102 protein-coding genes (2 of these 102 only partly in view) are annotated in these 114,309 nt (G+C 68.5%); 50 read left to right on the plus strand and 52 right to left on the minus strand.

The genetic code is table 11. The features are described 5' to 3' along the window. The 6 genes from DIE12_RS00985 to DIE12_RS01015 all read right to left on the minus strand — a co-directional run. Nucleotides 1-491, minus strand: the 5' portion of a protein-coding gene (locus DIE12_RS00985; protein ID WP_124519476.1) for a universal stress protein. The gene continues 445 nt to the left of window position 1, outside the view; the window shows 491 of its 936 coding nt (coding positions 1-491); it begins with the start codon at nt 489-491; its stop codon lies off the left edge, out of view. A 259-nt stretch (nt 492-750) separates the two neighbouring features. Further along, nucleotides 751-2,133 (minus strand): amino acid permease, encoded by a 1,383-nt coding sequence (locus tag DIE12_RS00990; RefSeq protein WP_124519477.1) that lies wholly within the window; start codon nt 2,131-2,133, stop codon nt 751-753. A 654-nt stretch (nt 2,134-2,787) separates the two neighbouring features. Continuing rightward, nucleotides 2,788-3,990 carry an MFS transporter gene (locus tag DIE12_RS01000; protein WP_124519478.1) on the minus strand — a complete coding sequence of 401 codons (1,203 nt, stop codon included), beginning with the start codon at nt 3,988-3,990 and terminating at the stop codon, nt 2,788-2,790. A 141-nt stretch (nt 3,991-4,131) separates the two neighbouring features. Then, the gene (locus DIE12_RS01005) at nt 4,132-5,157 is read right to left on the minus strand and encodes a DedA family protein/thiosulfate sulfurtransferase GlpE (protein WP_044843086.1); all 1,026 of its coding nucleotides are present in this window, start codon (nt 5,155-5,157) and stop codon (nt 4,132-4,134) included. Between the two features lie 188 nt (nt 5,158-5,345). Continuing rightward, nucleotides 5,346-5,852: a cupin domain-containing protein gene (locus tag DIE12_RS01010; protein WP_124519479.1), complete on the minus strand. Its 507-nt coding sequence runs from the start codon at nt 5,850-5,852 to the stop codon at nt 5,346-5,348. Nucleotides 5,853-6,201: 349 nt separating this feature from the next. Continuing rightward, entirely contained in the window at nt 6,202-6,672 is a 471-nt protein-coding gene (locus tag DIE12_RS01015) for a universal stress protein (RefSeq protein WP_124484858.1), read from the minus strand. A gap of 380 nt (nt 6,673-7,052) precedes the next feature. Between DIE12_RS01015 and DIE12_RS01020 the strand changes: the two genes are divergently transcribed. Further along, nucleotides 7,053-9,095, plus strand: coding sequence for a PAS domain S-box protein (locus DIE12_RS01020; protein WP_124519480.1), 2,043 nt, complete (start codon nt 7,053-7,055; stop codon nt 9,093-9,095). After that, on the plus strand, nt 9,092-9,739 hold the full coding sequence (locus DIE12_RS01025; RefSeq protein ID WP_124484860.1) for a response regulator transcription factor: 648 nt from the start codon (nt 9,092-9,094) through the stop codon (nt 9,737-9,739). Before DIE12_RS01020 ends, DIE12_RS01025 begins: the two co-directional genes overlap by 4 nt. A gap of 69 nt (nt 9,740-9,808) precedes the next feature. On the opposite strand, the gene DIE12_RS01030 is transcribed toward DIE12_RS01025, so the two are convergent. From DIE12_RS01030 to DIE12_RS01060, 7 genes are all read right to left on the minus strand, one after another. Continuing rightward, the gene (locus DIE12_RS01030; protein WP_124519481.1) at nt 9,809-10,213 is read right to left on the minus strand and encodes a lysozyme inhibitor LprI family protein; all 405 of its coding nucleotides are present in this window, start codon (nt 10,211-10,213) and stop codon (nt 9,809-9,811) included. A gap of 281 nt (nt 10,214-10,494) precedes the next feature. Further along, complete coding sequence (locus DIE12_RS01035) at nt 10,495-10,824, minus strand: DUF4148 domain-containing protein (RefSeq protein WP_124484862.1); 330 nt, start codon at nt 10,822-10,824, stop codon at nt 10,495-10,497. Nucleotides 10,825-11,119: 295 nt separating this feature from the next. Next, nucleotides 11,120-11,995, minus strand: coding sequence for a PilZ domain-containing protein (locus DIE12_RS01040; protein WP_124519482.1), 876 nt, complete (start codon nt 11,993-11,995; stop codon nt 11,120-11,122). A gap of 78 nt (nt 11,996-12,073) precedes the next feature. Continuing rightward, nucleotides 12,074-14,614 (minus strand): penicillin-binding protein 1A, encoded by a 2,541-nt coding sequence (locus DIE12_RS01045; protein WP_185640940.1) that lies wholly within the window; start codon nt 14,612-14,614, stop codon nt 12,074-12,076. A 195-nt stretch (nt 14,615-14,809) separates the two neighbouring features. After that, on the minus strand, nt 14,810-15,817 hold the full coding sequence (gene lhpH / locus DIE12_RS01050) for a trans-3-hydroxy-L-proline dehydratase (RefSeq protein ID WP_124484865.1): 1,008 nt from the start codon (nt 15,815-15,817) through the stop codon (nt 14,810-14,812). Between the two features lie 60 nt (nt 15,818-15,877). Continuing rightward, nucleotides 15,878-16,999, minus strand: a complete 1,122-nt coding sequence (locus DIE12_RS01055; RefSeq protein WP_124519484.1) for a branched-chain amino acid ABC transporter substrate-binding protein — start codon at nt 16,997-16,999, stop codon at nt 15,878-15,880. A gap of 121 nt (nt 17,000-17,120) precedes the next feature. Then, a complete protein-coding gene (locus DIE12_RS01060; RefSeq protein WP_124484867.1) occupies nt 17,121-17,858 on the minus strand; it encodes a FadR/GntR family transcriptional regulator in 738 nt (245 codons plus the stop codon). A 262-nt stretch (nt 17,859-18,120) separates the two neighbouring features. Between DIE12_RS01060 and lhpI the strand changes: the two genes are divergently transcribed. The 3 genes from lhpI to DIE12_RS01075 all read left to right on the plus strand — a co-directional run bounded on the left by lhpI (nt 18,121) and on the right by DIE12_RS01075 (nt 20,445). Then, complete coding sequence (gene lhpI / locus DIE12_RS01065; RefSeq protein WP_124551064.1) at nt 18,121-19,056, plus strand: bifunctional Delta(1)-pyrroline-2-carboxylate/Delta(1)-piperideine-2-carboxylate reductase; 936 nt, start codon at nt 18,121-18,123, stop codon at nt 19,054-19,056. Between the two features lie 184 nt (nt 19,057-19,240). After that, a complete protein-coding gene (locus tag DIE12_RS01070) occupies nt 19,241-19,648 on the plus strand; it encodes a response regulator transcription factor (protein WP_124519486.1) in 408 nt (135 codons plus the stop codon). A gap of 17 nt (nt 19,649-19,665) precedes the next feature. After that, complete coding sequence (locus tag DIE12_RS01075; protein WP_124519487.1) at nt 19,666-20,445, plus strand: helix-turn-helix domain-containing protein; 780 nt, start codon at nt 19,666-19,668, stop codon at nt 20,443-20,445. A gap of 20 nt (nt 20,446-20,465) precedes the next feature. Here the strand turns inward: DIE12_RS01075 and DIE12_RS01080 are convergent, their stop codons facing one another. The 6 genes from DIE12_RS01080 to DIE12_RS01105 form a co-directional block, all read right to left on the minus strand. Next, complete coding sequence (locus tag DIE12_RS01080; RefSeq protein WP_124485073.1) at nt 20,466-20,819, minus strand: metal ABC transporter ATPase; 354 nt, start codon at nt 20,817-20,819, stop codon at nt 20,466-20,468. A gap of 168 nt (nt 20,820-20,987) precedes the next feature. Further along, a complete protein-coding gene (locus DIE12_RS01085) occupies nt 20,988-21,227 on the minus strand; it encodes a UDP-glucose 4-epimerase (RefSeq protein ID WP_124519488.1) in 240 nt (79 codons plus the stop codon). Nucleotides 21,228-21,243: 16 nt separating this feature from the next. Beyond that, nucleotides 21,244-21,519, minus strand: a complete 276-nt coding sequence (locus tag DIE12_RS01090; protein ID WP_124485074.1) for a DUF1488 domain-containing protein — start codon at nt 21,517-21,519, stop codon at nt 21,244-21,246. 117 nt (nt 21,520-21,636) lie between these two features. Beyond that, nucleotides 21,637-22,035: a DUF488 domain-containing protein gene (locus DIE12_RS01095; RefSeq protein WP_124484871.1), complete on the minus strand. Its 399-nt coding sequence runs from the start codon at nt 22,033-22,035 to the stop codon at nt 21,637-21,639. A 131-nt stretch (nt 22,036-22,166) separates the two neighbouring features. Beyond that, nucleotides 22,167-23,369, minus strand: coding sequence for an amino acid aminotransferase (locus tag DIE12_RS01100; RefSeq protein WP_124519489.1), 1,203 nt, complete (start codon nt 23,367-23,369; stop codon nt 22,167-22,169). Nucleotides 23,370-23,412: 43 nt separating this feature from the next. Continuing rightward, on the minus strand, nt 23,413-24,798 hold the full coding sequence (locus DIE12_RS01105) for an amino acid permease (RefSeq protein WP_124484873.1): 1,386 nt from the start codon (nt 24,796-24,798) through the stop codon (nt 23,413-23,415). A 318-nt stretch (nt 24,799-25,116) separates the two neighbouring features. On the opposite strand from DIE12_RS01105, the gene DIE12_RS01110 reads away from it, so the two are divergent. Continuing rightward, nucleotides 25,117-25,590, plus strand: a complete 474-nt coding sequence (locus tag DIE12_RS01110; protein WP_044843065.1) for an Lrp/AsnC family transcriptional regulator — start codon at nt 25,117-25,119, stop codon at nt 25,588-25,590. 48 nt (nt 25,591-25,638) lie between these two features. On the opposite strand, the gene DIE12_RS01115 is transcribed toward DIE12_RS01110, so the two are convergent. Further along, complete coding sequence (locus DIE12_RS01115; RefSeq protein ID WP_124519490.1) at nt 25,639-26,550, minus strand: EamA family transporter; 912 nt, start codon at nt 26,548-26,550, stop codon at nt 25,639-25,641. Between the two features lie 343 nt (nt 26,551-26,893). On the opposite strand from DIE12_RS01115, the gene DIE12_RS01125 reads away from it, so the two are divergent. Further along, the gene (locus DIE12_RS01125) at nt 26,894-28,567 is read left to right on the plus strand and encodes a phospholipase C (RefSeq protein WP_124519491.1); all 1,674 of its coding nucleotides are present in this window, start codon (nt 26,894-26,896) and stop codon (nt 28,565-28,567) included. Between the two features lie 111 nt (nt 28,568-28,678). Next, nucleotides 28,679-30,097 carry a cytochrome-c peroxidase gene (locus DIE12_RS01130; protein WP_124519492.1) on the plus strand — a complete coding sequence of 473 codons (1,419 nt, stop codon included), beginning with the start codon at nt 28,679-28,681 and terminating at the stop codon, nt 30,095-30,097. Between the two features lie 24 nt (nt 30,098-30,121). Here the strand turns inward: DIE12_RS01130 and DIE12_RS01135 are convergent, their stop codons facing one another. From DIE12_RS01135 to DIE12_RS01145, 3 genes are all read right to left on the minus strand, one after another. Next, nucleotides 30,122-30,853 carry a class I SAM-dependent methyltransferase gene (locus DIE12_RS01135; RefSeq protein WP_124519493.1) on the minus strand — a complete coding sequence of 244 codons (732 nt, stop codon included), beginning with the start codon at nt 30,851-30,853 and terminating at the stop codon, nt 30,122-30,124. 93 nt (nt 30,854-30,946) lie between these two features. Continuing rightward, on the minus strand, nt 30,947-31,390 hold the full coding sequence (locus tag DIE12_RS01140; protein ID WP_124519494.1) for a type VI secretion system amidase immunity protein Tai4: 444 nt from the start codon (nt 31,388-31,390) through the stop codon (nt 30,947-30,949). Next, nucleotides 31,387-31,887, minus strand: a complete 501-nt coding sequence (locus DIE12_RS01145; protein ID WP_082088418.1) for a type VI secretion system amidase effector protein Tae4 — start codon at nt 31,885-31,887, stop codon at nt 31,387-31,389. The genes DIE12_RS01140 and DIE12_RS01145 overlap by 4 nt, the downstream gene beginning before the upstream one ends. A 299-nt stretch (nt 31,888-32,186) precedes the next feature. Between DIE12_RS01145 and DIE12_RS01150 the strand changes: the two genes are divergently transcribed. The 4 genes from DIE12_RS01150 (at nt 32,187) to DIE12_RS01165 (ending at nt 36,305) form a co-directional block, all read left to right on the plus strand. Beyond that, on the plus strand, nt 32,187-32,897 hold the full coding sequence (locus DIE12_RS01150; protein ID WP_124519495.1) for a GntR family transcriptional regulator: 711 nt from the start codon (nt 32,187-32,189) through the stop codon (nt 32,895-32,897). 73 nt (nt 32,898-32,970) lie between these two features. Next, a complete protein-coding gene (locus tag DIE12_RS01155; protein WP_124519496.1) occupies nt 32,971-33,777 on the plus strand; it encodes an SDR family oxidoreductase in 807 nt (268 codons plus the stop codon). Nucleotides 33,778-33,812: 35 nt separating this feature from the next. Further along, complete coding sequence (locus tag DIE12_RS01160; RefSeq protein ID WP_044843057.1) at nt 33,813-34,745, plus strand: 3-keto-5-aminohexanoate cleavage protein; 933 nt, start codon at nt 33,813-33,815, stop codon at nt 34,743-34,745. Nucleotides 34,746-34,976: 231 nt separating this feature from the next. Continuing rightward, a complete protein-coding gene (locus DIE12_RS01165) occupies nt 34,977-36,305 on the plus strand; it encodes an MFS transporter (RefSeq protein WP_124519497.1) in 1,329 nt (442 codons plus the stop codon). A 135-nt stretch (nt 36,306-36,440) separates the two neighbouring features. On the opposite strand, the gene DIE12_RS01170 is transcribed toward DIE12_RS01165, so the two are convergent. The 3 genes from DIE12_RS01170 to DIE12_RS01180 form a co-directional block, all read right to left on the minus strand. After that, on the minus strand, nt 36,441-37,775 hold the full coding sequence (locus DIE12_RS01170) for a chloride channel protein (RefSeq protein ID WP_124519498.1): 1,335 nt from the start codon (nt 37,773-37,775) through the stop codon (nt 36,441-36,443). A 189-nt stretch (nt 37,776-37,964) separates the two neighbouring features. Further along, complete coding sequence (gene codA, locus DIE12_RS01175) at nt 37,965-39,206, minus strand: cytosine deaminase (RefSeq protein WP_124519499.1); 1,242 nt, start codon at nt 39,204-39,206, stop codon at nt 37,965-37,967. A gap of 75 nt (nt 39,207-39,281) precedes the next feature. Then, complete coding sequence (locus tag DIE12_RS01180; RefSeq protein ID WP_124519500.1) at nt 39,282-39,746, minus strand: VOC family protein; 465 nt, start codon at nt 39,744-39,746, stop codon at nt 39,282-39,284. Nucleotides 39,747-40,054: 308 nt separating this feature from the next. Here DIE12_RS01180 and DIE12_RS01185 point away from each other — a divergent pair, with 308 nt between their 5' ends. Together DIE12_RS01185 and DIE12_RS01190 are read left to right on the plus strand one after the other, a co-directional pair. Further along, nucleotides 40,055-41,206 carry a porin gene (locus DIE12_RS01185; RefSeq protein WP_044843051.1) on the plus strand — a complete coding sequence of 384 codons (1,152 nt, stop codon included), beginning with the start codon at nt 40,055-40,057 and terminating at the stop codon, nt 41,204-41,206. Between the two features lie 223 nt (nt 41,207-41,429). After that, entirely contained in the window at nt 41,430-41,732 is a 303-nt protein-coding gene (locus DIE12_RS01190; protein ID WP_124484885.1) for a DUF4148 domain-containing protein, read from the plus strand. A gap of 149 nt (nt 41,733-41,881) precedes the next feature. Here the strand turns inward: DIE12_RS01190 and DIE12_RS01195 are convergent, their stop codons facing one another. Then, the gene (locus tag DIE12_RS01195; protein WP_124484886.1) at nt 41,882-42,829 is read right to left on the minus strand and encodes a LysR family transcriptional regulator; all 948 of its coding nucleotides are present in this window, start codon (nt 42,827-42,829) and stop codon (nt 41,882-41,884) included. Nucleotides 42,830-43,020: 191 nt separating this feature from the next. On the opposite strand from DIE12_RS01195, the gene DIE12_RS01200 reads away from it, so the two are divergent. Further along, complete coding sequence (locus tag DIE12_RS01200; protein WP_124519501.1) at nt 43,021-45,204, plus strand: FUSC family protein; 2,184 nt, start codon at nt 43,021-43,023, stop codon at nt 45,202-45,204. 158 nt (nt 45,205-45,362) lie between these two features. After that, nucleotides 45,363-45,575 (plus strand): hypothetical protein, encoded by a 213-nt coding sequence (locus DIE12_RS01205; RefSeq protein ID WP_124519502.1) that lies wholly within the window; start codon nt 45,363-45,365, stop codon nt 45,573-45,575. A 147-nt stretch (nt 45,576-45,722) separates the two neighbouring features. Here the strand turns inward: DIE12_RS01205 and DIE12_RS01210 are convergent, their stop codons facing one another. Then, entirely contained in the window at nt 45,723-46,832 is a 1,110-nt protein-coding gene (locus DIE12_RS01210; protein ID WP_124519503.1) for a P1 family peptidase, read from the minus strand. Between the two features lie 45 nt (nt 46,833-46,877). Next, nucleotides 46,878-48,284, minus strand: a complete 1,407-nt coding sequence (locus DIE12_RS01215) for an APC family permease (protein WP_124484889.1) — start codon at nt 48,282-48,284, stop codon at nt 46,878-46,880. 132 nt (nt 48,285-48,416) lie between these two features. Between DIE12_RS01215 and DIE12_RS01220 the strand changes: the two genes are divergently transcribed. After that, on the plus strand, nt 48,417-49,217 hold the full coding sequence (locus DIE12_RS01220; RefSeq protein ID WP_044843044.1) for a helix-turn-helix transcriptional regulator: 801 nt from the start codon (nt 48,417-48,419) through the stop codon (nt 49,215-49,217). Between the two features lie 18 nt (nt 49,218-49,235). Here the strand turns inward: DIE12_RS01220 and DIE12_RS01225 are convergent, their stop codons facing one another. After that, nucleotides 49,236-50,543 (minus strand): cytochrome P450, encoded by a 1,308-nt coding sequence (locus DIE12_RS01225; RefSeq protein WP_409364380.1) that lies wholly within the window; start codon nt 50,541-50,543, stop codon nt 49,236-49,238. 219 nt (nt 50,544-50,762) lie between these two features. On the opposite strand from DIE12_RS01225, the gene DIE12_RS01230 reads away from it, so the two are divergent. Continuing rightward, nucleotides 50,763-51,701, plus strand: a complete 939-nt coding sequence (locus tag DIE12_RS01230; RefSeq protein WP_124519505.1) for an AraC family transcriptional regulator — start codon at nt 50,763-50,765, stop codon at nt 51,699-51,701. A 21-nt stretch (nt 51,702-51,722) separates the two neighbouring features. Here DIE12_RS01230 and DIE12_RS01235 read toward each other — a convergent pair whose 3' ends face one another. Next, nucleotides 51,723-52,100 (minus strand): nuclear transport factor 2 family protein, encoded by a 378-nt coding sequence (locus DIE12_RS01235; RefSeq protein ID WP_124519506.1) that lies wholly within the window; start codon nt 52,098-52,100, stop codon nt 51,723-51,725. 403 nt (nt 52,101-52,503) lie between these two features. On the opposite strand from DIE12_RS01235, the gene DIE12_RS01240 reads away from it, so the two are divergent. The 3 genes from DIE12_RS01240 (at nt 52,504) to DIE12_RS01250 (ending at nt 55,189) form a co-directional block, all read left to right on the plus strand. After that, on the plus strand, nt 52,504-53,388 hold the full coding sequence (locus tag DIE12_RS01240) for a LysR substrate-binding domain-containing protein (protein ID WP_124484892.1): 885 nt from the start codon (nt 52,504-52,506) through the stop codon (nt 53,386-53,388). A gap of 164 nt (nt 53,389-53,552) precedes the next feature. Continuing rightward, nucleotides 53,553-54,485: an AEC family transporter gene (locus DIE12_RS01245; RefSeq protein WP_124519507.1), complete on the plus strand. Its 933-nt coding sequence runs from the start codon at nt 53,553-53,555 to the stop codon at nt 54,483-54,485. Nucleotides 54,486-54,814: 329 nt separating this feature from the next. Continuing rightward, entirely contained in the window at nt 54,815-55,189 is a 375-nt protein-coding gene (locus DIE12_RS01250; protein ID WP_044843040.1) for a hypothetical protein, read from the plus strand. A gap of 161 nt (nt 55,190-55,350) precedes the next feature. Here DIE12_RS01250 and DIE12_RS01255 read toward each other — a convergent pair whose 3' ends face one another. Both DIE12_RS01255 and DIE12_RS01260 read right to left on the minus strand, forming a co-directional pair. Further along, nucleotides 55,351-56,868, minus strand: coding sequence for a CoA-acylating methylmalonate-semialdehyde dehydrogenase (locus tag DIE12_RS01255; protein WP_044843039.1), 1,518 nt, complete (start codon nt 56,866-56,868; stop codon nt 55,351-55,353). A gap of 49 nt (nt 56,869-56,917) precedes the next feature. Beyond that, nucleotides 56,918-58,276 carry an aspartate aminotransferase family protein gene (locus DIE12_RS01260; RefSeq protein ID WP_124519508.1) on the minus strand — a complete coding sequence of 453 codons (1,359 nt, stop codon included), beginning with the start codon at nt 58,274-58,276 and terminating at the stop codon, nt 56,918-56,920. Between the two features lie 105 nt (nt 58,277-58,381). Between DIE12_RS01260 and DIE12_RS01265 the strand changes: the two genes are divergently transcribed. After that, entirely contained in the window at nt 58,382-59,347 is a 966-nt protein-coding gene (locus DIE12_RS01265; RefSeq protein WP_257772540.1) for a LysR family transcriptional regulator, read from the plus strand. Between the two features lie 105 nt (nt 59,348-59,452). Beyond that, nucleotides 59,453-59,944, plus strand: coding sequence for a 2,4'-dihydroxyacetophenone dioxygenase family protein (locus DIE12_RS01270; protein ID WP_124484895.1), 492 nt, complete (start codon nt 59,453-59,455; stop codon nt 59,942-59,944). 113 nt (nt 59,945-60,057) lie between these two features. Here DIE12_RS01270 and DIE12_RS01275 read toward each other — a convergent pair whose 3' ends face one another. Both DIE12_RS01275 and DIE12_RS01280 read right to left on the minus strand, forming a co-directional pair. Beyond that, complete coding sequence (locus DIE12_RS01275) at nt 60,058-61,206, minus strand: epoxide hydrolase family protein (protein ID WP_124519510.1); 1,149 nt, start codon at nt 61,204-61,206, stop codon at nt 60,058-60,060. Between the two features lie 97 nt (nt 61,207-61,303). Next, nucleotides 61,304-62,242, minus strand: coding sequence for a GlxA family transcriptional regulator (locus tag DIE12_RS01280; protein WP_124519511.1), 939 nt, complete (start codon nt 62,240-62,242; stop codon nt 61,304-61,306). Between the two features lie 135 nt (nt 62,243-62,377). On the opposite strand from DIE12_RS01280, the gene DIE12_RS01285 reads away from it, so the two are divergent. From DIE12_RS01285 to DIE12_RS01295, 3 genes are all read left to right on the plus strand, one after another. After that, nucleotides 62,378-63,178: an SDR family oxidoreductase gene (locus tag DIE12_RS01285; protein WP_124519512.1), complete on the plus strand. Its 801-nt coding sequence runs from the start codon at nt 62,378-62,380 to the stop codon at nt 63,176-63,178. Nucleotides 63,179-63,189: 11 nt separating this feature from the next. Further along, nucleotides 63,190-63,951 (plus strand): SDR family oxidoreductase, encoded by a 762-nt coding sequence (locus tag DIE12_RS01290; protein WP_124519513.1) that lies wholly within the window; start codon nt 63,190-63,192, stop codon nt 63,949-63,951. 345 nt (nt 63,952-64,296) lie between these two features. Further along, nucleotides 64,297-66,087, plus strand: coding sequence for a sensor domain-containing diguanylate cyclase (locus tag DIE12_RS01295; RefSeq protein WP_124519514.1), 1,791 nt, complete (start codon nt 64,297-64,299; stop codon nt 66,085-66,087). Between the two features lie 83 nt (nt 66,088-66,170). On the opposite strand, the gene DIE12_RS01300 is transcribed toward DIE12_RS01295, so the two are convergent. The 3 genes from DIE12_RS01300 to DIE12_RS01310 form a co-directional block, all read right to left on the minus strand. Next, nucleotides 66,171-67,526, minus strand: coding sequence for an MFS transporter (locus tag DIE12_RS01300; RefSeq protein ID WP_124519515.1), 1,356 nt, complete (start codon nt 67,524-67,526; stop codon nt 66,171-66,173). Nucleotides 67,527-67,614: 88 nt separating this feature from the next. After that, nucleotides 67,615-68,991, minus strand: coding sequence for an MFS transporter (locus DIE12_RS01305; protein ID WP_124484902.1), 1,377 nt, complete (start codon nt 68,989-68,991; stop codon nt 67,615-67,617). Nucleotides 68,992-69,173: 182 nt separating this feature from the next. Next, a complete protein-coding gene (locus tag DIE12_RS01310) occupies nt 69,174-70,133 on the minus strand; it encodes an MBL fold metallo-hydrolase (protein WP_044843030.1) in 960 nt (319 codons plus the stop codon). 177 nt (nt 70,134-70,310) lie between these two features. Here DIE12_RS01310 and DIE12_RS01315 point away from each other — a divergent pair, with 177 nt between their 5' ends. After that, a complete protein-coding gene (locus DIE12_RS01315) occupies nt 70,311-71,963 on the plus strand; it encodes an IclR family transcriptional regulator (RefSeq protein ID WP_124519516.1) in 1,653 nt (550 codons plus the stop codon). Nucleotides 71,964-72,811: 848 nt separating this feature from the next. Here DIE12_RS01315 and DIE12_RS01325 read toward each other — a convergent pair. After that, the gene (locus DIE12_RS01325) at nt 72,812-73,294 is read right to left on the minus strand and encodes an Lrp/AsnC family transcriptional regulator (protein WP_006755380.1); all 483 of its coding nucleotides are present in this window, start codon (nt 73,292-73,294) and stop codon (nt 72,812-72,814) included. 284 nt (nt 73,295-73,578) lie between these two features. On the opposite strand from DIE12_RS01325, the gene DIE12_RS01330 reads away from it, so the two are divergent. Together DIE12_RS01330 and DIE12_RS01335 are read left to right on the plus strand one after the other, a co-directional pair. Beyond that, entirely contained in the window at nt 73,579-74,226 is a 648-nt protein-coding gene (locus DIE12_RS01330) for a LysE family translocator (RefSeq protein WP_124519517.1), read from the plus strand. Between the two features lie 91 nt (nt 74,227-74,317). Next, entirely contained in the window at nt 74,318-74,749 is a 432-nt protein-coding gene (locus tag DIE12_RS01335) for a YqaA family protein (protein WP_124519518.1), read from the plus strand. Between the two features lie 118 nt (nt 74,750-74,867). Here DIE12_RS01335 and DIE12_RS01340 read toward each other — a convergent pair whose 3' ends face one another. Continuing rightward, entirely contained in the window at nt 74,868-76,520 is a 1,653-nt protein-coding gene (locus DIE12_RS01340; RefSeq protein ID WP_124519519.1) for an acyl-CoA synthetase, read from the minus strand. A 196-nt stretch (nt 76,521-76,716) separates the two neighbouring features. On the opposite strand from DIE12_RS01340, the gene DIE12_RS01345 reads away from it, so the two are divergent. The 6 genes from DIE12_RS01345 to DIE12_RS01370 all read left to right on the plus strand — a co-directional run bounded on the left by DIE12_RS01345 (nt 76,717) and on the right by DIE12_RS01370 (nt 85,819). Continuing rightward, nucleotides 76,717-77,493: a Crp/Fnr family transcriptional regulator gene (locus DIE12_RS01345; protein ID WP_124519520.1), complete on the plus strand. Its 777-nt coding sequence runs from the start codon at nt 76,717-76,719 to the stop codon at nt 77,491-77,493. A gap of 239 nt (nt 77,494-77,732) precedes the next feature. After that, on the plus strand, nt 77,733-80,900 hold the full coding sequence (locus DIE12_RS01350; RefSeq protein WP_124519521.1) for an efflux RND transporter permease subunit: 3,168 nt from the start codon (nt 77,733-77,735) through the stop codon (nt 80,898-80,900). A 28-nt stretch (nt 80,901-80,928) separates the two neighbouring features. After that, nucleotides 80,929-82,161: an efflux RND transporter periplasmic adaptor subunit gene (locus tag DIE12_RS01355; protein ID WP_124519522.1), complete on the plus strand. Its 1,233-nt coding sequence runs from the start codon at nt 80,929-80,931 to the stop codon at nt 82,159-82,161. Between the two features lie 5 nt (nt 82,162-82,166). After that, nucleotides 82,167-83,657: an efflux transporter outer membrane subunit gene (locus tag DIE12_RS01360; RefSeq protein ID WP_124519699.1), complete on the plus strand. Its 1,491-nt coding sequence runs from the start codon at nt 82,167-82,169 to the stop codon at nt 83,655-83,657. A 21-nt stretch (nt 83,658-83,678) separates the two neighbouring features. Then, nucleotides 83,679-84,374 carry a heavy metal response regulator transcription factor gene (locus DIE12_RS01365; protein WP_044843022.1) on the plus strand — a complete coding sequence of 232 codons (696 nt, stop codon included), beginning with the start codon at nt 83,679-83,681 and terminating at the stop codon, nt 84,372-84,374. After that, nucleotides 84,371-85,819, plus strand: a complete 1,449-nt coding sequence (locus DIE12_RS01370; protein ID WP_124519523.1) for a heavy metal sensor histidine kinase — start codon at nt 84,371-84,373, stop codon at nt 85,817-85,819. The genes DIE12_RS01365 and DIE12_RS01370 overlap by 4 nt, the downstream gene beginning before the upstream one ends. 73 nt (nt 85,820-85,892) lie before the next feature. On the opposite strand, the gene DIE12_RS01375 is transcribed toward DIE12_RS01370, so the two are convergent. The 4 genes from DIE12_RS01375 to DIE12_RS01390 form a co-directional block, all read right to left on the minus strand. Then, nucleotides 85,893-86,933, minus strand: coding sequence for a helix-turn-helix domain-containing protein (locus tag DIE12_RS01375; RefSeq protein WP_044843148.1), 1,041 nt, complete (start codon nt 86,931-86,933; stop codon nt 85,893-85,895). A 144-nt stretch (nt 86,934-87,077) separates the two neighbouring features. After that, the gene (locus DIE12_RS01380) at nt 87,078-88,604 is read right to left on the minus strand and encodes an amidase (RefSeq protein WP_124519524.1); all 1,527 of its coding nucleotides are present in this window, start codon (nt 88,602-88,604) and stop codon (nt 87,078-87,080) included. A gap of 56 nt (nt 88,605-88,660) precedes the next feature. Further along, a complete protein-coding gene (locus tag DIE12_RS01385) occupies nt 88,661-89,719 on the minus strand; it encodes a phenylacetaldoxime dehydratase family protein (protein WP_124519525.1) in 1,059 nt (352 codons plus the stop codon). 95 nt (nt 89,720-89,814) lie between these two features. Then, the gene (locus tag DIE12_RS01390) at nt 89,815-90,711 is read right to left on the minus strand and encodes a transporter (RefSeq protein WP_044843018.1); all 897 of its coding nucleotides are present in this window, start codon (nt 90,709-90,711) and stop codon (nt 89,815-89,817) included. A gap of 512 nt (nt 90,712-91,223) precedes the next feature. On the opposite strand from DIE12_RS01390, the gene nthA reads away from it, so the two are divergent. From nthA to DIE12_RS01410, 4 genes are all read left to right on the plus strand, one after another. Beyond that, on the plus strand, nt 91,224-91,823 hold the full coding sequence (nthA, locus tag DIE12_RS01395) for a nitrile hydratase subunit alpha (protein WP_124519526.1): 600 nt from the start codon (nt 91,224-91,226) through the stop codon (nt 91,821-91,823). 46 nt (nt 91,824-91,869) lie between these two features. Then, nucleotides 91,870-92,523, plus strand: a complete 654-nt coding sequence (gene nthB / locus DIE12_RS01400) for a nitrile hydratase subunit beta (protein WP_124519527.1) — start codon at nt 91,870-91,872, stop codon at nt 92,521-92,523. Next, nucleotides 92,520-93,782 (plus strand): GTP-binding protein, encoded by a 1,263-nt coding sequence (locus DIE12_RS01405; RefSeq protein WP_124519528.1) that lies wholly within the window; start codon nt 92,520-92,522, stop codon nt 93,780-93,782. Before nthB ends, DIE12_RS01405 begins: the two co-directional genes overlap by 4 nt. Nucleotides 93,783-93,966: 184 nt before the next feature. Then, nucleotides 93,967-94,572, plus strand: a complete 606-nt coding sequence (locus tag DIE12_RS01410) for a LysE family translocator (RefSeq protein WP_124519529.1) — start codon at nt 93,967-93,969, stop codon at nt 94,570-94,572. A 54-nt stretch (nt 94,573-94,626) separates the two neighbouring features. Here the strand turns inward: DIE12_RS01410 and DIE12_RS01415 are convergent, their stop codons facing one another. Next, nucleotides 94,627-95,475, minus strand: coding sequence for an AraC family transcriptional regulator (locus DIE12_RS01415; protein ID WP_185500283.1), 849 nt, complete (start codon nt 95,473-95,475; stop codon nt 94,627-94,629). A 160-nt stretch (nt 95,476-95,635) separates the two neighbouring features. Between DIE12_RS01415 and DIE12_RS01420 the strand changes: the two genes are divergently transcribed. Then, on the plus strand, nt 95,636-96,430 hold the full coding sequence (locus DIE12_RS01420; protein ID WP_124484914.1) for an SDR family NAD(P)-dependent oxidoreductase: 795 nt from the start codon (nt 95,636-95,638) through the stop codon (nt 96,428-96,430). A gap of 46 nt (nt 96,431-96,476) precedes the next feature. Here DIE12_RS01420 and DIE12_RS01425 read toward each other — a convergent pair whose 3' ends face one another. From DIE12_RS01425 to DIE12_RS01445, 5 genes are all read right to left on the minus strand, one after another. Continuing rightward, on the minus strand, nt 96,477-96,851 hold the full coding sequence (locus DIE12_RS01425; protein WP_044843011.1) for a hypothetical protein: 375 nt from the start codon (nt 96,849-96,851) through the stop codon (nt 96,477-96,479). A gap of 219 nt (nt 96,852-97,070) precedes the next feature. Further along, nucleotides 97,071-98,141: an AI-2E family transporter gene (locus DIE12_RS01430; RefSeq protein ID WP_124519532.1), complete on the minus strand. Its 1,071-nt coding sequence runs from the start codon at nt 98,139-98,141 to the stop codon at nt 97,071-97,073. 159 nt (nt 98,142-98,300) lie between these two features. Continuing rightward, complete coding sequence (locus DIE12_RS01435; protein ID WP_044843009.1) at nt 98,301-99,410, minus strand: NADH:flavin oxidoreductase/NADH oxidase; 1,110 nt, start codon at nt 99,408-99,410, stop codon at nt 98,301-98,303. Between the two features lie 145 nt (nt 99,411-99,555). After that, the gene (locus DIE12_RS01440; protein ID WP_044843008.1) at nt 99,556-100,242 is read right to left on the minus strand and encodes a type 1 glutamine amidotransferase domain-containing protein; all 687 of its coding nucleotides are present in this window, start codon (nt 100,240-100,242) and stop codon (nt 99,556-99,558) included. A 373-nt stretch (nt 100,243-100,615) separates the two neighbouring features. Next, entirely contained in the window at nt 100,616-101,650 is a 1,035-nt protein-coding gene (locus DIE12_RS01445) for a substrate-binding domain-containing protein (protein ID WP_124484916.1), read from the minus strand. A 167-nt stretch (nt 101,651-101,817) separates the two neighbouring features. On the opposite strand from DIE12_RS01445, the gene DIE12_RS01450 reads away from it, so the two are divergent. Together DIE12_RS01450 and DIE12_RS01455 are read left to right on the plus strand one after the other, a co-directional pair. After that, the gene (locus tag DIE12_RS01450; protein WP_124519533.1) at nt 101,818-103,380 is read left to right on the plus strand and encodes a glycoside hydrolase family 68 protein; all 1,563 of its coding nucleotides are present in this window, start codon (nt 101,818-101,820) and stop codon (nt 103,378-103,380) included. A 199-nt stretch (nt 103,381-103,579) separates the two neighbouring features. Then, nucleotides 103,580-105,235 carry a glycoside hydrolase family 32 protein gene (locus DIE12_RS01455; RefSeq protein WP_124519535.1) on the plus strand — a complete coding sequence of 552 codons (1,656 nt, stop codon included), beginning with the start codon at nt 103,580-103,582 and terminating at the stop codon, nt 105,233-105,235. Nucleotides 105,236-105,306: 71 nt separating this feature from the next. Here DIE12_RS01455 and DIE12_RS01460 read toward each other — a convergent pair whose 3' ends face one another. Together DIE12_RS01460 and DIE12_RS01465 are read right to left on the minus strand one after the other, a co-directional pair. Next, nucleotides 105,307-106,056: an SDR family oxidoreductase gene (locus DIE12_RS01460; RefSeq protein WP_124519537.1), complete on the minus strand. Its 750-nt coding sequence runs from the start codon at nt 106,054-106,056 to the stop codon at nt 105,307-105,309. A 144-nt stretch (nt 106,057-106,200) separates the two neighbouring features. After that, nucleotides 106,201-107,118, minus strand: coding sequence for a LysR family transcriptional regulator (locus DIE12_RS01465; protein ID WP_124519539.1), 918 nt, complete (start codon nt 107,116-107,118; stop codon nt 106,201-106,203). Between the two features lie 298 nt (nt 107,119-107,416). On the opposite strand from DIE12_RS01465, the gene DIE12_RS01470 reads away from it, so the two are divergent. From DIE12_RS01470 to DIE12_RS01505, 8 genes are all read left to right on the plus strand, one after another. After that, entirely contained in the window at nt 107,417-108,901 is a 1,485-nt protein-coding gene (locus DIE12_RS01470) for a PLP-dependent aminotransferase family protein (protein WP_124519541.1), read from the plus strand. Nucleotides 108,902-108,995: 94 nt separating this feature from the next. Further along, nucleotides 108,996-109,433, plus strand: a complete 438-nt coding sequence (locus tag DIE12_RS01475) for a carboxymuconolactone decarboxylase family protein (RefSeq protein ID WP_044843002.1) — start codon at nt 108,996-108,998, stop codon at nt 109,431-109,433. Nucleotides 109,434-109,445: 12 nt separating this feature from the next. Continuing rightward, a complete protein-coding gene (locus DIE12_RS01480) occupies nt 109,446-109,871 on the plus strand; it encodes a cupin domain-containing protein (RefSeq protein WP_124484922.1) in 426 nt (141 codons plus the stop codon). 363 nt (nt 109,872-110,234) lie between these two features. Continuing rightward, on the plus strand, nt 110,235-110,933 hold the full coding sequence (locus DIE12_RS01485; protein WP_124519544.1) for a TetR/AcrR family transcriptional regulator: 699 nt from the start codon (nt 110,235-110,237) through the stop codon (nt 110,931-110,933). After that, complete coding sequence (locus DIE12_RS01490; protein ID WP_124484924.1) at nt 110,930-111,895, plus strand: HlyD family secretion protein; 966 nt, start codon at nt 110,930-110,932, stop codon at nt 111,893-111,895. The genes DIE12_RS01485 and DIE12_RS01490 overlap by 4 nt, the downstream gene beginning before the upstream one ends. Beyond that, nucleotides 111,892-112,863 (plus strand): ABC transporter ATP-binding protein, encoded by a 972-nt coding sequence (locus tag DIE12_RS01495; protein WP_124484925.1) that lies wholly within the window; start codon nt 111,892-111,894, stop codon nt 112,861-112,863. The genes DIE12_RS01490 and DIE12_RS01495 overlap by 4 nt, the downstream gene beginning before the upstream one ends. Then, nucleotides 112,860-114,014, plus strand: coding sequence for an ABC transporter permease (locus DIE12_RS01500; protein WP_044842997.1), 1,155 nt, complete (start codon nt 112,860-112,862; stop codon nt 114,012-114,014). Before DIE12_RS01495 ends, DIE12_RS01500 begins: the two co-directional genes overlap by 4 nt. A 10-nt stretch (nt 114,015-114,024) precedes the next feature. Then, nucleotides 114,025-114,309 carry the beginning of an efflux transporter outer membrane subunit gene (locus DIE12_RS01505; RefSeq protein ID WP_124519546.1) on the plus strand. It continues 1,206 nt past the right edge of the window, so the window shows 285 of its 1,491 coding nt (coding positions 1-285); the start codon lies at nt 114,025-114,027; its stop codon lies beyond the right edge, outside the window.

Genomic DNA, 114,309 nt, shown 5'->3' on the forward strand with positions numbered 1-114,309 from the left:
TCCGACGGCCGCACATAGTCGGCGGGCACGATCAGCAGCGCGCAGCGCGCGCGCGCGGCCAGCGTGTCGGACACCGCCCCCTCGACGAGCCGCAGCAGCCCATGGTGCGGATTGGCGCCGACCACGAGCACGTCGGCGTGCCATGCCGACGTGTCGTTCGCGAGCGCATCGGCCACCGTGCCGCCCGTGAGCGACGTATCGATGATCATCTGCTCGATCCCCACGCCGCTGCCGGCGAACAGTTCCGCGATGCGTTCGAGCGTCGCCTGAGCTTCACGCGTCATCTCCTCGCGCGCGGAGGTCAGCAGCGCGTCGACGCGCGGGATGTCGGGCAGCACGAGACGCGGATTGTCGATCGCGCAGACGATGCGCACCTGCATGCCGGGACGCAGCAGCGTGCGCGTGTAGCGCGCGGCGGACAGCGACTCCGGCGTCAGATCGACGGCCAGCGAGATCCGCGCGAGCGGCGGGATGGTCGGGGTGGACTGCATGGCGAAAGCCTCCTTGCGGACGCGTCGTCGCGAACGACGACCGGAGCTTCGCGCGGGCAGCGGCGAACGACGAACGGCGGACGGACGGCCGACGCGGTCGCGCGGATCGGCGGACGGCCACGCGAAGCGCGGACAAGCGATTCAGACAGCATATGTCGTCCGGCCCGCACGTGCATGATCGCGATCAATACCCGTGCGGGCCGCGATGCGCCGCGCACGCCTGTGCGGCGCGCGGCGCGGCGACTTTCGGCCGCTTGGCTTACGACTTCGTCGACGCGGGCGCGCTCGCCCGGTTCGCATGGAACACCGCGTATGCGATGCCGAGCAGCACGATCCAGACCGGGCCGATCACGAGCGCGACGCGCGTATCCGGCGAGAACGCCATCAGCACGACGACCAGCGCGAGAAACCCGAGTGCGACGAACGAGCCGAGCGGATAGAACGGCACGCGGATCGGCAGGCGCGCGATCCTGTCGGCCGACAGCGTGCGGCGAAAGCGCATCTGCGCGATCAGGATCACGCACCACGTCCAGATCGCACCGAACGTCGACACCGACGTCAGCCACGTGAATACGTGCTGCGGCGCGAGATAGTTGAGCAGCACGCCGATCAGCAGCAGCGCGACCGACACGGCTACGCCGTACACCGGCACGCCGTTGCGATTCACGCGGCCGAGCATGGCCGGCGCCTGGCCCTGCTGCGCGAGGTTGTAGAGCATCCGCGCCGTGCTGAACAGGCCGCTGTTGCACGACGACAGCGCCGCGGTCAACACGACGAAGTTGATGATGCCGGCGGCGGCCGGGATCCCGAGCCGCGAGAACGTCATTACGAACGGGCTGCCCTGCGTGCCGATCTGGTCCCACGGATAGAGCGACATGATCACGAACAGCGCGCCGATGTAGAAGATCAGCACGCGCCAGAACACCGAGTTCACCGCCTTCGTCAGCGACTTCTCCGGATTGCGCGCCTCGCCGGCCGTGAGGCCGAGCATCTCGACGCCGAGATACGCGAACATCACGATCGGCAGCGCGCCGATCACGCCGTCGATGCCGTTCGGCATGAAGCCGCCGTGGGCCCACAGGTTCGAGATGCCCGTCGCGACGCCGCCGTTACCGATGCCGAACGCGATCATGAGGCCGCCGCCGACGATCATCAGCACGATCGTGACGATCTTGATCAGCGCGAACCAGAACTCGAATTCGCCGTACAGCTTGACCGCGATGAAGTTCACCGCGCCCATCGCCGTGAGCGCCGCGAGCGCCCAGATCCAGTTCGGCACGCCGGGGAACCACATGTGCATGTAGACGCCCACCGCGGTGATTTCCGCCATGCAGGTGACGATCCACACGAACCAGTAGGTCCAGCCGGTCAGGTAGCCCGCGAGCGGGCCGAGGTAGTCGCGCGCATAGCGGCTGAAGGCGCCGGCGACCGGATTGGTGATCGCCATTTCGCCGAGCGCGCGCATGATCAGGAAAATCGCGATGCCGCCCAGCAGGTAGGTCAGCAGGATGGCCGGGCCGGCCGTGCGGATCGCGGCGGCCGAGCCGAGGAACAGGCCGACGCCGATCGTCGCGCCGAGCGCCATCAGGTTGATGTGCCGCTCTTCCAGCCCGCGGTGCAGCTGGTCTTCTGGTTGTTTCAAGTCCGTCTCCTGGCAGCCGCGAACGGGCCGCCGTCATTGTCGATGTCAATGCGCGACCGTTCATGCCGATACCGGCAAACCGAAAACGAAAAATCCCCGCCGCCGTTTTCCGGATGAAAAACGCTGCGGATACTGCGTCACTCCGATTGGAATTACCGTTGATTATCGGTATTTTCCGGAACAATCCGGAAAAACGGATCTGGCCTTTCACGGAATACGCCCGTGCGGCCCGCGCGACACGGCTGTGCGCGTGGCGGGCGGCAATGGGATCAATCGCTTTCGGCGCGAACGAACGCGCGTCGAATGTGCGCAATCAAGCGCACGCAATATGCAGGCGGGATTATAAGAATAATCGGATGTTTCGCGCCAGCCGATTTTCCCGGAAACGGGAAGCGTGAGATCGGAGGCGAAATCGGCACGTGCGCGGCATCCCGCGCACGATTTACTTCGATAACGGCCGGACTGTCGACCCTGTCGATACCCGTCAGGCTCGATCCGGTCGATGCAGCGAGATTACGATCGCCCCGCATCCGGGTTCGAGCGCCTGCCCCGCCCCGGTCACGATCACGTCCGGGAATGCAGCGACTTCATCTCGCACCACGCCGAACACCGGTTTCGCGTCGCCAGCGCCGTATTCCTTGCGGTACCGCCGCGTCAGTCCGAAACGCGCGCAGTCGCTCGCGGCCGGCCGGCGCCAACGGCAATGACCGCGCCACCGAGTATTGCCATGCCGATCGAGGTCAGCGTCACGACGAGCGCAACGCGCCCGTGACCGGAGAAGAGCCCCACAAGTAGCCCGGCAAGCGGCTGCGTCGCGTTATTCAGCAGGACGATGACGCCCGTCGTCTTGCCATAGTCCCGAGGGGGAATGATGGCCTGCCGGGCGCTGCGTATGTACACGTTGAACATCTTGTCGAAACCGATGACCAAAAGGAAACCGGCGACGTACATCGCAATCGAGCCGGCCATGCCCATCGCGAGACCGCCAGCCGCGATCGCGACGAATGCGACGATGCCGAGCCGCTCGCGCGCTACCTCGATACGCGCGACGAACAGCAGGATCGCGACTGTCGCGACGGCACCCGTGACCTGCAGTCCGGCATAGAAACCGCCGGACTGCCGAAACGCACCGGTGACCATCGCAGCCGACGTCGCAAGTGTCGTCCCGATCACGAGGTTTTCCGCCGCTGCGAGCAGGATCAGCCGCAACAGCCCCGGCAGCGTGACGACATGCTTCAGCGCCACACCGAACGGTGCATACCACGGCCCCACCGAGCGTTCCGGAGGCGCAACGCGTGCCGTGCTGGTCCGTTGCCAGACGAATGCCAGCAAATCCGCCGAGACAAACAGCAGCGCCGCGGAAGCGACAGCCCACTCCCAGTCGCGATACCCAAGCAGCGCCGCCGCGACGATCGGTCCAAGCACGACGCCCAGCTGATCGGCGAGCTGCGTATAGGACAACACTTTTTCGAAGCGCTGCTGCGGAAAGATCTGCGGCAGCAACACCTCACGAGCGACGAGACCTTGGCTCGTGAGTGCGCCGCATACGGCGGACAATGCGATCAGCCATCCGATTCCGCTCCAGGCGACATAGCCGGCGATGCCGATCACGCAAGCGACGGCCCGGCTGGTCTGGCTCGCTCGCAGCACGCGGATCGGTGACACACGGTCGCTCAGTGCGCCACAGACCGGAAAGGCGATGAATCGCGGGAACGCCTCGACGAAAAAGGCGAGCCCGGACCACGTCGCTTTCCGAGTGACCTGAAAGACGACGAGCGGCACCAGAAAGAGCAGCATCTGGTCTGCGAGCCGCGACAAAAAGAAAGAACCCAGAAAGGCCGGCTGATCGACGCGCATCCCGCGTATGCCCCTGCAGATTTATTCCACCTTCACGACGTGTTGGCAAAGGGACTGATCCGCTTGGGCTGTTCGGGACCACACACGAATTGGGTGCACGCTTCGGACACTTTCCGTCATGAACGGAATCCCGCGCACGACTCATTTCGACAATGTCGCGCGCACCGTATATTCGCCTGCGAGCGCCGCATGTTCCGGCCGCACGAAATACCTCGATGAATCGAGATCGGCCGGCAGCGGCTCGACCGGATAGCCGTGCTTCTCCCACGCGTCGAGGCCGCCCTTCAGCGCCTTGATGTTGTGCAGCATCTTCTTGCGCTGCATCTTCGCGATCAGGCGCTTCGCGGTCGCCTCGTTCGGGCACACGCAATACACGACGATCGGCCGCTTCAGCAGCTCCGGATCCAGCAGGTCCGGCGAATCGAGATCGACCGGCACCGCACCGGCAATCCGGTACGGCTCGCGTTCGCGAATCGCGCGCGGCCGCGCATCGAAGATCAGCGGCGGCTCGTTCGACGTCATCATCTCGACGAGTTGCGGCGGGGAGATGCGCACCTGCGCGAGGTAGCGGCGGAACTGCAAGCGGCGCACCCAGCGATACAACAGGAACGTGATGAAGATCGCGAGGAACGCGTCGAGGATCGTGCCGCCGCTCGCGCGCACCCACAGCACGAACTGGACGATCTGGTCATGCACGGCCGCGCCGCCGACGAGCCAGAACGCGGCCCACAGCGACGCGCCGGCCAGATCCCAGAACAGGAACACGCCGACGCCGATCGCGGTCGTGCCGAGCAGCGGCGCCGACACGAGGCCGAGGCCAGGGAGGAATTTGGAGAGGACGAGCAGCGGCGCGCCGTATCTTTCAAATACGTTACGCGCGAAGCGCAGCGTCGTGTCGAGCGACAGCGAGAATCGCACGAGCCCGTTCAGCAAGCGCCGGCCGCGCGTGCGGCCCATGAAGAACCACAGCGAATCGGCGAGCATCGCCGCGCCGATCGCCGCCACGAACATGCTCGCCCAGGACGCCTGCCCCATCGCCGCCATCGTACCGCCGAGGATCAGCATCGGCACGGCCGGCACCGGCACGCCGAGCTGCGTGATCAGTACGCTCGCGAACACGGCCCACGGGCCGAGCGACGAGGGAATCGCGATGGGAAAGTGCCACACGGCGGCGCTCCTGGAAGACATGCGGTCCGTGCGACGGGGGCGGCCGTCGATACGGCAAGCAGCGATCGCCGCGGCACGTCCGCGGCCGATCCTGCACCACCGTGCATTCTAAACGGGTTTGGCCGCGGCCGCGCGGAACGGCTGCCGTCGAAGGCGGTTCGGGGCGGCCGGCATGGCCGCCGGCGCACTCACGCGTCGGAGCGCTGCGCGAGCCCCGCGACGTATTCCGCATACTCGGGGAATGCGGCGGCCAGCGCCGTCGCGTCCGCGAGTTCGAATTCCGCAAACTCGAACCCCGGCGCAACCGTGCAGCCGACGAGCGCGACGTGCTCCGGCGACGCGCAGCGCGCGCCGAACCAGCGCCCGGCCGGCACGACCGCCTGGAATACGGTGCCCGGGTGCGTGAGCGGGTTGCCGAGCCGGTGGATCGTCAGGCCGTCGCGCTCGTCGAGCACCCATACTTCGAGCGGATCGCCCGCGTAGAAATGCCAGACCTCGTCGGAACGGATCCGGTGCCACGATGAATACGCGCCGTCGCACAACAGGTAGTAGATCGCGGTCGACGCCGCACGCGACGCGCCGTCGGCCGGACGCACGACCGTATCGGCCGCGCGGTAGGTTTCTCGGAAATAGCCGCCCTCGGGGTGCGGTTGCAGATCGAACTGTTGAATCAGGTCGGCGGCGGAGATCGGCATGGCGGATGACGTCGATGAAGGAGTGAACCGGACACGCAACGCGCGGCCCGTCCGATCGATGATGCGATCGACCGGCGTCGCGTGCCGCTGCGTCGATCGCCGCGGCCATGCACGCGGCGACCGGGTCGCGCGCGGAACGCGGCGCGCGACGATGAAGCGAACGCCGGTCGATGCTGCCAGAAGCGCGGGCCACGATGCAACCGGCGCGACGTGACACCGCCGTTGCGGCGCAGCGGATGCGCGGCATGGCGATCGATGCAACCGGCGCACCGTCGAACCCACATCACGCCGGCGTCCGCACGGCAGCCCCTGCCCGCCGCCGCTCACGCGTCGGTGCCGTACCGCCCCGTCACGCGGTCGCCGCCGCGGCCGGCTCGTCGTGCCGCACCAGCAGCACGGGCCGGTCGGCCGCGCGCAGCAGCGATTCCGCGACACTGCCGAGCAGCAGTCGGCGCAGGCCGTGGCGCCCGCTCGTCCCCATCACGATCAGATCCGCGCCGACCTCGGCCGCCGTGCGCATCAGCACTGCGGCAACATCCTCGCCGTACGCGTCGATCGCGCGCACGGTGCCCGCCACTTGCCGCTGCGCGAGCGCCGCTTTCGCGTCGTCGAGCACGGGCGTCGCCGCAGCGGTTGCCGCCGCGTCGCCATCGCGTTCGGCCGCAAATCCCGCATCGACGTCGACGAGCTGCGGCCGGTGCTCGACGACATACGCGCACGTGACCTCGCCGCCGGATGCCGCCGCGATCCGGATTGCCTCGTTCAGCGCGAGACGCGCACTCGGGCTGCCATCGAGCCCGACGAAAATCCGCTTGTACATGGTCCACCCTCCGACCGGGCACCCGTCGCGCATCGCGCATACGGCGTCCCCGTCACCGCAAGCCGGCCCGATGCCGGCTCGCCTGCCGAACAGTCTGCCCCACGTGCCGACGCGCCCGTTGACGCGCGTCAAATGCGGCCGGGACGCCCGCTACACCGCCCGGCTATCTCATTTTTAGCTGACCCTATTACAAAAAACGCGTAAAACGCGCACAATTTCATCTTGAAAATAGACGTCGCACGCGGCCGGTGCGAGTTTTTCCCGGTTTTGCCGCGCTGCCCGCGTGCCACGGGCGGCCCCGACACCAGAATGGCCATCGAATGACCACCGCCAGTGGAACCCCGTCGCGTGACGCCCGAGGGCCCGCGCGTTTCCAGATCATGTTACGCCAGCCGCTCGCGGCTGGCGTCGTTACGCTGTTCGCCGGCGCGGCGCTGTCGCTCGGCGTCGCGCTGCTCGTGCGCGAGCAGTGGCAAGGCGCCGTCCATACGCGCTTCGAACGCCGCACGACGCACGTGACGGCGATGCTGCGCCACGAGCTGCAAGGCAGCGTCGCCGTGCTCGAAAGCGCGCGCGGCGCATTCGCGCTTGCGCCGCAGATCACCGCCGAGCAATGGCGCCGGTATGCCGACACGCTCGATCTCGACAGCGGGCGTTCGCCGATCCGGCAGCTCGGCTATGCGCCGCTGTCGACCGCGGCGCGCGGCGCCCTCGCCGGCCACGCGCCGATGCCGGCCGGCCCGCTCGCGGTGGCCACGCTCGTTGCGCCGGCATCGAGCTCGGCCGGCGTGCGCTTCGGCGCGCCGGACCAGGCTCCGCTGGCGCACGCGCTGCGGACCGGCGATATCGCGCTCGGCATCCATCCGGCCGACAACGATACGTCCCGCGATGCGCGCACCCTCACGCTGTTCGTCCCCGCGACGGCTTCGTCGCGCACGGCCGTCGCCCATGACGCCGGCGCGGACGGCGTGCTGTTCGCGGAAGTGAGCCCGAATCGCCTGGTCGAGCGCGCGCTCGACGCGGAACGCGGGCTCGACCTTCGGATGAGCGCGGGCGACGATCCGCACCCGATCGCGAGCGCCGAGACGACGACCGACGAAGCCTCCGCGTCACCCGACCTGATGCGGCGCACCGACCAGCTGAATTTCGGCGGAACCGTGCTGAAGCTCGCCTATTCCGCGGACGGCCGCCCGAGCGCGACCGGCGCGCAGCGCGCGGCCGGCACGGTGCTCGCCGCGGGGCTGATCGCGTCGTTCGCGTTCGCGGCGCTCGTCCATGCGCTGCTGCGCGGCCGCGCCGGCCACGCCGATACGGGCGCCAGCAGCCGCGGCATCCTGAACGAGGCGCGGATGATGGGCATCATCCGTTCGTCGATGGAAGCGATCATCACGATCGACGAGAAGCAGACGGTGGTGATCTTCAACCCGATGGCCGAACAGGTCTTCGGCGTGTCGGCGATGGAGGCGATCGGCGCGCCGCTGTCGCGCTTCATCCCCGAGCGGTTTCGTGCCGCGCATGCGAAGCACGTCGACCAGTTCGGCGTGACGGGCGTGTCCGAGCGGCAGATGGGCCGCCAGCGCGTGCTGTTCGGGCTGCGCGGCAACGGCGAGGAGTTCCCGATCGAGGCGTCGATCTCGCAGATCCGCGATGCGTCGGGCAAGCTCTATACGGTGATGCTGCGCGACATCACCGAGCGGCAGCGCGCCGAGAATGCGCTGAAGCAGTCGCGCCAGGAACTGCGCGAACTCTCGGCGAACCTGCAGAACGTGCGCGAGGAGGAAAAGACCCGCATCGCGCGCGAACTGCACGACGACCTCGGCCAGCAACTCACCGCGCTGAAGATGGACCTGTCGGTCATCGAGCAGCAACTGCGCACGCCAGAGCATGCGCAACCCGAAGTCGGCGTGCTGTCGCACCTGCAGGGCATGCGCCGGCTGATCGACGCGACCGTCGCGTCGGTGCGGCGCATCGCGGCCGACCTGCGCCCCGTGATGCTCGACGATCTCGGCCTCGTGCCGGCGATCGAGTGGCTCGCGAACGACTTCACGAACCGCTACGGCATCGACGTCGAGCGCCACATCGAAACGGGCGGCCTCACGTTCACCAGCGCGGGGGCGACCACGCTGTTCCGGATCGTCCAGGAAGCGCTGACGAACGTCGCGCGCCATGCGGACGCGACGCGCGTCGCGCTGCGCCTCGACATCGAGGAAGGCTTCTGCGTGCTGCGCGTCGCGGACAACGGCCGCGGCGCGGCACCGGTCGGCACCGCCCATGAGGACAAATCTTTCGGCCTGATCGGCATTCGCGAACGCGCACACATGCTGGGCGGCAGCGTGACGATCGACACCGCGCTCGCGCGCGGCTTCTCGATCACCGTCGCATTCCCGCTCGGTTCCGTTCAACAGGAAACCACCCTCACATGATCAAGGTGCTCATCGCCGACGACCATACGCTCGTGCGCGACGGTCTGCGGCACATCCTCCAGAACGCCACCGGATTCGAAGTGGCCGGCGAAGCATGCGACGGAGCGTCGACGATCGCGCTCATTCGGTCGACGCCTGCGCAGGTGCTGGTGCTCGACCTGTCGATGCCGGGCCGCAACGGCGTCGAACTGATCAAGCAGATCAAGGACGAGAAGCCCGCGCTGCGCGTGCTCGTGCTGACCATGCACGCGGAACAGCAATACGCGGTGCGTGCGTTCCGCGCCGGTGCGTCGGGCTATCTGACCAAGGAAAGCGCGAGCGCCGAACTGGTCGGCGCGGTGACCAAGGTGGCGTCGGGCGGCGTCTACGTGAGCCTCGCGATGGCCGAACAGTTCGCGCAGAGCCTGAACGAGCCGGCCGAGACGCTGCCGCACCAGCGGCTGTCCGATCGCGAGTTCGACGTGTTCCGCCGCATCGCCGCCGGGCAGACGCTGACCGAGATCGCACAGGCGCTGTGCGTCAGCGCAAAGACGGTCAGCACCTACAAGACCCGGATCCTGGAAAAGATGCAGATGCCGCACGAAGCGGCGCTGGTCCGCTACGCGCTGCGGCACAAGCTGCTCGACGAAACGGACGACGTCTAGGCGAACGGGCCGGCGAACCATGCCGGCCGAGTGATGTGCGCTAGAAGCTGGCCGGACGTCGCGCAGCCGTTACTTCGCCGGCACCGGGCACGCGAGATCGCCTTCCTCGCAGGACAGATAGCCCTTCAGCGTCTCGGTGCGGGTCCTGGTCAGATCGTCGAGGCACGTCGACACGACCATCGGATAGGCGCTGCCGCCTTCGGCATTCGCGCTGGAGAAGTTGCATTCGGCATCGCGGTAGGCGATCCACGCGCGCTGCGCGTTCACGAGTTTCTCTGCGAGCGGCTTCGCATCGCGCAGGCGCGCGGTGACAGCCTGGTAGGTGCGGTTCAGCTCCGCGTCGGATTTCTTGTACGCGCGATCGGCACATGCCGTCATCGCCGCCTGATCCGTCGCGTCCGCACAATTCGCCTGTGCGTGGGCAAGGTTCGCCGTCAGCGCCAGCGCGCACAGCAGACCGGTCAAGACACGCATGGATGCTCCTGTTTGTTTTCGTTGAAGTCGTGGAACGTGATGCAGGGCTTGCCGCCGCGCCTCGGCGCGCGGCGTCGCAGGCCGGCCGGCGCTACCCCATTCGCCGCGGCTGCGGCTACGGTAGCGTGGCGATGCCGACCGGGATGCTAGCGCACGCGCGGCGGATTGTCAGCCGGCGCCACGCTTGGCCGCGCACGCAAAAAAGCCCGCGCTCGACATGAGTGCGGGCTTTTCGATACGGCTTTGCCGGCGGCCCGGAGGCCGCGCGGTGAACGGCTTGCTCAGTGACCGAAGTACACCGACGAACGATCAGCTGCGGCCGGCACGGTCACGCGCTGGCCCGACTGCGACGTCGCCGCCGGGTTCGCGCCGTAGCCCGTTGCATCAGCCTGCGCACCGGTGTTCTGGGCTGCCGCGATCTTCGCCTGTGCGGCCTGGATGTTTTCCGGATAGTTGATCCAGTCGTTCGGGTTGTAGCCGGCCTTTTCCAGCTGGGCCAGTTCGGCACGCACTTGCGCGCGCGTCAGCGGCTGCTGGTTCGATTGAGCGAACGAGACGACCGGTGCGGCCACCAGAGCGGCCAGTGCAACTGCCTTGATCAGCGATTTCATGATGCGTTACCTCCAGATTTGTCTTGTCAGGCGCTTCGGACTGGGTAGTCGTTGCGCATGAGTGAAAGTCTAGGCGGCACGGCTATCAGGGTAAATACTTAAATCGCAAATTCACTGTTGACCGAAACCGTACAATTGCCGCGCATTCGATCGAATCATCAGATGATTATGGCCGCAGCCGCAGCCAATAGGCTCTGCGCGCTCTCGCCCGGCTCGCGCGGTGCGGATCGATTCACCGGGCCGTGGACGACCGCCCAGCGGTTGCCACGTTTGCCCCGCTTCTCCGTTCGACACATCAGCGGACCTGCTCCGCCTCCACCGCCCCCGACGACAGGTCGAACAGCAGCGCCTTGAGGCGCATCCGGTCGGCGGCAGCGACTTCGTCGAACGCCGCGTGGTGAAGCGTCCAGCCCGACCCGGCCGGATCGGCATGCACCGCACGCACCGTCCCGTCGAGCGTCAGCAGCGCGACACGGTCCTCGTCCGCATACGGCAACTGCACGCGCAACGGCTCGCCGGCCGCCGCGAGCGCCCGGTCGAGCGCGATCGACAGTCCGTTCAGGCTGAGATCGCGCACGATCCCGATGCCGTCGGCCTGCGCCGGCCCGCCGGTGCAGCGGGCCGCGATCCGTACCGGCACGCGCGGCTCCGCGCGCGTGCGCAACCGGTCGACGAAGCCCGGCGGCGACAGCACCATGAACGGCGCGGCGCCCGTCGCCTGCACCGCTTCGACCGTCGCACCGAAGCGCGACACGGCCGACCGGCCGATCGCGACCGCCTCGACGTCGTCGCCGCGGGCAAACTCGAGCACGACCGCCGGCTGCGGCTCGACGAACAGCGCGCCCGATGCGCCGACCCCGATCAACCGGCAGCGCTGCAGCACGCGGGTCGCGCCGACCCGCCGCCGGATGCCGATCGCGGCGCCGGCCGACAGCCCCATGCGCGTGGCCGCCGGCACGGTGTCGTGCGCCGGCGCGGCAGGCTCGGCGTCATCGCGCCGGCGCACGGGCCGGAAGTGATCGAACAGGAAGTCATGCTGCGCGGGATCGTGCAGCGTCGTGCCGGCGGGCAGCAGCGCGGCGCCGCCGGCATCGTAGAGATCGAAGCCGAGCGGGACGCCGGCGGAGATGTCATCGCGCGCGAGCGCGACGTGATCGGTGATGAGCCGCATCGGAAAGGCGCGGAGCGACCGCGCGAGCTGTCGTGACAACGTTATTACGGCAGCCTCGCGCGAAATCTGAACGGCTCGTTACTCCGAACCGCTGGTCGCGTCGGGTGAAGCCGGTGTCGGCGCCGGCGTTGCGGAAGGCGCGACGGCCGGGGCGGAGCCGAGGCCGCCACCGGCGTTGCCCGGGCTCGTCGCATTGCCGCCCGCCGCCGCCGGCTGCGCGACCGGCGGTTGCGACGCCGACAACGCAGCGGCCGACGCCGCCACCTCGGACGCGGGCACCCATTCCTCGACGATGCCGCCGGATGCCGCCTCGGGCGCCGACGCGCCGGATGCGGCCGACGCCGCGGCTGCGTCCGCCTCCGGCTCGCGCTCGATACGCTGCGTCCTGACGGGCGCCGCCGCCTGCTTCGGCTCGGGCCCGAACCAGCCGTCGACCAGGTCCGTCACCCGTTCGCGCACCGACGCGAACCAGCCGGGCGACGGTTCGGTGTCGAATTTCAGCTTCGTGTCGACGATCCGGGCGCGTTGCGCGCGCTGGAAGAAGTCGCCGACGATCGGCAGCGCGCTGTGCGCGCCTTGCCCCCAGTAGTCGCTGCGCAGCGTCACGCGGCCGTCGTCGAAACCGACCCACGCGCCGGCCACCAGCCCGGGCTGCATCAGGATGAACCAGCCGTCCGCGTTGTCCTGCGTGGTGCCGGTCTTGCCGGCCACGTCGCCGCGAATGCCGAAGCGCGTACGGATGCTGCTGCCGGTGCCGCGCGTCACGACGCCGCGCATCACGTCGAGCAGCGTCTTGTCGGTTTCGGCGTCGAGCGCGCGCTCGGGCGGCGCCGGCGCGTATTCGGCGAGCACCTCGCCCCGGCGGTTCTCGATGCGCGTCACCATTTGCGGCTCGACGTACAGCCCGCCGTTCGCGATCGTCGCGTACGACGCGACCATCTCCTTCAGCGTCACGGGGCTCGTGCCGAGCGCAAGCGACGGCACGCGCTCGAGCGGGCTTTCGCGCACGCCCATGTCGCGCGCGAACCGCGCCACGGCCGCCGGACCGACCTTCTCCATCACCTGCGCGGTGATCCGGTTGCGCGACAGCGCGACCGCGTCGCGCAGCGTCATCGGCTTGCCCGTCGGCGGCGCGTCGTCGCTCGGCCGCCAGATCTCGCCGCCCTTCAGCGGAATCTCGACCGCCTGGTCGATGAAGGTGTCGTCCGGCTTCATCCCGTTCGCGAACGCGACGCCATAGACGAACGGCTTGAAGGTCGAGCCCGGCTGACGCCGCGCCTGCGCGACGTGATCGAACGGCTCGTTCGTGAAGTCGCGGCTGCCGACCCACGCGCGAATCTGCCCGTCGCGCGGATCGATCGCGACGAAGCCGGCCTGCACGTCGGTCTTCGCCTTGCACAGCGCGCGCATGAAGCCGCGGTCGGCGGCGAGCTGCTTCATCGCGGCCGCATCGTTCTTGCCGGCGTCCTGCGCGGCCTTGTATTCGGGCGACTCGCGCATGAAGGTGCGGAACACCTCGTTGTCGGTGCCGCAGCCGTCGCGGCCGCTCCACGCATTGTTCGCGATGCCCTGCAGCTGGTTCGCCTGCAGCGTCAGCGCCTGGGTCGCCATCTGCTGCAGACGCGAATCGATCGTGGTGCGCACGATCAGCCCGTCCGAATAGATGTTGTAGTCGTTGCGGTCGGCCCAGCCGATCAGCCATTTGCGCAGTTGCTGCGCGAAGTGCGGCGCGGGCCCCGGCGGCTCCTTCTGGCGCTCGAAGTCGATGCGCAGCGGCCGGCGCTGCAACTGCGCGAACTGCACCGGCGACAGCTTGCCGTACTTCACCATCTGGCCGAGCACCGTGTTGCGCCGCTGCAGCGCGCGCTCGGGATTCAGCACCGGGTTGTAGTAGCTGTTGCCCTTCAGCATCCCGACGAGCGTCGCGCTGTCGAGCACGTCGAGCTCGTCGGCCGACTTGTCGAAATAGGTGCGCGCGGCCATCTCGACGCCGTACGCGTTGTACAGGAACGGCACCGTGTTCAGGTAGGTCTCGAGGATCTGGTCCTTGCTGTAGACGGCCTCGATCTTCAGCGCGGTGATCGCCTCCTTCATCTTGCGCGTGAGCGTCGGCGCGCGGCCGATCTCGTCCGGATACAGGTTGCGCGCGAGCTGTTGCGTGATCGTCGAGCCGCCCTGGCGGCTGCCCGAGAACGTATGGAGCGCGGCCGACGCCGTGCGCTTCCAGTCGAGACCGTGATGCTCGTAGAAACGATGGTCCTCGGTGGCGATCAGCGCGTCGACCATGTGCGGCGAGATCTGCTTGAGCGACACCCATTCGCGGTTCGACGGCTTGAATTCCGCCAGCACCTTGCCGTCGGCGGACAGCACCTGCGCCGGCTGGTCGACGCGCGCCTTGCGGATGTCGCCGATGCCCGGCGTGAACGGAATCAGCACCAGCACGTACAGCAGGAACAGCGCGGGCACGGCGGCGGCCGCGCGCAGCACGCCGCGGCGCGTCGGATGACGGAGATGGTGCCAGGCGCTGGCCAGGACACGCTTGACGAGCACGGCGGCAGCGGCCGCGACGGGTTGGGCGCGCGCGACCCATTTGGCACTGAGGTCACGCACTGACGACACGTTTCGGCGATTCACGCGGGTGGGGGATCTGCTGGAAAGGCTGCATCGTACCAAAACTCGCGCGGCCCACCGGCCGGCGGCCGTCCCGGGCCTGCGCGAACGGCGTCCGGGCGTGCGTTTTTACAACAAAAAAGGCGCGCGCCCCGCAACGGGGCCGCGCGCCAAGCCTGGTACAACGGTGCCGTGCGCCGCTGCTCAGCGCACGAGAAAACCGTAGGTCAGCGGATCGCGCTCGTCGACGATCCAGTTCGCGAATCCGCAGATGTGCGCGCTGCCCTCCACTTCCGGGATCACGGCCGGGATGTCGCCGACCGTCGTCTCGCGCAGCACGCGCCCCTTGAACACGGTGCCGACGATCGACTCGTTGACGAGCGTGTCGCCGGCCGCGAGCCGGCCGCGCAGGTACAGCTGCGCGACGCGGCCGCCGGTGCCGGAGCCGGTCGGCGAGCGGTCGACCTCGCGATCCGCGAACACGCAGCAATTTGCCTGCGTCGAGCCCGGATGGCGCGGCGCGTTCGCGATGATCGTGCCGTAGATATGATTGATCTCCGGAATCTCCGGATGCACGACCGGATATTTCGCGTTCGCGGCGGCTTTCACTTCGGCGCCGAAGCGGATCAGCTTCTCCACGGCCGCCTCGCGCACCGGCAGGTCGAACGGCGCGCCGTCGACGTAGAAATAGAACGCGCCGCCATACGCGATGTCGCCGGTCACGGTGCCGAACGACGGCGTGTCGACCGACACGTCGCGCTGCCAGATGAACGACGGCACGTTGACGAAGCGCACCGGCCCCGCGTGCTCGCCGTCCCATTTCACGAACGCCTCGATGAAGCCGCAGGGCGCGTCGATGCCGACGCGCGTCTCCGGCACCGTGCGCTGCACCCAGCCGAGCTCGACCGCGGCGGTCGACAGCGCGATCACGCCGTGCCCGCAATGGTCGCTGTAGCCTTCGTTGTGCACGAAGATCACGCCGAAATCCGCGTTCGGCGACACCGGCTCGGTCAGGTAGCCGCCGTACATGTCGGCGTGGCCGCGCGGCTCGAACATCAGCGCGCGGCGGATCTCGTCCGCGTTCTCCTTGAGCCATGCGCGGCGCTGGACGATCGTGTCGCCGGGCAGGCGCGGCAACCCGCTCGTGACGATGCGGAACGCTTCGCCGCCGGTATGGACTTCGACGGTGGAAAGGGATCGGGAAATTTTCATGAAGATCGAATGCGTGAAGACGAACGACGGCGCACCGGCGCCGTCGTTCCGGTAACGGTTTTACTTCGCGTACGGTTCGGGCAGCCCGTTGCGGATCACGTAGACGCTGGTCGGCGCGCCCTTCAGGTCGCCGTGTTCGTCGAACGAATAGGTGCCCGCGACGCCCGCATAGTTCGACTTCGCCAGCTGCGCGATCAGCTTCGCCTTGTCGGTGGTCGTGCCGGCCTTGACCATCGCGTCGGCGAGCAGCTTCATGCCGTCGTAGTAGTTGACGCCGTAGACCTGCGTATCCGTGTGATAGGTGTCGTGGTACTTCTTCAGGAATTCGCGGCCGGCCGGCGTCTTCTCGAGCGCGACGCCGCCCTGCGCGCAATAGACGATCGACGCGGCCTCGCCCGCGACCTTGCCCATGTCGGCCGAGCAGATGCCGTCGCCGCCGAGCAGCTTCGCGCGCAAGCCGCGCTGCTTCATCTGCTTCGCCATCGGCGCGCCCTGCGCCGCATAGCCGCCGAGGAAGATCACGTCGGGATTGCTGGCCTTGATCTTGGTGAGAATGCCGAGGAAATCGGTGGCCGACGAGTTCGTGTACTCCTGGTCGACGATCTTGATCCCGTTCGCCTTCGCGACGTTCATGAACTGCTCGGCGACGCCTTGCCCGTACGCGGTGCGATCGTCGATGACCGCGGCGGTTTTCGCGTTCAGCGTCTTCGCGGCGAAGGTCGCCATCGTGCCGCCGAGCTGTTCGTCGCTCGCGCCGATCCGGAAGATGTTCTTGAAGCCCTGCCGCGTGAGTGCCGGGTTCGACGCGACCGGCAGCATCGGGACGCCTGCGTTGCTGTACACACGCGATGCCGGGATGGCGACGCCCGAGTTGTACGGCCCGAGCACCGCGACCACGCCCTTGTCGACCAGGTTCTGCGCGACCTGCACGCCCGCTTTCGGGTCGGCCTGGTCGTCGTCCGACACCAGCTTGAACGTGACCGTCTTGCCGGCCACCTTCACGCCCGCCTTGTTGAGCTCGTCGACGGCGAGGCGCGCGCCGTTTTCATTGTCCTTGCCGTTCGCGGCCTGCGGGCCGGTGAGCGGCGCGGAATGGCCGATCATCACGACTTCCTGCGCGTGCGCGGCGCTCAGCGCGCCGGCGGCAACGGCCACCGAGAGCGCGGTAACGAAGTGTCGCATGGTGTCTCCTGATTGGTTTTGTGTGAAACCAATGTAGGACACATGTGGTCACCATGCAAGCAATTTCAAAAAGTTTTTTGCGATTCTGGTCATTTTTTAGACCAGAATAAGGCGGCGCGCATTACTTCGGCGTGATGTCGCGACGCACGCGAAGAATGTGCTGCTCGACATAGAACGCGGCCGCATCGGCGTCGCCGGACACGATCGCCTCGTAGATCAGCCGGTGCTCGGACACGTACAGCCGGATGCGGCCCGCGTCGTAGATGCCGTCGTCCTTCAGCCGCTTCCACAGCGGCTGGTCCATCGTCTTCGCGACTTCGTCCGCGATCTTCACGATCAGCGCGTCGCCGGTCATCAGCGCGAGCTGCCGGTGGAACAGCCGGTCGCTCTCGTTCCACAGCGCGCGCTGCTGCGGATCGTCGATGTCGGAGACGGTTTCCATCTGTGCGAGATAGCCTTCGGCGACGGGATCGGCGCGACCGTGCGCGGCCGCGAGGCGCGCGATCGCGGGCTCGAGGATGAGCCGCACGTCGAGCGTCGACGTCGGGCTGAAGTCGGCATCGGGCGCGCCTTCCGGGTCGCCGCGCTGCGCGAGTACGTCGAGCGGCGCCGGCACGACGTAGGTGCCCGAATTGCGCTTCGTGAACACGAGCCCTTCGTTCTGCAACGCGCCCAGCGCCTCGCGCACGGCCGGCCGGCCAACCTGGAACAGCGCCGCGAGTTCGCGCTCCGACGGCAGCCTGGAATCGGCCGCGTAGCGCCCCGCGCGAATCTCGTCGCGAATCCTTTCGGCGACCTGTTCGTAGATCTGCAGCGGCCGGAAACCGGCTTCGAGCGATTCGGGACGTGCGGACATCATCTGGGGCTCCTGCCCGGTCGGGTGGGGGATCGGGAATGCGTCGCACTATACCGGAGCGGTACCGGCGCCGGTGCGCGCGACGCCCATCTGGACGGATATTAGAACCAAAATCGGTCGTCCGCTGGCTTTTCCGGCTTGCCGGGTGGCCGGAAACTGGTATAGATTTGATCCAGACCGCCTGCCACCGCGACAGCCGGCCGCCTCCGTGGCGAGCGCGCGATGCGCCCGTCTCCCACGCCCACCGCCCCAACCGACCGACACGATGACCGCCCTCTCCCGGATTCCCTCTTTCGACGCCGCCGAAACGGCCGCGCTGCTCGACTACCCCGCGCTGCTCGCGACGCTCAGGCACACCGTCGCCGAATACGCGGCGGGCGAGATCGTCAGTCCCGAACGCCTGGTCGTGCCGCTGCAGGCCGGCGGCGTGATGCTGTCGATGCCGTCGAGCGCGCGCGACCTCGCGAGCCACAAGCTCGTGAACGTGTGCCCCGGCAACGGCGCGCGCGGGCTGCCGACGATCCTCGGGCAGGTGAGCGCATACGATGCGACGACCGGCGAGCTGCGCTTCGTGCTCGACGGCCCGACGGTCACCGGGCGCCGCACGGCGGCCGTTACCGCGCTGGGCATCCAGGCGCTGCACGGCGCCGCGCCGCGTGACATCCTGCTGATCGGCACCGGCAAGCAGGCGGCCAATCACGCGGAAGCGCTCGCGGCGATCTTTCCGGACGCGCGCCTGCACGTGCGCGGCTCGCGCGCCGACAGCGCGGCCGCGTTCTGCGCCGCGCACCGCGCTCAGGCGCCGCAGCTCGCGCCGCTCGACGGTGATGCGATTCCCGATGCGATCGATGTCGTCGTCACGCTGACGACGAGCCGCACCCCCGTCTATCGCGAAGCGGCACGCGAAGGCCGCCTCGTGGTCGGGGTCGGCGCGTTCACCGCGGATGCCGCCGAGATCGACGCCGATACCGTGCGCCACAGCCGGCTCGTCGTCGACGATCCGGCCGGCGCGCGCCACGAGGCCGGCGACCTGATCGTCGCGCAGGTCGACTGGCAGCAGGTCGCGTCGCTCGCCGACGTGCTGCGCGGCGCCTTCGCGCGCGGCGGCCCGCTGCTGTTCAAGACCGTCGGCTGCGCCGCATGGGATCTGGCCGCGTGCCGCACGGCACGCGACGCGCTGGCCGCGCGCCGGCACGGCTGACTCGACGGCGGCGGCGACCGGCAACCTGCCGGTTGCACCACGCACGCCAGCCAGCGCGGCTCGGGCGGCGCCGCCGCCTTCCCGTACGCGTTGTAGGAATCGCCCTACAACACGTCGAAGCGGCCTACACAAACTTCCAGTTCGGCCGATTTCATTTTTGGCGGCGCAACACGATACTGCCGGCATGAATGCCAGCCTGTCACCCGCCGTCGCGCTCAGGGTGTTTCTCGTCGATCACGCCATCGCCGTCCGGCAACGGATCGCGCTGCTCGTCGGCGCGATCCGCGGCGTCGCGGTCGTCGGCGAAGCGGAAGACGGCCAGGACGCGTGGTTGCACATCCGCAGCAGCCACGCGGACGTCGTGATCGTCGACCTGCGGCTCGCGGACGGCAGCGGTCTCGATCTGATCGGGATGCTGTCGAAGGCCACGCCGCGCGTCGTCACGATCGTGCTGACGAACCACTCGGCGGCGGCATTCAGAGAGGCATGCGCGGCGGCCGGCGCCGATTATTTCTTCGACAAGACCGCCGAATTCGACTCCGCATGCCGCGTCATCGAATCCCTGGTGCACGCTCGCGCGCACCACCCCTGATCGAGCCGGAGTGACTCATGTCTACCGCCACTGCCTGCGCCACCGCCCCGCCCGTCGCGCCTCCGCCAACGACTCCGTATCGGGCGGTCGCGCGCACCGACGCCGTCAAAACCCCGGCCGCGCGCTGCTCGGGCTGCGCGATGCGCTCGATGTGCCTGCCGCCCGACCTGACTGCGGACGAGTACGGCCGCCTCGACGCGATCATCTGCACGACCCGGCAGGTTCGCCAGGGCGACGCGCTGTTCCGCATCGACGATCCGTTCCACAGCATCTATGCAGTCCGTGCGGGCTCGTTCAAGACGGTGATGATGCATCGCGACGGCCGCGAGCACGTGACCGGCTTCCAGATCGCCGGTGAAACACTCGGCATGGACGGCATCGGCAGCGGCCAGCACTGCTGCGACGCGATCGCGCTCGAGGACAGCGTCGTGTGCATCATCCCGTTCGGCGCGCTCGAGGCGGCGTGCCGCGAGATGAAGCCGATGCAGCATTTCCTCTACCAGATGCTGAGCAGCGAGATCGTCCGTGAATCGAGCCAGATGCTGCTGCTCGGCACGATGTCGGCCGAGCAGCGCGTCGCGCAGTTCCTGCTGAACCTGTCGGCGCGCTTCGAGGCGCGCGGCTATTCGGCATCGGAATTCAACCTGCGGATGACGCGCGAGGAAATCGGCTGCTATCTCGGCATGAAGCTCGAGACCGTCAGCCGGATGTTCTCGCGGTTCCATCGGGATTCGCTCGTCGAAACGCGCGGCAAGCGCGTGCGGATCCTCGACGCGCAGGCGCTCGCGCAGGTCTGACGCCCGACGCGCGGCCGGCGTCATTGCGCGGCCGCGCCCGTCGTGGCCGCATGCAGCGCGACCGCCTCGGGTTCGCCGGCCTGCCAGGCGGACAGCGCCTGTTCGGCTTGCGCGAACACGCGCTGTATCGTCTCGTTCACGTCGTCGCCGCTGCTGCCCGGCAGCACCGTCGGCGCGCGATCATGCATGAGCAGTTCGAGGCGTACGTCGTAGGTCCGGCCGCCGTCGCCGGTCGTGCGCGACTCGATCGCCAGCAGGCATTCGTCGAACCGCGCGCGGAATCGTTCGAGCCGCACCAGCTGCGCCCCCGCTTCGCCTTCGAGCGCGGCGGAACCCGCGAATCCGACGCAGACGATCTGCATGCCCACGCCCATGTCGTTCCTCCTGACGCGGTCGCCGCTCGTCGACCGGATTGCCTGCCCCATGTTTCCCTGTCCCGCCGCCGTGGAATCCGCCCGCACGCATGTCGCGCGGCGCGATGACGGACGCGGCGATCACTGCCGCGGCAGCATCGCCTCCGCGCCGCGCCGGCGCGAGGCGGTTCACATGCTGAACGTCTGCGACGCCTTCATTTCGATCCACGTCATCCCGGCCCGCAACCCTTCGATCGCGGCCTCGTGCTCCGTGGGATACGCATGACTGTGCTCGAACGTGTGGTGAAAGCGCGCCGGCCCGGTGCCGTGCTCGACCGACACACGGCAGCGGAACTCGCCGGATTCGCACTGTCGCGTCTCGATCTCGACCGACCAGTCGCGTTCATGAATCGTGCCTTGCAGTGTCATGCGTCCTCCTGCGGAATCAGCCGTCCATCCGGAAGTGACCGCTGTGCAGCAACACGGGCCGGCCGCCGATTTCGTCGAGCATTTGTCGTGCCTTCGCCTCGATCGCCGACCGGTGCGCATCGAACGCGTGCAGCAAATCCCGCTCCAGCAGCGACGGCGCGCCGAAATGGTCTTCCAGTGCTTCGGCCGTGATCGCGCACTGCACGCAGCGGCCGTCGACCAGCGCCGAAAACGCGACGACCAGATCGCGCGCGCAATATTCGGGCGGTTCGGGTGGAAAGGCAATCTGCATCTGTCCGCCTTCATCGTCGGGGCAATTCATGACATGAGCATAGCGGCCCGCGGCACCGCACGCTTGACCCACGTCAACCGGTTCGCTGCGCCGCACGAAGCGACGCCCGACGGGCGCTCAGCCCGCTTCCGCGTCGATCGCCGCGCCGCGTTCCGCCAGCAGTTCGCGCAGCACGCTGCGATGGCAGCGGCGCTCGTCCTCGCAGTAGCAGCCGATCGAGAACGCGCTCGTCGCCGACAGCGCGGCGAGCAGGTCCAGCACCTTCGGTGCGTCGCCGTGCGCCATTTCCGCGCGGAAGTGACGCGTGAACGCACGCCATTCGGCGTCGGTTTCGGCCGCCTGCGCCTGCGCGACCAGCTCGGGGCTCGGCGACAGCGTCGGCAGCCACACATCATAGTAGTTGCGCGATGCGAATTCCGCCTTGGGTACCCCGCGCGGCGGCCGCCGCACCGTGCCGATCCTCAGGCCCTCGCCCGCCGCGCGCGGCGTGCCGAGCCGTACGATTCGAATTGCCATGCCGCTCCTTCGTCTTGCGTTCGATCCGCCATCGTACCGCCGCGCCGCCGCCGCGCAAGAAAAAACCGGCTGCCTCCGCGGGGGAGACAGCCGGTTCATGCGATGCGATCGGGCGCCCGAGGGCGCGCCGGTCAGACGCCGCTCTTCAGCACCTTGCCGATCGCATCCGCGACAATGCCGACGTTCGAATCGTTCAGCCCCGCGACGCACATGCGGCCCGAACGCAGGATGTACACGCCGTGCACTTCGCGCAGCGCGTCGACCTGCGATTCGGTCAGGCCCGTGTACGTGAACATCCCGCGCTGCTTCACGTAGCGCGTGAGGGCTTCGCCGCTGACGTAGTCGCGCAGGCCGTCGTGGATCGACTGGCGCATCCGCGCGATCCGGCGGCACATCGCGGCGAGTTCCTCTTCCCACTGCTTGCGCAGCGCGGGCGTGTTCAGCACGGTCGCCACGACCTTCGCGCCGTAGGTTTGCGGGTTGCTGTAGTTCGAGCGCACCGCGCCGGCCAGCTGGCCCAGCACGCGCTCGGCCGCGGCCGCATCGTCGCAGACGACGCTCAGGCCGCCGACGCGCTCGCCGTACAGCGAGAAGTTCTTCGAGAACGAGTTCGCGACGAGCGCCGGCACGCCGCGGCGGGCCAGTTCGCGCACGGCGAACGCGTCCGCGTCGAGGCCCGCGCCGAAGCCCTGGTACGCCATGTCGACGAACGGCAGCAGCCCGCGCGCCTCGATCACGTCGATCAGCTTCTCCCACTGGCCTTCGTCGAGATCGACGCCGGTCGGGTTATGGCAGCACGCGTGCAGCAATACGATGCTGCGCGCCGGCAGCGCGTCGATCGCCGCGAGCATCGCGTCGAACTTCAGGCCGCCCGTCGCTTCGTCGTAGTACGGGTACGTGTTCACCGTGAAGCCCGCGCGCTCGAAGATGAAGCGGTGGTTTTCCCAGCTCGGGTCGCTGAGCCACACCTGCGCGTCCGGGAAGTAGCGCTTCAGGAAATCGGCGCCCACTTTCAGCGCGCCCGAGCCGCCCAGCGTCTGCACGGTCGCGATGCGGCCGGCCGCGCGCGCCGGATGATCGGCGCCGAACACCAGCGCCTGCACGGCGTCGCGATACGCGGCGAGGCCGACCATCGGCAGGTAAGGCTTCGGGCCGAGGTCGCGCTGCAGCGCGGTTTCGGCTTCGCGCACGGCCCCCATCACGGGAATCCGGCCTTCGGCATCGAAATAGATGCCGATGCTCAGGTTGACCTTCTGATTGCGCGGATCTTTCTGGAAGTTCTCGTTGAGCGTCAGGATCGGATCGCCCGGGTACGCGTCGATGTGTTCGAACATGGCTATGTCGGTCTCGTTTGGAAGAATGGTCGGGATGCCCGTGTCAGCGCGCGGACGCGCCGTCGCGCATCACATAGTCCGCATTCTTCTGACGGAAGCGATACCCGACCGCGAGCACCGCGAGCCATACGGGAATCAGGTACACCGACAGGCGGAGATCCGGCGTCAGGTACATCACGACGAGAATGCCGGCCATGAACGCCAGGCACAGGTAATTCGTGAAAGGATAGCCCAGACTGCGGAACGAAGTCTGCTCTCCGGCGATGCGCTTGGCCTGGCGGAACTTCAGGTGGATCAGCGTGATCATCGCCCAGTTGATGATCAGCGCCGACACGACGAGGCCCATCAGCACCTCGAACGCCTTGCCCGGCATGAAGTAGTTGACCAGCACGCACGCGCCGGTGGCGAGCGCCGACGCGCCGAGCGCGGCGAGCGGAATGCCGCGCTTGTTCACCGAGCACAGCACCTTCGGCGCGTTGCCCTGCTTCGCGAGGCCGAACAGCATCCGGCTGTTGCTGTACACGCCGCTGTTGTAGACCGACAGCGCGGCCGTCAGCACGACCACGTTCAGCACGTTCGCGACCAGGTTGCTGCTCAGCGCGTGGAAGATCAGCACGAACGGGCTGCCGCCGGTGACGACCTTCTCCCACGGATACAGCGACAGCAGCACGGCGAGCGCGCCGATGTAGAAAATCAGGATTCGGTAGATCACCTGGTTGGTCGCGCGCGGAATGCTGTGCTTCGGATCGTCGGCCTCGGCCGCGGTGATGCCGATCAGCTCCAGCCCGCCGAACGAGAACATGATCGCCGCCATCGACATCACGAGCCCCGACACGCCGTTCGGGAAGAAGCCGCCGTGCTGCCACAGGTTCGCGACGCTCGCTTCCGGCCCAGCATGGCCGCTCGCGAGCAGCCATCCGCCGAAGCCGATCATCCCGACGATCGCGGCGACCTTGATGATCGAGAACCAGAATTCCGTCTCGCCGTACGACTTCACGCTCGCCAGGTTCAGCAGGTTGATCGCGACGAAGAACACCAGCGCCGACACCCAGGTCGGCACGCCGGGCCACCAGTACTGCACGTAGATCCCGACGGCCGACAGCTCGGCCATGCTGACGAGGATGTACAGCACCCAGTAGTTCCAGCCGGACAGGAAGCCGGTGAAGTGGCCGACGTACTTGTCGGCGAAGTAGCTGAACGAGCCGGCGACCGGCTCGTCGACCACCATCTCGCCGAGCTGGCGCATGATGAAGAACGCGACGACGCCGGCCACCGCGTAGCCGAGCAGCACGGACGGGCCGGCCATCTTGATCGTCTGCGCGATGCCGAGGAACAACCCCGTGCCGAGCGCGCCACCGAGCGCGATCAGCTGGATGTGCCGGTTCTTCAGCCCCCGCTTCAGGCCGTCCTTCTCGTTTCCAGAAACCATGTCTTCTCCATTTTGCCCGCCTCCGCCGGAAGCGGTGCGGCGCGCCTCGGTGTGCCGGGCGCTGTTTTGCTGTGCCGGCGGCCGTTCGTGGAGCCGCCGGGTTGGGGACTGCAATCTTCGCGTGGCGACCCCCGATTCCTGTCGGCAGGCCCACCAGACCGGCCACCGACCGTCGCTCTCGCCGCCTTGCTGCAGGCGCACACGAAAATCCGGCGTCAGTTTAGCGTCGCGACAGCGAAATCGGGTTGCGTAACCGGCTCATGCAAACCCTACATTATGAGATAAGATTGCGCCCGGGAGACAGATGAGGAAACAAAAATGCCTGAACCGGTTCTCGATCGCATCGATCGCCATTTGCTGTCGGTGCTGCAGGAGAACGGCCGTGCGTCGAACCTCGACCTGGCGAAGGCCGTCGGCCTGTCGCCCGCGCAGACGCTGCGACGCCACCGCCGGCTGGAGGAAATCGGCGCGATCCGCCGTTACGAAACCCGTCTGTGCCCCGACACGCTCGGGTTCGGCGTCACCGCGTTCGTGCACGTGACGATGGAGCGCGGGCATATCCGCGACCTGTCGAAGTTCCAGAAACTCGTGTCGGATCTCGCGCAGATCCAGGAGTGTTTCTCGGTGACGGGCGATATCGACTACGTGCTGAAGGTCGTCGCGCGCGACCTGAAGGGGCTGTCCACGTTCCTGCTCGAAACGCTGATGCGGATTCCCGGCGTGAGCGGCGTGCATTCGAGCGTGTGCCTCGACGAGATCAAGTGCACGAGTGCGATGCCGGTGGAAGGCTGATGCGGCGCCACGCGAACGGCGGGGCGATGCCCGGTTCGGCAGCCGCGCTCAGCGCACCGCCTCGAACGCGCTGATCAGCAACGCCCCGCACGCAATCACCAGACACCCGCCGGCGCGACGCGGCGTCAGCCGCTCGCCGAGATAGACGCGCGCGATCAGCGCCGCGAACACCACGCTCGTTTCGCGCAGCGCCGATACCGGCCCCATCGGCGCACGCTCCATCGCCCAGATCACGATCCCGTATGCGAGCGCCGCGCACACGCCGCCGCATGCGGCCTTCGCCGTTTCACCGACATCCTGCGCGAGCCGCAGCGGCCCCGCCCGCAGCCGGTAGTACACGGCCATCAGCAAGCCGGTCAGCACGAACATCCACGCCGTATAGCCGACCGTGCTGCCGCTTTCCCGCACGCCGATCCCGTCGACCACGCTGTACGCGGCGATCGATACGCCGGTGGCGAACGCAGTCGGCAGCACCTGCGTCATCCGGTGCCGCGCGCCGCGTCCGCGCTCCAGCCCGATCGCCATGATGCCGGCGCAGATCAGCACGAGCCCGCATTGGGCACCCGCGTTCAGGCGCTCGCCCGCGAACGCCGCGGCGCCCAGCGTGACGAGCAGCGGCGCGGTGCCGCGTGCGACCGGATACGCGACGCTCAGGTCGCCGTGCTCGTAAGCGCGCACCAGCAGCAGCGTATAGACGACGTGGAGCACCGCCGATGCGACGACGCAGGCCCAGCTCGCGGGCGTGATCGGCGCGGCGGCCGGCAGGAACAGCAGCGCGAACAGCCCGATCGCGATCTGCAGCACCGTGGCCGAGCGCAACCGGTCGCCGCTGCTGCGCACGAGCGCATTCCACGACGCATGCAGGAAGGCGGCGCACAGGACGGCAAACAGAACGGGAATCGGCACGTTGAGTACTCGCTGACGGCCGGCAACGCGAAATCGTCGCCGCGGGCCAACCATCGTATGAATGCGTCACACGATTGTCAAAAAAGCAACCCGGCCCGGCACCTCGCGAACCGGCCCGCCACGGGCTGTCGCCCGCCCCGCGCGGCATGCGCGGCCGTAACCGTGCGCGCCGCCGAATGTGTCGCCCAGGTTGCATCCGCGTGCCCCCTTTCCGCTTTCTTTCGCGCCGCGTCGCGCCGTAATGGAATCGATACCGCGGCGCAACCGTCGCGAAACCGGTCCGCCCCCATATCTTCATACCGAACTGCTTCAATGCCGGGGCTTTATAGCGTTCCGCGCCGGACCGACACGGCGACGGGGCCGATCTTCACCGTCGAAAGCTACCTGGAGTTTCCCGATGTTCCGTCAAGCCTTGCTCGTCACCGCCTGCGCAGCCGCGGCGCTTGCGCTGTTCGCCTGCGGCGGCAGCGACGATCCCACGTCGACGCCCGCCGTGTCGTCGCAGGACGCGCTGCAGACCGCCACGCCGATCAAGCACGTCGTCGTGATCTACGGCGAAAACGTGTCGTTCGACCACTACTTCGGTACCTACCCGAACGCGTCGAACCCGTCCGGCGAACCGGCCTTCAACGCGAAGCCCGGCACGCCGGCGATCAACGGGCTGACGGGCACGCTGCTCACCGCGAACCCGAACTTCACGAACACGGCCAACGGCACCGACGCCGCGAACCCGTTCCGCCTCGACCGCACGCAGGCCGCGACCGCCGACCAGAACCACGCGTACACGGCCGAGCAGCAGGCCGAGGACAACGGCCTCGCCGACCTGTTCCCGAAATACACCGGCAAGGGTTCGTCCGGCGGCGCCGGCGCGTTCGGCACGAAGGGCCAGGTGATGGGCTACTTCGACGGCAACACCGTGACCGCGCTGTGGAACTACGCGCAGCGCTTCGCGATGAGCGACAACGCGTACACGACGGTCTACGGCCCGTCGACGCCGGGCGCGCTGAACGTCGTGTCGGGCCAGACCAACGGGATGCAGATCGTCAAGACGTCGAAGCAGCCGTCGACGCTCGCCGCCACCTCGTACTACATCAACGACGGCCAGGGCGGCTTCACGATGATCAACGACGTCGACCCGGGCTTCGACGTGTGCTCGAGCACGACCGACCAGGCGATGATGAGCGGCAAGAACATCGGCGACCTGCTGAACAGCGCGAAGATCACGTGGGGCGGCTTCATGGGCGGCTTCAACCTGTCGACGACCAACAGCAACGGCACGACCGGCTGCAGCCGCAGCACGGTCGCCACCGCCGTGAACGCCGCGACGACCGACTACATCCCGCACCACAACTGGTTCCAGTACTACGCGTCGACCGCGAACCCGCAGCACACGCGCCCGAGCGCGGTCGCGGCGATCGGCTCGAGCTTCGAAGCCGACGGCAAGACGGCCGAACCGGCGAACCACCAGTACGACACCGACGACTTCTTCGCGGCCGCGAAGGCCGGCAACTTCCCGTCGGTCAGCTTCCTGAAGGCGCCGGCCGCGCAGGATGCGCACGCCGGCTACTCGGATCCGCTCGACGAGCAGGCGTTCGTGACGAAGGTCGTCAACTTCCTGCAGCAGCAGCCGGACTGGCAGAACACGGCCGTGATCGTCACCTATGACGACTCGGACGGCTGGTACGACCACGCGTACATGGCACCGACCCGTGCGTCGTCCGACGCGGTCGACCAGGTGAACGGCAACGGCAAGTGCGGCTCGGGCGGCACCACCGGCGTGAACGGCGGCACGGTGAACGGCCGCTGCGGCCCGGGCGTGCGCATCCCGCTGGTCGTGATCTCGCCGTACGCGAAGCAGAACTACGTCGACCACACGTTGATCGACCAGGCGTCCGTCGTGCGCTTCATCGAGGACAACTGGCTCGGCGGCCAGCGCATCGGCGGCGGTTCGTTCGATGCGACGGCCGGCGACCTGCGCGGGCTGTTCGACTTCTCGTCGAAGCCGAACACGGCGCCGCTTTATCTCGATCCGGCGCAAGGCACCGTGCTGAGCGCGGCGCCGTCGATCTGACCGGCATCGCGTAACCGGTCGCAGCAGGCAACAGCAGGCCGGCGCATCGTGCGCCGGCCGTTTCCGTTTAACGCGCCGCTTTCACACGGTGCCCGATTTTCGACCGACAGCATGACAGCTCGTCCCGCGTTCCCGTCTCCCGACGCATCCGGCGCCGCCGCGTCGCGTTCCCCTGCCCGCGTGCCGCGCCGCGCGGCGTTCGCGCTCGGCGCGGCCGTGCTCGGTTACGGCGCGTTCGCGATCGCGTTTCCGGCCCGTACGCCGGCGGCGATTGGCGACGTCGTCGCCGGCTGGACGGGTGCGAATCCGCATCCGGTCGTGCTGCAGCGCCCGGCCGCGCAGCCGCTGTCGGCGGTCGCGCAGCTCGGGCGCGCGCTGTTCGCCGATCCGTCGCTGTCGGCATCCGGCAAGCAGTCGTGCGCGTCGTGCCATAGCCCCGATCATGCGTACGGCCCGCCGAACGGGCTCGACGTGCAGCCGGGCGGCCTCGCGATGACGCAGCAGGGCTACCGCCCGCCGCCGTCGCTGATGTACCTGTATCGCCAGCCCAACTTCAGCATCGGCCCCGATGCCGGCGAAAACGACGCCGCGCCGAGCGTCGCGCAGCAGGCGGCATCCGCGGCCGGCGTCGTCAAGGCGCAGAAGGTGGCCGGCACGTCGGCCGCGCCGCAGTTGGTGCCGCAGGGCGGGATGTTCTGGGACGGCCGCGCCGATACGTTGCAGCAGCAGGCGTTCGGGCCGCTGCTGAATCCGGTCGAGATGGCGAACGCGAGCATCGACGACGTCGCGCGCAAGCTCGCGCAGTCGCCGCATCGCGCGCAGTTCGAGCAGCTGTTCGGGCCGCGTGTGTTCTCCACGCCGCAGCTCGCGGTGTCGGAGGCGATGTTCGCGATCGCACGGTATCAGGTCGAGGATCCGTCGTTCCATCCGTACAGCAGCAAGTACGATCGCTGGCTCGAAGGCCGCGCGCGCCTCACGCAGGCCGAGTTGCGCGGGCTGAAGCTCTTCAACGATCCGGACAAGGCGAATTGCGCGGGCTGCCACCTGTCGAAGCCCGGCAAGGACGGCTTGCCGCCGATGTTTACCGACTACCAGTACGAGGCGCTCGGCGCGCCGCGCAACAAGGCGCTCGCGCAGAACCGCAACCCGGCGTTCTACGATCTCGGCGTGTGCGGGCCGTTCCGCGCGGACCTGAAGGACCAGACGCAGTACTGCGCGATGTTCCTCACGCCGACGCTGCGCAACGCGGCGACGCGCCACGCGTTCTTCCACAACGGCGTGTTCCATACGCTCGGCCAGGTGATGGCGTTCTACAACGAGCGCAGCATCTCGCCGCAGAAGTTCTATCCGCGCGGCGCGGACGGCAAGGTCGACGTGTACGACGACATCCCGGCGAAGTACCGAGCGAACGTCGACGTGACGGACGCGCCGTTCGATCGCAAGCCCGGCGACAAGCCCGCGATGACCGAGCAGGACATCAAGGATATCGAAGCGTTTCTCGGCACGCTGACCGACGAGCCGGCACGCTGACGGCTGGCCCGTCGCCGCTTTAGGTCAGCGCTGCGCGCGAATGCAGAGGAACGCCGGCGCCAGCGACAGCTCCGCATGGAGCCGCTCCGACACGGCCTTCATCTCGGGCAGCGGCGTCGGTTCGACGAACCTGTCGAGCCGCCAGCCGGCGTCGGCGAGCGCGTTCAGGATGTCGGCAAGCGGCCGGCGCCACGCTTCGACATAGGGCTTCGGTTCGCCGAAACCCGACCAGTGGAAGCCGAAACGGCTCGTATCGAAGTACGTGGCGTCCCCGCGTGTGCGCTCGTCCATCCAGTCGCGCATCGGGTGCGCCATCGAGAACACGAGCGTCCCGCCGGGCCGTGCGACGCGTCTGAATTCACGCAGCGTCGGGGCGAGGTCGCGCACGTAGTCGAGCGCGAGCGAGCACAGCACCTTGTCGACCGACGCGTCGGGCAGCCACGCGAGCGGCGCCTCCAGGTCGCCCTCCACGACGTCGACCGTGAGGCCTGCGCAGCGCGTTTGCGCGAGCGCGACCATCTCGGGCGTGATGTCGAATGCGTGGACGGTCGCGCCGTGGCGCGCGAGGTGCGCGCTGCAGATGCCGGGCCCGCAGCCTGCGTCGAGCACCGTCAGGCCGTCGACGTCGCCGAGCAGTGCCATCGTTGTCGGACGCTCGTAGAGTGCGTTGTGCGCCTTGGTCGGCGCGATGTCCGCGTAGCGTTGCGCGAAGCTCGCATAGGCGCTGCGGGCGGACGGTTCGTTCGAATCGGGCATGCGGCATCCTTGGGCTAGGATTGGAAGATCGATTCTGCACGATCGGGGCGCGCATGGCGATGGTCGGGGCGCCGCCGCTGCGGCGCTTCAGAACTATCGCGGGTTCTCGGCCCGGTATGTGCTGTTGGGCCGCAGGACGAGCCGCTTCGCCGCCGCGTCGAGCTCCTTGCCGTGATACAGGTCCATGCATTTCAGGAAGTCGAATTTGACGTCCTTGATTTCCGACTCAACGACCGGATTCCGGTAATCGCGCGCCAGATACTTCGCGACCAGCGCTCGAACGACGTCCGGCGCGCGCTCCAGGTCGTAGTAAGTCCAGTCGCGCAGCGCGTTCGTGCTGCTGCCGATGTCCTTGCTTACGGCGGACTCCTGCCGATACGCAGTGGCCAGACACTGTGCGAGCGCCATGTCCTTGAAGTTCTGGATGTACGTACGTGAACCGGCCTCCGGCGAGGTTTGCGCCGCTTCCTTCGCTGACACCGCTGCAGGATGAAGTGCCGCACACGTCAGCGCGATCGCGATCCAGGCTTCCCTCATGACAGGCTCCAGAAATTCGCACGATCCGTACGATACCGTGCGCTCGGCTCATTGAAGTAGCAGCGGTCGTAACATGTATTTCCATTGAACAACGTTGCGTGACCCTGCGCGTCGCTCCAGCCGGAGACCTCGAACAGGATGACGCCTTGTCGCCCCGACAAGGGTCCACCGTTCGACGGCGGAAACCTGACTACCTCCGCCTTCCCCCACCGCTGCTCGAGAAAGCGATTCAAGTCACGAACGCGAAAAAAGTATTGCCGATTGTCTCCGCCCGATACCGTTTGCCCGGAAATTCGGGGAATCACCATGCCGGCCTCGCCGAGGATGTAGCTCATTCTCACCGCGCAGGTATTGCTCCACTGTTCCGAAGGGCTCGGATTGTTCACGTTCTTCTCGACGTATCCACCGATCATTTTCGCGACCCGTTCGCCGGAATTGGCCGGATCATAAATTCGCTGGGATGCCGCCCACGCAACGGCAAATGACGGTCGTTTCACTTTGGCTCCTTGTCATTGGAATGAAGTCGAATCGGCTGGCGTGCGTCGGAAAAATCACGGCCCCGCGTGGTTTCCTGACAGCCTTGGGGGCATTCGCCGCATGCATCATGATGCATTGATCGAAAGGTTTTTGTAATACCAATGCCGTGACGGTGGCAGGGGTACATCCGGCAGATTGCCGTGCTTCCCCCCTCGTTTTCCCCAACCCGAATCGCCTTGACTCCGCCCGCCCAATCGTCAAAACTTCACACATTTCAAGTGTGATCACAGATCGCAGATCAAACCCAGGAGAACCCGCCTTGGCGCCCCGTATCGTCCCGCCCGCACTGAAAGCCATCGAATCTGAAACGATGGCCGACAAGGTCTACCAGCAACTGCGCGAAGCGCTGATGAGCGGCCGATTCGCGCCTGGCCAGGCGCTGAGCCTGCGCAGCGTCGCCGAGGCCGTCGGCTCGTCGACGATGCCGGTGCGCGCCGCGCTCACGCGGCTGCGCGCCGAACGCGCGCTGGTCGACGGCCCTAACCGCGCGCTCGTCGTGCCGCCGATGACGCTCGACATGCTCGACGAACTGCGCGACGTGCGGATCGCGCTCGAAGGTTGCATCGCCGAGCGCGCATGCGCACGGATGACCGACGCGCAGATCGCCGCCGTGCGCAAGACTTGCGAGACGATGCAGGCGCACGTCGAGGCCGGCCGCTCGCGCGCCTACCTGCAAAGCAATTTTGCGTTCCACAGCGCGATCTACGCGCATGGCGCCAGCGAAAACACGCTCGCGATCGTCGAGAACCTGTGGATGCGCGTCGGTCCGTTCCTCAACATGGTCGCGCTCGATATCCCGCATATGCGGCGCTCGATGGACGCACACCGCGCGATCGTCGATGCCCTCGAGCGGCGCGACGGCGCGGGCGTGCGGGCCGGCATCGCGCTCGACATCGGCGGCGCCGCACACGACCTCGCCGAGACGCTGCGGGCCGAACAGACACCGCGGACCGTGAACGCGAAACCGTAGCGCCCGCTCGACGCGACCGGACGAATCGCGAGCGGCCCCAATCCGACTACATCAACGATGGAGACAACCCGGCATGACAGCTTCCGACCTGCTGAAACCCTATGACGGCCTGCGCGTCCTCGTGACGGGCGGCGCATCGGGCATCGGCCTCGAAATCGCCGGCGCGTTCGCCGAATGCGGCGCGCGCGTGCACGTGTGCGACGCGTCGCAAGCCGCGATCGCGGCGCTGGCGGACCGGCCGCCGCGCGCCGCAACCGGCGCGATCAGCGCAACGCTGGCCGACGTCTCCGACCCGGCGGCCGTCGAGCGCGTGTTCGCCGACGTATCGGCTACGCTCGGCGGCCTCGACGTGCTGGTCAACAACGCGGGCATCGCCGGCCCGACCGGCGGCATCGACGAAATCGACCCCGTGCAGTGGGAGCAGACCGTCGCGATCAATCTGAACGCGCAATTCCAGTTCGCTCGCCGCGCAGTGCCGCTGCTGCGCGACTCGAAACACGGCGGCGCGATCATCGCGCTGTCATCGGTCGCCGGCCGGCTCGGTTACGCGTTTCGTACGCCCTACGCGGCCACGAAATGGGCGGTGGTCGGTCTCGTGAAGAGCCTCGCGATCGAACTCGGGCCGCTCGGCATTCGCGTGAACGCGATCCAGCCCGGCATCGTGCGCGGCCCGCGGATGCGCCGCGTGATCGAGGCGCGCGCGCAGCAGCTCGGCATCGGCTACGACGAGATGGAGAAGCGCTATCTCGAGAAGATTTCGCTGCGACGCATGACCGATCCGGCCGAGATTGCCGCGACCGCGCTGTTCCTGTGCTCCCCGGGCGGGCATGGCATTACCGGGCAGGCGATCTCCGTCTGCGGCAACGTCGAAGTGCTCTGACGCCTCCCGCATCGTTCATCGAAAGGAATCCATCCGTGGCAAACGCTCGCAAAGTCATCATCACCTGTGCGCCGACCGGCGCGATCCATACGCCGTCGATGTCGCCGTACCTGCCCGTGACGCCGCACGAAATCGAAGCGGCGGCGGTCGCGGCCGCGCAGGCCGGCGCGGCGATCCTGCACCTGCACGCACGCAACCCGTCCGACGGCAAGCCGACGCAGGATCCAGCCGTGTTCGCCGAATTCCTGCCGCGCATCAAAGCGCAGACCGACGCGGTGATCAACCTCACGTCGGGCGGCAGCCCGCACATGACGGTCGACGAACGGTTGCAACCCGCGCTGCATTTCCAGCCCGAGGTCGCCTCGTTGAACATGGGCTCGATGAATTTCGGACTCTATCCGATGCTCGAGCGCTTTCGCGAACTGAAGCATCCGTGGGAGCGCGAACATCTCGAGAAAAGCCGCGATCTCGTATTCAAGAACACGTTCGCCGACATCGAGACGATCCTCACGCGCTGCGGCGCGAACGGCACGCGATTCGAATTCGAGTGCTACGACATCTCGCACCTGTACAACCTCGCGCACTTCGTCGACCGCGGGCTCGCGAAGCCGCCGTTCTTCGTGCAGAGCGTGTTCGGCTTGCTCGGCGGGATCGGCGCGCACCCGGAGGACCTGATGCACATGCGCCGCACGGCCGACCGTCTGTTCGGCGACGATTACGTGTGGTCGATACTCGGCGCGGGTCGCAACCAGATTCCGCTCGCGACGATCGGTGCCGCGCAAGGCGCGAATGTGCGCGTCGGGCTCGAGGATTCGCTGTGGATCGGGCCCGGCAAGCTCGCCGAATCGAGCGCCGCGCAGGTACTGAAGATGCGGCAGGTGCTCGAAGGCCTGTCGCTGGAGATCGCGACGCCGGCCGACGCGCGCGCGATGCTCAAGCTCAAGGGCGGCGACGCGGTCAAGTTCTAATCGCCGGGTTGCGCCCGACACCACGCAACACCAGGACCCGCAAGCGCAGAGACAAGGCGCCGGCCCGAGCCGGCCGGTGCCAGGATGCCTTCCATCGCCCCGCTCCCGTCGAGCGCCGCCGGCGCGGCTCCGTCGTCTGCCCCTCCGCTGCGCGCGACGCAGCGGCCTCAGCCGAACGCGGCACGCCGTGCTTGCCGTGTGCGCCCGTTCGCCATTACCGGAGTCGTCCGCATGTCCACTCATCACGCCCAGGCCCTGCCTTCCGCCGTCGGCGACGCAAGTGCGTCGCTGAACCGGCTGCTGTTTCGCAAACTGATGCCGCTGCTGATCGCCGCCTACGTAATCAGCTTCCTTGACCGCACCAACATTGCATTCGCAAAACACTCGATGGGTGTCGATCTCGGCATTTCATCGGCCGCCTACGGACTCGGCGCGGGCCTGTTCTTTCTCACCTACGCGCTATTCGAAATCCCGAGCAACCTGATCATGCACCGGGTGGGCGCGCGCTTCTGGATCACGCGAATCATGATCACGTGGGGTGCGTTGTCGATCGCGATGGCGTTCGTTGCCGGCCCGACGTCGTTTTACGTGATGCGCCTGCTGCTCGGCGCCGCCGAAGCCGGGCTGTTTCCGGGCGTGATGCTGTACCTCACGTACTGGTTCGGTCGCGAGGAACGTGCGCGGGCGACCGGCTATTTCCTCCTCGGCGTGTGCATCGCGAACATCGTCGGTGGTCCGCTGGCCGGCGCGCTGATCGAACTCGATGGAAGGCTCGGCTTCCACGGCTGGCAATGGCTGTTCGTCGTCGAGGGAATTCCGGCCGTCCTGCTCGCCTTCGTCGTGTGGACACGGCTGCCGGACCGCCCGAGCAGCGCGCCGTGGCTGTCCCCCGAAACCGGCCGCGCGCTCGAACGCACGCTGGCGGCGGAACAGGATGCAGGCGTTGCAACCCACGGCGGCCACGCGTTCGGTGCCGCGCTGCGCGATCCGCAGATCTGGCTCGCGATCTTCGTGTACTTCTGCCACCAGTTGACCATCTATACGGTGATCTTCTTCCTGCCCGGCATCATTGGCGCATCCGGACGCTTTTCGCCGTTCGCGGTGGGATTGCTGACCGCGTTGCCTTGGCTCGCTGCCGCCCTTGGCGCCGCCACACTGCCGCGCTTTGCGCGCGAGTCGCATCATTCGCGCCGGATACTGTGCGCCGGGCTCATCGTAATGGCCGCGGGAATGGTAGGTGCCGCGCATGCGTCGCCCGTGGCCGGTCTCGCTTGCGTGTGCGTCGCCGCGTCGATGTTCTTCGTCGTGCAGTCGATCGTGTTCACGTTTCCCGCGTCGCGACTCGCCGGCAGCGCACTGGCCGGCGGTCTCGGCCTCGTGAATACGTGCGGGCTGCTCGGCGGCTTCGTCGGGCCGACCGTCGTCGGCGCGATCGAACAGACGACCGGCAATGCGAAGAACGGGCTGACGCTGCTGGCAGCGGCGCTCGTCGTCGCAGCGTTCGCGAGCCTCGCGTTGCGTCACGGACACGAACGCGCCGACGCACGGTCGCGCGATTGAGGACCGGCGAAATCCTGCACAGAACCGGCAGACGCGCTTCGGCGTGATCCGTCGGGATACGGGCTGGAAACCGGCAAGGAAACGGGAAAAAGCGATGACAGGCAGCCCGCGCGCCGTAGCCTGTGCCGAGGAGGGCTACCGGGTCGCCGTCACCGGCGTGGCGACGGCCGCGGCCGCCCCGAGCCGTCCCTCCACCACCCACTGCGCGAACCGGTACGCAACCAGCGAGCCCGCCACGGCCAGCAGCATCGGCACCAGGCTGTCGTGATTCGCGCGCGTGAATTCGAGCAGCAGCACGACGGCCGTGATCGGCATCTGCATCGACGCGGCGAGGAACGCGGTCGCGCCGACCAGCGCGCATCCGCCGATCGACGCGCCCGGCCACACGAGGCTCCACATCCCGCCGAGCACGACGCCGAGCAGCGCGCCGTTCGCGAGACCGGGCGTCAGCAGCCCGCCCTCCGCCCCCGCGCGCAGGCTGCCCGCCTCGATCGCCACCTTCAGCACGAGCAGCGTCGCCGCGAGCCCGATCGTCAGCGTGCCGTCGAAGCCCATCGAAGCCGGCCCCTTGCCATTGCCGAGCAGTTGCGGAAAGCGCATCGCGAGCACGCCGATCACCGCGAAGTTGACCAGCGCGAGCACCGGCAGCAGCCGGCCCTTCGGCGCATCCGCCCGTGCGCGGCTCGTGAGCCGCACGAAGCCGTACGCGGCGAAACCGAACAGCGGCCCGCAGACGATCGACCACGCGACGAGCGGCGTACTCAGCACGAACGCAGGCACCGTGTACTGATGTTCGTTGCCGAGGCCGATCCATGCGACGGCCGCCGCGATCGCCGAGGTGACGACGGCCACCACCAGCGCGCGCAGTTCGAACGTGCCGAGCAGCACTTCGAGCACGAACACCGCACCGCCGAGCGGCACGTTGTAGACGGCCGCGAGCCCGGCACCCGCGCCGCACGCGACCATCAGCCGGCAGTCGGCGGGCGTCAACCCCGCGCGGTGCGCGAACTGCCCGGCCAGCAGCGAGCCGATCTCGCGCGGCGCGACTTCGCGGCCGAGCGGCGAACCGAGCGCAACGGTGACGATCTGCAGCAGCGCGTGCACCGTCGTGCTGACGAACGGCATCCGCGGATCGGCGGCACGCACGGCACGGCGGATGCTGACGAGCGGCCGGCCGTAGCGGTACAGCGCCCACCAGCCGCCGCCCGCGACCAGCCCACAGACGACGAGCACCGCGAGCCGGCGCAGCGGGTCGGCCTGGCTCACGCCGGTAAGGAAGCTCTCGGTGCCGACCACGTGCGCGAGGCTGTAGTCGTACGCGACGTGCTGGATCGCGTGCAGCAGCAGCGCGAGCAGCATCCCACCGACACCCGCGCCGACGCCGGTCAGGATCGTGACGGCAGCCATCCGCGCGAACGGACTGGCGGACGGCGAGGAAGACACGGGAGCAGACGGAAGATCGAGGCGCATGAGGTCGGCGGATGATGATCGACAAGACGGCGCGCACCATGCACGCCGCCGTCAGGACCGCATCGTAGGCGTCGATCTCTCATGAGACAAACGTATTTTTCTGATCAACTCATGCATTCAGCGCATACAAGAAAGACGGCAGTTCCCGACGGGGGCGTGCCGCCGTGCGCCGCCGTCGCCGCATTCGCGTCACTCCGGATACGTGACGCGCTCCGGCTCGCGCCGCATGATCACCTTCCCGTGGCGCACCGACAGCGTGGCCTTCACCTGCCGGCGCACGGCTTCATAGTCGCTGTCGGCATCGAGCACGACCAGGTTCGCCGGCCGCCCGACCGCGATCCCGTAGCCGTCGCCGAGATGCATCGCCGTCGCGCTGTGATCGGTCACGAAGTCGAGACAGCGCTGCAGGTCCTGGTAGCCCATCATGTGGCAGATGTGCAGGCCGGCGTCGAGCACGCGCAGGATGTTGCCGTTGCCGAGCGGATACCACGGATCCTTGATCGAATCCTGTCCGAAGCACACGTTCAGGCCCGCGCGATCGAGTTCCGCGACACGCGTGAGCCCGCGCCGCTTCGGAAACGTGTCGAAGCGCCCCTGCAGATGAATGCTCTCGGTCGGGCACGACACGAAGTTCAGGCCCGCGCGCTTCAGCAGCCGGAACAGCTTCGAGCAATACGCGTTGTCGTACGAGCCCATCGCGGTCGTGTGGCTCGCGGTCACGCGCGCGCCCATGCCGCGCACGCGCGCCTCTTCCGCGAGGACTTCCAGAAAGCGCGAATGCGGATCGTCGGTCTCGTCGCAGTGCACGTCGACGAGGCAGCCGGTGCGCTCGGCCAGCTCCATCAGGAAGCGGATCGAGCTGACGCCCTGCTCGCGCGTGTTCTCGAAATGCGGGATCCCGCCGACGACGTCCGCGCCGAGTTCGATCGCCTGCGCCATCAGCGCGCGGCCGCCGTCGAACGACTCGATGCCTTCCTGCGGAAACGCGACGATCTGCAGGTCGATCAGCCCGCGCGCCTCGTCCTTCACTTCGAGCATCGCCTTCAGCGCGGCCAGCGTCGGATCGGTGACGTCGACATGGGTGCGCACGTGCTGGATGCCGTGATCGCGCAGCATGCCGATCGCCGCATGCGCGCGCGCCTTCGTGTCCTCGTGCGTGATCGTCGCCTTGCGCTCGGACCAGCGCTCGATGCCCTCGAACAGCGTGCCGCTCATGTTCCAGGCCGGCTCGCCGGCCGTGAGCACCGCATCGAGATGGATATGCGGTTCGACGAGCGGGGCAATCGCGAGACGGCCGCCCGCATCGACATCGCCGGCGCCGACCGATGTGACCGGCGCGGCCTGCGCGTCGATCCGCGCGATCCGGTCGCCGTCGATGCCGATCGTGAACAGCCCGTCGCGGCCGCGCAGGCGTGCATTGAAGAGGTTCATGGTGGGTCCAGGCGTCATGCGGCGTCAGCGCGCCGCGTAGTGGGGAAAAACCGGCTCCTGCGATGCGTGCCGCGCTTATTTGAAATCCTCGATCGTCAGGCCGGTCGCCGCGCTCATCTCGTCGTTCGTCACGTCGCGCACGTGCTTGCCGAACGTCCACACATGCCGGCCGGGATCGCGCGCGCGATACATGCGATCGCCGTAGAACTGGTCGGCCGGCGCCTGCAGGATCTCCGCGCCGGCCGCACGCGCGCGTTCGCAGTGCGCGTCGATGTCGGCGTCGTCGGGAAGATGCACGTGGACGTGCTGCGTGTTCCGGTCGCCCGTGTCGTGCGGCGACGCGATGAAGTCGGCCCACGCGCCGCCGATCATGACGAGGCCGTCGCCGAATCTCATTTCGGCGTGCGCGATGTCGCCTTCCGGCGTGGTGACGACCAGCGCGCGCTCGAAGCCGAATGCGCGTTCGAGCCACGCGAGCGCGGCTTTCGGGTCGCGGTAGCACAGCGCGGCACTCAAGGAAGGACGGCGCGGCGTGGTCATCGGGGGCTCCGGATCTCGGCAATGGTCTGCCCATTCTCCACGCGCGCGGCGCGGCGATCAACTCCCGCGCCGGCGACGCGCGTGTTGTCAATGCGCGACACGGCATGCGCGGCCGCCCGACCGCTCGCGTCGCGCCGTCGGCGAAAACGCACGCCGTCCGGCCTCCGGACCGATTTGTGAACGCCGTGTGACGCACTCTTGCGCAACTCGCAACGGTGTACTCGCGCGCCTGCGGCCGGAATCGCGCGACCCCGCCCCTACACTTGCGCCGAACTTTGGTCACCCGTCCCACACGCAGGAGCTGTTACATGCACAAAACGAACAAAACCCTGATTGCCGCCGCATCCGCCGCCGCACTCTTCGCCCCGCTCGCGCACGCCCAGAGCTCGGTCACGCTGTACGGCCTGATCGACGCCGGCATCGCTTACACCAACAACGCCGGCGGCGCATCGCTGTGGCGCATGACCTCCGGCACGGTCAACGGCAGCCGCTTCGGCCTGCGCGGCACGGAAGATCTCGGCGGCGGCCTGAAGGCGCTGTTCGTCCTGGAGAACGGCTTCAACGTGAACAACGGTGCGCTCGGGCAGGACGGCAAGCTGTTCGGCCGCCACGCGTATGTCGGCCTGACCAGCAGCGGCTACGGCACGCTGACGCTCGGCCGCCAGTACGACACGATGGTCGACTTCGTCGCGCCGCTGTCCGCGACGGCCGGCGACTTCGGCGATACCGGCTTCGCGCATCCGTTCGACAACGACAACCTGAACCACTCGGTGCGCATCAACAACGCGGTGAAGTACACGAGCGACACGATCGCGGGCTTCAAGGTCGGCGCGCTGTACGGGTTCTCGAACTCGACGAACTTCGCCGGCAACCGCGCGTACAGCGTCGCGGCAAGCTACACGAACGGCCCGCTGAAGCTGGCCGGCGCGTACCTGCAGATGAACGGCACGAAGGGCTCGACGAGCGCGAGCCCGGGCGCGACCGACGTGGCCGAAGCGAAGAGCGTGAGCCAGGGCGGCTGGTCGGTGGGCGCGGACCGCATGCGCTCGTACGGCGGCGGTGTCAGCTACGTGTTCGGTCCGGCGACGGTCGGCTTCGTCTATACGCGCTCGCAGTACGACAACTCGGGCTCGTTCGGTTCCACCGGCCAGGTCGCGTTCAACAACTACGACGTGAACGTGCGCTATGCGGTGACGCCGGCCGTCAGTCTCGGCGCGGCCTACGTGTACACGGACGCCAGCGTGTCGAACCCGGACAGCAAGCACGGCACCGATCCGAAGTGGCATCAGGTCGACCTGCAGGCCGTGTACAAGCTGTCGCGCCGCACCGACCTGTACGCGGAAGCGATGTACCAGCACGCGTCGGGCCGCGGCTACCAGGCCTTCATCAACACGTCGGGCGGCGCCTCGAGCACCGCGAACCAGATCGTCGGCACGATCGGCATGCGCACGCGGTTCTGAGTTCCGCGCCGCGTGAGCGCCCGTCGCCCGTCCGCCAGGACCCTGTCCTGGCGGACGGGTTCGCGCGCTGTGGGCGACCTGCACCAATGTTGTTCCATCTGGAAAGCTGCCTGCCCGGAATCGGGGTTTTTGTGCGCGCGTGTGCTGCATAGACTGGCATCGACGGTTCGGATCGCGCGTCGATCACCGGACCGGCCTCACACCCCGTCTACTGGAGAACATCGTGAAATCGCTCGTCGTTACCGCCGCCGCTGCCGTCCTGCTTGCCGCACCGGCCCTGTCGTTCGCTCAGTCCGCCAAGGCGCCCGTCACGCGCGCACAGGTGCTGCAGGAGCTCTACGACCTCGAATCGGTCGGCTACAACCCGTCGCTCGGCGACGCCGGCAATTATCCGGACGACATCATGGCCGCGCAGGAACGCCTGGCAGCAAAACGGCTCGCCGAGCACAAGGCCGCGCAACGCGCATATGGCCCGGCCGGTGCGGGCGCAACGGAATCGGGCGTGGCGGCAAAGCCCGCGCTGTGAAGACACGCAGCAACGCCGCACCCGCGCGACATGCGTCCCGCGGGCGCGGCGGAAATCGCGCGAAACGGTTCGTCACGATGGATGCGGCCGGACAGCGTGCCGTCCGGCACGCGGCCATCTCGTCCTGGATTCGCGCTCGGGCTGCCTGATCAGGCAGCCTGCGGCTCGCGGTCGATCGCGTTCAGCATCTCGACGTCGCGGGCGATCATCCCCGGCACCTGCGCACGCAGCATCTCGACCCAGGTGCGCACCTTCGCGTCGATGAAGCGGCGCGACGGATACAGCGCATACACGTTCATCTTCTGCAGGATGTGCCCGGGCAGCACGCGCACGAGCGTACCGTCCTGCAGCGCGTCGATCGCCGCATACAGCGGCAGCATGCCGATCCCGATACCGTCGCGGATCGCGAGCGCGAGCGACTCGGCCGTATTGGTCTGCACCGGCCCGGTGACATGGATCTGCTCGATGCCGTCGGCGCCTTCGAGCACCCATTCGTGGGTCGGGAACGCCGGCGTGCAAAGTGTCAGGCACGCGTGCGCGCCGAGATCCTGCGGGCGGGCCGGCGCGCCGTGGCGCTTCACGTACTCGGGCGACGCGCACAGGATGCTGAAGGTCGAGCCGAGCAGGTGCGACACGAGTTCCGAATCGGGCAGCGACGATGCGGTCACGACCGCCATGTCGCTCGTGCCGTCGAACAGGTCGGGCATGCGCTGCGACAGCGACAGCTCGATCGACACGTCCGGATATTGCGTGTGATAGCGCGTGAGCGCGGGCATCACGTAGTGATGGCCGACGCTCGCGAAGCTGTGCATGCGCAGCACGCCGGCCGGCCGTTCGTGCGCGCAGCTCGCCTCCTCCTCGGCGCGATCGACGTCGGCAAGAATCTGGCGGCAGCGCCGCAGATAGCTTTCGCCGGCCGACGTCAGCGCGAGGCGGCGCGTCGAGCGATTCATCAGACGGGTGCGCAGACGCGCCTCGAGTTCCGACACCGCGCGCGACATCGCGCCCGTCGTCGAATTCAGCGATTGCGCGGCCGCGGTGAAACTGCCCGTCTCGACGACGCGCGTAAACACCCGCATGTTTTGTAGGGTATCCATTCCTGTGAGCCACCTGTAGCGGAGCCGCTATTTTCCTCCAGCGGGTGCGACAGATTGTTACGCGGCCTGCAACTATCGTTTCCCCGTAGCTGCGTTAATGCCCGCGCGCCGCACTCCTACAATCGGCGCCTCACCAGTCGAACGGACCCGTCCGGACGCGCCGCGGCACCGCACGCGCCCCGCTTTTTTTCATGAAGCCACAACCTGCGATCGAGCGACCTTCCATCGAACCGGCCCGATGGAGAACCTGGCTCGATCCGCTCGGCGGCGCCGCGCGCGACTGGGCCGCGACCGACGGGCTGATCTGGCTGCACCTCGCCAAGACCGTGCTCGCCGCGCTGCTCGCGATGGGGATCGCGATGCGGCTCGAGATGTCGCAGCCGCGCACGGCGATGACGACCGTGTTCGTGCTGATGCAGCCGCTGTCGGGGATGGTGTTCGCGAAGAGCTTCTACCGCATGCTCGGCACGGCGGCCGGCCTCGTCGCCGCGCTCGCGCTCGGCGGGCTGTTCGCTCAGCAGCCGGAGCTGTACATGGCCGGCATCACGCTGTGGGTCGGCGGCTGCATCGCGCTCGCGGTGCGCAATCGCCATTTCCGCTGGTACGGGTTCGTGCTCGCCGGCTACACCGCCGCGCTGATCGGCCTGCCCGCGGTGATGACGCCGCAGACGCTGTTCCAGTCCGCGCTCACGCGCGCCGCGGAAGTCGCGCTCGGCATCGCATGCTCCGGCGCGGTCAGCGCGCTGATCCTGCCGCTCAGTTCCGCGAAAGCGCTGATGCGCTCGCTGAGCGCGCGTCATGTGAAGTTCGCGGCATTCGCGGCCGGCGCGCTGTCGGGCGACCTCGCGCGCGGCGACTTCGAGCGGCGCTTCGCCGATTTCGTCGACGAGATCGTCGGGTTCGAGGCCAACCGCGCGTTCGCGTCGTTCGAGGATCCGCACATTCGTGCGCGCAGCCGCCGGCTCGCGCGGCTCAACAGCGAGTTCATGAATGCGTGCACGCGCCTGCATGCGCTGCACCAGCTCGTCAAACGCCTGCGCGCGAACCGGTCGGACGCGGTGCTCGACGCACTCGCGCCGCACATCGATGCGCTCGCGCAGCGGATCACCGCATTGCGCGACGAGCGGCAGCGCGGCATCACGTCGACCACCGGCGCACTGCTCGAACTGCGCCGCTTTCACGCAGCGTTGCCGAAGGCCGCGCGCGCGTCGCGTCGCGCGATCGAGGATCACGCGGCCGGCGGCCTGCTCGACTTCGACACCGCGATCGAGCTGATGTATCGCTTCATCGGCGAGTATCTCGGCTACGCCGACACCAACGCATCGCTCGATCGCGACGATCACGCGTTCGAACGCTCGGTCACGCACTACGCGGTGAAGACCAATTCGTTCTTCGTCGGCTTCGCGTTCCTGCGCACGCTCGTCGCCGTCGGCGCGATGAGCGCGTTCTGGCTCGCGTCCGAATGGCCGAGCGGCTCGCTCGCCGTGATCGCGACCGCGATCGCGTGCGCGCTCAGCTCGACGTCGCCGCGCGCACCGAAGTTCGTCGCGCAGATGGGCGTCGGCGCGGCGTTCGCGACGGCCGTCGGCTACGTGTTTCTCTGTTACGTCTATCCGAACATCGACGGTTTTCCGCTGCTGTGCACGGCACTCGCGCCGGTGCTCGGCCTCGGCGCGTTTCTCGCGATGCGCCCGGGCCTGTCGGGCTACGGGATCGGCTTCGCGGTGTTCTTCTGCCTGCTCGCGGGCCCCGACAACGCGATCTCGTATACGCCCGAGGTGCTGATCAACAACGGCTTCGCCGTCGTCGTCGCGATGCTCGCTTGCTCGATCGTGTTCGCCGTGGTGTTTCCGACCCACATGCCGTGGCTCACGTCGCGGATCGCGCACGACCTGCGCCGCCAGGTCACGTTCGCGTGCGAAGGCGCGCGCGACGGGCTCGCCGCGCGCTTCCAGTCGAGCACGCACGACCTGATGGCGCAGCTGCGCACGCTGCTCGTCAAGCGCACGCGACAACATCGCGACGCACTGCGCTGGATGCTCTCGACGCTCGAAGTCGGCCATGCGGTGATCGACCTGCGCGACGAGCTGCACGGGTTCTGCGAATCGAAACCGCCGCAGACGCTGCGCTGGACCGCCTCGGTCGACGCGGTGCTGCACGAGCTGCCGCGCTTCTTCGACGATCCGACGCCGGGCCATCATGCGCGCACGCTCAAATCGGTGAACCTGTCGATTCGCGCCGCACAGCACACGCTGCACGCGTGGTACGCGGTGCCCGACGAACGCCACCGCATGCAGCGCATCGTCGGCTGCCTGCACTTCATCCGCAGCGCGCTGCTGGACAAGGATGCGCCGTTCAACCGCCATCGTCATTGAGCGCCGATGCCGGTCGGCGGGAGATCGATGCGTACGCAACGTCACCCTTGTTCCGATTGGAAATAAGCTCTGCACCCGCGGTGATTAATTTCCAGGCAATGCGAGCCTATAGTTTCCTCACTGCCAGCGAGACTGGCACTGACCCAGGAGAAACCGAAATGAAGCCGCTGCACCTCGCCCTCGTTGCCCTGTCGCTCACCGCCGCCGTCGCGCACGCGCAGAGCGCGCCGGCCAACGACGCGCAACAACCGGCGAACCGCGCCGAAGCCGTCCAGGCCTCGGGCCGCGTCGATCGTGCGCAATCGAAGCAGGAAGACCCGAACGCATGCGTGGGCCCCGTCAGCTTCTGCAACGTCTACTTCGGCAGCTGAGCATGACGCCGCGTCGTCACGGCCGGGCTCGCCGCGCGCACATCGCACGTATCGCACGTATCGCCTGCGCGCGTGCACGACGAGCCGGCCGATCGCCGCAACGACCCTGCCCGCCACGCCGCTTCGATTGAAGCGGCGCATGCCGTTTCAGGCGCCGCGCCCCGGCCGCCACCCCACTTCGCGCAACGCATCCAGCAAGCGCGCCTGCCCCAGCCCTTCGACCCGCGCGCCGCGCGACTCGACGTCGCTCCCCGCGACCAGCGCATTCACGATCGCTTCCTCCACCGCTTCCGCCGCGGCGACGAACAGTGCGGAGATGTGGTCGTTGTTCACCATCTTCACGGCCGTCGTCGGCGCGCCCTTGCTGCCGTAGTTCGCGGCGGGCAAGCCGTCGTTCCCCGTTGCGAACGCAAGGAAGATGTCGCCGCTCGAATCCTCGGTGCCGCCGCCGACGCGTGCCAGCCCGACGCTCGCACGCTGCGCGAGGCGCGTGCATTGATGCGGCAGCAGCGGCGCGTCGGTCGCGATCGTGACGACGATCGAACCCATCCCGGCCTCGCCCTGCCCGTCGGGCGCGCGAAACGGCGAAGGCACGTGCCGCAGCACGTCGCCGACCGGATAACCGGCCACGCGCAGCATCTCGCGCACGCCGTAGTTCGCCTGCACGAGCGCGCCGACGGTCCAGCCGCCCGCGTCGGCCGCCACCACCCGCGACGCGGTGCCGATACCGCCCTTGAACTCGTGGCAGATCATGCCGGTGCCGCCGCCCACGCCGCCTTCGGCGACCGGCCCCGACTGTGCGGCGGCCAGCGCGCGCAGCACGTGCTCGGCGCGCACGTGCTGCCCCCAGATGTCGTTGAGCAGGCCGTCGTAGGTTTCCATCACGACCGGCATGCACCAGTACACGCGGCCGGCCGCCGCCTCGCGTTCGTTCGCGACCAGCGCATCGCGCACCGCGCCGACGCTGTGCGTGTTCGTATAGGCGATCGGCGTCGTCAGCAGGCCGGCTTCGCGGATCCATTCGAGCCCGGTCGCGTCGCCGTTGCCGTTCAGCACATGGACGCCCGCGAAGCACGGCGAATCGTGCGCGGCACCCGCGCGCGGCTCGATCACGGTCACGCCGGTGCGGATCGATGCATCGCCGTTCTCGACGTTCAGCGTGCAATGTCCGACCCGCACGCCCGGTACGTCCGTGATCGCGTTGAAGCGGCCCGGCGTGCCGAGTCCGATGCGGATGCCGAGATCCCTCGTGCGCATGATGCAATTCCTCCAGTCTTTCAATGGTTGGGTGTGTCGGGTGGTTCAGAGCGAGCGGAACGCATCGCTGTGGCGCGCCCAGACCGCATACATCGCGAGCGCGGCCACCAGCAGAGCGCCGATGATGATCAGGTCGGTCGGCTTGGTCGCCGTCGCCAGCGTCGTGTAGAGCGTGTATGCGGCACCCGCGACCGCGACGAGCGGCGTCACGGGCCACAGCGGCATCCGGTAATGATGCTCGACGTCGCGGCGCACGAGCCGGCTCGCGAGCGCGGCCAGCCCGATGACCAGGTAGATCAGCAACAGCAGGTCGACCGTGAACGCGGTCAGCTCGTCGAGACTCGACACGAACACCAGCCCCGACGACGGCACGGCGAGCGCGAGCGTCGCGAGCCACGGCGATTCGAAGCGCGGATGGATCGTCGAGAACGCGCGGTTGCAGGTGCGCGACCAGAGCGCATGGCGGCCGCTGCTGTACAGCAGGCGCCCCATCGTGATCACGATCGCGATGATCGCGTTGAATACCGACAGGAAGATCCCGCCGCTGACCGCGCGCGACACCGCCGGGTTGCTCAGCGAGCGCACGACATAGCCGATCGGGTCGGCGCTCTTCGTCAGTTCCGTCAGCGACGGCGCGCCGAGCACGATCGCGGTGAGCGGAATCAGTTCGACGACGAGGATCACCAGCAGCGAATAGATCACCGCTTTCGCGACGTTGCGGTTGCCGCCGCGCAGGTCTTCCGCGAGATAGGCGGCGGAGCCGAAGCCGTTGTAGCAGAAGATCGCCGTGCCGATCGCGGGCACGATCGCCGCGAGCGTGGCCGGCACCAGCGCATTGCCGCTCGCGACGACCGGCGCGAACAGTGCGTCCGCGCCGCGATGCGGCGAGCCGAAGCCGAGCCCCGCAATCAGCATCAGCACGCCGATCTCGACGACGAGAAACGCGCCGGTGATCCATGCGTTCGTCTTGATGTTCAGCATGCCGAGCACGTAGCTGAGCAACACGATCGTCAACGCGACCGACTGGTTGCTGAAGTGCGTGCCGAGCGCGTTGTTCAGGTAGGGCGCGGCACCGCTTGCGAGCACCGCGGGAATGAACACGCTGACGGACAGCACCGTGATGAAGGTCAGATAGCCGGGCAGCGTGCCGAACACGCGTTTGGCCATCACGTATTCGCCGCCCGCGCTGCGGTGCGCGGCGCTGAGCTCCGCGTAGCAGAGCGCGAACGCGAGCGCGAGCACGCCGCCGAGCAGGAACGACAGCACCGCGCCGCTGCCGGCCTGCTGGATCGCGAACGGCGCGATCACGAAGATCGAGCTGGCGGGCGTCACGCCCGACACGGTGATCATCACCGCGTCGCGCACGCTGAGCGTCTGCGACAACGCGCGCGGCGCGCCTTCCGTGGCAGGCGTCGCTTGCAGCGTGCCCGTCGATTCCGACATCATCGCCATTTCGTTCTCCTGTTGCTTCTGTCCTGCGCTTTTTTGAACACCCATACTCGGGCCCGATTGATTGCGTGGCAGTCTAGGAAGCCAATTTCAGGACCGCTATTCCCCCTTCGTGTTACACCCTTCGGTGGTGATATGGATCGACTCTTCTCCGAAATCGCGATGCACCAGGCGCTCGGCCGCGCGATCGATCATCTCGGCCAGCCGCGCTTCTGGCGTTTCCTGGTGCTGCTGCTCAACGAAATGGTGCCGTTCGACAACGCGCTCGCGACCGCGATCGGCCGCGACGGCGTGCCGCTCGTCCTCGACGAATACGACACGGGCGGCACCGACAGCGCGTCGCCGGTGCCGCTTTACCTCAACGGGTTGTATCTGCTCGATCCGTTCCTGCAGGCCGCGCACGACGGGCTCGCCGACGGCTGCTACCGGCTCGAGGAGGTCGCGCCCGACCTGTTCCGGCAGAGCGAGTATTTCCTGAACTACTTCCGCCACGCGGTCGGCGACGATGAAATCCAGATCCTGCTGCGGCCGAACCCCGACCTGCTGCTGTCGTTGTCGCTCGGCGCGGCCGCGCGCTTCGACGTCGAACCGCTCGGCAAGCTGACGGCCGCGATGCCGTGGGTGCTCGCGACGATCCGGCAGCACTGGCGGCTGGTGGGCGATGCCGCGCGCGTGACACCCGACGACGATCTCGGCGCGCGCGTCGAGCAGGCGCTCGCGCGCTTCGGCGCGGGCGTGCTGACCGATCGCGAGATGTCGATCGCGCGAATGGTGCTGCGCGGCAATTCGTCGAAGGCGATCGCCGAGCGGCTGGCGATTTCACCGGAAACGGTGAAGGTGCATCGGCGGCATCTTTACGCGAAACTCGGGATCTCGTCGCAGCCGGAGCTGTTTTCGCGGTTCATCCAGGCGCTTGGGGAGGATGCGGCGGGGTAAACGCGACACGCCGCCGCGTTACGACAACGCGACGTCCGCCGCCAGCCCGGTCGGCGCGATCGCCACGTGCAGGGCGCGCTCGGGCCGCAACGTCACGTTCAGCGCCGCGCGCGGCGCCGCCATGCCGGGCGGCACGGACAATTCATGGCGCTGCAGGATCATCGCCGCCACCACCGTCATCTCCGTCATCGCCAGATGCTGCCCGAGGCACACGCGCGGCCCCGTGCCGAACGGCAGGTATGCGCCGCGCGGAATCGCCGGCGCGTCGTCGGCGAAGCGCTCGGGCCGGAAGGCCCGCGGCTCCGGAAACCATCGTGCATCGTGATGCATCAGCTGAATCGGCAGCATGAACAGCGTCCGCGCCGGAAACTGCCATGCGCCCAGCGCGACCGGCCGCAATGCGCGACGGCTGATCAGGATCGGTGCCGCCGGATACAGGCGCATCGTTTCCTCGAGCGTCTGCGTCAGGTATCGCAATGCGGGGCGCGTGTCGGCGGTCGGCGCACGGCCGCCCAGCACGCGCACGACCTCGTCGCGCGCGGCGGCCTGCGCGGCCGGATTCGCGGCCATGTTCCACACCCACCAGGTCAGCGTGGCCGCGGCCGTCTCGTGGCCGGCCAGGAATGCCGTCATGCACTCGTCGTGCACGGCCCGCAGCGGCCATGCGTACCCGTCGGCACGGTGCAGCCGCAACAGGCGCGACAGCAGGTCGTCCGGCCAGCCGTGCTCCGGCATGTCGAGACGCGCATGCAGTTGCCGGTCGATCAGTCCGTTCAGCACCGCCAGCGCCCGCGCCTTGCCGCGCTTCCACGGCATCCAGTCCGGCGCGCCGGCCGGCTGGTAGAACTCCGCGTTCGCCGCCGCGCTGACCGTGCGCACGGCCTCTTCGGCAACGCGCGCGTGTGCGCCGATCGAATCCGAGAACATCGTGCGCATGATCACGTCCATCGCCAGCGACGTCAGCGCGCTCTCGACCGGCCAGTATGCGTCGCACGCGGGCCACTGCGCGAGCGCACGACCGGCTGTCGCGGCGATCGACGGCACGAACGCCTGCACCGGTTTCGGCGCGAAGTTCGCCTGCAGCGCGTGCCGCTTGTCGCGCCATGCGTCGCCCTCGGCGACCAGCACGCTGTGCCCGTGAACCCGCGAGAACACGCGGATGCCGCGTTCCCAGCGCACGAACGTATCGTGATGCGTGACCAGCAGCTCGCGCACGAGCGCGGGATCGGTCACGACCACCGCATGTTCGGGCCACATGCGCAGGTGCACGACGTCGCCATGCGCACGCTGCCAGCCTGCGAGCGCGCCGGTCAGGTCGCGCGACATCGCGCGCAGCAGCGGCCACCCCGTCAGGCCGGCTCGCGGCCCCGGCGGCCATACGCCGGGCGGGTGAAGCACGGGCGACGCATCAGCGGCGTCCGCATGAAACGGGCATCGGGAAGAGGATCGTGGGTTCATGCTCCGGATTGTCCGGATCGACACGCTGCCGGTCTTGAACGCAAACGACATCGACACGTGCGGCGCCGGTCCCTATACTCCGGCGTCATGCCCTCCGGTCCGTCTCCGAATCCGTCACCATGTCCCGATCCGCACGCGCGTGCGCCGCGCGTGCGGTGCGACGGCCGGTCGCCGCCCACGCGGCTGTATCCGCCGCCGGCCGCGCTGCGAGGCGCGGTCGTCGCGATCGTCTGCCGCGACACGCGCGGCTTCGCGTTGAGCGACGCGCAGCGGCTCACGCATTTCCCCGCGTCGCCGATCGTCTGCCTGTCGTGGTATCGCGGCTTCGACGTCGGGCTCGTCCGGTGCACGGACGACGGCCCCGTATGGCGGCCGTTCGGCGCATCGGCGACGCTGTCGGGCAGCCAGTCGATGCCGGTCGCGAGCTGGGCGCCGACGGGCGGACAAGGCGGCATCGTCTGCCTGCATGCCGATGCTGCGCGCGCGCTGTTCGGCGTCGCGCTGCCGGCGATCCACGACACCTTCGTCGACGCACATGCATGCCTCGACGACAGCTGGCGGCCGCTGCTCGATGCGCTCGCCGGTGCCGAGCACGACGACGACGCGCTCGCCGCGCTCGACCGACACCTCGCGCCGCGCTGGCATGCGCTGCGCGGCAGCGTGTCGCCGCTGTCGTCGCTGCGCGATGCCGGGCGCAGCTGGGTCGGGCGGCTCGCGTCGATCGCGCGCGAATGGCGGCACACCCACAGCCCGCGCCAGGTGGAACGGCGCATCAAGGCGTACAGCGGGCGCTCGTTGCGCGACTGGCAAATGCTGGTGCGCACCGAAGGCGTGTTCTTCGCCGCGCGCGACCGGCAGGACGCCGGACAACCGGTCGACTGGGCCGCGCTCGCGCTGGACGAAGGGTTCGCCGACCAGGCGCACCTGAGCCGCGCGACGCGGCGCATCACGGGCTTCTCGCCAACCGAGTTCGTGCGGCGCTTCGCCGAGGACGAATCGTTCTGGATGTACCGGCTCTGGGTGTGACCTGCCGCTGCACGTCGCGCGTCAACCGCCCGATTCGATGAACCCGCCATCGGGCGCCTGATGCGGCACGTACCAGCCGAAATACACCTCGGCCTCGACGATCCGGCCGTCGCGGACCCGCAACCGCTCCGCATTCCGGAACCGCCTGCCGGCGGTCGTCGCGGCTTCGTATACGACGAACACGTATTCGCCGTGCACGGTGACGTCGACGAACTCGAAACCGGCGAGCATCGCGCTGTTCGGCCAGCAGCGCGCGAGATACGCGTCGCGATCGAGCCGGTTGTCGAGCGGGCTCGTGAAATGGAAGTCCGGCGCGATCAGCGCTTCGATCGCATCGCGGTCCTTGTCGACATACGCGCGATAGCTGGCGCGCGCAACCTCACCGGGGTCCTCTGGCATCGTCATTACCTCCGCAAAGAGCCGGGGCGACGCGACGGCACGCGTCGCCCCGAGGTATCGATGAAACGCAGGCGGGCGGCACGCGCGAGCGCGGCCCATCCTGCGTTCACGGATGAGCGCGCCCGCCCGGCTCGATGCCATTCACGAAAACCCGCACCGGCCGGTCCGCATGCGACGCACCGCGCGTTCTGCCGCATTCTGCCGCGGGCAGCCGATGCCGCCGCTGCCGCGGTTGCCCGTTTCAGCACGCGCGGGCATGATGTCCGGCAGCGTGCCGGCCGCACCCGTCCGCTTCGGCGGCCGTCGGCGGCGTCGGCGGCGCAATCGGCACGTCGCCCCTGCACCGCCTCCGGCATCATCGAGCAATCCGCGTGCCGGTCCCGGCCGCCCTCTCATCGAGCCCATGTCACTACGCGCATTCAGAACCCTGGTCGCGATCGCCCGATACCGCACCTTCGCGCGCGCCGGCGAAGCGATCGGGCTCACGCAGTCCGCCGTGAGCCTGCAGGTCAAGACGCTCGAAAGCGAATACGACGTCCGGCTGTTCGACCGTTCGCGCCGCCAGCCGGTACTCACGGAAGCCGGCAAGATCCTCGTCGCGCAGGCCGAGCAGGTGCTCGCGATGGTCGACCGGATTCCCGATGCGCTCAGCGACGAGAAGAAGCTCGTCGGCCGCCTGCGGATCGGCGCAATCCATACCGCGCTGTCCGGCCCGCTGCCCGATGCGCTGCTCGCGCTGCGCGATGCGCACCCGTCGTTGCGCGTGCACGTATCGGCCGGCATGTCGGCCGAACTGGCGAACCGCGTCGCGGCCGGCGAACTCGACGCGGCGATCACGACGCGCCCGGTGCGCCCGCATCCGGCGGAACTGACGTGGACCACGCTGTACGAAGACCGCTTCTGGCTGCTCGCGCCGCCGCACTACGCGGAGCGCGACGCGGGCACGCTGCTCGAGGCGCTGCCGTTCATCCGCTTCGACGCGCAGGCGTGGGCCGGCCGGATGATCGCCGCCGAGCTGCGCCGCATCGGCGTGCGCGTGCGCGAGGAGATGGTGCTCGACAGCGCGGAGACGATCGCGCGGATGGTGGCGCGCGGGCTCGGCGCGGCGATCGTCGCGCTCCCCGACGCGACGCTCGCGCGGCTGCCGCCCGTCACGCGCTTGCCGTTCGGCCAGCCGCAGATGGGCCGCGCGGTCGTGCTGCTCGAACACCAGTCGCGTCCGGCCGAGCGTTTCGCACGTGCGCTGGCCGCCGAAGTCAGCGCATCATCGATGAGAATTTCTCATTGAACACCCGATAATTCACCATTATTCCTGCTGCTTGCGCGTGTTAACTTGGCGGCATCGTCACTCTTTCGATTGCGTGCCGCCATGTTGCCCGCCGGATGGATTCCCGCTTCGTTCCGCCGCGCCGCCCGCCGGCCGTTCGGCCTGCATCGCCTGAAGGCGCGTCGATGATCGGCCCGATCGTGCTCGCGCTCGCGCCGGTCGCGCTGCTGGTCGCGCTCGGCCACGGCCTGCGGCGCACGGGCTTCATCGCCGATGCGTTCTGGCCGCACGCCGAGCGGCTTTGCTATTACGTGCTGCTGCCCGCGCTGTTCGCGCACGGTCTCGCGACTGCGCGGCTGCAAGCGCTGCCGGTCTTGCCGCTCGCGGCGGCGCTGGTCGGCTCGACCGTGCTCGTCGCGGCGCTGCTTCTGCTGATCCGCCGGTTCGTGCAGGTCGACGGCGCCGGGTTCACGTCGGTGTTCCAGGGCGCGGTGCGCTTCAACAACTATGTCGGCACCGCCCTCGCCGCCGGACTGTTCGGCGCGCACGGCATCGCGCTCGCGGCCGTGTGCGTCGCGGCGATCGTGCCGACCGTGAACCTGATGTGCGTGCTGGTGTTCGCGCGCTACGGCGACACGCGGCTCGGCGCGTGGGCGCTCGTGCGCCAGATCCTGTCGAATCCGCTCGTCGTCGGGTGCGCGCTGGGGATCGCGATGCAGGCCGCCGGCCTCGCGTTTCCGGCCGCCGTCGAACCGGCCGTGCGCGCGCTCGGCGCCGCGTCGATGCCGCTCGGCCTGCTGTGCGTGGGCGCGGCACTGAAGTTCGACGCGGCGCGCGGATGGATGCAGCCGATGTGCATCGCGTCGGCGTTCAAGTTCATGGCGATGCCGCTCGCCACGCTCGCGGCCGGCCGCCTGTTCGGGCTCGGCGATGCCGCGCTGACCATCGCGCTGCTGTTCCAGGCACTGCCGACTTCGTCCTCGTCGTACATCATGGCGCGCCAGCTCGGCGGCGACGCGCCGCTGATGGCCGGCATCACCGCGTTCCAGACGATCGCCGCCGCGCTCGCGATGCCGGCCGTGCTGACGGCGCTCGCGTCGGCGCCGGTGTTTCGCTGACGGCGTGGCACCGTTGCCGAACGCAAGGAGGCAGCACATGCGGCGCCGCTTCGCGCTGCTGCGGGGACGGATAGCAAATACCGCTGCGCGCGCACGACCGCCGCGACGTTGCGCGACGCCTACGCGCCGCCGATGCGCCCCCGGTTCTTCTCGCAGCCCCGCGAAAAACCGCCTATGGTGAATGAAGCGGGTCCGTTCCGCCGTCATTCGACTTCGCGTCGCTCGCACCGGCGGCCACGGCGCCGCGTTCCGGCACCATTCCCCGCGCTCGCGCGCACGCCCGGCCGTGCGCGCGAGCGCGCCGCCCACCGGACTACAAGGAGGTAATCATGAAAGCCGTGCTGCTCGTCAGCTCCGCCCTGCTCGCCATGGCGTCCGTTTCGGCCTCGGCTCAAGGCTCGATCACCAAGGTCGAAAACGGCGCGCTCGTCGCCGCGAACGGAATGACCGTCTACACCTTCGACCAGGACAAGCCCAACGCCGGCACCAGCGCATGCAAGGGCCAATGCGAGTCCTTCTGGCCGCCGTACAAGGCCAGCGCGACCGACGTCCCGGTCGGCCCCTATACGATCGTCAAGCGCGACGACGGCAGCCCGCAATGGGCCTACAAGGGCAAGCCGCTGTACTTCTTCGCGAAGGACATGAAACAGGGCGACCGCAACGGCGACAACTTCAAGAACATGTGGCACGTGGTCGCGCCGTAAGCATTCTTTCCCCGTCTTCAGCGTCGGCACGACCGCCGTACATGTAAAAAGGCCCGCCCCGATCGTCGACCGGGGCGGGCTCGTGCGTCCTTGCGCGGGCCGCGTGGCGACACACGCCGAGCGGCGCGCGTCGCGTTGCGGCCGGATCGTGCGTCAGCGCGTCAGCGGTTCGACGGGAAGCTGAACACCGTCCCTTCGCGCACGCCGGCCGACGGCCAGCGCTGCGTGATCGTCTTGCGCTTCGTATAGAACCGCACCGCATCCGGGCCGTACGCGTGGAGATCACCGAACAGCGAGCGCTTCCAGCCGCCGAACGAGTGGTACGCGACCGGCACCGGCAGCGGCACGTTGATGCCGACCATGCCGATCTGGATGTTGTCGCTGAAGTAGCGCGCCGCTTCGCCGTCACGCGTGAACAGGCACGTGCCGTTGCCGTATTCGTGCGCGTCGATCAGCGCCATCGCCTCGTCGAGCGACTTCAGGCGGATCACGCCGAGCACCGGCCCGAAGATCTCGTGCTGATAGATCGGCATGCCGGGCTTCACGTTGTCGAACAGGCACGGGCCCAGGTAGTAGCCGCCGTCGTGGCCGTCGACCTTCACGCTGCGGCCGTCGACGACGAGCGTCGCGCCGGCCGCCACGCCCGCCTCGACGAAGCCCGTCACCTTCTCGAAATGCTGCTGCGTGACGAGCGGCCCCATGTCGACGCCGGCCCCGTTGCCCGGGCCGACCTTCATCTTCGCGATCTCGGCCCGCAGGCCTTCGACCACCTTGTCACCCGTTTCCTCGCCGATCGCGACCACCAGCGGAATCGCCATGCAGCGCTCGCCGCACGAGCCGTACGCGGCGCCCATCAGCGCGTTCACCGCGTTGCCGATGTCGGCGTCGGGCATCACGACCGCGAAGTTCTTCGCGCCGCCGAGCGCCTGCACGCGCTTGCCGTGCGCGCAGCCGGTCGAGTAGATGTATTCGGCGATCGGCGTCGAGCCGACGAAGCTCACCGCCTTCACGCGCGGGTCGGTCAGGAGCGTGTCGACGGCTTCCTTGTCGCCGTTCACGACGTTCAGCACGCCCGGCGGCAGGCCGGCCTCGAGCGCGAGCTCGGCCATGCGCAGCGTCGACGACGGCGTGCGCTCGGACGGCTTCAGCACGAACGTGTTGCCGCACGCGACGGCCATCGGCCACATCCACAGCGGCACCATCACCGGGAAGTTGAACGGCGTGATGCCGGCGGCCACGCCGAGCGCCTGGAATTCGCTCCACGAATCGATCGCGGGGCCGACGTTCTTGCTGTGCTCGCCCTTCAGCAGCTCGGGCACGTAGGACGCGTATTCGACGTTCTCGATCCCGCGCTGCAGTTCGCCCATCGCGTCGGCGAGCACCTTGCCGTGCTCGGCGGTAATCAGCGCGCACAGTTCGTCCGCATGCTCCTCGAGCAGCGTCTTGAAGCGGCTCATCACGCGGGCGCGCTTCAGCGGCGGCGTATTGCGCCATGCCGGGAACGCGGCCTGCGCGGACGCGATCGCGGCTTCGACGGTCAGCTTGTCGGCGAGCGCGACGCTCTTGTGCGATTCGCCGGTGGCCGGGTCGAACACCGGCTGGACGCGGCTGCCGCCGTCGACGCGCTTGCCGTCGATCAGGTGGCCGAGGGTGGAGGTCACATTGCTGTCGTGTTTCATCGTTCAGGCTCTTTCGTGAATTCGGTTGTCGCGGGAAAAGGGCCGCGGCTCAGTCCACTTCGTTCAGCGCGTCGGACAGCGCGTTCACGAGGTTGTCGATCTCGCGCTTCTCGGCGATGAACGGCGGCGCGAGCTGGATCGTGTCGCCGCCGTAACGCACGTAGAAGCCCTTCGCCCAGCAGCGCATCGCGATCTCGTACGGGCGCCGTGCCGGCTCGCCCGGCAGCGCCGCGATCGTCAGGCCGGCCGCCAGCCCGTAGTTGCGGATGTCGGTGATATGGCGCTGGCCCTTCAGCCCGTGCACGGCCGCCTCGAAATGCGGCGCGAGATCGCGCACGCGGGCCACCGCGTCTTCCTTCACGAGCAGGTCGAGCGCCGCGACGCCGGCCGCGCACGCGACCGGGTGCGCCGAATACGTGTAGCCGTGCGGGAACTCGAGCATGTACTCGGGGCCGCCCGCGGCCATGAACGTGTCGTAGATTTCCTTCGTCGCGATCACGCCGCCGAGCGGCTGCACGCCGTTCGTCACCTGTTTCGCGAAATTCATGATGTCCGGCACCACGCCGAACGCGTCGGCGCCCGTCATCGCGCCGGCACGGCCGAAGCCCGTGATGACTTCGTCGAAGATCAGCAGGATGTCGTGCGCGGTACAGATGTCGCGCAGGCGCTTCAGATAGCCCTTCGGCGGGATCACCACGCCCGCCGAGCCGGAGAACGGCTCGACGATCACGGCCGCGATGTTCGACGCGTCGTGCAGCGTGATCAGGTCGAGCAGGCGGTCGGCCAGGTCGGCGCCGTTATCCGGCATCCCGCGCGAGAACCGGTTTTCCGCGAGCTGCGTGTGCGGCAGGAAATCGGCGTCGATGCCCTGGCCGAACAGCTTGCGGTTCGCGCCGATCCCGCCGACCGAGATGCCGCCGAAGTTCACGCCGTGATAGCCCTTCTCGCGGCCGATCAGGCGCGTCTTCGTGCCCTTGCCCTTGGCGCGCCAGTACGCGCGGGCCATTTTCAGCGACGTGTCGGCCGCTTCCGAGCCCGAGCCGGTGAAGAACACGTAGTCGAGGCCGGCCGGCGTCAGGTCCTTGATCTTGTTCGCGAGCTCGAACGACTTCGGATGACCGAACTGGAACGCCGGCGCGTAGTCGAGCTGCGCGACCTGGCGGCTCACGGCTTCCGTGATTTCCGTGCGGCCGTGACCGAGGCCCGTGCACCACAGGCCCGACAGGCCGTCGAAGATCTTGCGGCCTTCGCCATCCGTGTAATACGCGTCCTTCGCCGACACGATCATGCGCGGATCGGACTTGAACTGGCGGTTCGCCGTGAACGGCATCCAGTGGGCGTCGAGCCACGCGGCGTCGGTGCGGAGGTTCGTCTCTTCCTGCTGCTTGGCGATGGTCGTATCGGTCATGTCGGTCGGCGCGGCGCGCCCCTCCTTCTTGTGTTGATGTTGCGCATTGTCGGGACGACAATTAGTCTCTTCTATATCGCAATATCAATGTTCATTTGCTCATCTATGCAAGCAAAGAAACCGAAGAGCCGCGCGCTGCTCGGGCAGCTCAGCGACATGGATCTGCGGCTGCTGCGGGTCTTCAAGGGCGTCGTGCAGTGCGGCGGGATGGCGGCGGCCGAACTCGAGCTGAATATCGGCATCTCGACGATCAGCCGGCACGTGAAGGATCTGGAAACACGCCTCGGCCTCGTGCTGTGCCGACGCGGCCGCGCGGGCTTCACGCTGACCGCCGAGGGTCAGACCGTCTATGAGGAAACCCTGCGCCTGCTCGCGTCGATGGAGGCATTTCGCAGCAGGATCGACGGCATTCACGACAAGATGGGCGGAGAACTGCACGTCGCCGTGTTCGACAAGACCGCCACCAACCCGCAGGCGCGGCTCGGCGACGCGATCCGCCAGTTCGCGGACGAGGCGCCCGACGTCGCGCTGAACCTGCATGTCGCGTCGATCAACGAGGTCGAGCGCGGGATCATCGACGGCAGCTATCAGGTCGGGATCATCCCCGCGCACCGCAGCTCGGGCAGCCTCGTGTATTCGGAACTGTTCGACGAGCGGATGCTGCTGTACTGCGGCCGCCAGCACCCGCTGTTCGACGCGCCGCACGGCAAGCTCACGTGGACGACGATCCGCAACCATGCGTTCGCCGGGCTCGGCTTCCATTCGCCGAACATGGAACTGAGCCATCGCGCGAAGCTCACGCGCAGCGCGACGGCGTCGGACCAGGAATCGATCGCGACGCTGATCCTGTCCGGCCGCTATCTCGGCTTCCTGCCCGACCATTACGCGGAGAGCTTCGAAAACAAGGGGCTGATGCAGCCGATCGCGCCGCACCGCTTCAACTACCGGTGCCGGTTCGTGAGCCTGCTGCGGCGCTCGCCGCGGCCGTCGCGGGCGGCGCTGCTGTTCCAGTCGTGCCTGGAAGCCGCGCATGCGGCGCCGCGACCGGGCGACGACAGCGCCGCCGCGTAGCCCGGTTCAGGCTTCGCCCGCGCTGGCGTCAGGCCGCGACCGTGGCTGCCGCCCGCTCGCGCTCTGCGATAATGCGCACTTCCCCGTTTCCGCTCTCCCTCCGCCATGACGCAGCCGTCCGCCCCGCTCTCCACCGACCTGCCGCCGATTTCGTGCCTGCCCGGCGACGCGCTGCCGTGGCTGCCGATGAGCGCCGACCTGCCGGGGCTCGCAATCAAGTATCTGCATATCAATGCGGCGGAAGACACGCTGACCGCGCTGCTGAAGATGCCGGCCGGCGGCACGCTGCCGCGCCATCGCCACGACGGCGAGGTGTTCGTCCATACGCTGCAGGGTGCGTGGCGCTACCGCGAGTACACGTGGATCGCGCAGGCCGGCTCGACGGTGCTCGAACCGGCGGGGTCGGTGCACACGCCGGAAACGCTCGGCGCGCCCGGCGACGACGTGATCACGCTCAACGTGATGCGCGGCGACCTGGTGCTGCTCGACGACGACGGCCGCGAGACCGCGCGCGAGAATTGCCGCGTCGCGCTGCTGCGCCAGCGCAAGCATGCGCGTACTGCGCCGCACGATGCGGCGCCGTTTGTAACGCGGTAAGTCATGCGATAAGACGGGCGGGATCGTCGCGTCACGATCCGCACGGTGCCGGCACTCGCCAGCGCGCGAATGGCCGCCGGCGCACTTCGCCAGCGACGCCGCCTCCCGGCGCCTTACCGAAAACGCCGGAAAAATCGGCGAATATCGCCGGCCAGCAGGTCCGGTTCTTCCATCGCGGCAAAATGCCCGCCGCTCGGCATGTCGGCCCACTGCACGACGTCGAACACCCGTTCGAGCCAGCTGCGCGGCGGGCGGCTGATTTCCTTCGGAAAGCGCGCGAACGCGACGGGCACCGCCACGCGTTCCCCGGCCGCGAAGCGCATCGGCTGCAGCCGGTTTTCCCAATACATCTGCATTGCCGAGCCGATGCTGCCGGTAAACCAGTAGAGCGAGATGCCGGTCAGCAGCGTGTCGTGCGAAAACCGCCGCGCGACGTCGCCGTCGCAATCGCTCCACGCGCGGAATTTCTCGGCGATCCACGCGGCCAGCCCGGCCGGCGAGTCGTTGAGCGCGACGGCCAGCGTCTGCGGCTTCGTCATGTGCACATGCGCGTATCCGCCCTCCAGCGCGGCCCACTCTCCGCGCTGCGTCACGAAGGCCCGTTCGTCCTCGGTGAGCGGCGAAGCCGCGTCGGCCGGAGGCTCGTAGCTGCCGGGCAGGTAGTTCAGATGAATGCCGTCCACCATGTCGGGATGTCGCGCGCCGAGCGCAATCGACACGCCTGCGCCGAGATCGCCGCCCTGCGCGCCGAAGCGGCGATATCCGAGCCCGGACATCAACGCCGCCCAACTGTCGGCGACCTGAAATGCCGACATGCCGGGCGCCGCGGGCGCGGGCGAGAACGCGAAGCCCGGAAGCGACGGCGCGACGACGTCGAACGCGTCGTGCGGATCGCCGCCGAACGCGGCCGGATCGCACAGGCGATCGATCAGCGCGTCGAACTCGAATACTGAGCCCGGCCAGCCGTGCGTGATGACGAGCGGATACGGCTTCGGCCCCGCCCCGCGCCGATGGATGAAATGCACGCGTTGCCCGCCTGCGTCCGCGACGAACTGCGGCAGCCTGTTCAGCGCGCGCTCCGCCGCACGCCAGTCGAAGCGCTCGGCCCAGTACGCAACCAGTTCGCGCAGCCACGCGCCATCCACACCCTGCTGCCACGGGTCGGCGGGCGTCAGCAGCGGTGCGCGCATGTCGCGCAGGCGCCGACGCAGGTCATCGAGCGCGCGATCGGGAATCGCAATGTTGAACGGGGCGGCGTGCATGGTGTCTCCTCGCGAGGAATGCGGGAGATTCTGCGCGATTTTCCCGACCCGCGCTGGCGGCTCGCGCCCGCGAACGTCAGGCCGTTTCGCGCTCGTCTCACCGCGCGTCGCGCCGCACCGCCTGCGGCGGCACGCCGAAACCGCGCACGAACGCGTCGCGCAGGTGGCGCCGGTCGCGAAAACCGTTCTCCTTCGCGATCACGTCGAGCGAGTGCCGGCTCTGCTCGATCATCAGCCGCGCGGCCTCGAGACGCAGCCGCTCGATCGCCTTCGCCGGCGACTGCCCGGTTTCCAGCGTGAACACGCGGCTGAACTGGCGCGGACTCAGGTGGACGGCGTCAGCCAGCTCCTCGACGGTCAGCGCGCGGCCGAGGTTCTGCCGCGCATAGTTCAGCGCGTTCTGGATCCGGTCCGATTTCGGCGCGAGCTCCAGCATTTCCGAATGCTGCGACTGCCCGCCCGAGCGGCGCTGGTGCATCACGAGCTTGCGCGCGACCGAGCGCGCGGCGTCCGCGCCGAGATCCTTCTCCACCATCGCGAGCGTCAGGTCGAGGCCGGCCGTCATCCCGGCCGACGTCCAGATCGGGCCGTCGACGATGTAGATCCGGTCCTCCTCGACACGAATGTCCGGAAAGTGCTTCTGCATCTCGCGGCCGTACGCCCAGTGCGTCGTCGCGCGGCGCTGCGCGAGCAGCCCGGCCTCGGCGAGCACGAACGCGCCCGTGCAGATGCCGGCGACCCGCCGCGCGCGCGCGTTCGCGCGCCGCAGGAACGCGACGACGCCGGCCGGCGCCGGCGATGCGAGCGGATCGTTGACGCCCGCGACGATCCACGTATCGACGTCGCCCCGGCCGCTGAGCGCGCGCGTCGCGACCGACAACCCGAGCGACGAGCGCACGTCGCCGCCCTCGACGGAATAGTTGTCCATCACGTAGAACGGTTCGCCCGCGGCCAGGTTCGCGTACTCGAACACCGATTGCGTCGCGAGCGCCATGATCTGGAAGCCGTCGCTGATCAGAAAGCCGATGCGGTGCATGCGTGTCTCCGGTGGCGGGCGGCACGATCGGCACCCGATGTCCTGAATCATACCCATCTACGTCATTTGTGTCGCGGCGATTCGAGGCCAGAATGCCTTCACGCACTCACCCTTTCCTCGACACGGAGCGACATCATGACTGAAGCACATCGCGGTACCGCCGTCATCACCGGCGCATCGTCCGGCATCGGCGCGATCTATGCGGACCGCCTCGCGCGCCGCGGCTACGACCTGATCCTCGTCGCGCGCAACCGCGACCGGCTGGCCGCGCTCGCCGAGCGCATCACGAACGAAACGCAGCGCAGCGTCGAGATCGTCGGCGCCGACCTCAACGACCGCGCGGCGCTCGCCGCCGTCGAAGCGAAGCTGAAGCAGGACGCGAGCATCACGCTGCTCGTCAACAACGCGGGCGTCGGCACGCACACGCCGCTGCTCGACAGCGACGTCGACGCGATGACGCGGCTGCTCGACCTGAACGTGACCGCGCTCACGCGCCTGACCTATGCAGCCGTGCCCGGCTTCGTCGCGCGCGGCCGCGGTGCCGTGATCAACATCTCGTCGATCGTCGCGCTGTCGCCGGAAACGCTCAATGGCGTCTATGGCGGCAGCAAGGCATTCGTGCTCGCGTTCAGCCAGTCGCTGCATCACGAGCTCGCGGACCACGGCGTGCAGGTGCAGGCCGTGCTGCCCGGCGCGACGGCCACCGACTTCTGGCAGACCGGCGGCCTGCCGATCGAACACCTGCCGAAGGAGATCGTGATGCCGGCGTCCGACCTGGTCGACGCGGCGCTGGTCGGCTTCGACCGCCGCGAGCTCGTGACGATTCCGTCGCTGCACGCGGCCGACGAATGGGATGCGTTCGAGGCCGCGCGCCGCACGATGGCGCCGCATCTGTCGACCGATTCGCCGGCGCCGCGCTATGCGGCCGCCCGCTGAGGCGCATCGTCATGAAACTCGACGGCAATACCATCCTCATCACCGGCGGCACGTCCGGGATCGGCCGTGCTCTGGCGATCGCGCTCGACGAGCTGGGCAACAAGGTCGTCGTCGCCGGCCGGCGCACGAAGCTGCTCGACGAGATCGCGCGGCAGTATCCGAACATCGACACGATCGAGCTCGACGTCGGCGATGCCGCGCAGATCCGCACGGTCGCGGCGCGGCTGATCGACCGCTACCCGGCGTTGAACGTCGTGATCAACAACGCGGGCATCATGCCGTTCGACGATGCGGCCGGGCCGCTCGACGACGAACAGGCCGTGCGCCTCGTCGAGACGAACCTGCTCGGCCCCGTGCGCGTCAGCGCGGCGTTCGTCGAACACCTGAAGCGGCAGCCGGACGCGACGATCATCAACAACAGCTCGGTGCTCGCGTACGTGCCGCTCGCGTCGGCCGCGCTGTATTCGGCGACGAAGGCCGCGATCCATTCGTACACGCTGTCGCAGCGTTTCATGCTGCGCGACACGAGCGTGCGCGTGCTGGAAATCGCGCCACCGTGGGTCGACACCGATCTCGTGCACAAGAGCGGCGATCCGCGCGCGATGCCGGTCGATGCGTTCGTCGCCGAGACGCTGGCGCTCCTCGAGACCGCCACCACCGAAGTCGTCGTCGAAGCGGCGAAGCCGTTGCGCGACAATGCCGGGCCGAACGAGCACGCGTTCGTCGACGAGTTCAACCGCTTCGTTGTCGACAACCCGATTCCCGTCGCGTGACGTCGCGCAGCGCAATCCTGCGCACGCATTGATCTGCCGAAAGGCGCCGGCTTCCGCACGATCGGACTGCGAAGCCGGCGCTTGCCGGTTTGCCCGCGCATTCATTCAGGACCTGAAGCGGCCCTTCTCTGCGCTGCTTCTCTGCGCTGCTTCTCTGCGCTGCTTCTCTACGCTGCTTCTCTACGCTGCTTCTCTGCGACCCGAACTCGCCGCCCACCCACCCGGTTTCGCCCTTGCTTGCCACGCATTCCTCGCGACGATAAGCTCTACGATCTCAGCCTCCGAAGCAGCGCCCTCCGGCATTCGTCCGATCATCGGCGCAATCGACCGTCGCGGATTTCGACCATGCGGTTCCGTATGTTCACCACCGGGACCGGCGACACGCCCGGCTCCTGTCGCGCTCCCGCCGACGATCGACCGGCGCTTGCGCCGTTGCCCGAACTCGACACCGTGTGCCGTCTCGCCCGCGCGCATTTCGGCACGGCGGGTGCGTTCATCGCGTCCGCCGAAGCCGGCGTGCAGCGCGTGGCGGCGTCCGACGGCACGCTGCCCGCCACGCTTCCTGCCATGCGTTTTCCGTCGCGTGCCGAGCCCGCTCCGGCGGCCGGCCGACGCTTCATCACGCCCGCCGGGGGCGACCTCCCGAATGACGCGCCGCACGTCGTCGCGGCCTGCGAGCTGGTCGCGCCCGACGGCAGCGCGCTGGGCGCACTATGCGTCGCCGGCAGCACCGGCCTGACGCTCGACGCCGCGCAGCGCGCTTTCCTGCACGACCTGGCGACACTGGCGGAACGCGCGATCGGCCGCGCGAACGCGCAAGCCGCGCTGCGCGAACGGCTCGGCGTCGTCGAGGAACACAGCGCGCTGACCACGCTGGCGCTGAACGAAAGCGGCACCGGCGTGTGGGATCGCAACGTCGAAACCGGCGAGATCCATTACTCGGCAGCCTGGAAGGCGCTGCTCGGATATGCGCCCGATGAACTGACGAGCCGGATCGAGGATGCATACGAACGGCTGCACCCGGACGACGTCGCCGGCGTGAAAGCCGCGATGCTCGCGCACTTCGAAAGCCGGACCGACAGCTATGCGGTCGAACACCGCATCCGCTGCAAGAACGGCACGTACAAATGGATCTGCAGCCGCGGCAAGGTCATCGCCCGCGACAGCCACGGGCGCGCGCTGCGCATGGTCGGCACGACCACGGACGTCACCGCGCTGCGCGAACTCGCCGGCCGGTTGAGCGACTCCGTCACGCTCGTGACGAGCCTGACCGACCAGGTGCCGGGCCTCGTGTTCCAGCTGCGGCAGACCGCCGACGGCCGCCGGTTCTTTTCGTACGCGAGCGCGGGCGCACGCGACATCTACGAACTGACGCCCGAGCAGATCGCCCGCGACGCGGATGCGGTCGAAACCCGGATTCATCCTGCCGACCTGGTTGCCTACCGTCAGTCGCTGCGAGTGTCGGCGGAGCGCCTGGCGCCGTGGCGGCTCGAATACCGCGTGCTGCTGCCGGACCAGGGAATGCGCTGGCGCGAAGGCGACGCGCGCCCGCAACGCACGCCGGACGGCGGCACGGTCTGGCATGGCTTCATCACGGATGCGACCGAGCGCAAGCACATCGAGACCGAACTGCACCGGATGGCGACGACCGATCACCTGACCCAGCTGTCCAACCGCCACGCGTTCATGCGGCATAGCGAAGCCGCGTTGCGCGGCGTGCGCGCGACCGGCCAGGACGCCGCGGTGCTGATGCTCGACCTCGATCACTTCAAGGCGCTGAACGACCGCTGGGGCCATCCGCTCGGCGATCGCGCGCTCCGGCATTTCGCGCGGCTGCTGCTCGCGGAGATCGGGACGGACGGCATCGTCGGGCGCATCGGCGGCGAGGAATTCGCGATCGTGCTGCCGCACACCGGGATCGACGCGGCGTGCGCGCTCGCACTGCGCGTGCAGCAGCGCGTGGCCGATTCGCGGCTCGTGCACGAGGATCAGCCGCTCGTGCTGACCGTCAGCATCGGCATCGACGCGATGCGGACGTCCGACTTCGGCGCGTACCAGGCGCTGTCGCGGGCCGACAAGGCGCTGTATGTCGCGAAGGAGCGCGGCCGCAACCGGATCGAGGTGTATCGGGCCTAGCGCGCGTTCCCGCCGACGACGGGCTTGCGCCCGTCCTGGCCGCCCACCCCGTCGTACGCGCGCCGCGCCGACACATCACGCGATCAACGCGACACGGGCGCCGCGTCGCGCGAGGTCGCGCGCACACCGAGCAGCATCGCGACCGCGCACGCGGCCAGCAATCCCGCGATCATCAGCATCGCCGCATCCATGCTGCCGGTACGGGTGCGGATCACCCCGACGATCCACGGCGTGATCATCCCGCTCGATACGCCGATGCTGCTGATCAGCGCGATCCCGCCCGCCGCGCCGGCGCCCGAGAAATACGCGGACGGCACGGCCCAGAACACCGGGTGCGCGGCGAAGATCAGCATCGCCGCGATCGACAGCAGCGCCATCATCGCGACGATGCTCGGCAAGTGCAGCGTCAGCAACGCGAGCGCCACCGCACCGCCGAATGCGCACGCGGCGAAGTGCCGGCGACGCTCGCGCTTGCGGTCGGAGCGCCGTGCGATCGCGATCAGGCCGGCCGCGCCGATCGCGTTCGGCACGATCGACAGCAGGCTGATGTGCACGACGTCGTGAATGCCGAATTCGCGAATCATCAGCGGCATCCAGAACAGCAGCATCAACAGCGCCGTCGTCAGCGAAAAATAGATGAATGCGAACAGCCAGGTGCGCGGCGCGGCGAGCACCTGCCGCAGCGACGACGCCGCATGCGCGGGCGCCTCCGCCCGGTCGGCGGCCAGGTCGGCCGCGAGCCGCTGGCGGTCGTCGTCGGACAGCCAGCGCGCCTGTTCGGGGCGGTCGCACAGCCAGAACCACGCGATCACGCCGAGCAGGATCGCGGGCGCGCCCTCGATCGCGAACATCCACTGCCAGCCGTGCAGCCCGAGCACGCCCGACATCGCGCGCATCAGCCAGCCCGACAGCAGCCCGCCGACCATCCCGGCCACCGCGACGCCCGCATAGAAGATCGACAGCACCGACGCGCGCCGGCGCGCCGGATACCAGTAGGTCAGGTAGAACACGACGCCCGGGAAGAAGCCGGCCTCGAACAGCCCGAGCAGGAAGCGCAGCACGTAGAAGTGCTTCGCGCTGTCGACCGTGATCATCGCAACCGACACCGCGCCCCACAGGACCATGATCCGCGCGAACGTGCGGCGCGCGCCGAAGCGGCGCAGCAGCGCGTTGCTCGGCACCTCGAACAGCACGTAGCCGACGAAGAACAGCACCGCGCCGAGGCTGTACATCGCATCGGTCAGGCCGAGATCCTGCCGCATCTGCAGCTGCGCGAAGCCGATGTTGCTGCGGTCGAGGATCGACACGATGTAGCAGATGAACAGGAACGGCACGATCCGCGCGCCGATACGGCGGTACAGCGCGTCGTGGTCCGACGCCGGCGCACGGGAACCGGACGCACCCGCCTGCGCGGCGTCCGCTTGAAGGGGGGCTGACATCGATCGTCTCCTCGATGGATGCGGATACGGTGCGGACAGGAAATGCAGCGCCGGTCGCCGCCGCCCGCCGGCAGCGCCCGGCCGCGATTCAGGCGCGGCGTGCGGGTTCGCCCTTCACGCCGAGCATCAGCGCGGCGCCGCTCAGCGCGAGCAGCGCGGCCAGCATGTACACGGCGAGATCCATGCTGCCGGTGCGCGTGCGGATCAGCCCGATCACCCACGGGCTGACGATGCCGCTCGTGATCCCGATGCTGCTGATCAGCGCGATCCCGGCCGCGGCCGCGTTGCCCGACAAATAGCGGGTCGGCACGGCCCAGAAGATCGGCAGCGCGGCGAAGATCAGCGTCGCCGCGATCGACAGGCACGCGAGCATCGCCGCGAAGCTGTGCAGGTGCAGCGTCAGCGCCGCGAGTGCCAGGCCGCCGCCGATCGTGCAGCACGCGAAGTGCTTGCGGCGCTCGCCGGTGCGGTCGGAATGGCGGGCGATCAGGATCAGCCCGACCGCGCCGACCGCGTTCGGCACGACCGTGTAGAGGCTCACCGACACGACGTCGGTCACGCCGAAATCGCGGATCATCAGCGGCATCCAGAAGTTGAGCGTCAGCGATGCGCAGGTCAGCGAGAAGTAGATGAACGCGAACAGGTAGACGCGCGGGTTCGCGAGCGCCGCGACCAGGCTGCGTTTGTCGTGCGCACTGTGCGCGCCATGCGCACCGCCATCGCTGCACAGCGCGGCGACGCGCGCCTTTTCGTCGGACGTGAGCCACGCTGCGTCCTGCGGCCGGTCGACCAGGTACGTGAACGCGAAGCATGCGAGCACGATCGCCGGCGCGCCTTCGATCGCGAACATCCATTGCCAGCCGTGCAGCCCGAGCACGCCGCTCATGTCGCGCATGATCCAGCCCGACATCAGGCCGCCGAGCACCCCCGCCACCGCGACACCCGCGAAGAACACCGAGATCGCCGCCGCGCGGCGGTTCGCCGGGAACCAGTAGGTCAGGTACAGCACGATGCCGGGAAAGAAGCCGGCCTCGAACACGCCGAGCAGGAAGCGCAGCACGTAGAAATGCGACGGCTGCGACACGAACATCATCGCGGTCGACGCGATGCCCCACAGCAGCATGATCCGCGTGAACGTGCGGCGCGCGCCGAAGCGCGCGAGCAGCAGGTTGCTCGGCACCTCGCAGAACACGTAGCCGACGTAGAACACCGCGGCGCCGAGGCCGTACATCGCATCGCTGAAGCCGAGGTCGTGCTTCATCTGCAGTTGCGCGAAGCCGATGTTGATGCGGTCGAGGAACGACACGACGTAGCAGAGGAACAGGAACGGCACGATCCGCCACGCGATCTTGCGGAACAGCAGCGCGTCGCCGGCAGCGGACGCCGGCGCGGATTCACAGGCGGAAGCCGACGCCGCGGCACTCGCGTGCGCGATCGTCGCTTCGGCGGGAAGCGATTGGGGCATGTCTCTCTCCAAACGGGCCGCGCGATTCGGGCGCGCGGCAGTCTCCGCGGGCGTACATGCGCCCGGCTTTCTTGTGAGAACGGAAGTCGGCTCCCTGAACCGCCGCGCGATGCGGCCGCCGCTCAGGCGCCGTCAGGAACGCGGCGCGGCGCCCGCCCGGACGCCCCGCCGCCGTCACCCATTCAGTCCTGCAGCGCGTCCCACATTTCCTTGTCGCGCTGCGCGGTCCAGATGCGCGGATGCGTGATGCCGCTCGCCTCGTCGTACGCGCGCGACACGTCGAACGGCAGACAGTGCTCGTAGATGAACACGTGGCCGAACTTCGGATCCATCGCTTCGCGCGTGAGCGCCATCGACGCCTTCAGGTCGAGCTTGCGCTCGACGGCCTTGCGGCCCTGCGCGAGCAGCGTCGTCACGAAGTCCTTCGTGTAGTCGAGGCCCTTGTTCACTTCGGCCGGATTCAGCAGCGCGGGGCCGCGGCCCGGCACGAGCTTTTCCGCGCCGAGCGCGCGCAGCGCCTCGAGCGTGGCCGGCCACTGTTCGAGCTGCGCGTCGCCGCAATAGCAGGCCGCGTCGTACTCGACCAGGTCGCCCGAGAACAGCACCTTCTGCGACGGCAGCCAGACGATCGTGTCGCCCTTCGTGTGGCCCGAGCCGACGTGCATGATCTTCACCTCGAGCTTGCCGAGGAACAGCGTGATCTCGCGCTCGAACACGAGCGTCGGCCAGGTCAGGCCCGGCACCGTCTCGACGCCCGCGAACAGCCGCGGGAAGCGCTCGATCTCCGACTTCATGTCGGCCTCGCCGCGCTCGACGATCATTTCGTAGGTGCCGCGGCTCGCGATCACGTGCTGCGCGCCTTCGTCGAAATACGCGGACGCGCCGAGCACGCGCACCGCGTGGTAATGCGACAGCACGACGTGCTTGATCGGCTTGTCGGTCACGCTGCGGATCTTCGCGATCAGGTCCTGCGCCATCGCGGGCGTCGCGGTCGTGTCGACGATCAGCACGCTGTCGTCGCCGATGATCACGCCCGAGTTCGGGTCGCCTTCGGCGGTATAGGCGTACGCGTTCTCGGACAGCTGCGTCCAGGTGACTTTCTTCTCTTCCAGATCGGCTTGGGAGGCGAATGCTTTGGCCATGTTGCGTTCCGTGGCTGCGAGCCATGTGTTGAGGGGAATGAGCGGATCATCTTCCCGCGCCGATTATTTGTCAATGACAAATTAGCTTGCTATTGTCTAATGCGGGTAAACCTGCGGGCTGGCGCGTCAAATGGCGTCGGATACCATGCGGGGTTTCGTCAACGGAAGAATCATCGCGTGCAGAACCACGAAGTCAGCGCAGACGACGCGCCGCCCAAGGCGCAGCGCGGGATCCAGAGCGTCGAGGTCGGCGGCCGGCTGCTCGACGCGCTCGCGCGCCGGCGCAAGCCGCTCGGGCTGTCGGAACTGGCGGCCGCGGCCGACCTGTCGACCGCGCAGGCGCACACCTATCTCGTCAGCCTGACGCGGCTCGCGCTCGTGAAGCGCGACGCGCTCACCGGCAACTACGAGCCGGGGCCGCTGTCGCTGCGGCTGGGGCTGATGTCGATCGAGCGCCAGCCGGCCTATCGCGCGGCGCTGCCGCACGCGGCGCGGCTCGCGGAAGCGGTCGGCCTGAGCGTCGCGCTGTCGGTGCCGGGCGCGCTCGGGCCCACGATCGTGCGCATCGAGCACGGCGGCTATCCGCTGCACGTGAACCTGCACGTCGGATCCGTCATGTCGCTCGACACGACGGCGACCGGCCGGGTGTTCCGCGCGTTCGGCGACCCCGCCCAGCTCGACGCGATGGCGGCCAGCCAGGCCGGCGCCGGCGCCACGCTCGCCGGCGCGGAAGGCGACCAGCCCCCGTCCGATGCCCGCGCGTGGCAGGCCGAACTCGACGCGATCCGCGCGCGCGGGATCGAGCGCGGCGTGGATCGGCCGAGCCCCGGCGTCAGCGCGATGTGCGTGCCAGTGCTGGACGCGGACGGCCGCCTGCAACTCGCGTTGACGGTGATCGGTTCGAGCGGCTCCATCGATGTCGGCTGGGACGGCCCGATCGCGACGGCGCTGCGCGATGCGGCGCGGCAAGCCACCGCGGCGCTCGACGCGGGACGCGACGCACCGCCGGTCGCGCCGGGCATGCCGCCGGCCACGCAGCGCATGCCGCCCGCGCTCGCCGACGACACGAAGGCGCAGCGCGGCATCAACGCGCTCGACAGCACGGGCGAGTTGCTGCTCGCGCTCGTCTCGGCGGGCCGTGCGCTGCCGTTGCGCGATCTCGCGGCAGCCGCCGGCATGCCGGCCGCGAAGGCGTTTCCGCATCTGGTGAGCCTGCAGAAGATCGGCCTGCTGAGCCGCGACGACGCGGGCTGCTTCGGCGGCGGGCCGCTCGCGCAGGCGCTCGGCCTGATCGCGATGCAGCGCGTGTCGCCGACGCGCGATGCGGAAGCCGAAATCGTCGCGCTGGCGGCCGCGACCGACCTGAGCGTGGCCGCGGCGACGCTCGGGCCGCTCGGGCCGACCGTGATCCGTCTCGAGGAATCGGCGCGGCCGCAGCACGTGAGCCTTCAGGTCGGCACGGTGATGTCGCTCGTGAATACGGCGATCGGGCGGATTTTCGCGGCCGGCATGTCCGACGACGTGCTGGCCGGCCTGCTGGCCGACGAGCCGGTGCGCCTCGCAGGCCGCGCGACGCAGGTCGACGACGCGTTCCGCGCGCGGCTCGCGACGATCCGCGCGGACGAACTCGATTTCGCATTCGATGCGCCGGTGCCGGGCATCGGGACGATCGCCGCGCCCGTGTTCGATCACACCGGCAGCATCCGGCTCGTGATTGCGATCATCGGCTCGTCGCGCGGCTTCCCGCGCGGGCCGCACAGCGAACTCGCGCATACGCTGCTCGCCGCGGCGCGCCGCCTGTCGTGGCGCTTCGGGTGGATCGGCGGGTAATCGCCGCCCCGCTGCCGCGCCCGTTCTCGTCGCCCCGCTTTCCGTTTTCGCCCGTCAATGCGAGGCCGCGCTCGCCGCGGTCTCGTCACGCCTGCCCGCCACGCAGAAGGTGGCGCAGCTCATGTTGCGCGGCAGCAACATAAATTGTCAGTAATTCTCATATAACGAAATCGCATTTCACAAGACGGTGACGTTTCTTTATGATTAGGGTTATCCCTAACTCGCCACCTACATGGGGCTTCGTCATGCAAACGTCTAATGTCTCCGATCGTTCCACCCAATCCGCTGGCTGGCTCGCACGTGTCGGCGAGCTGCTTGCAGAAGCATGGGCACTGCACCTCGAGAACTGCGCAGTCATCGCTGAAGCGCACGCACGCCTGCCGCGCTGAGCGCGGCGACCGGCCGCCAGCCGGCCGCACGCCATCTCCATCCGTCTGATGCGCCTTGCGGGGACGCGCGCCGAAAGGCCGCCGCGTCCGGCACGAGGCGCCGGACGGAAGTCGCAAAAAAAGGGCGAATACCCTCGATGGCATGGTGCTCACGCGCTGTGAGCACGGTCGCAGCGATGTCGATACGCGGATGCCGGTCCCGACGAACTTGTCGGCACGGTGTTGATCGCAGCTTCCCGGAATGTCCGGCCGCTGCGTAGCCGATGCATGCCCGCTGCGCGCCACGCGCCGGGCCTGGCCGTCACGGAAGATTCATCCGTTTTCCCGCCGCGCGGGCACGGCCTGCCGGTATCCGGCTCCGGGCCGCGCGCAACGGGCGCGACAGCCCGCTTCCCACCCTTCTCCAGCACCGCCGCGAACCGCGTCGTCACGACGCCGCGCGGCGCGTCGCCCCCGTCTTCACACCTGAATCGACGGCACGTCTTTCATGCACCGCAGCGCGAACATCGAGCGGCTGTGGCGAATGCTCGAAATCCTGTACAGCTTCTCGCGCAGGAAGCGTTCGTAGCCGGCCGTGCCGTCCACCGCGACCTTGATCCAGTAGTCGTATTCGCCCGATACGAGGTAGGCCTCGAGCACTTCGGGCAGTGCCGCGAGTTCGGCGCCGAAACGCGCGAGCGCATCGTCCTCGTGGCGATCGAGGGTGACTTCGAGGATCACGATGTCCGCGTAGCCGAGCATGCGCTGGTTGACCAGCGCGACGTAGCCGTCGATGTAACCGTCGAGTTCGAGCTGCCGCGTGCGGTTCCAGCAGGCGGTGGTCGACATGCCGATCTGTTCGGCCAGTTCGGCGTTCGACAGGCGCGCATTTTTTTGCAGTGCACCGAGGATCTTGCGGTCCTGGTTGTCGAGGGTTTTCGGCGTGCGTTCGCGGGTAGCCATGACAGGAAGAATCTTCTACTGAAAATCCGCATTCTATCTGAACAGGCTTCCGGTTTCGGGTGCGTTTTGCTGGAAAACAGGAAGCCTTTTAACCGGCCCGCTTGATACATTTTCTCCATGCCTGGTGTCCGGCACGCTCCCTGCGACAACCCCTTCGCACCGGGACGCCTGGCCGCAATCACGAGTTGCGGCGCAGGACACGCAGGCATGCAACGTCCCGCCCCCCCGCGCGCCTACCCGGTCGCACGGGCCGGCGCCTGATCCTCCGTTTCCGCACTCCCGTCATGTCGTTCAGGCTTTATCTGTCGTTCCTCGCTGCGTCCGCCGTCCTCATCTACGCCCCCGGCCCCGTCAACCTCCTCACGATGAACCAGGCATTGCGCGCGGGCTGGCGCCGCGCGCTGCCGTGCGTCTGGGGCGGCACGCTCGCCGTGCTGCTGCAGCTCGCGCTGACCGCGCTGTGCCTGAATTCGCTGGTTCACCTCGACGAGCACGCGCTGACCGTGCTGCGCTGGGCCGGCGCCGCCTACCTCGTATGGCTCGGCTGCAAGCAATGGCTCGGCCGGGCGCCGGTCACCGCGCCCGCCGCGTCGACGGACGCCGGCAACACGGCATCCGACGACACCGCCACCGGACGCGCGCTGTTCTGGCGCGGCGTCGCCACCTCCGGCCTGAACCCGAAGACGCTGCTGTTCTTTCCGTCGTTCTTTCCGCAGTTCATCGTCCCGGATCCCGACTGGAGCCTGAACGCGCAATTCCTGCTGCTCGCGGCGAGCTTCGCGCTGCTGTTCGCCGGCGGCGTCGCGTCGATGGCGCTGTTCTCGCACCGGCTGAGCCGTGCGCTGCAGCGGCCGGCGCGGATGCGCGCGATGAATCGCGTGACGGGCGGGCTGCTGGTCGGGATGGGCGCGATCATGGTCGGATGGAATTGAGCGGCCGCCTGCGCGCGTGACGTGGCGCGCTGCGGCGCGCGCCCTCCCACGCCGGCCGACGCGCGGCCGGTACGACCAGTACAATCGCGCGATGTCCGAACTGCTCACTTACGGCGGCCTGTTCGCCGTGTCGATGGTCGCCGCGACCCTGTTGCCGCTCCAGTCCGAAGCCGTGCTTGCGGGCCTGCTGCTCGCCGGGCGCGAACCGGTGTGGGCGCTGGTGCTGGTGGCGAGCGTCGGCAACGTCGCGGGCGCGGCGATCAACTGGACACTCGGCCGCGGCATCGAGCACTTCCGCGACCGCCGCTGGTTTCCGGTGAAACCGGCCGCGCTCGCGCGCGCCGAGGGCTGGTATCGGCGCTATGGCCGCTGGTCGCTGCTGCTGAGCTGGGCGCCGGTGATCGGCGACCCGCTGACGATGATCGCCGGCGTGCTGCGCGAGCCGCTGCCGACCTTCGTCGCGATCGTGACGATCGCGAAGGTCGGGCGGTATCTGGCGATCGCGTGGCTCGTCGTGCCTTGACGCCTTGACGCCTTGACGCCTTGACGCCTTGACGCCTTGACGCCTTGACGCCTTGACGCCTTGACGCCTTGACGCATTCACGTATCAAGGCGTCCGCCCGCACGACGCCCCGTCGACGTTACTTCTTGTCTCCCGCCAGGTCGATCGCCTTGTCCGATCCGACCGCGTTGCGCAGCTGGAATTTCTGGATCTTGCCGGTCGACGTCTTCGGCAGCTCGCCGAAGAGCACGACCTTCGGCACCTTGAAACCCGCGAGCAACTGCCGGCAGTGGGCGACGATCTCCGCCTCGGTCGCGCTCGCGCCTTCGCGCAGCTCGACGAACGCGCACGGCACCTCGCCCCACTTCGGGTCGGGCATCGCGACCACCGCCGCGACCGCGACGGCCGGATGCCGGTACAGCGCATCCTCGACCTCGATGCTCGAGATGTTCTCGCCGCCCGAAATGATGATGTCCTTGCGGCGATCCTTGATGCGGATGTAGCCGTCCGGCGTCAGCACGCCGAGATCGCCCGTATGGAACCAGCCGCCGTGGAACGCTTCCTCCGTCGCGTGCGGGTTCTTCAGGTAGCCCTTCATGCAGATGTTGCCGCGGAACATGATCTCGCCGAGCGTCTCGCCGTCGGCCGGCACCGGCGTCATCGTGTCCGGATCGAGCACCGTCGCGCCCGCTTCCAGGTGATAGCGCACGCCCTGCCGCGCATTGAGCCGCGCGCGCTCGTCGTCGGGCAGCTCGTCCCAGTGCGCCTGCTTCGCGCAGACGGTCGCCGGGCCATAGACCTCGGTCAATCCGTACACGTGCAGCAGGTCGAAGCCGATCTCCTTCATCTTCGCGATCACGGCCGGCGCGGGCGCGGCACCGGCGACCATCGCGTGCACCGTGTGATCGATGCCGGCGCGCAACTCGGCCGGCGCATTCGCGATCGCGCTCTGTACGATCGGCGCGCCGCAGTAATGCGTGATGCGCTCGCGGCGGATCAGGTCGAACACCGTCTTCGCGTCGAACCTGCGCAGGCACACGTTCACGCCCGCGCGCGCCGCGACGGCCCACGGGAAGCACCAGCCGTTGCAGTGGAACATCGGCAGCGTCCACAGATACACCGCGTGCTTCGGCATGTCCCATTCGAGGATGTTGCTGATCGCCGCGAGATACGCGCCGCGATGGTGATACACGACGCCCTTCGGGTCGCCCGTCGTGCCGGACGTGTAGTTCAGCGCGATCGCCTCCCACTCGTCGGCGGGCGGCGTCCATGCGTAGTCGGGATCGCCGCCCGCGACGAACGCCTCGTAGTCGGTCGCGCCGGCGAAGCGCGCGGGGTCGGCCGGCATCGCATCGGCAACGCTGACGATCTTCAGGCCCGGCACTTCGAGCGCCGCGCGATGCGCGAGCTCCGCGTATTCGGTGTCGACGATCAGCACCTTCGCCTCGCCGTGACGCAGCATGAACAGCACCGATGAAATGTCGAGCCGCGTGTTGATCGTGTTGAGCACGGCGCCGGCCATCGGCACGCCGAAGTGCGCCTCGACCATCGCCGGGATGTTCGGCAGCAGCGCGGCCACCGTCTCGCCGCGCGCGACGCCGGCCCGCGCGAGCGCGCTCGCGAGCTGCTTCGCCCGCGTGTAGGTCTCGCCCCACGTGCGCCGCACGTCGCCGTGCACGATCGCGAGGCGCGCGCCGTAGACTTCGGCCGCACGGACCAGAAAGTCGATCGGCGTGAGCGGCACGTAGTTGGCATCGCGGCGGCCGAGTCCGGCCTCGAACATCTGCGTCATGATCCTGTCTCCCGTTTTCTGTCGACCGGCGCGTGCGTCGGCCTCGTATCCGGCAAGTGTGCATGCACCCCGACCGGTCTTGATGTGGTTCAATTGCCGACAGCCTAACGGGCGCTATTGTGAGCCGTCTGTCATCGAAACGACAGAGTGCCTCATGAGCGCTGCGCGTTATCCCTATCCTCGCAAACCCGCATCCATGCACGACCACCTCGTTGCGCCGCCCGACGCGGCCGCCGCTGTCAGCCCGCCGGCCAGCCCGCCGGCCGACACGCCGCTCGAACCGGGCCCGTTGCCCGCCCTGTCCGTGCTGTTCGGCCAGTGCGCGTGGTTCCGCGCGCTGGCGCCGGAACACCAGGCGCTCGTGCTCGCGCAGTCGCGCGCCGAGCAGCACGAGGCCGGCGACGTGATCGCGCAGCGGCTCGCACCGTCCGAATACTGGATCGGCGTGCATCGCGGGTTGCTGAAGCTCGCGATCTTCAACGCGTCGGGGCGCGGCTGCACGTTTTCCGGCGTGCCGTCGGGCGGCTGGTTCGGCGAAGGCAGCGTGATCAAGCGCGAGCTGCGCAAGTACGAAGTCGTCGCCGTCCAGCGCTCGATCGTGCTGTTCGTCCCGGTCGACACGTTCCATGCGCTGCTCGACACGAGCCTGCCGTTCACGCGCTTCGTGATCCACCAGTTGAACAACCGGATGGGCGAGTTCATCGCGTCGATCCAGAACAGCCGGCTGCTCGATGTCGACGCGCGCGTCGCACAGGCGCTCGCGCAGCTGTTCAACCCCGCGCTGTATCCGGACACCGGCCCGTCGCTCGCGATCTCGCAGGAGGAACTGGGAATGCTCGTCGGCGTGTCGCGGCAGCGGATCAACCAGGCGTTGCAGCAACTCGAGAAGCTCGGCGTGCTGCGGCTCGCGTACAACCAGATCGAAGTCGTCGACCTGGCCGCGCTCGCGCGGGTCGGGATGGAACAGATCTGAGCGACGCCCGATGAACGGAAGCGTCGCTGCCGCGGCATGCGCGTGCGGTGCGGCGGCCTTTTTCGGGCATCGGCGTCCGTGCGCGTTTTCATCCGATCAATCGACCTGAAGTCGCCTCGGTCGCCGCGCGCCGAACCTGACAAATCCGCCAGTTTCGTGTCAGTGACTCGTTCAGCCCCGACGCCTATCATTCGGGTTCCCCTCACCGCCGCCTGATCACCGCCTGTCCCGCCGCCTCCATGTGGATCGTCAATCTCGCGCTCAGGCGCCCCTACACGTTCATCGTGATGGCCATCATGATCGTGCTGGCCACCCCGCTCGCGCTGATGCGCACGCCTGTCGACGTCCTGCCGGCGGTCAACATTCCCGTCATCAGCGTGATCTGGAATTACACCGGCTTCTCCGCGAAGGAGATGACCAACCGCATCACGGCCGTCCATGAACGGATCCTGACGACGACCGTCAACAACATCCAGCACATCGAGTCGACGTCGCTGCCGGGCATCGCGGTCGTGAAGGTGTTCCTGCAGCCCGGCGCGAACGTGCAGACCGCGATCGCGCAGACGGTCTCGTCCGCGCAGGCGATCGTGCGGCAGATGCCGCAGGGCGCGACGCCGCCGCTCGTGATCACCTATTCGGCGTCGAGCATCCCGGTGATCCAGCTCGGGCTGTCGAGCAAGACGCTCAGCGAACAGTCGCTCGCCGACATCGCGCTCAACTTCCTGCGGCCGCAACTGATCACGATCCCGGGCGCGCAGATCCCGTTTCCGTACGGCGGCCGCACGCGCGTGGTCGCGATCGACCTCGATCCGCAGGCGCTGCTCGCGAAGGGCCTCACGCCCGCCGACATCGTCAACGCGGTCAACGCGCAGAACCTCGTGCTGCCGACCGGCACCGCGAAGATGGGTCAGACCGAGTACCGGATCGACACGAACGCGTCGGCCGACACGGTCGCGGACATCAACGGCCTGCCGGTCCAGACCGTCAACGGCGCGACGACCTACCTGCGCGAGGTCGCGTCGGTGCGCGACGGCTTCGCGCCGCAAACCAACGTCGTGCGCCAGAACGGCCAGCGCGGCGTGCTGATGTCGATCCTGAAGACCGGCGACGCGTCGACGCTGAAGGTCGTGTCGGACCTGAAGGCACTGCTGCCGAAGGTGATCCCGACGCTGCCCGAAGGACTCACGATCACGCCGCTGTTCGACCAGTCGGTGTTCGTCAACGCCGCCGTGCAGGGCGTGATCCACGAGGCGCTGATCGCCGCCGTGCTGACCGCGATGATGATCCTGCTGTTCCTCGGCAACTGGCGCAGCACGCTGATCATCGCGATCTCGATTCCGCTGTCGATCTTCACGTCGCTGATCGCACTCTCCGCGCTCGGCGAGACGATCAACATCATGACGCTCGGCGGCCTCGCGCTCGCGGTCGGGATCCTGGTCGACGACGCGACCGTCACGATCGAGAACATCGAGCGGCACCTGCATCTCGGTACGAATCTGCACGACGCGATCCTCGAAGGCGCGGGCGAGATCGCGGTGCCCGCGTTCGTGTCGACGCTGTGCATCTGCATCGTGTTCGTGCCGATGTTCTTCCTGACGGGCGTCGCGCGCTTCCTGTTCGTGCCGCTCGCCGAAGCCGTGGTGTTCGCGATGCTCGCGTCCTACGTGCTGTCGCGCACGCTCGTGCCGACGCTGGCGATGCTGCTGTTCCGCCCGCAGCAGGCCACGAGCGGCCCCGATCATGCGACGTCGCGGTTCGCGCGCCTCCATCACGCGTTCAACGCCGCGTTCGAGCGGCTGCGCGCGTGGTACATCGTGCTGCTCAGCATGCTGCTGGTGCGCCGCCGCTTCTACGCGACGTGCTTCCTCGGCTTCTGCGTGCTGTCGACCAGCCTCGTGTTCGTGCTCGGCCGCGACTTCTTCCCGAACGCCGATTCCGGCAACCTGCGGCTGCACATGCGCGCGCCGACCGGCTACCGGATCGAGGAGACCGCGCGCCTTGCCGACCAGGTCGAGCGCGTGATCCGCGAAACCGTGCCGGCGGACGAACTCGGCGCGATCGTCGACAACCTCGGGCTGCCGGTGAGCGGCATCAACCTGTCGTACAGCAATGCCGGCACGATCGGCACGCTCGACGGCGAACTGATGATCGCGCTGAAGCCGGGCCACCGCGCGACCGCGCACTACGTGCAGACGCTGCGCACGCTGCTGCCGCAGCGCTTCCCGGGCGTCGAGTTCTTCTTCCAGCCGTCGGACATCATCACGCAGATCCTCAACTTCGGTCAGCCCGCCGCGATCGACGTGCAGGTGCTCGGCAACGATCTCGCGAGTAACATGGCTATCGCGAGCAGCCTGATGAAGAAGATCAGGCAAATCCCCGGCACCGTCGACGTGCACGTACTGCAGCGCAACGACGAACCGACCCTGGTGGCCGACATGGACCGTACGCGCATGCAGCAGCTCAGCCTCTCCGCGCAGAACGTCGCGCAGAACATGCTGATCTCGCTGTCCGGCAGTTCCCAGACGACCCCGTCGTTCTGGATCAATCCGCGCTCGGGCGTCCAGTACCCGCTGCAGATCCAGACCCCGCAATACAGCATCGCGTCGATCGACGACCTGCTCGGCACGCCGATTTCCGCGAGCGGGCGCACCGGCATGCCGCTGCAATTGCTCGGCAACCTCGTGCAGATCCATCCCGTCGCGAACCCGGCGGTGATCACGCACTACAACATCCGCCCGGCGATCGACCTGTACGTGAGCGTCGAGGGCCGCGACCTCGGCTCGGTCGCGGGCGCGATCGACCGCATCGTGTCCGACGCGCGCGCGACGCTGCCGCGCGGCACCGACCTGTCGGTGCGCGGCCAGGTCGAGACGATGCGCACGTCGTACCTCGGCCTCGGCGCGGGCGTCGCGATGGCGATCGTGCTCGTCTACCTGCTGATCGTCGTGAATTTCCAGTCGTGGCTCGATCCGCTGATCATCATCAGCGCGATGCCGGCCGCGCTCGCCGGCATCGCGTGGATGCTGTTCATCACCGGCACGCACCTGAGCGTGCCCGCGCTGACGGGCGCGATCATGACGGTGGGCGTCGCGACCGCCAACAGCATCCTGGTCGTGTCGTTCGCGCGCCAGCGCCTCGCGGCCGGCGCGCCGCCGCTCACGGCCGCACTGGAGGCCGGCGCGACGCGAATCCGCCCGGTGCTGATGACGGCGCTCGCGATGATCATCGGGATGGTGCCGATGGCGCTCGGTCTCGGCGAAGGCGCCGAGCAGAACGCGCCGCTCGGCCGCGCGGTGATCGGCGGCCTGCTGTTCGCCACCGTTTCGACGCTGCTGTTCGTGCCGCTCGTGTTCGGCGGCGTGCATGCGCGGCTGGCCCGCCGGCGCGCGCGCCCGGCCGGACACTGACTTTCTAGCCTATCGACCCGGTCAATTCATGGAAGAGAAACATCACAGCTCCGTCGGCATCCAGGTGGACGAACACGGCATGCACCTGCCGACGCGCACGTCGGTGTCGCGGCGCGGGCGGGTCGTCCTGATCGTGATCGGCGTGCTACTGGCCGCGGGCGCCGCGCGCACGATCGTCGTCAACGTGCTGAACCGGAATCACCTCGACGCGGTGGCCGAGCAGAACACGCGCCAGTACGTGAGCGTCGTGCATCCGGTCGACGCGGCCACCGGCGGCAAGCTGGCGCTGCCCGGCACGCTGCGCGGCTTCGTCGAAGCGCCGATCTACGCGCGTGCGAGCGGCTACGTGCTGCGCTGGCAGGCCGACATCGGCGCGCACGTGAAGCAGGGGCAGCTGCTCGCCGAACTCGACACGCCCGAGCTGAACCAGGAACTCGCGCAGGCCACCGCGCAGCGCCAGCAGGCGCAGGCCGCGCTCGCGCTCGCGAAGACGTCGTTCGACCGCGCGCAGCAGCTGCGCCAGCGCGATGCGGTGTCGCAGCAGGAACTCGACGACCGGCAAGGCGCGTTCAACCAGGGCACCGCGAACCTCGCGGCGGCCGATGCGAACATGCGCCGGCTCACCGAGCTGAAAGGCTTCCAGCGCATCGTCGCGCCGATCGACGGGATCGTCACGCAGCGCAACGTCGACGTCGGCGACCTCGTCAATTCCGGCAACGCGGGCCGCGCACTGTTCACGGTCGTGCAGGCCGACCGGCTGCGCCTGTACGTGCAGGTGCCGCAGGCTTATGCGCAGCAGGTGAAGGTCGGCCAGCGCGTGAGCGTCGCGCAGGCAGAACTGCCCGGCCAGACCTTCGACGGCACCATCACGCGCACGTCCCAGGCGATCGACGTCGCGACGCGCTCGCTGCAGATCGAGATCACGCTGCCGAACCCGGACGGGCGGCTGCTGCCCGGCGCATACGTGCAGGCGACCCTGCCGATGACGCCGGTCGGCCGCCTGCAGATTCCGGCCAACACGCTGCTGTTCCGGGCCGAAGGGCCGACGGTCGCGACCGTCGACGCGAACGGCCAGGTGCGCCTGAAGGCGGTGACGGTCGCGCGCACGATCGGGCAGACGCTCGAAGTCGACGGCCCGCTCACGCCGCACGACCGCCTCGTCGCGAACCCGAGCGATGCGCTCGCGAACGGCGACACCGTGATCGTGCAGGCGCCGCCGGTCGTGAAGCCGGCCTCCGCGGCCGCGGGAGCGCAGTCGTGAGCGCGCTGCGCGCCTGCCTGCCCCCCGCAGCGGTCGTGGCCGTCGTCGCGGTCGCGACGCTCGCCGGCTGTACGGTCGGCCCCGACTACCGGCGCCCCGCCGTCGAGACGCCCGCCGCGTGGCGGCTCGACCCGGCCGACGCTTACTGGCACCCGGCCGCGCCGGCCCGTGCGCCGCTCGACCCGGCGTGGTGGACCGCGTTCGGCGACGCGCAGCTCGACGCGCTCGAAACCGACGCGCTGCGCAACAACCAGAACCTGAAGGCCGTCGCCGCGCGCTACGACCAGGCGAAGGCGACGCTCGCATCGGTCGCGTCCGCGCAGTATCCGGCCGTCGGCCTGAACGCGAGCGGCCAGCGCTTCAAGATCTCCGCCGACCGGCCGCAGACCAACTACGCGACGAAGAGCATGTCGACCGTGCAGAACGACATCCAGGTCGCCGCGAGCGTCAGCTACGAACTCGACCTGTTCGGCCGCGTGCGGCGCAGCGTCGAATCCGCGCAGGCCAGCTCCGAGCAGGCGCGCGACGATTTCGCGAACGCGCGCCTGGTGCTGAGCGCCGATCTCGCATCGAGCTACTTCGCGCTGCGCGAACTCGACACCGAGATCGACGTCGTCAGGCGTTCGATCGACCTGCAGCAAAAGGCGCTCGACTACGTGAGCGCGCGCCACGACCTCGGCGCGGTGTCCGGCCTCGACCTGCTGCAGCAGCGCGCGCAACTCGACGCGACGCGCACGCAGGCGCAGTTGCTGATCCAGCAGCGCGCTCAGGTCGAGACGGCGATCGCGACGCTGGTCGGCACGCCGGCCCCCGCGTTCTCGCTGCCGCCGCGCGTGGCGCCGATCAACGCGCCCGCGCTGCCGACCGGGATGCCGAGCGACCTGCTGCAGCGCCGGCCCGACGTCGCATCGGCCGAGCGCGCGATGGCCGCGGCGAACGCGCAGATCGGCGTCGCGCGCGCCGCGTATTTCCCGCGCATCGCGCTGTCGCCGGACCTCGGCTGGGACGCGACGCGCTTCTCCGGCCTGTTCACCGTGCCGGCGCTGCTGTGGTCGATCGGCGCGTCGGTCAGCCAGCCGCTGTTCGAAGGCGGCAAGCTGAAGGCCGGCGTCGATTTCGCGCAGGCGGGCTACGTCGCCGCGCAGGCCGATTACCGGCAGACCGTGCTCACCGCGTTCCAGGAGGTGCAGAATGCGGTGACGGGCCTGTCGGTGCTGGCCGAGGCCGCGCAGCAGGCGTCGGCGGCCGTCGACGACGCGCGCAAGCTCGTGTCGCTCGCACAGGACCGCTATGCGGGCGGCCTGACGCCGTTCATCGACGTGCTGACGGCCCAGCAGCAGTTGCTGACGAGCGAGCGCCAGGCCGTGCAGATCCAGGGCCAGCGCGCGGCGCTCGTGGTGTTTCTTGCGAAAGCGCTCGGCGGCGGCTGGGACGGCGCCACGCCGACCGACGTCGCGGCGGCCGGCCCGCGCCCCGCCACGAGCGTCACTCCCTAACCCGGTTACGCGGACCCACCCATGAAAGTCCTGATCGTCGAAGACGAACCGAAAGTCGTCGAATACCTGAAGAGCGGCCTGAGCGAGGAAGGCTGGGTCGTCGACACCGCGCTGGACGGCGAGGACGGCGCGTGGAAGGCCGTCGAATTCGACTACGACGTGGTCGTGCTCGACGTGATGCTGCCGAAGCTCGACGGCTTCGGCGTGCTGCGCGCGTTGCGCGCGCAGAAGCAGACGCCCGTGATCATGCTGACCGCGCGCGACCGCGTCGACGATCGCGTGCGGGGCTTGCGCGGCGGCGCCGACGACTACCTGACCAAGCCCTTCTCGTTCCTCGAGCTGATCGAGCGGCTGCGCGCGCTCACGCGCCGCGCGCGCGTGCAGGAATCGACGCTGATCTCGATCGGCGACCTGCGCGTCGACCTGATCGGCCGGCGCGCGACCCGCGACGGCACACGCCTCGACCTGACCGCGCAGGAATTCCAGCTGCTCGGCGTGCTCGCGCGGCGCAGCGGCGAGGTGCTGTCGAAAACGACGATTGCCGAACTCGTGTGGGACGTGAACTTCGACAGCAACGCGAACGTCGTCGAGACGGCGATCAAGCGCCTGCGCGCGAAACTCGACGGCCCGTTCGCGGAGAAGCTGCTGCATACGATCCGCGGCATGGGCTACGTGCTCGAGGCGCGCGAGGACGGCGACGCGGAGCGGCACGCATGAAACGCTCGATCACCCTGCGCCTGTCGGCGATGTTCGGCATCGTGTCGCTGCTCGTGTTCACGCTGGTCGGCTGCGGGCTGTTCGTGATGATGGAGCGCCAGCTGTTCGCCGAACTGCGTGCGACGATCGACACGCGCGCGAAGGTCGCGCAGATGATCGTGTCGCACGCGACCACGGCCGCGCGCGGCCGCCTGATGCAGGAAAAGCTCGCCGACCTCGAACCGCCCGACGGTTCGACGCGCTACCAGGTCGACAGCCCCGACGCCGACTTCCGCTTCGGCCGTCCGGTCGACGGCGTGCCCGTCGGCGAACCGTTCGGCGCGTTCCAGCAGTACGCGCTGAACCACAGCAGCTACGACGTGATGACGAAGACCGTCCCGATCGCAGGCAGCGGCGAGCGCCCCGACCTGAAGCTGATCGTCGCGTCGTCGTGCGAGCGCACGCAGCGCATGCTGCGTCGTTTCGCGTGGACACTCGCCGCGCTGATCGCGATCGCCACCGTCATCACGCTGCTGCTGAGCCGCGCGGTCGCACGCTTCGGGCTCGCGCCGCTCGAACGGATGTCGCAGGACGCCGCGGCCATCGGCGCCACCGACCGCCGCCAGCGGCTGCACACCGACGCGCTGCCGACCGAGCTGCGCGATCTCGCCGCGTCGTTCAACGGCGCGCTCGAACGCATCCAGCAGACCTACGCGCGGCTCGAGGCGTTCAATGCGGACGTCGCGCACGAGCTGCGCACGCCGATCAGCATCCTGATCGGACAGACCCAGGTCGCGCTGACGAGCCGCGACCGCTCGGTCGACCGGATGCGCCAGACGCTGCAGTCGAACCTCGAGGAATTCGAACGGTTGCGCGTGATCATCAACGACATGCTGTTCCTGTCGCGCAGCGATCGCGGCGAACGCGCGACCGACCTGAAGCACGTGTCGCTCGCCGACGAAGTGCGCCGCATGCTCGACTTCCTCGAGATTCCGCTCGACGAAGCGCAGTTGCGCGCCGAACTGCACGGCGATGCGCGCGCGGCCGTCGACCCGTCGCTGTTCCGCCGCGCGATGACCAACCTGCTGATCAACGCGATCCAGCATTCGGCGCCTGGCGCGACGCTGAACGTGACGATCACGCCGCGCGATACGCTCGTCGACGTGTCGGTCGCCAACCCCGGCGAGCCGATCGACCCGGTGCAGCGCGCGCACGTGTTCGAGCGCTTCTACCGGCTCGAGGAAGCGCGCGCGAACAGCAAGGAGAATCACGGGCTCGGGCTGTCGATCGTCAAGGCCGTCGCGGAGATGCACGGCGGCAGCGTGTTCGTCGCATGCGCGGGCGGCGTCAATACGTTCGGCTTCTCGGTGTCGACGCAACCGGGAGGCAGCGGCCCGCTGCGCGCGGCCGACGCCGGCGACCCGCACGCGCTGCGGCCGGCGCACGCGCCGCGCGCGATGCATTGACGGCAGCCGCGCCTGTCGATATCCCGCCGCTACCGATCGGCGCGTGCCCGCCACGGACGCGGCCCGGGACGCGTCACGCGCGTGGCTTGCTGCCCTGCTCGCGCCACGCCCGCGGCGACATCGCGAACCGCTCGCGAAACACGCGACTGAAATGCGACATGTCGTTGAATCCCCAGCGCAACGCGATGTCGGACACGCGCAGCACCGCGCATTGCGGATTCACGAGATCCTGCGCGCACCGTTCGAGCCGCAGGTTCCATACGTAACGCATCAGCGACGTGTTCTCGGCCTCGAACAGCTTGTTGATGTACCGCGACGAAATCCCGATCGACCGCTCGATCATCAGCGGGTTCAGCTCCGGGTCGTGCAGGTGCTCGAGCAGATGCCGCTTCACACGCGTCAGCGTCAACGCCTTCATCCTCGACTGCGCGAGGTCGTTGCGCTGCATGCCCCCGAGCGTCATCGCGATCAGCGAGATCGCGGTATCCGACAACTGCCGCATCTCGTCCTCGGTCACGCTACCGATCTGCGACGACATCTGCTCGAGAAACGCGCGCATGACGCTGCCGACGCCCTCGCCGGTTTGCGTCGGGCTGGCCGTGCGGTGTTCCATCCCGACGACGAGCTGGTTCAGCGTCGTGCGGGGAATGCTGACGACGATCTCGCGCCACGACTGGCCGAACTGCAGGTGGTGCGGCCGTGTCGCGTCGTAGATCGCGAAATCCCCGGGGTGCAGCGTGACGATCTTGCCGTCCTGCTCGACCGATTGGCTGCCCTCGAGCATCAACACGCCGAAATACTTGTCCTCATACTCGCTGCGCGCCTGCCGATACCGCCGGATCACGGCCTGCTCGCTCGCGTGGATTTCCGAGATTCGCATCTTTTCGCATTTGCGCTGTCGCACCTGGCCGAAGAAATCGTCCTTCTGCACGGCCGCGATCTGCACGTCCGCGAACAGGCGCAGAATCGTCTCGCGCCAGAATTCGATACGCTGGCTGAGCGAGCCTTCGGTCGCCACCTCGATGGCCGAATTCGTCCGCTCATCCGGTGGGCTGTCGGACGCCGGGCCGGGCGCGTCGCCGCTTGCGGCGCGCGCGATAGGACGCATCGTCATGGTCGTGCCCCACATGGGTTAGCAAACACGCAGCCGGTAGCGTGCCCGTTCAAAAGCGCATTGTCCAATCGATCGCCGTGTACGCCGCGTTGCCGGTCGGACCGGCACGCGGCGCGGCGGCGATGCGCTACCGCTCCGGACATGTCATGCGAATGTCGTCTGCCGCCAGTCGGAAGACTGCTCATACGCATAGGCGCAGCGGTAGAGCGTCGCCTCGTCGAAGCGGCGCCCGACCAGTTGCAGCCCGATCGGCAGTTCGTCGGCCACCCCGCACGGCAGCGACATGGCCGGATGCCCGGACACGTCGAACGGCGCGGTATTCGCGAGCATCTCGAAAGCCCGCGTCAGCGACTCGGACATCGCACAACCGGGCTCCGGCAGTTTCGACGCGCGCATCGGTACGGTCGGCATCACCAATACGTCGTACGACTGCAGCGCCGCGTCGTAAGCCGATCGCAAGCGCCGCGCGAGGTTCTGGCACTTCGCGTAGTAGCGCCCGCGATACCGGCTCGTGAAATATTCGCCGAGCAGCATCGTCACCTTCACGGTATCCGGCAACTCGTCGGCGCGCTCGCGCCAGCCCGCGTGATGATCGATCATGCCGGTCACGTACAGGCCGCCCCAGTTGAAACCGTGACTGTTGCCCTTCATCATCTGCTGCGTCGCCCCCTCGGCCGCGATCGGCAGCCAGATCGCGGTGCCGGCCGCATGCAGCGGCACCGACACCTCTTCGACGCTCGCGCCCAGCTTGCGCAACCGGTGCGCGGCGACCAGCACGGCCTCGTCGACCACTTTCTCCGAATTCGCGAGCCCGAACGCCTCGCGCAGAATGCCGATCCGCAGGCCTGCGATGCCGTCGCGGATCCCTCCGAGATAGTCGGTGCGCGGCGGCAACGCCCGCTGGCGCGGATCAAGCCCGTCGTCGCCCGCGATGACATCGAGCAGCAGCGCGTTGTCGAGCACGGTGCTCGTCATCGGCCCCAGATGATCGACGGTCGCCTCGATCGGCATCGCGCCGGTGTAGGGCACGAGCCCGTGCGTTGGCTTCATCCCGTAGACGCCGCAATAGGCGGACGGGATCCTGACCGAACCGCCCTGGTCGCCGCCGAGCGCCATGTCGACCTCGCCGCTCGCGACCAGCGCGCCGCTGCCGGACGACGAGCCGCCGGACGAGTGCCCGGCCTTGCGCGGATTGTGCACCGGCCCCGACGCGCTCGTGTGCGAGCCGCCGGAAAAACAGTAGTACTCGCAGGTCGCCTTGCCGGCGATCGTGCCGCCGGCGTCGAGTACGCGCGTGACGACGGTCGCATCGATATCGGGCACGTAGCCCTCGAACGTGCTCGAGCCATTGCGCATCGGCACGCCGGCGACGCAGATGTTGTCTTTCACGGCCACCGTCTTGCCGCGCAGCTTGCCGTCGGCGGCGCCGTGGATCGTGCTCTTGCGCGCCCAGGCGCCGTACCGGTTCTCGTCGCCTTCCGGGCGGTAGCCGGGCGTGCGCGGATACGCGACGACGGGCAGATAGTCGGGCAGCGCGTCGATCGCGTCGTACGCGTCGAAGTTCGCCTGCAGCGCCTCGTCGTATTCGGCGAGTTGGCGGGAATCGACATGAAAGCCGAAACCGGCTGCAATGTCGGACAGTTGTTCGCGGGTCGGGCGTTTGATGGCCATCGACGTTCTCCAGTTCGGTAAGCGGCACCGCCGGCCCCCGGCGGTGCCGGCGGGATTCAGCGGGCGATGGCGACGGCGTCGCGCATCAGCCCCGTGCGCGGATGGCAGTTCACGTATTCGTAGACCTGATGCCTGGCGTCGAAGACGGAAACCTCGTGATACAGCCGCAGTTTCGACAGCCCGGTGACGACGCGGAAGAACGTGACGAAGATCCGCAGGTGCGTCGGATGGGATTCGGCCCAGCGCTCGAGGCGGTCGAGCGAGCGCCAGTGGCCGATGTTGTAGCTCTCGTCTAGCACGTTGCCGTCGAGATCGATCGAGCGCACGTAGCGATTGCTGTAGCAGCCGACGTCCGTGCCGTTGTCGCGCAGGAATTCCATTCCGCTGCGCAGCGTCGGCTCGATCTCCTCGAGATACAGTCGGCGCTCGTCGTGCTCGGCCGCACGCCAGTCCTGACCGGATCGAATCAGCGCGATGTTGTCGTGGGCCAGTACGACCACGCGGCCACCTCGGGCCGGATCGCCCTCGACGATGCGCAGCTCGCCGTCCGCGCGCATCCAGTCCGTCTGCGAGATCGGGAACCGGTCGCGCATCGATCCCCAGTAGCCGTGCTCCTCGATCTCGCCGCTGACGCCGTCCATGATCGCGCCGACGCCCGGGAAATCGCTCGTGAATGCGTAAAGCGTCTCGAACTGCTCGGCGCGCGGCGCGACGATTTCCCGGAAGTAGCCGATCCCGTCCGCGAGGCGCGCGTCGGAGGCCCACCATTCGACGAGTGCCGGCGACGCGATCCAGCGCGCATACGCGGCCGGATCGCGCCAGTAGCCGACGGCAATCAGGTTCTCGTAGCCCTGGTCGTCGGTGTGTTGCGTCAGATCGAAGTTGTTCGGCCCGTCCTGCGCACCGAAATCGGCGACGATCCGGCGCAACGCGGCCAGTGCCGTGGCGCGCTTGTCGGCGCCGCGATACTGCACGCCGAAATAGCCCATCACGACCTGGCTCAGGTCTTCGGCGGCCCGGGCGACGTACATCGGGAACGGCGGCTGGTAATCGTCGGCGACGCGGCGCGACAGCGTCCGCGGGCAGATCAGGTGTTTGTCGATGGCGGATTCCATGCGTGACCTCTCTGGAAAGGGAATCGGATGTCGAGGTTTCGACGTGGGGGACAAGGAGCGGCCTGCGCCGGGCGTATCCCGGCGCAGGCGGGTCGTCAGAAGATGTGCGCGTAACGCAGGCCGGCGAGCAGGCTGTTCTTCGGGCCGTTGCGCACGCTCAGGTCGGTGCCGAGCTGGATTTGCACCTGATCGGCCTTCGTCACGAATTTCGCCGCGGTGATCCGCATGCGCGTCGTGCGAAGCGCGTCGTTGTTGTCCGCGCCGCCGACGCTCGTTTCACCGCCCCAGAGCTGGGTGACGCCGATCCCGAGCGACGTGCCCGGATCGGGCATGTAACGCACCATCGCCTGTGCGCTGTAGCTCATCCGCTGATGCAGCGTCGTGCCGCTCGCGCCGTATGACGTGTTGTTGCCGTACCAGATCGCGTCGCCGACGAGATCGAGCGCCCACTGCGGCGAAAAGTGCTTGATGTAGGCCGCCTGGAAATCGAGCGACCAGCGGTTGGCGCCGAGATTGAGACCGCGGTTCTGGTCGTAACTCCCCGTGGGCGCGTAAACGTAGACCGTCGCGGCGACGACGTCCTTCGCGTCGTTCAGGCGGAATTTCAACGGCGCGGTCAGGATCACGTCGCCGACACCGTTCGTACTGCCAAGCGTGCCGGCGTTGCCGAAGCTGCTGACGTGACCGAACGGCAGCAACACCTGCGGATCGATCGTGAGCCTGTCGGTGAGCTGGAACACATGCAGCAGACGGGCGATGCCGACATTGGACTGCAGGTCGAAATCCGACGTCCGGTGGCCGTTCGCATAGTACGCGTTCGTCGCCGAATAGTTGTAGTACAGCACGCCGATCGTCGCGCCGACCGGATACTGCTCGTAGTCGCCGGGATCGACCTCGACCGCGCCCGCGTAATGCGATGCGACGACCATCAGCGACAAGCCGATCCAGCGCGCGATTCGCTTCAGTTTCATTCTGTTGACGTTGTCCATCATGCTCCTCACCTGGATGCGCAGACACCGCCACGCTCGACGTACGACGAACGGGAACCGTTGCCGGACGATCAAATCGCGGGGTGCTGGCTGACTGTTGTTCCGCCGGTACTCGCGGGAGTGCCGGCGATTCGCGACATCGAACGGCCGTCGCTTGAGGGTGAGAATAGAAAGGCAAAATCCGCATTTCTGTTTTCCGGCGGAACAAGAAGTTGGCTGTGGCGGACCTGTGCTGCCAGTGCCATACGGCGGTCGCAAAGCGTGCGCGGGCGGCCGCCGTCGCGTGCCGGGCGCCCCGTCGATGCCGCGAATCGCCGTGCATCCGGTGCGCGCCGGCCCCTGCCGCGCGGCGGGACCGTCTCAGCATAGTTTCCGATCCGTGCCGGCAAAGAACCGCGCTTTTTCTCTTCTTACCCTGCTCGTCGAGCGTGGCCGACACCACGCCTTTGCACCCCGCCACGGCAGCCGCAACGCCACGGCGGCGGTCAACCCGAACCACCATAAGGAGCCCCACGATGAGCGCGACCCCTTCCGCGGAAACAGCCTCGACGCCCGGCGAACGTGCCTGGGCGCTGTTTCGCGTGATGAAAGAAAAGAACCTGATCCCCGACGGCTATATCGAAGGCCTGACCGAGCTGATGTCCACGACGTGGGATCCGGCCAACGGCGCGCGCATCGTCGCGCGTGCGTGGGTCGACCCGGCATTTCGCGAACTGCTGCTGAAGGACGGCACGGCCGCGTGTGCGCAGTTCGGCTACACCGGCCCGCAGGGCGAATACATCGTCGCGATCGAGGACACACCGACGCTGAAGAACGTGATCGTCTGCAGCCTGTGCTCATGCACGAACTGGCCGGTGCTCGGGTTGCCGCCCGAGTGGTACAAGGGCTTCGAATATCGTGCGCGGCTCGTCCGCGAAGGGCGCACGGTGCTGCGGGAGCTCGGCACCGACCTGCCCGACGATGTCGTCGTGAAGGTCTGGGATACGACCGCCGAAAGCCGCTATCTCGTGCTGCCCGTGCGGCCGGCAGGCAGCGAGCACATGACCGAGGAACAACTGCGCACGCTCGTCACGAAGGACGTGCTGATCGGCGTTGCGCTGCCGCGCGCGCACTGACGCGCCCCCGTTTCGCTCTCGACCTTCATCTCGGAGATCACCTCATATGGACGGCTTTCACGACCTCGGCGGATTCCAGGGTTTCGGCCCGGTGCCGCACACGATCAACAGTCTCGGCTACAAGCCGGTCTTCAAGGAAGACTGGGAGCATCTCGCGTACAGCCTGATGTTCGTCGGCGTGGACCAACTGAAAAAATTCAGCGTCGACGAGGTACGTCACGCAGTCGAACGCATCGACGTGCGCCAGCACGTCGGCACGCGCTACTACGAGCGCTACGTGATCGCGACCGCAACCTTGCTCGTCGAAACCGGCGTGCTCACGCAGGACGAACTCGACCGCGCGCTCGGTTCGCATTTCCGGCTCGCGAACCCGCCGCGATCCGGCGGCCGGGCGGCGCCGCCCGACTCGACGCGGTTCGAGGTCGGCGATCGCGTCGTCGTGCGCGACGAATACGTCAGCGGCCACATCCGCGCGCCGGGCTACGTTCGCGGCAAGAAAGGCATCGTGCTGCACCGGACGACCGAATCGTGGCCATTCCCGGACGCGATCGGGCACGGCGACACCGGCGCCGCGCATCAGCCGACCTATCATGTCGAGTTCCGCGTGAAGGATCTGTGGGGCGACGCCGCCGACGACGGCTACGTCGTGGTCGACCTGTTCGAAGGCTACCTGGATCGCGCGTCCGGGCAGAACGCATGACGACGCCGGAACACCGGCGAGCGCCGGCCGCCGCGCCGCCGAGGATTCCGGTCACCGTGCTGTCCGGCTTCCTCGGCGCCGGGAAAACGACGTTGCTGAACCACATCCTGCGCAACCGCGCCGGCCTGAAGGTCGCCGTGATCGTCAACGACATGAGCGAAGTAAACGTCGACGCCGACGATGTGCGGCGCAACGTCGAGCTGCATCGCGGCGAGGACGAACTGGTCGAAATGAGCAACGGCTGCATCTGCTGCACGCTGCGTGCCGATCTGCTCGAGCAGATCAGCACGCTGGCGCGGCAGCGTCGCTTCGACTATCTGCTGATCGAGTCGACCGGCATCTCGGAGCCGATGCCGGTCGCGGAGACGTTCGCGTTTCTCGACCGCGACGGTTTCAGCCTCAGCGAGCTCGCGCGGCTGGACACGCTCGTCACGGTGGTCAACGGCGAGACGTTCGAGGACATGATCGCGTCGGCCGAACCGGTCACGCGCGACGCCACGCTCGCGAACGGCAGCGATTCCGGTCCGCCGCGCAAGCTGTCGGACCTGCTGATCGAACAAGTCGAATACGCGAACGTGATTCTCGTGAGCCGACTCGACCGGATCGGCCATGCGGGTTTCGACCGGCTGCGCGCCATTCTGGCGTCGCTGAATCCCTCTGCGCGAATCCTGCCGATGCAGCACGGCAAGGTCGATCCGTCAGACGTCCTGGATACGCGGCGCTTCGATCTCCCGGCGCTCGTCGAATCGCCGGGATGGATGCAACGCATGCAGGTCGACGAGCGCCCCTCGGAATCGGATGCGTACGGGATCGCGTCGTGGACCTATCGCGAACGTGCGCCGTTTCATCCGGCGCGCCTGCTCGCGTGGCTGCGTCGCCCCTGGACCAACGGCCGACTGCTTCGCTGCAAGGGATATGTCTGGGCTGCGCACCGATATGCCGACATCGCCATGCTCGTGCAGACGGGCGGAGCGTTCCAGTGGGGTTACGTCGGGCGATGGTGGCGATTCGTTTCTCGGTCGGACTGGCCGCACGACGACTATCGTCGCGATGGCGTGCTGCAAAAATGGCAAGAGCCGACCGGTGATTGCCGGCAGGAAATCGTGTTCATCGGGCAGTCGATCGATCACGTCCGGTTGCGTCGCGAACTCGATGCGTGTCTGCTGACGGTCGAAGAAATCGACGCAGGCCCGGAGTCGTGGCTCCAGCTTCCGGAAGCCGACGCGTTCGACGCGCTCGCGACCACCGCCCGTCCGTGACGCGAGACTCGATGACTTCGGCCGCAACGCCAGCGTCCAGTGGCTTTCGGTCGCCGGTGAGCGCTGCGCCCGGTTCAGCGTGACGTGAATCCCGACAGCGCCGCCGAGGGCAGTTTTCTTCAATACGGACACGCACGGCTTCTTTAGTCTCGATGCGACTTTGACATTCGCATGGAGGCAATCAATGAGCATGCTGGTTTCGATGGCCGCGTTCGCGCTGGCGTCGTCGATCACGCCCGGTCCCGTCAACATCGTCGCGCTCAGCGCGGGCGCACGCCACGGCCTCGGCGCGAGCCTGCGCTATGCGGCCGGCGCGACGCTCGGCTTCGTCGCGCTGTTCCTGCTGATCGGCCTCGGGCTGCACGCGGTGATCGCGCGCTGGCCGATGCTGACCACCGCCGCCCAGTGGTCGGGGATCGCGTTCCTGCTTTACCTCGCGCTGCGGCTCGCGCTCGACGACGGCCGGCTGTCGGCCGATCCGGACGATCCGGCTGCGCCGAACGTCGCCGGCCCGTCGGCGGCGGCCGGCGCGGCGATGCAATGGCTGAATCCGAAGGCGTGGCTCGCGTGCGTGGCTGCGATGGGCGCATATGCGGCCGACGGCGAGCCCGCGCAGGTGTGGCAATTCGCGGCGTTGTATCTGGTGATCTGCTTTGCGTCGATCGCGTGCTGGGCGTATGCGGGTGCGTCGCTGCGGCACCGGCTCGCGAATGCGCGGCGGATGCGGCTGTTCAACCGCGCGATGGCGCTGCTGCTCGCGGGCAGCGCGCTTTATCTGCTCGACGTCTAGCGCCGTTGCTTCGGTGTGTGGTCGCGGCGCCGGCACCGCCCCACGGTTCGCCGGTCAGCTCGCGGCGCTTCGATACTGCCCCGGCGTGGCGGCCGCGATGCGCCGGAATGCGCGCTGGAAATGCGCCTGGTCCGCGAAGCCCGCATCGAGCGCGACGTCGGCGATCGGCCGGCCGCGACGCAACTCAGCCCGCCCGTACTGCACGCGGCGGTCGATCAGGAACGCATGCGGCGTCATCCCGTAGCGGGCGTTGAACGCGCGGATCAGGTAGGACGGCGACAAGTCGGCGGCCGCGCAGATCGCATCGAGCGAGACGGCCTGACGGCAATGCGCGGCGATGTAGTCGGCCGCGCGCGCGAGCTTCGCGTTGTCGGCCCCGCGCCGGGCTGCGTCGGGCAGCTCGCGATCGAGCGCGCCGTGCAGCCGTGTGAAGAACTCGACCGCCGCGCTCTCCTTGCCGAGCGGATCGACACCGGGCGCCACGAGCGTGCGGTAAAAGCCGCCGAACCGTGCGAACAGGTCGCGCCGTTCCGTCAATTTCGGCGAAAAGCCGTGAAAATCGCGGTTCGGGTCGCGTCCGAGCGAATGCTGCAGGCGGGTGAGCCACGGCACGTCCACGTAGACCATCCGGTACGCCCATGCGTCGGGGCCGTACGGATTGCACGCATGCACCTGCTCCGGATCGATGATCACGAGCACGCCGCGCCCGACGTGCTCCTTCGTCGCGCCGTTCAGGTAGGTGCTCGTGCCGCCGACGATCGCGCCGAGCGAAAACGTGTCGTGCGTGTGCTTCGCGTAGCAGATCGTCCGACCGTCGTCGACGGTGCGCGCCTCGATGAACGGCAGCGCGGCGTCGCGCCAGAACGGCGACGGCATGGCGAGGGGGTTGGCGGAACGGCTCACGCGACAGGCTCCCGGATTGGACGGCGAACGCACACCGTACAAGACTGCGCGGCGCGATGCAACCGCGACCCGACGCTTCGCGGCCGGATCGCCTAAGCTTTGAATTCGGCCGCCGCGGCACGCCCGGCGGGTTCCGTTCCCTCTTCCAACCGATACACTCATGCACATCGATCTGACAGGCAAGACCGCGGTCGTCACCGCTTCCACCGCCGGCATCGGGCTGGCGATCGCCGAAGGGCTTGCGCAGGCGGGCGCGCGCGTCGTCGTCAACGGACGCAGCGACAAGTCGGTCGACGCCGCGCTCGCGCAGCTGCGCAGCGCCGTACCCGGCGCGGACCTCGACGGCGTCGCGGCCGACCTGTCCGACGCCGCCGGCGTCGCGCGCATCACGCAGCACACGCCGGAGGCCGACATCCTCGTCAACAACGCGGGCATTTACGGGCTGAAGGCGTTCTTCGACATCGACGACGACGAATGGGCCCACTACTTCCAGATGAACGTGATGTCGGGCGTGCGTCTCGCGCGGCACTACCTGAAGGGGATGCTCGCGCGGAACACGGGCCGCATCGTGTTCATTTCGTCGGAGTCGGGGCTGAACATCCCGGTCGACATGATTCACTACGGGTTCACGAAAACCGCGCAGCTCGCGATCGCGCGCGGCCTCGCGAAACTCGCGGCCGGGACGCGCGTGACGGTCAATTCGGTGCTGCCGGGGCCGACGATGTCGGAAGGCGTGCGGGCGCTGCTGAAGGAAACGGCCGACGCCACGGGCCGCAGCATCGACGACGTCGCGGTGGATTTCGTGCGCAGCGAGCGCGCGAGCTCGATCATCCAGCGGCCGGCGACGACGGAGGAAGTCGCGAATCTCGTTGTGTACGTGTGCTCGCCGCAGGCCTCGGCGACGACGGGCGCGGCGTTGCGCGTCGATGGCGGCGTGGTCGACACGATAGCGTGACGACTGCGTGACACGCTCGCGCGGCGCATGGCGGCCGCGCGACGCGCTAGCGCGAGGCGGCCTTGTCCGATTGAAGCGTGCCCTTGCGATCGGCGTCCATGCAGGTATCGAAGCCGTGTTGCGTGACCGCACCGGCCTTGTCGAACACGACGAAGAAAGCCCGGTGATCGTTGTCGTGCTCGATGAAGTAGTTGTAGCAGACGCCGCTGCCGTTGCGGACCATCCACACGCTGCGCGGGTTGCCGCCGGCGCGGACGACGTCGGCGCGCGTCGCGCCGTGCCGCGACGCGGCCCTCGCCAGCGGCGTGCGCGAATACGAGAACGGCAGCCACGAGTCGAACCACGCGCAACCGTGCAGCATCAGGCAGCTGGCGGCCAGGGACAGCGTCGCTGCGGGGCGGGACATCGGAATCAATCGCATGCTTGGTGAAATCTGCTGCGCCATGCCGGCGTGATCGAAAGCCCCATGCTACTCGACCTTTGGGTCCGGATCGAAAAGAAATGTAGAGACTTGTGTCCGATGCGCTGCCCGACGCAGTCCGGCGCGTGCCCGATCGTCACGAATCGTGGCCGTGCCGGGCGCGTTCGCGCGCCCGCCTTCTGACGTCGATGCGTCGGAGCGGCGCGACGGGCGGCGTCGTCAAGCAATCCATTCCGCCCACAGCATCGTCAGCACCGTCATCAGCGCGGGGCCGACGAACAGCCCGATCAGCCCGAACGTCTCGGCCCCGCCGAGGATGCCGAACAACACGAGCAGGAACGGCAGGCGGGTCGAGCTGCCGATCAGCACCGGCCGCACGAAATGCTCGGCGACGAACACGACCACGAAGCCGAGCACCAGCACCACGACGGCCCACGCGGTCGCGCCCTGCACGAACAGCCAGAGCGCCGCGCCGCAGAACACGATCGGCGCGCAGAACGGCAGCATCGCGGCGACGGCCGTGACGAGGCCGAGCAGCGCGGCGTGCGGAACCCCGGCGAGCGCATACGCGACGCCGAGAATGGCGCCCTCGCCCAGCCCGACGACGACCAGCCCGGTCACCGTGCCGTACACGGCCGAGACCATCCGTTCGATCAGGTCCGCGCCGCCGCGGCCGAACGCGCGCCGCGCGCCCTGCAGCAACGCGCCGGACAGCTTGTGGCCGGCCCGCATGATCACGAACAGCGTGACCAGCATGAAGCCGAACTCGAACAGCGCATGCGCGAGCTTCGTGCCGAACTGCCGGCCGAACGCGATGAACTTCTCGCCGCTCGCGCCATGCATCGCGCTGCCCGCGTGCAGCGGATGACCGAGATTGGCCTGCCACCACTCGGTGACCTGCGCGGCACCGTACGGCAACCGGCCGACGACGTCCGGAAGCGGAATGCCGTTGTCCTGGATCGAATGCAGCCAGAGGCGCAGGTCGTGCGCCTGCGAGATCGCCTGCGCGAGCGCGATCGCGACCGGCAGCACGACCAGCAGCGACACGCCGGCGGTAATCACGGTCGCGATCAGGGTCGGCCTGTCGCGAAACCAGCGGTGGGATTCGAAGCGTTTCAGCAGCGGCCACAACGCGATCGCGATCACGCAGGCCCACGCGATGGCGGGCAGGAAATCGCGGATCACCCACAGCGCGAGCACCAGCAGCGCCGCATACAGCACGGCGCGGGCGATCTGCTGGGCACGCGGCCGCGTGGCGGAATCCTGGGAAGGCGAGACATGTGCGCGCATGGCACCTCGGTCGAAATGAAAAAATGGCGGTCGTGCAGGCCGCGAGCCTGTACGAACCGCCATTCTATCCATCGACGCCGCAACGGCATGCGCACGCACTGCCAAGCATCGTCAAATGCGTGCCGCGAACGCCGCACCGCCGCGCGGTGCAACGCGTGCTCAGGCCGCCTTGTCGGCGACGCGGTAGCGTTCGAGCCAGTGCGCGTACGGCGCGGGCAGCGTCCACGACGGCCGCTCGACCCCGAGCTGCCTGGCCGCGTAGTACGGCCAGTGCGGATCGGCAAGATGCGCGCGGCCGACCATCACGAGATCGAGCTGCTGCTCGGCGACGACGCGCTCGGCCAGTTGCGGCGTATCGATCCCCCAGGCGGACGACACCGGCAAGCCGGCCTCGCGGCGCACGCGTTCCGCGATCGGCGCGAGGAACGCCGGGCCCCACGGAATGCGCGCGTCGGGCGTCGAGAAGCCGACCGACACGCTCAGCATGTCGAGGCCTTCCTGCTTCATCCGCTGCGTGAGCGCGATCGATTCGGCGAGCGTTGCTTCATCGCGCCCGTCGTATTCGATCACGCCGAGACGCGCGGTCAGCGGCAGGTGCTCCGGCCAGACCTGGCGGACGGCCTTGAGCGTGTCGACGAGGAAACGGCCGCGGTTTTCCGCCGAACCGCCGTACTCGTCGTCGCGCTGGTTCGAATGCACGGAGAAGAAGCTCTGGCCGAGGTAGCCGTGCGCGAAGTGCAGTTCGAGCCATTCGAAGCCGAGGTCGCGGGCGCGCTTCGCCGACGCGACGAAGTCGGCCTGCACGCGGGCGATGTCGTCGTGCGTCATCGCGCGCGGCGTCTTCGGCAGGTGCGCGCCGAACGGCACCGCCGACGGTGCGATGGTCTGCCAGCCGCGCGGATCGCCGTCGGCGATGTGGTCGTCGCCTTCCCACGGACGGTTCGCGCTCGCCTTGCGGCCCGCATGCGCGATCTGGATGCCGGGCACCGCGCCGGCCGCCTTGATCGCCGCGACCGACGGCGCAAACGCCGCGGCCTGCGCATCGGTCCACAGCCCGGCACAGCCCGGCGTGATGCGGCCTTCCGGCGACACGGCCGTCGCCTCCGCGATCACGAGGCCCGCGCCGCCGCGCGCGATACCGGCCAGATGCACGTGATGCCAGTCGTTGACGACGCCGTCTTCGGCGACGTACTGGCACATCGGCGGCACCGCGATGCGGTTGCGCAGCGTGACATCCTTGAGTTTGAACGGTTCGAACAGGGCAGACATCCACCACTCCTTTGCTTGGTTCTGCGAAACGACTGGATGAGCCGCCGCGCGGTGCGCACGGCGGAAAGATGCGAGCCGTCGCCGGGACGGTCGCGCCCGACGACGGAAACCATCCGGCGCCGGTCATGCCGGCGCCAGGCTCGGCTTACTGACGGCCGAGCTTCGCGAGCAGCGCCTCGGCTGCCGGCTCCGACGACGCGGGGTTCTGCCCCGTGATCAGCAGCCCGTCGGTGACGACATGCGGCGCCCAGTCGGCGCTGCGCTCGAACTGCGCACCGTTGGTCTTCAGCATGTCCTCGACGAGGAACGGCACCACTTCCGTCAGCTCGACGGCCGCTTCCTCGCTGTTGGTGAAGCCCGTCACACGCTTGCCGCGCACGACCGACTCGCCGGTCTTCGGGTCCTTCACGTGGCGCAGCACGCCCGGCGCGTGGCACACGGCCGCGACCGGCTTGCCGGCCGCCAGCGCGCGCTCGATCAGGCCGATCGAATGCAGGTCCTCGGCGAGATCCCACAGCGGGCCATGCCCGCCCGGATAGAACACCGCGTCGTAATCGTCGACCGACACCTCGGCCAGCTTGCGCGTGGCAGCGAGTTCGGCCTTGGCCGCCGGATCCGCGTCGAAGCGGCGCGTCGCGTCGGTCTGCGCGGACGGATCGCTGCTTTTCGGATCGAGCGGCGGCTGGCCGCCCTGCGGCGACGCGAGCGTCAACTCGACGCCCGCATCCTTGAACGTGTAATACGGCGCGGCCAGTTCCTCGAGCCAGAAGCCGGTTTTCTTGCCGGTGTCGCCGAGCGTGTCGTGCGAGGTCAGGACAACCAGAATCTTCATGATCGGACACTCCTTAGAAATGGGGGAACGGGGCCGCGTCGCGGCGGCGGCGACGGCGCGCCTGCGGGTTAGGCCGCTGGCGCGCGTCAACGTGCCGGCTCCGTACCAAAAATATTGCCAGGCCTAATAGACCAGTCGTCTAGAAATGGCTCGAAAAAAAGCGACGGCATCACCTGCGCGCCCAGCCAGCATCGCAGCGCGATATGGCATTTTCGCGACGTCGCATTCATGAGCCTGGATGATAGCGTCGAATTAGACCGGTCGTCTAGAAACCCGCCATTCGGCCCTGCCGCCGTCATGGCTTTTGCGACGGAGCGCGTGCCGCAACGTCCGTTGCGGAGCGCGCCCCGCTCCCCGGTTCGCGCCGCGTCGGCTACCCGTGCAGCGGCCCGTCCGTATCGCCGGCGTCGATCACCGGCGTCTCGAGCCGATGGCCGCGAACGCCGTCCGTGAGCAACGCCAGCATCAGGTCCGCGAGCGCACGCCCGGTCGCATGTCCGGTCGGCTGCACCACCGCCGTCACGCGATGCGGATGCGCGACGTCCGGCGGCACGCCGTCGTAGACGATCAGCGACATGTCCCGCCCAAGCTGCAAGCCGCCGTCGATCAGCGCCCGGAACGCGCCGCCGCCCACGATGTTGTTGTCGACCAGCAGCGCGGTCGGCCGTTCGGCCCGGGTGAGCAGCGCCTGCACGCCCTGCTGCCCGCCCTCGCGCGTAAACGGACACTCGACGAGCAGTGCCGGATCGGGCGCGATACCGGCCTCGCGCAGCGCCGCAAGATACCCGGCGCGACGCTGCATCGCGAAATTGAGCGACAGCGGCGCACTGATCATCGCGATACGGCGATGACCGAAGCCGATCAGGCGCCGCACCGCATCGCGCGCGCCGGCCTCGTTGTCGAAATCGAACCACGCGTAGGGCTCGGCGGCTTGCGTGCGGCCGTACGCGACGTACGGAAACGCTTGCGAACGCAGGTACGCGAGGCGCGGATCGTCGACCAGCGTGCGCGCGACGATCAGCCCGTCGACGAGCTTGCCGTCGACGAGCCGGCGATACGTGTCCAGTTCGGCGTTCGGCCGCGCGGCCGCGATGATGAAGTCGAGATTGCGCTCTGCGAGCCGTTCGGTGATGCCCGCGACGACCTCGCCGAAGCGCGGATCGCCGAGATCTCCCGCGCCGAACGGGTACACGATGCCGATCGCATCCGAGCGCCCCGTCGCCAGCCGGCGCGCGGTCGGATCCGCGACATAGCCAAGGTCGCGCGCGGCCTTCATCACGCGCTCGCGGGTCGCCTCGCTCACGTCGTCATAGCCGTTCAGCGCCCGACTGACCGTCGTGCGCGACAGCCCGAGCGCATCCGACAGTGCCTTCAGATTCACCTTCACGTCGCTCCTCGCGTTGTGCATGCCATTCGGCCGCGCCGCTCGCGCAGCAATTATTGCCGAATGGTAGTTATTACCGTCAAATATTTATCTTTTGACGTCCAAACCGGTTTGAATTAGCATCCAAACCGGTTTGGATATCGATATCCCGTCAGCAGTTCCTTCTCACCGTCAACGGAAACTACGCCTACATGACTTACTTTCCTTTTTGCCGCGCGACCGCGGCCAAACGTTTGCTGTTCGCTGGCGCGGCACTGGCCGCCTTCGCGTCCGCGTCGTGCGTCGCCCATGCGCAGAGCACCGGCGCCCCCGCGCCCACGCCGCATACGCAGCAGGCCTATGACCCCGAAGGCAACTTCACGATGCGCTGGACCCGCGCGGACATCCGCCAGATCGTCGCGCAGTCGCACACGGCCGGCGCCGACAAGAACTCGCTGCCGCAGGCGCTGACGATGCCGGACATCCCGCAGGATTTCCCGCTGATCAACTCGAACGTGTGGGTCTGGGATACCTGGCCGCTCGCCGACCTGCGCGCGAACCAGCTCAGCTACAAGGGCTGGGAGGTGATCTTCTCGCTCACGGCCGACCCGCATGCCGGCTACACGTTCGACGATCGTCACGTCCACGCGCGCATCGGCTTCTTCTACCGCCGCGCCGGCATTCCCGCGTCGCAGCGGCCCGCGAACGGCGGCTGGACCTGGGGCGGCCACCTGTTCCCGGACGGGGCGAGCGTCAAGGTGTTCGGCACGTCGCCGATGACCAACAACGCCGAATGGTCGGGCTCCGCGCGCCTCACGCAGGGCGACAACGTCAGCCTCTACTACACCGCGACGTCGTTCAACCGCTCGGCGCCCGGCGGCGCCGACATCACGCCGCCGCAGGCGATCATCACGCGCGCCGACGGTCATATCCATGCCGACGACAAGCACGTGTGGTTCAGCGGCTTCGACGATCACAAGGCGCTGCTGCAGCCGGACGGCAACTACTACCAGACCGGCCAGCAGAACACCTACTTCTCGTTCCGCGATCCGTTCGTGTTCACCGACCCCGCGCATCCGGGCAAGACCTACATGGTGTTCGAAGGCAACACGGGCGGCCAGCGCGGCGCCCGGACCTGCACCGAGGCCGACCTCGGCTACGCGCCGAACGATCCGTACCGCGAAGACCTCAACGCCGTGATGAACTCGGGCGCAGTGTATCAAAAGGCCAACGTCGGCCTGGCGGTCGCGACGAACCCGCAACTGACCGAATGGAAGTTCCTGCCGCCGATCCTGTCGGCGAACTGCGTCGACGACCAGACCGAGCGCCCGCAGATCTATCTGAAGGACGGCAAGTACTACCTGTTCACGATCAGCCACCGCACGACGATGGCCGCGGGCGTCGACGGGCCGGACGGCGTCTACGGCTTCGTCGGCAACGGCATCCGCAGCGACTTCCTGCCGCTGAACGGCGGCAGCGGCCTCGTGCTCGGCAACCCGACCGACTTCTCCGCACCGGCCGGCGCGCCGTATTCGCAGGACCCGAACCAGAACCCGCGCGAATTCCAGTCGTATTCGCACTTCGTGATGCCGGGCGGGCTCGTCGAGTCGTTCATCGATGCGATCGGCCCGCGTCGCGGCGGCACGCTCGCGCCGACGGTGAAGGTCAACATCAACGGCACGTCGACGGCGGTCGACCGCACGTACGGACGTGGCGGCCTCGGCGGTTACGGCGACATCCCGGCGAACCTGCCGGCGACGGGCGCCGGTCACTGACGGCGACGCGGGCACCCGTCCGTAACGAGTCCGTAAAGGGCTCGCTACGAACGCGGCGGGCACCGCCCGCGTCGAGGCGGCGCACGTCATGCGTGTCGCGTGCGCGCCGCCTCCCTCCTTCGCAGAATCGCGCATGGCGCCGTCGCAAGCGGCATGCGCGTTCCTTTCCCGCTTCGCGCGCCGAAGCACGGAACCCCGCATGAAATCGACGTTTTTTCGCTTTTCCCGCCGGATCGCCCGGCTGCTGTTCGCGTGTGCGGCAAGCGCGGCCTGCACGCACGCCACCGCCGCGCCCTGCGGCACGCCGCCCGGGGACGGCACGCCGCAATGGCGACCGGCCGTGCATTACACGCCGCAACGCAACTGGATGAACGATCCGAACGGCCTCGTGTACGAGAACGGCCGCTATCACCTGTTCTACCAATACAACCCGCTCGGCCACGACTGGGGCAACATGTCGTGGGGCCATGCGACCAGCACCGACCTTGTCCACTGGCGCGAGCACCCGGTCGCGATGCGCGCGAACGCGACGGAGGAAATCTTCTCCGGCTCGATCGTCGCCGACACGCACAATACGTCCGGCCTCGGCGCGGCGGGCGAGACGCCGCTGGTTGCGCTTTACACGAGCGTCTACAAGGACGGCTCGGGTCACGCAGCCGGCACGCAGGCGCAGTCGCTCGCGTACAGCCTCGACCACGGCGCGACCTGGCGGCCCTACGCGCGCAATCCGGTGCTCACGCTCGATCCGGAATCGAAGCAGTTCCGCGACCCGAAGGTGTCGTGGTACGCGCCGGGACGCTACTGGCTGATGACGACCGTCGTCGCCGATGCGCAGGTCGTGAAGCTCTACCGTTCCGACGACCTGATTCACTGGTCGTTCCTGAGCGATTTCACGCTGCCGGACGTGCCGCATGCGGGCGCGTTGTGGGAAATGCCCGACCTCGTGCCGCTGCCCGTCGACGACGATCCGCGGCACATCAAGTGGGTCATGATCGTCAACGTCAACCCGTGGTCGATCGCCGGCGGTTCCGGCGCGATGTATTTCGTCGGCGACTTCGACGGCCGCACGTTCGTCCCCGACCGGGTCGCACCGGCCGGCTCCGATCCAGCACGATTCCGCTGGGTCGATCACGGCGCCGACTTCTATGCGGCCGGCACGTTCTCCGGCGCGCCGGGCGCGCGCCCTGTCGCGATTGCATGGATGAGCAACTGGGACTACGCGGCGAAAGCGCCGACGGCGCCCTGGCGCGGCGCGACGACGGTGCCGCGCGAACTCGCGTTGAAGACGATCGGCGGTGAACCGACGCTCATCGTGACGCCGGCAGCCGCGTTCGACGCGTGGGCCGACGGGCGGCCCGCCGTGCATGAAGGCAACCTGAGCGTCGAGTCCGCCACGCGCGCGCTGTCGGACACCACGCGCGGCACCGTCCAGCGCATCACGGTGACGATCGCGCCGCGGCGCGCGGCCCGCGCGGGTTTGATCGTGCGGGGCTCCGCGGATGGCTCGATCGGCACCCGGATCGTGTACGACACGGCGAAGCGCACGCTGACGCTCGATCGCTCGCGCTCGGGCGACACGGATTTCGCGGGCACGTTCAGCCGCGAGCACATCGTCGATCTGCCGCTCGAGCACGGGCAACTGCGGCTCGAAATCGTCGTCGATCGCGGTTCGGTCGAGGTGTTCGCGAACGGCGGCCGCGTCGCGCTGACGGACCTGATCTTCCCGCCGCCCGATGCGGACCGCGTCGCCGTGTTCGCCGAGCACGGGAGCGCGACGTTCTCGGGGTTGACGGTCACACAGCTCCACGGACGCGATCAGGCCGGCGACGTCCGTGACGCCTGTGCATCACGCTAGCGATGCGGTTGCACGGCGGGGCTGCACAGCCCGACCTCGCGTCAGGCCGTGCAGCCCCGCCGGTTCCACGCTCAAAGCAAGCCCATCCCGCCCGACGCGATGATTTCCGCGCCGACGATGAACGCCGACTCGGGCGCGCTCAGGTGCAGCACTGTCGACGCGATTTCATCCGGCGTGCCGAACCGGCCGATCGGGACGAGCCCCCTGATCTTGTCGGCCGTCTCGTCGAGCGTCGCCGCATCGAGGCCGAGCTTGCCGTACAGCGGCGTCTGGACCGGCCCGGGGCTCACCACGTTCACCCGCACGCCGTGCGGCAGCAGTTCCGTCGACAGCGTCTTCGCGAACGAATTGACGGCCGCCTTGCTCGCCGCATACACGGACGACCCCGGCATCCCGATGTGCGCGTTGATCGAGCCGTTGATCACGATCGACGCGCCGCGGTTCAGCAGCGGGACGAGCGCCTGGATCTGGAAATACGCGCCCTTCACGTTCGTGTCGAACACGAGGTCCCACAACGCCTCGTCGATATCCGCGAACGGTGCGAGTTTGGCGACGCCCGCGTTGATGAACACGGCGTCGAGGCGCGCACCGGCGGCCGCGATCGCGTCCGCCAGCGCCCGCGCCGACGCGACGCTGCCGGCCTCGTTGCGGATCGCGAGCGCGCCGTCGTCGAGCGACTCGCGCGCGGCGGCAAGCGTCTGCTCGTCGCGGCCGGTGATGACGACCCGCGCGCCTTCGGCCGCGAATGCCCGTGCGGCCGCCAGGCCGATGCCGCTGTTGCCGCCCGTGACGAGGACCGTTTTTCCTTCGAAGCGTTGCATGATGTTCTCCTTGAACCGGTGAGTTGACCGTGAACACAGGATGCGCGCGGCGCCCGGCCTTGCCGTACGACCGGCGCGGCAGACACGTGCGAAATCTTCGAACGTGTTTGCCCCGGCCGTCAGGCGCGTGCCGGCCCGGCGCGCTCAGCCCGACACGTCGATCCCGTCGAGCAGGCGCTGCGCGAGCCGCGGTTCGCGCAGTTGCTCCAGCCACCATTGCAGCGCGCGGCCGTCGCGGTCGCCGCGCCACGCGACGTACAGCACGTTCGGCTCGCGCGGATCAGCCGTTTCCTTCTCGACCAGCTCGCCGCGCGCCAGCAGCGACGTGACCCGCCGGCGCGGCACCCAGCCGACGCCGAGCCCGTCGCGCTGCGCGAGGATCTTCGCGCGCATCGACGGCACCGCGAGCACCGCCTGTCCGCCGAGCAGCCCGTACACGCGGCCGACGGCCTGCCGCGACGAGTCGGCGACGACGACCGCGCGATGCGCGCCGATCGCGTCCCGGGTCAGCCGCACGCCCGCCGACGCCAGCGGATGGCGCGGCGCGACGGCGAACACCCACTCCATCGCGCCGAGTTCGAACCATTTGAAGCCCGGAATCGCCGGCGGCTCGTTGGTCGCGCCGACGACCAGATCCGCGCGACCATCGCGCAGCGCTTCCCAGGTGCCGCCGAGCACTTCGTGCGTGAAACGCAGCGACACGCCCGAATCGAGCGCATCGAATGCGCGGACGACCGGCAGCAGCGTATCGAATTCCAGCACCTCGTCGCTGACGATCCACAGCCGGTCCTCCCAGCCGCTCGCGACCTGCCGCACGCGCTGCGTGAGCCGCGCGACGTCCAGCGCGAGGCGCGATGCCTCGTCGGTCAGCAGCTGGCCGGCCGGCGTGAGCTGCAGCCGGTAGCCGCGGCGGTCGAACAGCAGCGCGTCGAAGCGTGTTTCGAGCTGCCGCGCGGCGTGCGACACGGTCGACGGCGCCTTGCCGAGCCGTGCGGCCGCCCGCGACAGGCTGCCGGTGGCGCGGATCGCATCGAGCAGCGCGAGTTCGTCTTCGGACAGCATGAGCGCACTCCGGTCGGGGGGTCTGGTGGATCGTAAGGCAGCGGCGGGCGCCAACGCAATCGAATGGCACTGCCGGCAGCGGGCGGATGCCGTGCCGGCCGGGGCACCGCAGCGCGCCGTGCCATTTGCCGCATCCGGCGCGCGTTGCGTGCCAGGTGCCGCCTTTCCCTGCCCCCTCGACGCCACGCGCGTGCCCTGGCCGAGCGATGCCGCCCGCGCATGCGCGAACGCCGATCCGGCCATGAACTTCCGGTATGCTGATCGACGTCATATTTCCGCATTCGAGGTAACCACTACGATGGACATCGCGATCCGCATCGAAGGCCGTCACGACCTGACCGGGCAGATCTTCCGGCAGTTGCGCACCGCGATCGTCGACGGGCGGCTCGAAGGCGGCGCCCGGCTGCCGTCGACGCGCGATCTCGCGAAGCAGCTCGGCGTGTCGCGCAAGACGACGCTCGACGCGTTCGAACGTCTCGTCGCCGAGGGTTACCTGAACACGCGCGCGGGCGACGGCACGTTCGTCGCCGGCGGCCTGGCGCGGGTTCCGCACGCGGCGGCGGCCGCGACGCCGTCGCTCGTCGAGGACGCGCCGCCCGTCCATGCCGTCGACGCACGCGCGCTGTGGGACGAGTTGCCCGACGCGCTCGCGATGCCCACCCCGCCGGACACGCCCGCGTTCGACTTCCGCGGCGGCGTGACCGACAAGGCACTGTTTCCGTTCGACGCATGGCGCCGCTGCCTGCATCACGCGCTGCGCCAGCAGGCGCGCGGCCCCGGCCAGTACCATGCGCCGGCCGGCGATCCACAGCTGCGCGGCGCGATCGCGCGCTACGTCGCGTTCAGCCGCGCGGTCGCGTGCGGCTGGGACGACGTGCTCGTCACGCAAGGCGCGCAACAGGCGCTCGACCTGATCGCACGCGTGGTCGTGCGGCCCGGCGACGTCGTCGCGGTCGAGAATCCCGGTTATCCGCCGGCGCGCGCGGCGTTCGCGTCGCTCGGCGCGACGGTGATCGGCGTGCCGGTCGATGCGCACGGCCTCGTCACCGGGCGGCTGCCCGACGACGCGCGCCTCGTCTACGTGACACCGTCGCACCAGTTCCCGCTCGGGATGCCGATGACGCTGGAGCGGCGCGTCGCGCTGCTCGAATGGGCGCAGCGCCGCCGCGCGGTGATCATCGAGGACGACTACGACGGCGAGTTCCGCTTCGAAGGCCGGCCGGTGGAATCGCTGAAGAGCCTCGACCGCACGGGTCTGGTCGCGTACGTCGGCACCTTCTCGAAGACGATCTTTCCTGAACTGCGGATCGGCTACGCGATTCCGCCGCGCGCGCTGCGCGGCGCGCTCGCCAAGGCGAAGCAGATCGTCGACTGGCACACCTGCACGCTGACGCAGGCGGCGCTCGCGCGCTTCATGCTCGAAGGCGATTTCGCGCGGCACCTGCGGCGCGTGCAGAAACACTACGACGCGCGCCGCAAGATGCTGCTCGCGCATCTGCGCGGCGGCCTCGCGCCGTGGTTCGACACGATCGTGCCGACCGCCGGCATCCACCTCGCCGCGCACCTGAAACCGGGGCTCGACGAAGCCGCGCTGGTCCGCGCGGCGCGTGAGCACGACATCGGCCTGTACGGGATCACCGCGTTCCACGTCGGCTCGGCGGCCCGCGCGGGGCTGCTGTTCGGCTATGGCGGGATCGACGCGCTGCGCATCGACACCGCGCTCGCGAAGCTGGCCGCGCTGCTGGATTCAGGCCGGGTCGGCGGACCGCCACTGGTTACCTGAATTTTCCAGGAATTGGCCATTCAAGCAGGCCAGTGGCACGCTTAAAGTGGGTCCTGTCGCGCCACCGGGCGCATCCAACCGAACAGGACCTGCCATGCAACCGCGTCTGAACTTCTATACCGCCAGCCCGAACGCCATCAAGGTGATGCGCAACGCCGAGGAATTCCTCGCGAAAAGCTCGATCGAGAAGCCGCTCGCCGAACTCGTCCGGCTGCGCGCGTCGCAGATCAACGGCTGTGCGTTCTGCGTCGACATGCACACCACCGACGCACGCAACGGCGGCGAAACCGATCGCCGCCTGGCGACGGTCGTCGTCTGGCGCGAAACGCCGTTCTTCACCGAGCGCGAACGTGCGGCGCTCGAATGGACCGAAGCGCTGACGCTGGTCGCCGACAACCACGTGCCCGATGCCGTGTGGGAAGCCGTGAAGCCCCATTTCAGCGACACGGAGTTGTTCGAGCTGTCGATGCTGATCGCGACGATCAACACGTGGAACCGCTTCGCGATCGCGTTCCGCAAGATGCCCGAGTAAGGGGAGACGACGATGATGCGCTCCAGCCCCACGCTCCGCCGCGCGATGCTGTGCACGTCGCTCGCGCTCGGCGCCGCGTTGCCGGCCGCCGCCCGCGCGCACGATACCGGCGACAGCGTGCACGCGATCATGCAACAGGCCGTGCCCGAAGCGCCCGGCAAGCTCGCCGTCGTCGCGACCGTCGACTATGCGCCCGGTCAGGCATCCGAAGCGCACAAGCACCTCGGCTCGGTGTTCGCGGTCGTGTCGAAAGGCGAAGTGCTGTCGCAGGTGAACGACGGCCCGGTGCGCCGCTATCGCACCGGCGAAGGCTGGTACGAGCCGCCCGGTTCGCGCCACCAGATGTCGCGCAACGCGAGCGCGACCGAGCCCGCGCAAATTGTCGTGTTCGGGCTGACGGGCGAGCATGTGCCGCTGAAGTCGCCGATCGATCAGTGATTTAGGAGGCCGTGCCGCGTCGGGCGCGCCGCCGTGCTGCACGGCCGGCGTCCCGCCCCGTGCCGCGCGACTTCCTCGCAGGTATCGGGCTCGGCCGTTTCGCTTGCCGTTTCGCTTGCCGTTTCGCTTGCCGTTTCGCCAGCCGTTTCACCCACGGTTCGACCAACATTTCACCCGTCGATCACCCGCCAGTTCCCGCGTCTTCCCCATTAGCCGCTCCCTACACTTCACCGCCGGCGCACGCCCGTTCCCTACCCTCAGCCCCGCCCGTCCGCCCCGCCATTCGCCACTCGCCTGATCGCGATCAACGCGGGCGAAAACCCTGCCTTGAAATTAACTAACTCATCAATTAGCGTCGATTTCATGAACGCGAAATCCACCGTTGCCAGGCCGCGCGGGCGCCGCCCGTCGGTGGACGACTTCGACCTGCGCGACCACATGCTCGACGTCGCGATGCAGCTGTTCGCCGAGCGCGGCATCGCCGCGACGACGGTCGCGCAGATCGCTGCGGCCGCCGGCGTCACGTCGGCGATGGTTCACTACTACTTCACGAATCGCGAGCAGTTGCTCGACGCGATCGTCGAGGAGCGGCTCGCGCAGGTCATCGCGTTCGTGTGGCGGCCGACCGCGCCGCACATCGAAAACGATCCGTTCGCGCTCGTCGCCGAGCTCGTCGACCGCTTCTTCGACGTCACGCATCGCATGCCCTGGCTGCCGTCGATCTGGCTGCGCGAGATCGTCCACGAGGGCGGGCTGCTGCGCGAGCGGATGATCCGGCGCATTCCGCTCGAGCATGTCGGGCGGTTTGCCGAGCGCATCCGCGTCGCGCAGCAGGCCGGCACGCTGAACCCCGCGCTCGAACCCGCGTTCCTGTTCCATTCGATCATCGCGCTGGTGATGCTGCCGCTCGCCACCGCGAAGCTGTGGCAGAGCGCGCGCGGCCTGCCGCCGATCGATCGCGACGTGCTGCAGCGCCACGTCCGCGCGCTGCTCGGTTCCGGCATGCAACCGCCCGCCGCGGCGCCGGATCCCGACGCGCATTCGCGACGGAGGCCGTCGTGAACGCGGCCCGCCCGCTGCAGTTCGCGCTGGCCGCCGCCGTCGCGTTGCTCGCCGGTTGCGGACGGCCGGCGAACGACGTCGCGACCTTTCAGGGCTATGTCGAAGGCGAGTTCGTATACCTGTCGTCGTCGCAGGCGGGCACGCTGACGCAGCTGTCGGTCGAACGCGGCCAGGCCGTCGCGGCCGGCGCGCCGGTGTTCTCGCTCGAAGCCGTCAACGAAACGGCCGCGCTGCGGCAGGCGCAACACCAGCTCGAGGCCGCGCGCGCGCAGCTTGCCGACCTGCAGACCGGCAAGCGCCCGCAGGAAGTCGCGGTCACGCGGGCCCAGCTCGCGCAGGCCGCGGCACAGGCCGCGCGGGCCGCCGCGCAATTCGCGCGCGACGAACGCCAGTACGCGGCCGGCGGCCTGTCGAAGCAGCAGCTCGACGATTCGCGCACGTCCGCGCAAACCACCGCCGCACAGGTGCGCGAGTTGCAGAACCAGGTCGACGTCGCGCGCCTGCCGGGCCGCGCGCAGCAGGTGGCGGCCCAGGCCGCGCAGGTCGATGCCGCGCAGGCGGCCGTCACCGAAGCGCAATGGAAACTCGACCAGAAGCGCGTCGCCGCGCCCGCCGCCGGGCGCGTGTACGACACGCTGTACCGCGTCGGCGAATGGGTGCAGGCCGGCAATCCGGTCGTGCAGATGCTGCCGCCGCAGAACCTGAAAGTGCGGTTCTTCGTGCCGGAGGCCGCCGTCGCATCGATCGCGCCGGGGCGCACGGTCGCGATCCGCTGCGACGGCTGCCCGGCCGACGTCCCCGCGCGCGTCACCTACGTGTCGCGCGCGGCCGAGTACACGCCGCCCGTGATCTACAGCAACGAGAGCCGGACCAAACTCGTGTTCATGGTCGAGGCGCGCCCCGCCGTCGCCGACGCGCCGAAGCTGCACCCGGGCCAGCCCGTCGCCGTGAGGATGCGATGAACGCACCGCCCGCCCCGTATGCGATCGACGTCGACCGCCTGAACAAGCGCTTCGGCGACAAGCACGTCGTGAAGGACGTCTCGCTGCGCGTCGCGCGCGGGGAGATCTTCGGCTTTCTCGGGCCGAACGGCAGCGGCAAGACGACGTCGATCCGCATGATGTGCGGCCTGCTCACGCCCGACTCGGGCAGCGGCACCTGTCTCGGCTACGACATCGTGCGCGACAGCGCGCAGATCAAGCGCCGCGTCGGCTACATGACGCAGCGCTTCTCGTACTGGGAAGACCTGTCGATCCGCGAGAACCTCGATTTCGTCGCACGCGTGTACGGGATGCCCGATCGTCAGGCGGCTGTCGCGCGCGCGCTCGACGGGCTCGGTCTCGCGAGCCGCGCGGACCAGCTCACGGGCGCGTTGTCGGGCGGCTGGAAACAGCGCCTCGCGCTCGCCGCTTGCATGCTGCACGAGCCGGAGCTGCTGCTGCTCGACGAACCGACCGCCGGCGTCGATCCGGCCGCGCGCCGCGACTTCTGGGAAGAGCTGCACCGGCTGGCCGCGCAAGGCATCTCGGTACTCGTCAGCACGCACTACATGGACGAGGCCGAGCGCTGTCACAAGCTCGCGTACATCGCGTCCGGCGAACTGCTCGCGCAGGGCACGGCCGCGGAAATCGTCGCGTCGCAGCACCTGTCGACGCGCACGGTCACCGGCGGGCACCTGGCGGAACTGTCCGCGCGCCTGCGCACGATGCCGGGCGTCGACCAGACGGTCGTGTTCGGCTCGACGCTGCACGTGAGCGGCCGCGATCGAGCGCTGCTCGACGCGACGCTCGCGCAGGTCGCGGCGCAGCCCGGCGCGCAGGAGAACGGTCACGCGCAGCTGCAGGTCTCGCCGATCGACACCGGGCTCGAAGACGTCTTCATCTACATGATGGGCCGCGCATCCGGGCCGCCCGGCGGAGCGGCGACATGAGCACGTGGACGGGCCTGCGCGACGCGTTCTCGGTCGCGCGCTGGTGGAGCATCGTGCTGAAGGAATTCCTGCAGCTGCGCCGCGACCGCGTGACGTTCGCGATGATCGTCGGCGTGCCGATCATCCAGCTCGCGCTGTTCGGCTTCGCGATCAACACCGATCCGAAGCACCTGCCGACCGCGGTGATCGTCGCCGACTCGAGCCCGTTCGCGCGCAGCTTCATCGCCGCGATGCGCAATTCCGCGTATTTCGACATCGTCGCGACGCTGCCCGACGAAGCGGCCGGCCGGCATGCGCTCGCACGCGGCGACGTGCAGTTCGTGCTGAGCGTGCCGGCCGACTTCTCGAAGCGGCTGCTGCGCGGCGAGCGCCCGTCGCTGCTCGTCGAGGCGGACGCGACCGACCCCGTCGCGACCGCATCGGCGCTCGGCGCGCTGCCGGGCCTCGTGCAACCCGTCGCCGACAAGGACCTGACGGGCCCGCTCGCGCACCTGAACGGCCGCCCGGCCGCGTTCGACATCGTGCTGCACCGCCTGTACAACCCGGAAGGCATCACGCAGTACAACGTCGTGCCGGGCCTGATGGGCGTGATCCTGACGATGACGATGGTGATGATGACGGGCCTCGCGATCACGCGCGAACGCGAGCGCGGCACGATGGAGAACCTGCTGGCGACGCCCGTGCGGCCGCTGGAGGTGATGACGGGCAAGATCGTCCCGTACGTGTTCATCGGGCTGATCCAGGTGTCGATCATCCTCGTGGCCGCGCGCTTCGTGTTCCACGTGCCGTTCGTCGGCGGCATGGTCGCGATCTACCTGTCCGCGCTGCTCTTCATCGCCGCGAACCTGACGGTCGGCATCACGCTGTCGTCGCTCGCGCAGAACCAGTTGCAGGCGATGCAGCTCGCGGTGTTCTACTTCCTGCCGAACATCCTGCTGTCGGGCTTCATGTTTCCGTTCGCCGGGATGCCGAAGTGGGCGCAGTTCATCGGCAACCTGCTGCCGCTCACCTACTTCAACCGCCTGGTGCGCGGCATCCTGCTGAAAGGCAACGGCTGGGCCGACCTGTGGCCGTCCGTGTGGCCCGTCGCGCTGTTTACGCTGGTCGTGATGGGCGTCGCGCTGCGCTTCTACCGGCGCACGCTCGACTAGGAGCCGCACGATGAAACCGGCTTCGCGTCGCGCCCGTCCCGCCGCCCGCCGCAGCGCATGGGCAGCCGTTGCGCTGCTCGTCGCCGGTTGCACGGTCGGGCCGGATTTCCGCACGCCCGACGCGCCGGCCACACGGCAATACACGCGCGATGACCCGCCGGTCACGACGGCCGCCGCCGGCGGCCCGGCCGGCGACGCGCAGACGTTCGCATCGGCCGCGCACACGCCGCAACAGTGGTGGACCGCGTTCGGCTCGGCACCGCTGAACCGGCTCGTCGATACCGCGTGGCACAAC

The sequence above is a fragment of the Burkholderia sp. Bp9015 genome, assembly GCF_003853505.1.
Lineage (GTDB): Bacteria > Pseudomonadota > Gammaproteobacteria > Burkholderiales > Burkholderiaceae > Burkholderia.

Excerpts from the sequence above, each read along its gene's own strand:
- DIE12_RS01195 (WP_124484886.1), bottom strand. The coding sequence starts at position 42,829 with ATGGATACCCTACAAAACATGCGGGTGTTTACGCGCGTCGTCGAGACG.
- DIE12_RS01465 (WP_124519539.1), bottom strand. The coding sequence starts at position 107,118 with ATGCTGTCCGAAGACGAACTCGCGCTGCTCGATGCGATCCGCGCCACC.
- DIE12_RS01355 (WP_124519522.1), top strand. The coding sequence starts at position 80,929 with ATGGAAGAGAAACATCACAGCTCCGTCGGCATCCAGGTGGACGAACAC.
- DIE12_RS01410 (WP_124519529.1), top strand. The coding sequence starts at position 93,967 with ATGAGCATGCTGGTTTCGATGGCCGCGTTCGCGCTGGCGTCGTCGATC.
- DIE12_RS01000 (WP_124519478.1), bottom strand. The coding sequence starts at position 3,990 with ATGCGCGTCGATCAGCCGGCCTTTCTGGGTTCTTTCTTTTTGTCGCGG.
- DIE12_RS01440 (WP_044843008.1), bottom strand. The coding sequence starts at position 100,242 with ATGAAGATTCTGGTTGTCCTGACCTCGCACGACACGCTCGGCGACACC.
- DIE12_RS01085 (WP_124519488.1), bottom strand. The coding sequence starts at position 21,227 with ATGACACTGCAAGGCACGATTCATGAACGCGACTGGTCGGTCGAGATC.
- DIE12_RS01255 (WP_044843039.1), bottom strand. The coding sequence starts at position 56,868 with ATGAAACACGACAGCAATGTGACCTCCACCCTCGGCCACCTGATCGAC.
- DIE12_RS01165 (WP_124519497.1), top strand. The coding sequence starts at position 34,977 with ATGTCCACTCATCACGCCCAGGCCCTGCCTTCCGCCGTCGGCGACGCA.
- DIE12_RS01200 (WP_124519501.1), top strand. The coding sequence starts at position 43,021 with ATGAAGCCACAACCTGCGATCGAGCGACCTTCCATCGAACCGGCCCGA.
- DIE12_RS01115 (WP_124519490.1), bottom strand. The coding sequence starts at position 26,550 with ATGGTTGGCCCGCGGCGACGATTTCGCGTTGCCGGCCGTCAGCGAGTA.
- DIE12_RS01450 (WP_124519533.1), top strand. The coding sequence starts at position 101,818 with ATGACTTACTTTCCTTTTTGCCGCGCGACCGCGGCCAAACGTTTGCTG.
- DIE12_RS01420 (WP_124484914.1), top strand. The coding sequence starts at position 95,636 with ATGCACATCGATCTGACAGGCAAGACCGCGGTCGTCACCGCTTCCACC.
- DIE12_RS01060 (WP_124484867.1), bottom strand. The coding sequence starts at position 17,858 with ATGATGTCCGCACGTCCCGAATCGCTCGAAGCCGGTTTCCGGCCGCTG.
- DIE12_RS01340 (WP_124519519.1), bottom strand. The coding sequence starts at position 76,520 with ATGACGCAGATGTTCGAGGCCGGACTCGGCCGCCGCGATGCCAACTAC.
- DIE12_RS01305 (WP_124484902.1), bottom strand. The coding sequence starts at position 68,991 with ATGCCCCAATCGCTTCCCGCCGAAGCGACGATCGCGCACGCGAGTGCC.
- DIE12_RS01130 (WP_124519492.1), top strand. The coding sequence starts at position 28,679 with ATGACAGCTCGTCCCGCGTTCCCGTCTCCCGACGCATCCGGCGCCGCC.
- DIE12_RS01100 (WP_124519489.1), bottom strand. The coding sequence starts at position 23,369 with ATGTTCGAACACATCGACGCGTACCCGGGCGATCCGATCCTGACGCTC.
- DIE12_RS01475 (WP_044843002.1), top strand. The coding sequence starts at position 108,996 with ATGCAACCGCGTCTGAACTTCTATACCGCCAGCCCGAACGCCATCAAG.
- DIE12_RS01010 (WP_124519479.1), bottom strand. The coding sequence starts at position 5,852 with ATGCCGATCTCCGCCGCCGACCTGATTCAACAGTTCGATCTGCAACCG.
- DIE12_RS01455 (WP_124519535.1), top strand. The coding sequence starts at position 103,580 with ATGAAATCGACGTTTTTTCGCTTTTCCCGCCGGATCGCCCGGCTGCTG.
- DIE12_RS01290 (WP_124519513.1), top strand. The coding sequence starts at position 63,190 with ATGAAACTCGACGGCAATACCATCCTCATCACCGGCGGCACGTCCGGG.
- DIE12_RS01460 (WP_124519537.1), bottom strand. The coding sequence starts at position 106,056 with ATGCAACGCTTCGAAGGAAAAACGGTCCTCGTCACGGGCGGCAACAGC.
- DIE12_RS01070 (WP_124519486.1), top strand. The coding sequence starts at position 19,241 with ATGAATGCCAGCCTGTCACCCGCCGTCGCGCTCAGGGTGTTTCTCGTC.
- DIE12_RS01030 (WP_124519481.1), bottom strand. The coding sequence starts at position 10,213 with ATGCGTGTCTTGACCGGTCTGCTGTGCGCGCTGGCGCTGACGGCGAAC.
- DIE12_RS01390 (WP_044843018.1), bottom strand. The coding sequence starts at position 90,711 with ATGATGGACAACGTCAACAGAATGAAACTGAAGCGAATCGCGCGCTGG.
- DIE12_RS01225 (WP_409364380.1), bottom strand. The coding sequence starts at position 50,543 with ATGTCGCGCGACCTGACCGGCGCGCTCGCAGGCTGGCAGCGTGCGCAT.
- DIE12_RS01350 (WP_124519521.1), top strand. The coding sequence starts at position 77,733 with ATGTGGATCGTCAATCTCGCGCTCAGGCGCCCCTACACGTTCATCGTG.
- DIE12_RS01435 (WP_044843009.1), bottom strand. The coding sequence starts at position 99,410 with ATGTCTGCCCTGTTCGAACCGTTCAAACTCAAGGATGTCACGCTGCGC.
- DIE12_RS01295 (WP_124519514.1), top strand. The coding sequence starts at position 64,297 with ATGCGGTTCCGTATGTTCACCACCGGGACCGGCGACACGCCCGGCTCC.
- DIE12_RS01310 (WP_044843030.1), bottom strand. The coding sequence starts at position 70,133 with ATGGCCAAAGCATTCGCCTCCCAAGCCGATCTGGAAGAGAAGAAAGTC.
- DIE12_RS01385 (WP_124519525.1), bottom strand. The coding sequence starts at position 89,719 with ATGGAATCCGCCATCGACAAACACCTGATCTGCCCGCGGACGCTGTCG.
- DIE12_RS01265 (WP_257772540.1), top strand. The coding sequence starts at position 58,382 with ATGCAAGCAAAGAAACCGAAGAGCCGCGCGCTGCTCGGGCAGCTCAGC.
- DIE12_RS01330 (WP_124519517.1), top strand. The coding sequence starts at position 73,579 with ATGTCGTTCAGGCTTTATCTGTCGTTCCTCGCTGCGTCCGCCGTCCTC.
- DIE12_RS01235 (WP_124519506.1), bottom strand. The coding sequence starts at position 52,100 with ATGCCAGAGGACCCCGGTGAGGTTGCGCGCGCCAGCTATCGCGCGTAT.
- DIE12_RS01335 (WP_124519518.1), top strand. The coding sequence starts at position 74,318 with ATGTCCGAACTGCTCACTTACGGCGGCCTGTTCGCCGTGTCGATGGTC.
- DIE12_RS01110 (WP_044843065.1), top strand. The coding sequence starts at position 25,117 with ATGCCTGAACCGGTTCTCGATCGCATCGATCGCCATTTGCTGTCGGTG.
- DIE12_RS01020 (WP_124519480.1), top strand. The coding sequence starts at position 7,053 with ATGTTACGCCAGCCGCTCGCGGCTGGCGTCGTTACGCTGTTCGCCGGC.
- DIE12_RS01105 (WP_124484873.1), bottom strand. The coding sequence starts at position 24,798 with ATGGTTTCTGGAAACGAGAAGGACGGCCTGAAGCGGGGGCTGAAGAAC.
- DIE12_RS01405 (WP_124519528.1), top strand. The coding sequence starts at position 92,520 with ATGACGACGCCGGAACACCGGCGAGCGCCGGCCGCCGCGCCGCCGAGG.
- DIE12_RS01205 (WP_124519502.1), top strand. The coding sequence starts at position 45,363 with ATGAAGCCGCTGCACCTCGCCCTCGTTGCCCTGTCGCTCACCGCCGCC.
- DIE12_RS01430 (WP_124519532.1), bottom strand. The coding sequence starts at position 98,141 with ATGCGCGCACATGTCTCGCCTTCCCAGGATTCCGCCACGCGGCCGCGT.
- DIE12_RS01230 (WP_124519505.1), top strand. The coding sequence starts at position 50,763 with ATGCCCTCCGGTCCGTCTCCGAATCCGTCACCATGTCCCGATCCGCAC.
- DIE12_RS01040 (WP_124519482.1), bottom strand. The coding sequence starts at position 11,995 with ATGCGGCTCATCACCGATCACGTCGCGCTCGCGCGCGATGACATCTCC.
- DIE12_RS01470 (WP_124519541.1), top strand. The coding sequence starts at position 107,417 with ATGGACATCGCGATCCGCATCGAAGGCCGTCACGACCTGACCGGGCAG.
- DIE12_RS01035 (WP_124484862.1), bottom strand. The coding sequence starts at position 10,824 with ATGAAATCGCTGATCAAGGCAGTTGCACTGGCCGCTCTGGTGGCCGCA.
- DIE12_RS01210 (WP_124519503.1), bottom strand. The coding sequence starts at position 46,832 with ATGCGCACGAGGGATCTCGGCATCCGCATCGGACTCGGCACGCCGGGC.
- DIE12_RS01495 (WP_124484925.1), top strand. The coding sequence starts at position 111,892 with ATGAACGCACCGCCCGCCCCGTATGCGATCGACGTCGACCGCCTGAAC.
- DIE12_RS01300 (WP_124519515.1), bottom strand. The coding sequence starts at position 67,526 with ATGTCAGCCCCCCTTCAAGCGGACGCCGCGCAGGCGGGTGCGTCCGGT.
- codA (WP_124519499.1), bottom strand. The coding sequence starts at position 39,206 with ATGAACCTCTTCAATGCACGCCTGCGCGGCCGCGACGGGCTGTTCACG.
- DIE12_RS01215 (WP_124484889.1), bottom strand. The coding sequence starts at position 48,284 with ATGGCGATGATGTCGGAATCGACGGGCACGCTGCAAGCGACGCCTGCC.
- DIE12_RS01155 (WP_124519496.1), top strand. The coding sequence starts at position 32,971 with ATGACAGCTTCCGACCTGCTGAAACCCTATGACGGCCTGCGCGTCCTC.
- DIE12_RS01370 (WP_124519523.1), top strand. The coding sequence starts at position 84,371 with ATGAAACGCTCGATCACCCTGCGCCTGTCGGCGATGTTCGGCATCGTG.
- DIE12_RS01245 (WP_124519507.1), top strand. The coding sequence starts at position 53,553 with ATGATCGGCCCGATCGTGCTCGCGCTCGCGCCGGTCGCGCTGCTGGTC.
- DIE12_RS01380 (WP_124519524.1), bottom strand. The coding sequence starts at position 88,604 with ATGGCCATCAAACGCCCGACCCGCGAACAACTGTCCGACATTGCAGCC.
- DIE12_RS01080 (WP_124485073.1), bottom strand. The coding sequence starts at position 20,819 with ATGGGCGTGGGCATGCAGATCGTCTGCGTCGGATTCGCGGGTTCCGCC.
- DIE12_RS01140 (WP_124519494.1), bottom strand. The coding sequence starts at position 31,390 with ATGAGGGAAGCCTGGATCGCGATCGCGCTGACGTGTGCGGCACTTCAT.
- DIE12_RS01280 (WP_124519511.1), bottom strand. The coding sequence starts at position 62,242 with ATGCACCGCATCGGCTTTCTGATCAGCGACGGCTTCCAGATCATGGCG.
- DIE12_RS01090 (WP_124485074.1), bottom strand. The coding sequence starts at position 21,519 with ATGCAGATTGCCTTTCCACCCGAACCGCCCGAATATTGCGCGCGCGAT.
- DIE12_RS01345 (WP_124519520.1), top strand. The coding sequence starts at position 76,717 with ATGCACGACCACCTCGTTGCGCCGCCCGACGCGGCCGCCGCTGTCAGC.
- DIE12_RS01025 (WP_124484860.1), top strand. The coding sequence starts at position 9,092 with ATGATCAAGGTGCTCATCGCCGACGACCATACGCTCGTGCGCGACGGT.
- DIE12_RS01125 (WP_124519491.1), top strand. The coding sequence starts at position 26,894 with ATGTTCCGTCAAGCCTTGCTCGTCACCGCCTGCGCAGCCGCGGCGCTT.
- DIE12_RS01270 (WP_124484895.1), top strand. The coding sequence starts at position 59,453 with ATGACGCAGCCGTCCGCCCCGCTCTCCACCGACCTGCCGCCGATTTCG.
- DIE12_RS01185 (WP_044843051.1), top strand. The coding sequence starts at position 40,055 with ATGCACAAAACGAACAAAACCCTGATTGCCGCCGCATCCGCCGCCGCA.
- DIE12_RS01075 (WP_124519487.1), top strand. The coding sequence starts at position 19,666 with ATGTCTACCGCCACTGCCTGCGCCACCGCCCCGCCCGTCGCGCCTCCG.
- DIE12_RS01135 (WP_124519493.1), bottom strand. The coding sequence starts at position 30,853 with ATGCCCGATTCGAACGAACCGTCCGCCCGCAGCGCCTATGCGAGCTTC.
- lhpH (WP_124484865.1), bottom strand. The coding sequence starts at position 15,817 with ATGAAAATTTCCCGATCCCTTTCCACCGTCGAAGTCCATACCGGCGGC.
- DIE12_RS01365 (WP_044843022.1), top strand. The coding sequence starts at position 83,679 with ATGAAAGTCCTGATCGTCGAAGACGAACCGAAAGTCGTCGAATACCTG.
- DIE12_RS01240 (WP_124484892.1), top strand. The coding sequence starts at position 52,504 with ATGTCACTACGCGCATTCAGAACCCTGGTCGCGATCGCCCGATACCGC.
- DIE12_RS01445 (WP_124484916.1), bottom strand. The coding sequence starts at position 101,650 with ATGCACAACGCGAGGAGCGACGTGAAGGTGAATCTGAAGGCACTGTCG.
- lhpI (WP_124551064.1), top strand. The coding sequence starts at position 18,121 with ATGACCGCCCTCTCCCGGATTCCCTCTTTCGACGCCGCCGAAACGGCC.
- DIE12_RS01480 (WP_124484922.1), top strand. The coding sequence starts at position 109,446 with ATGATGCGCTCCAGCCCCACGCTCCGCCGCGCGATGCTGTGCACGTCG.
- DIE12_RS01325 (WP_006755380.1), bottom strand. The coding sequence starts at position 73,294 with ATGGCTACCCGCGAACGCACGCCGAAAACCCTCGACAACCAGGACCGC.
- DIE12_RS01260 (WP_124519508.1), bottom strand. The coding sequence starts at position 58,276 with ATGACCGATACGACCATCGCCAAGCAGCAGGAAGAGACGAACCTCCGC.
- DIE12_RS01055 (WP_124519484.1), bottom strand. The coding sequence starts at position 16,999 with ATGCGACACTTCGTTACCGCGCTCTCGGTGGCCGTTGCCGCCGGCGCG.
- DIE12_RS01015 (WP_124484858.1), bottom strand. The coding sequence starts at position 6,672 with ATGTACAAGCGGATTTTCGTCGGGCTCGATGGCAGCCCGAGTGCGCGT.
- DIE12_RS01275 (WP_124519510.1), bottom strand. The coding sequence starts at position 61,206 with ATGCACGCCGCCCCGTTCAACATTGCGATTCCCGATCGCGCGCTCGAT.
- nthB (WP_124519527.1), top strand. The coding sequence starts at position 91,870 with ATGGACGGCTTTCACGACCTCGGCGGATTCCAGGGTTTCGGCCCGGTG.
- DIE12_RS01285 (WP_124519512.1), top strand. The coding sequence starts at position 62,378 with ATGACTGAAGCACATCGCGGTACCGCCGTCATCACCGGCGCATCGTCC.
- DIE12_RS01485 (WP_124519544.1), top strand. The coding sequence starts at position 110,235 with ATGAACGCGAAATCCACCGTTGCCAGGCCGCGCGGGCGCCGCCCGTCG.
- DIE12_RS01180 (WP_124519500.1), bottom strand. The coding sequence starts at position 39,746 with ATGACCACGCCGCGCCGTCCTTCCTTGAGTGCCGCGCTGTGCTACCGC.
- DIE12_RS01095 (WP_124484871.1), bottom strand. The coding sequence starts at position 22,035 with ATGGCAATTCGAATCGTACGGCTCGGCACGCCGCGCGCGGCGGGCGAG.
- nthA (WP_124519526.1), top strand. The coding sequence starts at position 91,224 with ATGAGCGCGACCCCTTCCGCGGAAACAGCCTCGACGCCCGGCGAACGT.
- DIE12_RS01220 (WP_044843044.1), top strand. The coding sequence starts at position 48,417 with ATGGATCGACTCTTCTCCGAAATCGCGATGCACCAGGCGCTCGGCCGC.
- DIE12_RS01375 (WP_044843148.1), bottom strand. The coding sequence starts at position 86,933 with ATGACGATGCGTCCTATCGCGCGCGCCGCAAGCGGCGACGCGCCCGGC.
- DIE12_RS01250 (WP_044843040.1), top strand. The coding sequence starts at position 54,815 with ATGAAAGCCGTGCTGCTCGTCAGCTCCGCCCTGCTCGCCATGGCGTCC.
- DIE12_RS01500 (WP_044842997.1), top strand. The coding sequence starts at position 112,860 with ATGAGCACGTGGACGGGCCTGCGCGACGCGTTCTCGGTCGCGCGCTGG.
- DIE12_RS01170 (WP_124519498.1), bottom strand. The coding sequence starts at position 37,775 with ATGCGCCTCGATCTTCCGTCTGCTCCCGTGTCTTCCTCGCCGTCCGCC.
- DIE12_RS01425 (WP_044843011.1), bottom strand. The coding sequence starts at position 96,851 with ATGCGATTGATTCCGATGTCCCGCCCCGCAGCGACGCTGTCCCTGGCC.